This window comes from Mesorhizobium sp. ESP7-2 (genome assembly GCF_020164715.1).
In the GTDB taxonomy this organism is placed as follows: domain Bacteria; phylum Pseudomonadota; class Alphaproteobacteria; order Rhizobiales; family Rhizobiaceae; genus Mesorhizobium.
On sequence record NZ_JAIUGQ010000007.1, the window covers coordinates 55,240 to 170,582 of the forward strand.

Below are 115,343 nucleotides of genomic sequence, written 5' to 3' on the forward strand. Positions count from 1 at the left end.
CGAGCGGGTGACGGCGTGATCGACGACCATGCCGTACCAGCTTTCGCTCACCAGCGGCGACAGCGGTACGCGGCCACGCGAGGTCTTGAGGCCGACAAGTCCGCTGCAGGCCGACGGCACGCGGATCGAACCGCCGCCATCCGAGGCATGCGCCACCGGCACGACGCCGGCGGCGACCAGCGCTGCCGAACCGCCTGACGAGCCACCGGTGGTGTGGCCGGTGTTCCAGGGATTGCGGGTGATGCCGAAGGCCTTGGATTCGGTCATCAGCCGCAACCCATGCTCGGGCGACGTCGAGGTGACGATCGGGATCAGTCCGGCGGCGAGGTAGCGCTCGGTCATCACCGAATTGAAATCGGGCACCCAGGCCGGAATGCGGCTGCCGCCATGCGACGGCACGTCCTTGACGGCGATGCCGAGATCCTTGATGGCAAAGGGCACGCCGGCCAGCGGCAACGAACGGTCGATGCCCTTTGCCCGGGTCCGTGCGGCCTCATAGAGCGGCTCTGCCGTGGCGTTGATTTCGGGGCGGGTGGCCTCGGCCCTGGCGATCGCCGCCTCGGTCAGTTCGATAGCCGACAGTTCACCCCTGCGCATCAGACCGGCTAGACAGGTTGCGTCTTCTTCCCAAAGGATCCGTTCGACCGACATGCACGCTCCCCCCGTTGCCGCCAAGCTAGCCAGCGGCAATTCCCTTGGCAATCGAAGCCTGCGCCCGATGTCGAACAGTCCAGCGGCGTCATCCACGTCATCGACAAGGTTCTGCTCCCGAAGATGTGATCGGGCGAAAGATGTAACGAGGCGCTTCCCACGGACGAACCCGCTGCAAGAGCTCTCCGTCGATAGCGTCGTCTCGCTCCCGTGATCCGCAATCGACACGCGTGCTCCGCGCCGCCCACGGTCAACCGTGGAACGGCGCGGAGTGTCGTTTGGGGCAACCGTCACCGGCTTTTGACTTTCGGGCGGCGGCATAGTTTGGCAAAACAGACGACAGGAGGAACTGGTCATGAACCGTCGCGACTTTCTTTTGAGTGGTGCCGCCGCTATCGGCGTCGTCGGGGCCGCGGCAGCGATGCTGCGCATGGGCAGCCCGCAGGCCGCGCAAGCCGCCGAGAAATTCGAGATCACCAAGACCGACGACGAGTGGAAAGCCATCCTGTCGCCGGCCGCCTTCAACGTGCTGCGCAAGGAGGGCACCGAGTATCCCGGCACCAGCCCGCTGCTCAACGAACACCGCAAGGGCATTTTCGCCTGCGCCGGCTGCGACCTGCCGGTCTATCCCTCTGAGACGAAATTCGATTCCGGCACCGGCTGGCCGAGCTTCTGGCAGGAGATAGCCAACGGCATCGGCAAGACCGAGGACCGCTCGCTGGGCATGACCCGCACCGAGGTGCATTGCCGCCGCTGCGGCGGTCATCTCGGTCATGTCTTCGACGACGGTCCGGCGCCGACCGGCTTGCGCCACTGCATCAACGGCGTGGCACTGACCTTCAAGCCCGCGACCGCCTGAGGATACAAAGAGCAACAAAAACTCCGGGCTTTGCGGCCCGGAGTTTTTGCGTGGTCGGAGCTTTCGGGCATGGACTGGAGGAGCTTCCCGAAACCGCTGCCACGGTGCTCATTTTTTGCCTTCACGCAATTCCAGAACCGCTTCACACTTTTCCTGGAATTGCTTCAGTGGCCGCCGCCTCCGCCACCACCGGGCGCGGCCGGCTTCTTGATCAGCATGGTGAAGAACCCCAGCGTCCCGAACAGGACGGTCAGCAGGTAGAACACATCCATGAACGACAGCAGCGCCGCCTGCTGGTGGACCATGCCCGACAGCTTGGAGATTGCGGCACTCGTGGCGTCCAGGCCGGTGGTCTGCTCGAAATTGAGCGTCATGTTCTGCAGCTTGGTCTGCGCGGCGGCACTGCCCCACTGCACGTGCTCGGAGAGCCGGGCATAATGGAAGGCATTGCGGTCGATCAGCACGGTGTTGATGAGGGCAAGGCCGACGGCGCCGCCAAGGTTGCGGGTCAGGTTGAACAGTCCGGATGCATTCTTCAACCGGTCCGGCGGCAAGGTGCCGAGCGCGATGTTGTTGATCGGCACCATGCACAGCATCATCGAACAGCCGCGCAGGATCTGCGGGATGAGCAGCTCGTAGAAATCCCAGTCGGCGGTCAGATGCGTCATCCACCAGGTGCCGGTGGCGAAGCCGAACAGGCCGATCATCATCATCAGCCGCAAATCCATCTTGCTCGACAGGATGCCGGAGATGGGCGCGGTGACGAACATGGCCAGGCCGCTGACGAACAGCGCTTCGCCGATCATCATCGAATCGTAGCCGCGGATGCGTCCGAGGAAGACCGGATAGAGATAGGTCAGGCCATAGAGGCCGATGCCTATGACGAAGGAAAACAGCGAGCCGAAGGCGAAATTTATGTTGCTGAACGCCTTGAGGTCGACGATCGGTTCCTCGGCCGTGAAGACACGCCAGAAGAAGATCACCGCGCCGATGGTCATGATGATGGCGCAGATGAACACGGCCTGATCCTGCAGCCAGTCATTGTTCGGACCCTCCTCGAGCACATACTCCATGCAGCCGAGGAAGGCGGCCATGCCGGCGAGGCCCCACCAGTCGAACTTCGAGAACAGCTTGAGATTGGGCTTGTCGAAATCGATCAGCGACCAGGCCGCGGTCGCCACCAGAATGCCGGGCACGACATTGACCAGGAACAGCCAGTGCCATGAAAAGGCGTGGCTGATATAGCCGCCGACGGTCGGGCCGATCGTTGGCGCAAGCGTCGCCACCAGGCCGATCATCGGCGAGACGATGGCGCGGCGTGACGGCGGGAAGATGGTGAAGGCCGCCGCGAAGACGCTCGGAATCATGCCGCCGCCGATGAAGCCCTGCACGGCGCGGTAGACGATCATCTGATCGATGTTGGTGGCGGTCGCGGCCAGCGCACTGGCCGCGGTGAAGCCTGCGGCCGCGACGGTGAACAGCACGCGCGTCGACAGCATCCGGCTGAGGAAGCCTGACAGCGGGATCATGACCACCTCGGCGATCAGATAGGCCGTCTGCACCCATGGGATCTCGTCGGAGCTGGCGCTGAGGCCGGCCTGGATCTCGGACAGTGAGGCCGAGACGATCTGGATGTCCAGGATCGCCATGAACATGCCGAACACCATCGCCAGGAAAGCGATGATGCGCCGGGTCGAAATGGTGTCGGGCGCGGCCGGTATCGCCGGCGGCGCTCCTGCGGTGATGGTTGCGGTTGCCATGTCCTGAGCCTCCTTGAGGCAGGCCGGGCGGCTTGGCGCTTCAATCAGCCACCAAGCCGCCCTCCGAAAAGCGCTTAGTTACTGGTCGTGGCGGGCGCGGTGCGGCTGTCGACGGCGACGACGACGCTCAAGCCGGCGCGCAGCTTGCCGGTCTTCAGCGCATCGGCCGGCACGTCGATGCGGACCGGCACGCGCTGCACCACCTTCGTGAAGTTGCCTGTGGCGTTTTCCGGCGGCAGCAGCGAGAATACCGCGCCCGACGCCGGCGCCAGCGAGGAGACCGTCCCCTGGATGGGGTGGCCGTCGATGGCGTCGACCGAGATGTTGACCTTTTCGCCGGGCACGAGCCGCGCAAGCTGCGTCTCCTTGAAATTGGCGACGATGTAGAGCTTGTCCATCGGCACGACCACGGCGAGCTTCTGGCCGGGGCTGACCAGATCGCCCTGTTCGACGGAGCGGTTGCCGACGACGCCGTCATACGGCGCCTTGAGCACGGTGAAGGAGAGATCGCGCGCGGCCTTGTCGTGGCCGAGCTGCAGCGATGCCAGCGTGCTGGCGGATTCCGCGCGCTGCGCCTCGAGCACGCCGATATTGGCCTGCGCGGCGGCAATCTGCGCGTCGGCGCCGACGAGCGCGGCATTGGCCTGGTCGAGCGCGGTCTGGGCGTCGTCCAGCTGTGCCTGCGTGCCGACATGAGTCTTGACCAGTTGCGCGGCGCGCTGCTGGGCACGGCCGGCATTGGCGGCGGCGGCCTGGTCGGCGACCTTCTGCGCCTGTGCCTGCTGCAGCGAAGCCTGCGCGGCCTTGGTCTGCGCGTCGATGCGGTCGAGTGTCTTGGCCAGCGTGGCGATCTGCGCCTCGGCCTGGGCAACGGCGATCTTGTAGTCGCCGGCATCGATCGTCAGCAGCGGATCGCCGGCCTTGACCTGCTGGTTCTCTCCGACCAGGACCTGATCGACATAGCCGGAAATTTTTGGCGAGACGAACGCCATATCGGCCTGGACATAGGCGTCATCAGTCGAGATCATGAATCGGCCCGTGGTCCAGTAGTCATAGCCGTACCAGGCGCCGCCGCTCAAAAGGGCAAGGCCGATGATCGGCAGCAGGAAGGAGCGCGCCGAGCGCTTCTTCTTGGCCGGAGCTTCGGCCTCAGGTGGCGGCGCGACGGCCGGCTGGACATGCACATCGGGCGCTTCCGTCGCCGGGGCAACCTTGGCGTTGGGGAAAGGACGGACTTCGGCGGTGGCGGGCGTGTTCGAGGACATGACATCTCGCTAAAGTTATAATACTGAACCGTTCGGTTCGATCTGGCCGTTGACATAGCGTGTAAAGAGGACCATATCAAGGGGAAATCGAACCGGTTGGTTCGAATTATTTTCGAGGTGTGACTTTAATGGTTGAGCCTGTGAGCAACGCCGAAACCGACCCCTGCGAAGACCTGCTGGACGGTCTGCGCCGTGGCCGCCCGGCGGCCGGACAGGATCCGGTCAAGCGCAGCCAGATCATCGACGGCGCCCGTCGTGTCTTCATCGAAAAAGGCTTCGAGGCCGCCTCGATGAACGACATCACGCGCGAGGCCGGCGTGTCGAAAGGCACCATCTATGTCTACTTCGCCAACAAGGAAGAGCTGTTCGAGGCGCTGATCGAGGAAGAGCGCGGCACCATCTTCAAGAACATGTACGACATGCTCGACCGCGCCGACGACCTGCGCCAGACGCTGGTCAAGTTCGGCAAGGTGCTGTCCATGAAGATCACCTCGGCCAAGGTCATCCAGGCGCAGCGCACGGTTATCGGCGCCTCCGACAGGATACCGGACATGGGCGCGCGCTTTTACGAACGCGGTCCCAAGCGCGGCCATGACAAGGTCGCGACGTTCCTCAATGCCGCCATCGAGCGCGGCCTGCTCGAGATCGACGACGTCGACCTCGCCGCCTATCAGTTCACCGAACTATGCCTGGCCGGCCTTTTCCGGCAGTGCATCTTCGCCTACCGCACCAAGGCCCCGACACAGGACGAGATCGACCACATCGTCAGGTCGGGCGTCGACATGTTCCTGAAAGCCTATGGCACCGAAAGGATGGCCGAGGAAGAAAGGGCCTCAAAACTCACCCTGACATGACGCTCCTAAACGGCCTCCAGTGGCCGATTTTTGCGGGGACCGGCTTGACCTCTAGGCGCTGAGCGTCAAGGTCTGGATAACCGGGCCGAACGAAGCATTCCGCGGGAATGTTTCTCGTTCGCGAGCGTAAAGGCAGATCGGGATGGGCGATCCGAAGCTCCAGAGTCAGATGCGACGCATCGTGGCGGACTTCAACGCCGGTCGCCACGAGCAGGCGCGGCTGCTTTGCGAGAAGGCTCTTCGCCAGGCGGCGGACGACCCTGCCCTCAACCACCTCATGGCTGCCGTTCTTTTCGCCAAGGGAGAGATATCGCGAGCCCGCACCCATATTCAGGCAAGTCTGGCGATCCGAGCTGACAACGCATCCGCTCAATTGCTCGCCGGCCGCCTGGCGCGGGCGGCACGGGATTTTGACCAAGCGCTGTTCCATCTCTCACGAGCGGCGGAATTGGCGCCTGATGCCACTGTGCTCATCGAGCAGGCGCGAACGCTCGACGAGGCAGGCGACCGGACCCAGGCACTCGAGGCATGGCGACAGGTGACACTTGCCGATCCCCTGTCGGCGGAAGCGGCGGCGCGTCTGGGCCGCATGCTGTTCGAGGACGGAATGCCTGCCGATGCGGCACCTTTACTGGAGCGGGCCGTAAAGGGAAACGCGCCTGCATCGGCATGGTTCGATCTCGCTCTTATCAGGCAGGATCTGCATGATCATGTGGGGGCGGCGGCCGCCTATCGCAAAGCATTGGAGATACGTCCCGACGACGCCGAGGCGGCGGTCAATCTGGGGGTAACGCTTCAGGAAACGGGCGATATGGACGCCGCGATCGAGACCTATCGAACGGCCTACGAGCAGCGCGCCACGACCTTCGGCATCATCGCGATGGCCCTGACGTCAGCGCCGCACGGCAAGCTTTGGATCGATCGCGAAACGTTGAAGGGCTTGCTTGGAGGTTAGAGCAATTCCAGGAAAAGCGCGTAGCGCTTTCCCTAGGGAATTGCGTGAAAACAAAGAGTTAGAGCGGTTCAGCAATTCCAACAAACACTGAGCCGCTCTAGCGGACGCGCTTTACGCGAAACCGCTTCCGGTAGACGCCGGGTTCGGCAAGAACATCGGCGACGGTTTTTTCATAGGAGGCCTTGCGCACGGCATCGAAGCTTTCGAAGACGAGCTCGGGCGCGGCGCGCGGCACGGGAAAGCATTGCGCAACCGGTGTGCCCTTCGCCAGCACGCCGGAGAAACCCTGGTCGGTCCAAATCGCCGGGAAATTGATGCCGGCGTCCTGGAAGTGATCCGAATCGACGACACCGGTCACTAGGCGGAAGGGAAGATCATCGCGGTTGACCGGATGGGTGGCGAAGAGGGACCAGCCTTCCTCCAGCTCGATCGTCCAGAAACTGTTGAATTTTATGGCTGCCAGCCCGTTGGAGAACGGTGCGCCGGCGAGCTGTTCGGCGACATGGAAGCTGAGCGGCGAACGCGGGTGCCCCTTCGTTGACGGCTCGGCGATATCCCACCGCCATTCAAAGGCGCCGTTCTCGACGGTCACATCGCATGGCAGCAGGATCATGAAGCCATGTGTCATGGCGTCGACGAAGGGCGGACACTGTTTTGCCGTCCTGATCTCTCGCCCATGGATTTCCGAATAGGCTTTCGGAGGCATCTTGCGGAGCCAGTCGGGCAGGACACCCCGCGCCGGAACCGGCCGGGGCAGCGTTTCGGCAAGCGCGGGATCACAACGAAAAACGATACGCATCCGGTTGCCCTCGAACGGCACTGCGATGTTGACGGATTGCCAGGATGCGGTCAACGGATGCGCGTACGACGACTACGGCATGTCGCGGCGAATAGGATTCGCCCGACCTGCTGTAAGTTTCTGATTTTATGCATGTCGTTGTCACGGAACCGAGCACGCTTCCGGGCGACAAGCATTAGCCGCCATTGGCCGCAAGCACGATCGCGGCCTGCAATTCCTCGAGGCCTTCGCCCTTTTCCGATGACGTCGCCAGCACGAACGGAAACGCAGCCGGCCGCTTCTTGATCTTGGCCAGCGTCTCCTCGATCAGCCGCGGCACGCCGGCGGCCTTGATCTTGTCGGTCTTGGTCAGCACGACCTGGTAGGACACCGCCGCCTTGTCGAGCAGCGACAGCACCTCGTCGTCCTTCGCCTTGATGCCGTGGCGGGCATCGATCAGCACATAGACCCGCTTCAGCGTGACGCGGCCCTTGAGATAATCGAAGACCAGCTTGGTCCACTCGTCGACCTTCTCCTTTGGGGCGGTGGCGTAGCCGTAGCCCGGCATGTCGACCAGCGCCATCGGCGGCAGGTCGGCGCCCTCGCCCGAAAACCCGTCCGGCACGAAATAATTGAGCTCCTGCGTGCGCCCCGGCGTGTTGGAGGTGCGCGCCAGCCCCTTCTGGTTGACCAGGGCATTGATCAGCGACGACTTGCCGACATTGGAGCGGCCCGCAAAGGCGATCTCCGGCGGCCCTTCCGGCGGCAGGAATTTCATGGCCGGTACGCCGCGGATGAAGATCCACCCGCGCGTGAAAAGGTCGGTGCCGATCGCGGTGCTGTTGGGAACGTTCAAGCTGCTGCCTCCAGAAGAGAGATATCGGCGCCCCTGATGGCATCGAGATTGCGGCCGATCTTGTCCACCGGCCAGTCCCACCATGCCACCGCCAGCAGCCGCCGGATCGTCCTGTCGTCGAAACGCATCTTGACCACTTTCGCCGCGTTGCCGGCGACGATCGCATAGGGCGGCACGTCGTGCGTCACAACCGATTTGGCGGCGACGATGGCGCCATGGCCGATTTCCACGCCAGGCAGGATCACCGCCTCCATGCCGATCCAGACATCGCTGCCGACGACCGTGTCGCCGCGCACTTCCTTCGACCAGGTCGCCGGGTCAAAACCGTTTTCCCAGCCATGGCCGAAGATGTTGAACGGATAGGTCGAAAAGCCGGACATGGCGTGATTGGCGCCGTTCATGATGAAGCGCGCGCCTTCGGCGATGGCGCAGAACTTGCCGATGATGAGCTTGTCGCCGATGAAGGGATAGTGATGCAGCACGCATTTTTCGGCGAATTTGTCCGGCCCGTCAGGGTCGTCATAATAGGTGAAGTCGCCGATCTCGATGTTCGGCGCCGTGACCAAAGGCTTCAGGAAGCCGACGCGGGTGTGCATCGGGATCGGGTGCTTGATGCCGGGGTTGGGTCCGTCCATGTCGAAGTCCGTCCAGGAAGTGATAGCCACGCGGATCCGGGATCCGCGTGCCTGGTCAAAATAACGTGATCCGCCCTATAGCACCAATCGGCTGACGAGCGAGCCTTCCGTGGCGGACAAGCTCATTTGTTGCCGCGGCAGATCACGATCGGGTTGGACAGCGCGCTGTCGAAACCACTGCCTTGATAGACCTGAACGTTCGACGCTCCGGGCGGCAGCATGAAGGTGCCTTCGACGACCTTCTGATCGCCCGCCATCGTGTGGAGATCCCAGCTGAACGTACAGAATTGCGGCGGTGCCTTGGGTTCGACATGGCTGCAGTTGAGCTGCGCGCCGCCCAGCATGGCGGCGCCGCCACAGCTGACCGCATCCTTCGCAGCCGCGGCGGCGGGCCACCCAATGAGAGCCGTGACGGCCGCGATCCTGATCCAATCCATCGCCAAAATCCTTGCCGCATAATCTCGCCGCCTGGCGCGTTTTTCGCGCCGTGGCCCATGCGTTTTTTCGTCCTCGGGGCTTAATCGGTCTTGCGCGGGGCGTCCAGCAGGATTATGTGCATGATGATAATAAGCATGCTCACGAAAAGTTGTCAGTCGACCCCCGATCTCCTCCCATGCCCTCTTCGCCCAATATCAGCTTCGTGCTGCACGACGTCGCGCGCCTGCTTCGCAAGCGGTTCGAGCAGCGGTCGCGCGCATCGGGGCTGACCCGCGCCCAGTGGCAGGTGCTGGCGTACCTTTCGCTGCATGAAGGCATCCACCAGAACAAGCTCGCCGACCTCATCGAGATCGTGCCGATCACGCTCGCCCGGCTGCTCGACAAGATGGAAGCTCGCGGCTTCATCGTGCGCCGGCCCGATCCCGCCGATCGCAGGGCCTGGCTGCTTTACCTGACACCGCAGGCCCATCCGCTGCTCGGGATCATGCGCGGCAACGGTCAGAAAACACGAGACGAGGCCTTCGCCGGCCTTTCGCCTGAGACACAGCAGCATCTGCTGCAAACCCTAAGCTTGATCAAATCCAATCTGCTCGCGGCTTGCACCCAGCCAGCCGTCGACCGGGAGAAAGTACATGGCTGAATCAACATCCCCCAAGAAGCCTGCCGGAGACGAGACACCGGCAGGTCGGACCGACCAGATTATCCAGCTCGACAACGAGCGGGAGCAGAGGCGGACCAACGTCGTCATCGACAATGACGAGCTGGAAGCGCCGGTCGCCCTGGAGCCGGCGGCGCTCGAGGCTCCGGCCAAAGAGCCGCAGCCACGGCAGGCCGCTGCCGCCGTTGCTCCTCCTGTTCCGGCCAAACCGAAGCGCGGTCTGACACGGCCCGTCCTTTTTGCCCTGCTTCCCGTCGCGCTCGTCGTCGGCGGTTATTACTATGTCACGGGCGGCCAGCTGATGACGACCGACAATGCCTATATCCAGGCCCAGTCGCTTGGCGTCTCCACTGACGTCTCCGGCACGGTGCAGGAGATCGACGTGCATGAGAACCAGGCGGTGAAGAACGGCGACGTGCTGTTTCGCCTGCGGCCGGCCTCTTTCGAGACCGCTCTCGCCGCCGCCAAGGCCCAGCTCGGCACGGTACGCAACCAGGTGCTGACCCTGGAAGCGAGCTACCAGCAGTCGCTGGTGCAGATCGAGCAGGCGCAGGCCGACATCCCTTATTACGAGGCCGCCTTCCAGCGGCAGCAGGATCTGCTCAAGACCTCCACCGCCTCGAAGGCGTCTTTCGACAGCGCCCAGCACGACCTCGTCGCCGCCCGCCAGAAAGTGTCCGTCGCCAAGGCGCAGGCGCAGGCCACGCTCGCCCAGCTCGGCGGCGACGCCAACCAGCCGGTGGAGAAGAACCCCTTTTATCTGCAGGCCCAGTCGGGCGTCGACGATGCACAGCGCAACCTCGCCGATTCCGTGGTCAAGGCGCCGTTCGACGGCATCGTGACCAATGTCGACGCGCTGCAGGTCGGCAAGTACCTGCCGGCTTCGCAGCCGGCGTTCAGCCTGGTCTCGTCGACCGATCTGTGGATCGCGGCGGAACCGAAGGAAACCGAGCTGACCTATGTGCGGCCGGGACAGACGGCGACGATCAGCGTCGACACCTATCCGGGCGCCGTCTGGCACGGCACCGTCGCCTCGATCAGCCCGGCCTCGTCGTCGAGCTTCTCGCTGCTGCCGGCGCAGAACACCACCGGCAACTGGGTCAAGGTCGTGCAGCGCATCCCGATGCGCGTGACGATCGATGATATGAAGGGCAAGCCGCCGCTGCGCGGCGGCATGAGCGCGGTGGTCGACGTCGAGACGGGCCATGCACGCGGCCTGCCGGACTTCCTCACCAATCTCATCGGCCTGTTCGGACAAAAGTCATGACCGGCGCGTCCGCGACAGGTACCACGCCGGTGGTCGCCAATCGCGGCGCCATCACCGCCTGCGTGATCCTGGCCGTCATCATGCAGGCGCTGGACACGACCATCGCCAATGTCGCTCTGCCCTATATCCAGGGCAGCGTCTCGGCCAGCGCCGACCAGATCAACTGGGTCCTGACCTCCTACATCGTGGCGGCGGCCGTCATGACGCCGCCTTCGGGCTACCTTGCCAACCGCTTCGGCCGCAAGCGCATCCTCCTGACCTCGATCACCGGCTTCGTCGTCGCCTCGGTGCTGTGCGGTTTCGCGCAGTCGCTGCCTCAGATAGTCGGCTTCCGCCTGCTGCAGGGCCTGTTCGGCGCGGCGCTGGTGCCACTGTCGCAGAGCATCCTGCTCGATATCTACAGTGTGGAAGAGCGCGGCTCCGCCATGGCGCTGTTCGGCATTTCGGTGATGGTCGGGCCGGTTCTGGGACCGGTCATCGGCGGCTGGCTGACCGAAAATGTCAGCTGGCGCTGGGTGTTCTACATCAACGTGCCGATCGGCGCGCTGGCCTTCGCCGGCGTGTCGCTGTACGTCCTGGAAACCAAGCTGGACTTCAAGGCAAGGCTGGATTGGCTGGGTTTCGGCATGCTCAGCATCACGATCGCGGCCCTGCAGATGTTTCTCGATCGCGGCGAGCAGCTCAACTGGTTCTCGTCATCCGAGATCATCGTCGAGGCGGTGATCTGCGCATCGGCCTTCTACATCTTCCTTGTCCACACCTTCACCGCCCGCGACACCTTCGTCAATCCGAGGCTTTTCCTCGATCGGAATTTCGCCGTCGGCATGATCTTCATCTTCATTATCGGCATCACCTACTTGGCCTCGCTGGCGCTGATGACGCCCTATCTGCAGACGTTGATGGGCTACCCGGTGGTGACGGCCGGCATCGTCATGGGGCCGCGCGGGCTTGGCACGATGGCCTGCATGTTCCTGGTCGGCAGGCTGATCGGCAAGGTCGATACGCGCTGGCTGCTGCTCATCGGCCTGCTGATCACCGCCTGGGCGATGTACGACATGACCGGCTGGACGCCCGACGTTTCGCAATGGACCATCATCTCCACCGGCTTCATCCAGGGCGCGGGGCTCGGCTTCCTGTTCGTGCCGCTGACCACCATCACCTTCGCCACGCTGGCGCCGGAGCGGCGCGCGGAAGGCACCGGCCTCTACAATCTGTCGCGCAACATCGGCTCCAGCGTCGGCATATCGGTGGTCACCGCGCTTCTGACGCAGGATGTGCAGATCAACCACGCCAACATCGCCACCTATGTGACGCCCTTCAACCAGGCGTTCGGCGATACGGCGATCTTCCAGGCAATGAACCCCTACACCGCCGCCGGCCGCGCCGCGCTCGACGGTGTGGTGACGCTGCAGGCGACTGTTATCAGCTACATGGACGATTTCAAGCTGATGATGATCCTGTCGCTGGCCGCCATCCCGCTGGTGCTCCTGCTGCGTAAGCCGGGAACGCCGGCAAAGATCGACCACAGCGCGGTCATGGAGTGACGTCTTGGCGGCATTCAGATGCCGAAGGGAAACGTATCCGGTACCTTGCCGGTGCTGTCGGCCGACTTGCCGAGCGGCGTGACCGCTGACGTTCGATCGAACCAGACGAAGGCGTCGAACTGGCGGGAGACGGACGAGTCCATGTAATGGCTGAGCCGTTCGGTCTCCGGCCGGTAGATAACGCCGATATAGCGTTCCGGCCTCGGCGCCGCCAGATCGTCGCCGAGCTGACCATGGCGCCCAAAATCCAGCAGGAACGACGGTTTGCCGCTGTCGTGACACAGCCGCTCGAAGCTGTGCGGCAGCGAAGGATTCACGGCCTTCACCTCCATCTCACCGTCCCAATCCGAGGCACAGGCGACAGTACCGGTATCTGTTCCGAAACCGATCAGCGCCGTACGCGCACCGAAGCGTTCCCGGCAGAGCTGGCCGATGTTCAGCTCGTCGCGGACAGTACCCATGTCGGTATGCCGTGCGTCACCGATATGTGAGTTGTGCGCCCACACCACGGCCTTCGAATCCCGGCCATGCGTTTCGAGAAGCTGATCGAGCGTCTCGAACATGTGCCGATCGCGCAGGTTCCAGGTCTCGGCGCCGCCATAATACATCACGCGATAGTACCGCTCGGCCGATGCGACCAGCCGTGCACTCTGTTTTGCGTCGAGGAGATCGCCGTTGCCCTCGGCCATGGATCGCCTGAACAGATCCATGCACTGTCGCACCACCGCCTCTTCGCAGGTTCTGTAGCCCGGCCGCAGCGCCGCGCGTCCATAGGTGGTGGGCTCGTTCTGCCAGGGCATCAGACAGCCATAGCGCTCGCGCGCGACGGCGGCAGCTTCGGGGTCTACCCTGTCCAGATAGGCAAGCACCGTGGCGATCGAGCCGCTCATATTGTAGAGATCGAGTCCGTAGAAGCCTGCTTTCCGTGCATGATCGGGCACGTCCCGGTTGTACTCATGCAGCCAGCCGATGAATTCGGACACTTCGGTGTTGCGCCACATCCAGCTCGGGAAGCGCTGGAAGAGCGGCTGCGCATCCGACCGCCTTTCCTCCGCGTGAACATACCGGTTGATCTGCGCGGCGTCCGGCCAGTCCGCCTCGACGGCCACGATGGTGAACCCGTGTCGCTGGAGGAGGCGTCGCGTGACAGCCGCGCGGGCACGATAGAACTCCGAAGTGCCATGGCTGGCCTCCCCGAGCAGGACGACGCGCCGGTCGCCGAACCGGTCGAACATTGCGCCGAAGGCCGGATCGTCGATCGGCGGCAAATCTTCGGCCGCCCGCGCGATTTGCTGCGCCAATGTAGGAGGGGGTGCCTCGCGCGCCGACGGCGCGTTTTCGTCGTGCCCGCCATGCTCACCGATCAACGGCACGAACATGACGCCACCGAGATCCTCCTCCTCGAACTTGTTTGCCGCAATCCGCGTGAGGCGAACGAGCCGCTGCGAGTAAACGTCTTCACCGACCGGAATGATCAGCCTGCCGCCGATCTCCAACTGCTCCTGCAAGCCGAGGGGAATGGACGTGGCGGCGGCCGCGACGACGATAGCGTCGAAAGGTGCCTTTTCCTGCCAGCCTTTCGTGCCGTCGCCGACCCTGACCTCGATGTTTCGATAGCCGGCGGCATTGAGCCGCCGTTCCGCCTGTTGCGCGAGCGATCGATGCCGCTCGACGGTGAAGACGTGTTCGGCAAGTTCGGCCAGTACGGCTGCCGCGTAGCCCGAGCCGGTGCCGATTTCCAGCACGCGATCGGTCGCCTCGATCTCGGCCATCTCAGCCATTTTCGCCACGATGAAGGGTTGCGAGATCGTCTGTCCGCTGCCGATCGGCAGCGGACTGTCCTCATAGGCGAATTCCTCGAAACCCTCGTCGACGAATTGTTCCCGCGCGACCCGGCGCAGCGCATTCAGGACCCGCTTGTCATGCACACCGCGGCGCGCGATGTGCGCCTCCACCATCCGATGTCTGGCGTGCTCGAAATCCAGCATGACAGCCTCCAATCAGGCGTTTGATCGGGTCTACGTGACGTCGTGCCAGGCTCCTATTCGTTGGTGCGCCCGGTCTGCCGGGGATTGACGCCGCCTTGCGGCGTGGTGTCGTTATCGACATCTCCCTCAAAAGTGTTCTCGCCGTCCAGTTCCTCGTCCTCGTCGAGAAGATTGCCACCCTTGATCGTGCCCCTGGAGGCGCCAATTCCGGGATTCTGCTTCAAATCCTTGTCGGTGGGCTTGCGTGTCTTTGGATGAATGTTGCTGCTCATCGGAATGCCTCGCTGCAAGTAGCATGTGATGAGGTCGGTCTGCTGCACTGCCTTGAATTTGGATGGGCGGGTCGACCTGATCCTCCCACGCGGGAGCTTTTAGGAAGCCTCATGCGCGAACTCTTGAACGCGCAATAAGTTCCATGCGGGACAATCCGGCAGCAGCGAGGTTCGGCTGATTCGCCGGCAATAAGGGGAGGCCAGGAAAATGCCGGCGCGGTCCCTGGTCCCTATCGCGTGCCGGACCACGGCATCGCACGCTGCATCACTGAAACTAAAAGGCTGAGCCCTGTAGAACACAGGACCCAGCCGTCAAATCTGCCCTTGCCCAGACCGCCCAACTTTAGGGTTCAGTCTACCGCGGCGGGCTCTTGCCTAAGATGCGCCGGCTATTCCGCCGGCGAGGGTTTCTTGCGGAACAGCGCGACCAGATTGTCCCAGAGTTCGATCTTGGCGCCCTGGCGCTTCATAATCACGCCCTGCTGCAGGATCGACAGCGTGTTGTTCCAGGCCCAGTAGATGACGAGACCCGCCGGGAACCCGGCCATCATGAAGGTGAAGATGACAGGCATCCAGGTGAAGATCGCGGCCTGCGTCGGATCCGGCGGCGTCGGGTTCATGCGCATCTGCAGGAACATGGTGACGCCCATGATCAGAGGCCACACACCGATCATCAGCATGTGCGGCAGCGTGATCGGAACCAGCCCGAACAGATTGAAGATCGATGTCGGATCGGGCGCGGCCAGATCCTGGATCCAGCCGAAGAACGGCGCGTGGCGCATCTCGATGGTGATGTAGAGCACCTTGTAGAGCGAGAAGAAGACCGGAATCTGCAGCGCCACCGGCCAGCAGCCGGCGAGCGGATTGATCTTCTCGGTCTTATACAGCTCCATCATCGCCTGCTGCTGCTTCATCTTATCGTCCGCGTATTTCTCGCGGATCTCGAGCATCTTGGGCTGCACCTTCTTCATGTTCGCCATCGACGCGTAGGACTTGTTGGCGAGCGGGAAGAACAGCGCCTTGACGATGACGGTGGTGGCGAGGATCGCCAGGCCGAAATTGCCGAGGAATTTGTAGAGCGTGTCGATCAGCCAGAACATCGGCTTGGTGATGAAGTGGAACCAGCCCCAGTCGATCAGTAGGTCGAACCGCTTGATGTGGCGGTCTTCGGCATAGGCGTTGATCTTGGCGACTTCCTTGGCACCGGCGAAGATTTCGGTCTCGACGGTCGCCGACTGGCCGGCCGCGACATTGATCGGATCGGTCAGGAAGTCGGACTGGTACCGGTGGCGGCCGTCCTCGAAATAGGCATAGCGCGGCTGGAACGGCTGCTTCTCGGTCGGCACCAGCGTGACGGCCCAGTATTTGTCGGTGATGCCGAGCCAGCCGTCGGTCGACTTGCCGGGCTGATACTGCTTGTCCTTCTCGACCGACGCGTATTTGTGTTCCTGCAGGCCTTCCGTACCGGTGAAGCCGATCAGGCCTTCATGCAGCACATAGGTGCTGGCGACGGCCGGCTTGTCGTAGCGCGTGACGCGGCCATAGTTGAACAGCGAAACCGCGCTCGAGCCGGAATTCTGCACCGTGTCCGACACCGTGAACATGTAGTTGGTGTCGACGGAGAAGGTGCGCTTGAAGGTCAGGCCCTTGTCGTTGGTGTAGGTGAGCGTCACCGGCGTCGACGGAGTCAGCGTCGGATTGCCGTCCACGCTCCACACCGTTTCGGCACCCGGCACCGCGCCGGTCTTGTCGTTGCCGACAAAGCCGATCTCGGCGAAATAGCCCGTGGGCAGCGCTTGCGGGTTGAGCAGTTCGATCTCGGGCGAATTCTTGTCGACGGTCTCGGTGTAGTGCTTGAGCTTGAGGTCATCGAGCCGCGCGCCGGTCAAATTGATCGAGCCTTCGAGGCTCGGCGTGTCGATCTTGACGCGCTTGGATGCCGCCAGAGCCTGATCACGGCTGGCGGCGGTGACGACGTCACCGCCGGGGGCGTTGGGAATGGCGCCCGGGGCGGTTGTGCCTGGGGCCGGCGTCGATGCGCCCGGATTGGCCGCCTCGGCCGCCTTCTTCTGTTCCTCGATGCGCTGCTGCTCGACCTTGGCGGCCTCGCGCTGGGCCTCGCTGTGCGGCAGCACGTAGAAGTACTGCCATACCGCCAGGATCAGCACCGACAGCGCGATGGTGATGAAGAAGTTCCGGTTGTTTTCCATCGAGAGCCCTTGGCCTATCGTGTTCCGCGAAGTCGGCGGGAGAGTTCGGCCTTCAACTGGCCGAAAGGGGCGCGCAGCGCATCATCGCGCCCGACGATGACATAATCATTGCCGGGCACCATGTCATCTGCCGCATGGACGCGGACGGCCTCTTTCAGTCGCCGCCTGACGCGGTTGCGCACAACGGCGTTGCCGACCTTCTTGGTGACGGTGTAGCCGACGCGCGGCCCCCCGCCATCGCCGCGGTCGAGGACCTCGACGAGGAAAAACCGTCCGCGTCGCTTTTCACCACGACGGACGGCCAGGAATTCCGCGCGTTTCAGAAGCCGCTTGGGATTTTGCCCCACTGGCTTGCCGGTTGCGGGCAACGATCTCGTCTCGCTTAGGCGCTGAGCCGCTTGCGGCCGCGGTTGCGGCGAGCTGCGACGACGCCACGGCCACCCTTGGTGGCCATGCGGGCACGGAAGCCGTGCCGGCGTTTGCGGACGAGTTTGGACGGTTGGTAGGTACGCTTCATTTGTTTTAATACCGCGGGGTGCGGCCCTTCTTGATTCTGTCACTCTGTAACAGGAGCTTTGCCGGGCCGGTTTTGGCGCGATCGAAACCGCGCCGGGACGAATGGCCCGAGCGTGAGCGGGCTTATAGAAAGAAGGGTTTTGGAAGTCAATCCGGCGTCGGCGCGCCAAAGACGCACCTTTTTGGAGCATCTATTTTTCCGACCAAGGGAGAAATTGGCAAAAAAGCCGTAATCGCCTAATCTTGGCTGATCAAGTGATTGTGAAGATCGAGTCGCATGAGCGAAGCCAGCCAAGCAGGGGAAGGGACCGGAACGGCGTCAGCCGCTGTCCGCACTGTACCCCTGTCGCGCGGTTTGTCGACGAAGCTGCTGCTGCTCACCATCGTTTTCGTGCTGCTGGCCGAAGTGCTGATCTTCCTGCCCTGGATCGCCAGCTATAGGCTGAGCTGGCTCAAGGAGAGGCTGAGCACGGCAGCTGCCGTTTCGATCGTGCTGGTGCAGGGCGATTCGACCTCGCTGTCGCGAACGGCCCAGAATGATGTGCTGATGGCCATCGGCGCCAAGGCGATCGCGGTGCGCGACGGCGGCGTCTCGCGGCTTCTGGTGGTGGCCGACATGCCGCCGCAGGTCGACGAACACATCGATCTCGCCAGCGTCGGCATGGTCAAGGGCATGACCGGGGCGCTGGACACGCTGTTCTTCGGCGGCGACAGGATGCTGCGCGTTTTCGGACCGGTCGGCGACAGCGACAAGGAGTTCGAGCTGATCATGCCGGACTACTCCCTGCGCAAGGCCATGCTCATCTACTCGCGCAACGTCGCCTTCGTCTCGCTCCTGATCTCGCTGTTCACGGCCATGCTGGTCTATGCCGCCATCGATCTGATCATGATCGGCCCGATCCGTACCATGACGCGCTCGATGCTGTCCTTTTCCGAGGCTCCCGACGACCCCGGGCGGATCATTCGCCCCGCCGACCGCGCCGACGAGATCGGCGTGGCCGAGCGCGAACTGTCGCAGATGCAGGAGCGGCTGCAAAAGATGCTGGCCGAGCAGAAGCATCTTGCCGACCTCGGGCTCGCCGTGTCGAAGATCAACCACGACATGCGCAACATCCTGGCCTCGGCCCAGCTGATGTCGGACCGCCTGCGCCAGGTCAAGGATCCGACCGTGCAGGCCTTCGCGCCAAAACTGTTGCGCGCGCTCGACCGCGCCGTCTCCTATTCGGAGGGCGTGCTTCATTACGGCCGCACGCAGGAGCCACCGCCTTCGCGCCGCAGGGTGAGGCTGCGCCAACTGGTCGAGGACGTGCACGGCCTGCTCGACATCGAGCAGGACATCGAGTTCATAAACGCCGTCGATATGGCTTTCGAGGTGGACGCCGATTCCGACCAGCTCTTCCGCGTGCTCACCAATCTTTGCCGCAACTCGGTGCAGGCGATGGCGGCCGATACCGAAAGCGCCGTGGTGCGGCGGCTGGCGGTGTCGGCCGAGCGCATGGGCAGTGTCAGCCGCATCGCCGTCACCGACACCGGCCCCGGTCTGCCGCCGAAGGCGCGCGAAAACCTGTTCGCGGCCTTCCGCGGCTCGGCGCGCAGCGGCGGCACCGGCCTTGGCCTGGCCATCGCGCACGAACTGATCCGGGCGCATGGCGGCACGGTGGAATTGATCGAGTCGATTGGCGGGCGCACGACATTCGCCGTCATCATCCCCGACCAGCCGGTGCGGCTCGACCAGGCCCGTGGCAGCCTGCGCCGCCCGGCCTGACGGCTTCCGCACCCGTTTCCAGAGGTTACTTGCCTTCCAGACCCATCGCTCGTCGCTGGCCGTTCCCGATCATCCGCCGTCTGGATTTAGGCGGGCCTTACAGCGGCTCGAAGGACCGGGATCGGCGCCGGCATCGCCGCATGACAGGCTCGCGACAAAACTTTTGCCGGATCGGCTTGCTTTTCGCAAATTCAGTCGTTAGGGAACTGCACACATTCGCGGCCGGTCTTTCGGACCGGATCGCGGGGCCGTCGAAAACATGGCCTGATGCGCGCCCGTAGCTCAGCTGGATAGAGCACCAGACTACGAATCTGGGGGTCAGGAGTTCGAATCTCTTCGGGCGCGCCATTAACTTTATGAAATTCCAAGGCTTTTTAGCTGCTCGGCTTGACCTTGCTTCCGACGCGAGCATTGCTGGAAGCCATATGGAAGCGCTGAGAGCCTAAGGCTTGTCGGCAAGCGCGCTCGGATCAGGCATTTACAAAGAGCCTTTGCAGCGCCCGAGTAGGCTCGCGATCCTTAAGGCCGACGCGCTTGAAGTTTGCCGCACGAAGCGTGCTTGGGGGTACCCCCCCACCCCTATTGGACCGGGGGGGCGGGGGTAGGGCGACGGGGTTCAGGTGCCCCTTCAATATATAAGGACTAAAACTCGTCGCGCTCCAGTGCGACAAGAATGGTATCTGCGCGGCAAATAGGTAAGTTCGGACCGAGTCTAAATCATCTGCGATACGCAGGCGAATCGAGACCATTCGTCAAGTCGGGGACGAGCCTTACAGAACGAGCGGAGCCAGGGATGAATCCAGTCGAGATCGAAGAAGCTGTTTCCGAGCTGGCGGCAGCGCCATTCGACGCGGATGAATTTCCGTTCGCCTTCCTGACCGCGTTCGGTAACAAGGAAACGACGATCAAGAAGCTGCGGGCGGGCGCGTCGAACAAGTCCGACCTTGCTGGCGGCGTGCTTCAGACCAGCAATATCCATATCATCGTGGCCGCTCCTGGCGAAGTCACGGCGACGCTTGGCCTGCTGAAAAACAGCCCGGCGACTGCCAGGGCTAAGGCGAAATTCGTGCTGGCGACGGATGGCGATACTTTCGAGGCTGAGGACCTGACGAACGGCGAAACGGTCGCCTGCGCTTATGCCGACTTCCCGAACCATTTCGGCTTCTTTCTCCAGCTTGCCGGCATCACGACCGTCAAGCAGATTCGAGAAAGCTCCTTCGACATCCGGGCCACCGGCCGTCTGAACCGGCTGTATCGAACTCTGCTGGAAGAAAACGCCGATTGGGATGCTGCCGAACGCCGCCCGGAAATGAACCATTTCATGGCACGGCTGATCTTCTGCTTTTTTGCCGAGGACACCGACATTTTCAACGGCACAGGCCTGTTCACCGACACCGTCGAGCAGATGAGCGCACGCGACTCCTCAAACACCCACGAAGTCATCAGTACGCTGTTTCGGGCGATGAACACCAAGACCGCCGACCGGACGCGCGAGGCGTTGCCACGATGGGCCGACGCCTTTCCATATGTGAACGGTGAGCTGTTCTCCGGCAATGTCGACGTGCCGCGTTTTAGCAAGATCGCCCGTTCCTATCTCATTCATATCGGCAATCTCGACTGGACGAAGATCAACCCGGACATTTTCGGATCGATGATTCAGGCCGTCGCCGACGATGAGGAGCGCGGCGCGCTCGGCATGCACTACACGTCCGTGCCGAACATTCTGAAAGTCCTCAATCCCCTCTTCCTCGACGATCTGCGCGCACGACTTGAGGAAGCGGGCGACAACGCCCGCATGCTGCTCAATCTGCGCAAGCGCATAGCCAAGATCAGGGTGTTCGATCCGGCTTGCGGTTCGGGAAATTTTCTTGTCATCGCTTATAAGGAAATGCGGGCCATCGAAGCCAAGATCAATCAACGGCGTGGCGAACCAGACCGGCGAACGGAAATTCCGCTGACAAATTTTCGTGGCATTGAGTTGCGCGATTTTCCGGCCGAGGTTGCACGTCTAGCGCTGATCATCGCTGAGTATCAGTGCGACGTGCTGTATCGAGGGCAGCGGGAAGCCTTGGCCGAGTTTCTGCCGCTCGATGCACAAAACTGGATTACGTGCGGCAATGCGTTGCGGCTAGATTGGCTAAGCATCTGCCCGCCAACGGCGACGGGTGTCAAACACCATGCCGATGATCTGTTTCACACGCCGCTGGATCAGGCGCAGATCGATTTTGAGAACGAAGGCGGTGAGACATACGTCTGTGGGAATCCCCCTTACAAGGGGGCAACAGAACAGAATGCTGCCCAGAAGGATGACATGGAGGCTGTCTTTGGCTCAACTTTCCCTACGTGGAGGTCTTTCGACTACATCTTAGGCTTTTTTCAAAAAGCTCGATCGTTCTTGAACTACTGCGATGCTTCCGCTGCATTTGTCTCTACGAATTCAATTTGCCAAGGCGAACAAGTCTACCGCTTCTGGCCGCAATGTATATCCGATGGAATCCGCATTTCTTTTGCAGTCATATCTTTCCGATGGTCAAATCTAGCGAGCAAAAAAGCAGGCGTGTCTGTGTGCGTTGTTGGTTTGTCTCGAAATCCAAAGGCTATCCGGTATATCGACGGCGAAGGACTCGTCATCAGGAACGTTGATAACATAAACGCTTACCTTGTTCCGCACGAAGATATCTACGTAAAAAGTGAAACTAATCCTAAAAACGGCATGGCGCCGGTCATAAATGGCAATAAACCCGCTGATGGCGGCGGTCTAATTTTCGATAGCAGCGTCGCGGCGACTCTGAAGGCAGCAGCGCCAAATCATGCAAATGTAATTCGCCCTTTTTTCGGAGCGCATGATGCAATCCATGGGACCGGGCGGTACTGTATTTGGTCGACCAAGGATGATTATATTCTACTAAAGGGAATAAAAGCATTTCAGGATCGGTTTTCTATGGTTGTAGAAATGCGGAATAAAAGCGACAAACAACTAACCAAGGCTGGGGCGGATAGGCCGTACGAGTTCCAGCAGATTAGACAAACTGGGAATGAGATCGTATTTCAGGTTCCGATGCACTCGTCTGAGAGCAGGGAATACTATCCTGTCATACCTTTACCGAAAGGAGCTATCGTTGGAAACGGCGCGTTTTCATTTTATGATCCGCCACTCTGGAATGTGGCAGTGTTTGTTTCGCGCCTTTCGCTTGTGTGGATCAGCGCTGTTTGCGGAAAGATTAGGACGGACTTTCGGTTTTCCAATACGCTTGGTTGGAATACATTTCCCGTCCCACCCCTAACCAATAAGAACAAGGATGACCTGACCCGCTGCGCTGGAGATATCCTGCTGGCACGTGAGGCAGAGTTCCCGGAGAACACCGCTGACCTCTATGATGCTTCGAGGATGCCCTCCGATTTGCGCGCCGCGCATGAGCGCAACGACGAGGTTTTGGAGCGCATCTACATCGGCCGCCGGTTCCGCAACGACACGGAGAGGCTGGAAAAGCTGTTCGAGCTTTACACCAAAATGACCAACTCGCCGGGGGTGGCGAAGAAAAGACGGCCGGAGGCACAGGCATGAGCGCACGCTACACACCGGGGGGAGACGCCAAGATCATCGCCGAAGTCGCCAATAGGAGGTTTGGCGGATTCGTGGGTATGTTCGAGCATCATGGCTGGCCTGAGCGCGGTTCCGACATGATGCGCAAAGTGCAGACGCGGGTTGCGGAAGCTTATGGCAGCGTGAAGGCCTTCGAACAGCACTTTGCTGAGGAGTCGGATCAATGACCCCTGACAATCAAGTTCCATCCGTTTCCGTATCCTATGCCAGCAACGGCAACTCGACCAAGGCCAATGCGCTTGGCATGCGGCCAATGCAGGAGCGCGTCTATGAGCGGCGCGGCGAGCCGTATCTTCTCATCAAGTCGCCGCCCGCCTCGGGCAAGAGCCGGGCGCTCATGTTCGTCGCGCTCGACAAGCTCCACAATCAAGGAGTCAAGCAGGCCATCATCGTCGTTCCGGAAAAATCCATCGGCGCGAGCTTCAACGACGAGCCGCTGACCAAGTATGGTTTCTGGGCTGACTGGACCGTCCAGCCGAAATGGAACCTCTGCAACGCGCCCGGCGAGGACGGCGGCAAGGTCAATTCTGTCGGTGCTTTCCTCGACAGCGCCGACAAGGTGCTGGTCTGCACCCATGCGACCTTCCGCTTTGCTGTGGAGAGGTTCGGCATAGAGAGATTCGACGACCGGCTGATTGCCGTTGACGAATTCCACCACGTCTCGGCTGATCCCGACAGCAAGCTCGGCCAGCATCTCGGTCAGATCATTGCCCGCGAGAGCGCGCATATCGTAGCCATGACCGGTTCCTATTTTCGGGGCGATGCCGTGCCGGTGCTCAGCCCCCAGGATGAGGCGAAGTTCGACACCGTCACCTACACCTACTATGAGCAGCTCAACGGCTATCAATATCTGAAGCAGCTCGACATCGGATATTTCTTCTATTCCGGGCCGTATGCCGACGACATCCTGAAGGTGTTGGAGCCTGCCGAGAAAACTATCGTCCATATTCCGAGCGTCAATTCGCGCGAAAGCACAAAGGACAAGATCAGGGAAGTTGAGCACATCATCGAGGAATTAGGAGAGTGGCAGGGGATCGACCCGGCCACCGGATTCCAATTGGTTAAGGTGCCGGACGGCCGCATTCTCAGGATTGCTGATCTGGTCGATGATGACGCATCAAGACGCGACCGCGTTTCGGCTGCGCTGAAAGACCCGGCCCAGAAAAACAACCGCGACCACGTCGATATCATCATCGCGCTTGGGATGGCGAAAGAAGGGTTCGACTGGATTTGGTGCGAACACGCGCTGACGGTCGGCTATCGGTCCAGCCTCACCGAGATCGTGCAGATTATCGGTCGCGCGACTCGCGATGCCCCGGGCAAGACCCGTGCCCGTTTCACCAACCTTATCGCCGAGCCTGATGCTTCAGAAGAGTCTGTAACCGAAGCCGTGAACGACACGTTGAAAGCCATCGCCGCCAGCCTGCTAATGGAACAAGTGCTAGCTCCTCGCTTTAACTTCACCCCGAAGAATCCGAATAGCGGACCGGTCGAAGGCTTCAACTATGGCGAGGGCGGTTACGACCCCAAAAAGACCAATGTCGGTTTTAATGAGGAAACGGGCCAATTCCAGATCGAGATCAAGGGCCTTGCCGAGCCCAAGAGCAAGGAAGCCGCGCGCATCTGCACCGAGGACTTGAACGAGGTGATCGCCGCCTTCGTTCAGGACAAGACGACCATTGAGCGCGGAATCTTTGACGAGGAACTGATCCCCGAGGAACTTACACAGGTTCGTCTCGGAAAAATCATCAAGGACAAGTATCCCGAACTCGACGAGGAGGATCAGGAGGCGGTGCGTCAGCACGCCATCGCAGCCCTTACGCTGACGCAACAGGCCAAGCAGATTGCGCTTGGCGGCGGGGGAGCCGGCGACGGCGAGCAGAGCGGCAATACGGCGTTGATCGACGGCGTCCGCAAATTCGCAATGGACGTGCGTGAACTCGACATCGACCTCATCGACCGGATCAATCCGTTTGGCGAAGCCTACGCCATCCTCGCCAAGACCATGAGCGAGGATAGCCTGAAACAGGTGGCGGCGGCGATTGCCGCCAAACGCACGAGCCTGACGCCCGATGAAGCCAAGGACTTGGCCGTGCGGGCCGTCAGATTTAAGAAAGAGCGGGGTCGTCTGCCGTCGATCAGCTCGACGGACGCCTGGGAGAAGCGGATGGCCGAAGGTGCGGCCGCCTTTGTCCGCTTCAAGGACGAGGGCCGCTATGAGTGACCTTGACCTCGACGAACTGCGTTCCGAACTCGACGACTACGCGCAGCCGGAGAAGACGGGCGGGCGCTCCGCGCGCGAGGAACGCATCATCGCCGGATTCGAGGAAATCCAGCGGTTCGTCGAACAGCACGGCCGTCCACCGCTCCACGGCGAAGACCGCGACATTTTCGAGCGACTCTATGCCGTGCGCCTCGACCGGTTGCGGGCGCTTGAGGAGTGCCGCTCGCTGCTCGCACCGCTCGACCGTCAGGGGCTTCTGACAGGAGCGGAGGTTGTCTCCGCCACGTCCGTCGATGCGATGGACGTAGACGAGTTGCTTGCCGAGTTGAACGGCGCGGCAGGCGCGGCCGACATCACCGAGCTTCGGCATGTCCGCACCAGCGCCGACAAGCGCGCGGCCGAGGAAATCGCCAATCGTACGAAGTGCGAGGATTTCGACCGCTTCAAGCCGCTGCTCGCTCAAGTGAAAAACGACCTCGACTCCGGTAAACGCCAGACGCGACCGTTCCAGACCATGGCCGAGATCAAGAAGGGCGAGTTCTTCATCGTCGGTGGCCAGATCGCCTATGTCGCGGAAGTGGGCGAGGAGTTCACGACCGAATACGACCGGCGCGACAGCCGGTTGCGTGTCATCTACGATAATGGGACGGAAAGCGATGTGCTGTTGCGCTCACTCCAGCGCGCACTTCACCGGGACGATGTGGGGCGGCGGATCACCGACCCCGTTGCGGGACCGCTCTTTGCCGGCGAGGCCGCCGATGGAGATCTCGAAAGCGGGACCATCTATGTCCTGCGGAGCAAATCCGATCACCCAGGGATCGCGCCGCATAGGGAACTCATTCACAAGATCGGTGTCACCGGCGGAAAGGTCGAGACGCGGATTGCTCACGCCGCGCTGGACGCAACCTATCTGCTCGCGGACGTCGACGTCGTAGCCACTTACAAGCTTTTCAACATCAACCGGACCAGGCTGGAAAACCTGCTGCATCGGGTATTCGCGCCCGCCCGGCTCGACCTTACGATTGAAGATCGTTTCGGCAATCCGGTGAAGCCGAGGGAATGGTATCTCGTTCCGTTGGCTGCAATCGACGAGGCAGTGGAGAGGATTCGCGACCAGTCTATCACGCAGTATGAATATGATCCCCGGGCGGCCGAATTGAAAAGATCGATACAGAGCTAAGGGGTCGTACCTGATGAGCGAATTTCCTGGCATGAAACAAAGTTACCCCGCGAGGTAATGGGATGTCATGGTAAAGCGAGGCTAATAGGGAGCCTCCTCCACGGTGTCTTTTCGGGACGCGCACTCATCGCCATGGGACGGCCATTGCAACCGTGCAGTGCCGTCGCTGGTGATGGCGAATGGCGACCTCAAAGTAATTAGCAGCGCACCTGAATTCCAGGATGATCAGATGAAAACATATACGCTAGAGGTGAGAGTTGATCCTCGCAGCCCGGAACAAGAGCTAGCCCTCATTGAGGCTATGAGACACATGGCTAAGCAATTCGAAACGGTCTCGTTAGCGTTCGATCCTCAACCACGTATCGCCCTGTACATTTCGGACATGTTCGCCGGCGTTGAGGAAGTCGATCTCACTGACGAAGGGTCATCGACCAAATCGTGGCCGGATCGAAAACTGGCTCCGCCGACCGATGATCTGACTCGGCGTCTTGAGGAGATTCGTTCTAGGTATGGAAATATGATGCCTTACGAGGCATACCTGCGAGATATGGAAAGCATTCCCTTTACGTCCGATGACCGAATCCACTTCAATCGTGAGCTTGAAGAACTTTGTTGTACCATCTCTGGGTTCGCGACGCGCGCTGACGGATCGGATATCTCTGTTGCCGTTGCGCTCGCTAGTGGCTCGGAACAACCGATTGCACTGGGCAATCTTGCCGCAAAGAGCGACGTAGAAATGGTCCTAAGTGAAATATCGCCTGGATACTCCATTGAACCGAACGACCAACTGTTGCGGTATTCTACTAAAGGAGCCGATTGGCCCGGTTTTGGGATGGAGAGCGGGTATGCGGTAGTCCGGGGCGATGTAGTTGTGAAATTGATACCCAGGTGGATAACATAGTCCTATGGGCCGCAGTGTAAACGCAGGGTGGCTAGGGAGCATCACCCACGGTATCATTTCAGGGGCGCAACTCATTGCCCCGGACCGCAATTGTAACCGTGCAGGTGCCGTCGCTGGGTGCCGCTGCCCAGGTTAAGCTTACAGGAACGAACTACTAGGTTCCGAACCGCATTCACTGTATGACGAGAAAATGGTCCGCAAATTCTCAATATACCTCTCGCTGTAAAGCCGGTCTTCGAACCTCTGAATCACCAGCCCGCAGTACGGGTGCAGATTTACCACTGCGCGGATGACAGCCAAGAAAACGGGCTTTCGGTGACCCGAACAAGGAGCATGACTGGATGACTTGGATGAAGCTCGTACTAGCAAGCTCGATAATTTGTTTGCCGATTGTATCGGCACATGCCGACAGTGCTGTCATTGAAACTGTGGCGAACATGTACCTGTACAACGATATATGCAGCCTTACAGAAGCGGAAAGTGCCAATACTAAAATAATTGCCGGGGTCATGCTGAAGCAAGGGCGCGCTACTTCCGCCGACTTCAAGAGGGATATGACCATCGCAGTATCCAAAACCGAAGCACTTGAAAAATCCCTTCTTGCCGACAACACCAAACGGGCCTTGTTCTGTAAGGTCATGAGGGAGACGGCCACATCCGTCGACAAGTATATGATGGATGCAGTCCAATGAAGGAAGGCTTGGACGCCTGTTATTTCAGCCGCCCGTCCGCTCCTTGTAGACAAATGGCAAGGCATACGAGACCCACTTCAACGAATCCTGGCGTAACCACGCACGCGCCCTACCGAGCCTGTGGCTGTTACGTGGCGAGCACGGACCCAAGTCCAGCCTAAACCACACATTATCGTCTTTATCCGTTTGCCGGCCTCAGGCGTGCGTTGTACGGGCTTCAAGTTCAAATGGTCGAACACGGCTTCCGTTGAGACACGCTCGACACCGTCGCTCCCTTTTCGTCCTCGGAGAACGGCAAGCCGCTCTTGCCACGGGTCGCTATTGCGGGCTTGCAGCTCATTACGAATGATCCGCAATTGTGCAAGAAACGGGCGGTGTTCCAGTGGAGAGGTTGGAGCGGCCGTCGTCCTGGCTTGACGAATTTTCATACCTGCAAGGTCCAATGGTCAAATCATCTGATCTATAGGAATATAAACTTCTAAAGCCGTCCAGATTCGGACACTGGACGCCATGCGGTGCATCGATGGTTGAGGCCCGGCAGCGGCCTAGGTGGGTACTCGGAAACCAAGGAAGGCGCTTGTTCGAGTAAGCGCCAATGGTGGACCGCTAGGAACCCAGCTGCGTATTCAGCGAATGAAGGGTGCGACATGTCAAATTCATTGGCTTCCAGCGACGCGGAAAAGAAGGCCAACAGCATATTTCGCGGCAAACGGGAATCCATAAGGACTGCGCGCTCGATCGAATTCATTGGCAGTCGCCGGCCGGATGGACCAGTTCCGAAGTGGACAACGGCGCGCACCGCAGAGACAGACAGCGCCACTTGTTCGAAGAAGTCGTCCTCCGTGGTGAAGTGCCCACCGATGAACGGATTTGGGATCAGCCTGCCTACGGCGCTTTCAACGGCCTCTTGCAATCGACGCCAAACAAACCTGTAGCAAGCGGCATCCATAGTTTCACCTGTCCTAACCATCGGTGTTCCTTCCTTTCAGGATTGGCGTTCGCAACTCATCGCCACCACCACACCCCCCCACACCCCCCCGTAATTGGTGGTGGCGCTGGCGCGCCTCACCACCACCTCAAGCCACTTGATCGCCAATTGGCGGAAATGGCTTTTCATGGCTTTCCACTCTGCTTCCGGTTCGGCGCAATCTGGCTACTCCGATTTGCTGTTGGCGCGGCCGACGTCGGCGGAGTGGAACCTGTGACAGTTGATGCGACCGGTCCGACAACGATGTAAGCCTGTCGTGTATAACCTCCCCGCCCGGTGCGATTGACCTGGACGGGTCCGATCTGAATACGACCCACTCGGTGAAGATAATCGAGAATGGCCTTTGCCTCGATGTCGCTTGCGATGCCGTTGCGCTGTGGAGCAAGGGCTCTAGCTATCACCGGAACGGCATAGTCGCCGGACTTCGGCGATGGAGATAGTGGCGTGGGCGCTGTGCCAACCGCCACCAAGGCGGCGTCAATCATGGCCTGCGGAAACGGCGTGGCAGTCAGAGAGGGCTTAAACACCTCTACAACGCCAACCTTGTCACCGTGAGGATAGATTGGCGGTTGCGCATTCGGTACCTCGACCGAAACAAGACGGAACCACCGTTCATCGGCAGCGGCCGGAGATAGGTTCTGCTTCGTGCCCGTGACCCTGAAGATGGACGCAACATCCCACGGTGCGACACCGATTTTTGTTGCGTCGTCATTCCTCAATGGTTCAATGGCAAGGCTGATGCGCGCCAGATTCACAATGCTCGCCGCGCCCATTGCGGCGTCGGCGTTGCCCAATTCCCGATTTTTCGACGTGTGATGGGCAATGATGACGGCGAGCTTGTGACGTGAAGCGAGCGCGACCAACTCGCGCATTAGCAGGGCTGCGGCGGCGTTGTCATTCAATGTCGCACCCCCCACGACAGCTACGAGCGGATCAAGAATCAGGACGTCGGGCTTTTGAAGCGAGACCAAAGCGCGAAGCTCCTGCCAACCCGGCGGGTTCAGTGCAGGAGTTCCACGCTCCACCTTGATCAAGGTGAGAGACAGCCTGTCCGCCCCTGCGACATATAACCCGCCAACATCGGTGTCGGTCAGTTGGTGGTGCGCCATTGCTGCGCGCACGCGCAGAGCGATTTCGTCGGTCGCGTCCTCTGCATTGATGTGAAGAACACGAAGCTTCCCGCCGAACACGTGACTGTCTAGAAGGGGGCGTCCTGACGCACAAGCCAGAGCAAGCGAGGTGAGAAACGAAGACTTGCCCTTGCCGCCTGGAGCAACGATCAGGGAAACGGCCCCGCGAACCAAATCTATCCCGTGAAGCCACTGGCGTTTGGGTGGAATGGCTGGCAGCGAGGCAACGGGCAAGGCTCCGACAGGTATCTCGTCGGTGGGTTTCTGTTCAGGTGGAGACGGATCGAGCAGGCTTGAGATTTCCACGCCTGCCGAACGAGCCAAATGAAAGAGCGTGCCGACCGTTGTTCCTCCTGCCCTGTTCGCCCTGTAAGAGTCCCACGCTGAATCGAAATCCGCCTCGGAAGTCCAGCCGGCACCCCGTCTGGACCATTCCAAGGCCAAGCTGCGAACATTCGGACAGCCACGTTGGCCAGCATCCGCGACCGCAAACAGGACCGCGAGCCATTGGTTGCGCGGGTCTGATGTGCTGTTGTCTAGAGCCGTCAGGCACTCCGCCACCACACTACGCTGATGATCGGGAGCAAGATCATCGAAAGGATGGTGGATTGAAATCCCGGCAGCGAGGTCGGATTGGCCAGTTACCTCTGAGGTATTGAATGAACGCGGCGGGAACAAATCCTTCACGGACTGGCTTTCGACAGGGAGTCCGACAATTGCGCGGGAAGCACTGAGCACCTTTGCGATCTGTTCCTCAGTCATCGACGGGAGATTGGCGACGGGAACCGTTGCTGGCGACCTGCCCGCGAGCCAGAACAATTCGCCGCCGGTTTCATGAACGCCATGCGCGACCAGTTGCTGGCCTTTGCCAAGCACCTCGATTTTTCCATGCCTTCCGCCAACTACGAGCTTGCACGGCTTGCCCTCGGCAGCTCGAAACACCAACGCTAGGCGGGGTGATCCCGGACGACGACGGATGAGCCCGCCAGTGGGTAGGATGGGCGTCACAGCCTTCAGAAAGTCCTGCACCTTAGTTGGTTCGTCAACATCGACATCGATAACTCGGAGACCCGATGTACAAATGCCGGTGTTTGCAGCCGCCGCACTCACGGGTAGCAGTTGGCCAAGCAGTTCTCCTTGAAGCCAATTCTCGGCAACCGGCCTCTTACCCCTCGATTTAACTCTCAGGAGAGCGTAACCATTCGAGAAGGCTGCCCGACGAAAGTCTTCGGCACTGAGGTTTTGTCCCCTCGTCGGGCGCTCTACGGTAGGGCTATTCAGACCTGCGGCCGAGCCATGCAATCGAGAGCCCGCTTCAGCAGCAGCGCCCACTTTCCCGTTCCCCGGACACATGAAGTTCACGCTCCGCGATGGCGTTGGTCGGGGAGGGTATTGACCTGGGCAACGCCGCCGCCGATGCGGTCACATGTTCGCGCATCTAACCAATGCTCCACATCTGTTCGGCGGTAAGCAATGCGGCGCTCACTCAGTCTAACGAAACGTGGTCCGTTGCCGTTGGAGCGAAGCCGTTGAAGACTGGGAAGGGAGATGCCGAGCCATGTCGAAAGCGCCTTCTCGGTCATCAACAAGTCTGGAATTCTGAGTTCCATCGGAAGCCCTCTTAGTGTTGTTAGAAGGCTCCTCAACAATCACAAAGTTCGCCGCCTTGCACGGTGGCGTTTATTGTTCATCTTTCTCCCGGCTCAGATTGCGCATATCTTTCACCTGCTTCAATAACGCTTGCACCGCATCGGGCCCCAGCGGCCACCTGTCTGATTTTCGTTCGAACGTGCTAGACGACGCTGCTTGCGCAGCGGTCGCCACGCCCTCTGGCTCTGCTGATACTGCGTCTGGAGCCTGGACCTTCTTTAGCGACGTATCCACTTGGTCCTTGATCCAGTTCCGCACCGCTTTGTTCATTCGGCTGGAGCGAGCCGTGGCGAAGGGAACACCTGTTGATTCAAGATAATCCACGAGCACCATGATGAAGGGCAGGCGGTCCGTCCTCGGGGGACGGCCTGGTCTACCTGAAGAAGCACGATCCCACGCGTCGTACAGGCGCTCGCGTTTCTCTTCGACGCCGCGTTCTGTTACCGAGACGATGAACCTACTCATGATCGACCACGGATAAAAGCAACTCATGCCAAAGCGCTAACGCCGCCTTCTTTGCGTCTCGGAATGAGGCGCGATTGTACACGGCAGCTACCCCCTGTTGCTTGTGGGCAAGCAACGCCTCGATCACAATAGGCTCCACCCCCGCGTCATGGAGTCTCGTGGAGAAAGTCCGCCGGAGGTCGTGAATACTCCAAGGCTGCATGTTGGGATCGGTTTTCGTAAGCTTTGCGTCCAGGAACTCCTTACTCTTGCTCCATCCAGAAAAGCCATTGTCGCGCCGACCGAAAACGTTGCCCTCGGCCTGAGTTGGCCGCACCGGAAGATGAGCCGCAATGCTGGGGAGGAGCGAGATTTCGTGTATCAGGCCTCCTTTCATCCGCTCTGCCGAAATCAGTATCTTGTCGTCGCAGATTTCGGGCCAGCGCAAACCGCCGATTTCGCTACGGCGACAGCCCGTCAGCATGCAGAGCCGGACGATCCGGGCGTAATCTTCGGCGCCGCTCGTTAATTGCCAGATCACACGCAACTCATTGTCGCTGAGTATGCGTTCGCGTGCCTTCTCCGGCTGACGAGGCGTAAACGCGACCGGATTGTTGTCTGTTTCGATGGTTCCGCTGCGTAGCCCCCAAGCCCACATCGCGCTGAGGGCTGCCCTCAATCTATTGGCAGCGACCGGGCCGGATGCTTCCGCTACACCGTCCAAAAGCAGCGCTATGTCTCGCCGACGCACGGCCTCCACCCGCTCGTGATGCAGGGGGGCTGCATGCCGCATCAGATGGCGTTCGGTTTCCAAATAGGAGCGTGGCTTCTGGCGCGCTCGCGCGTGCCTCAGATAAGCCTCGACGACGGCAAAAAGGGTAGCAGCATTCCGCTTTGCCTTCCTTTGAACAGACGGGTTAGTCCCTTGCGTGACGTTGGCCGCGTAACGGCGCGCCGCCTCGCGAGCAGCATCAAGACTGACCGCCGTCAGGTCGCCCAGCGCGATGCGGCGCGTGCGCCTGTGCTCATCCCGATATTGATAAATCCATGTTCTCCGTTGCGAGCTGAGCGCGCGTATCCCCAACCCACGACAGCCAGCATCCCAAAAGAATGCTTCCGATCGGTCGTGAGGGCAACGCATCCGGGCAATGTTCGCCTTGGTGAACGTGTTTGGCGCGGGCAGACGTAGCGTCGAGCCGGGTAGACGAATGACATTATTTGGAAGCGCGGTGGAAGCAGAATCAGGCGTGGAAGCAGAATGCTTCTGAGGGCTCATGACGGATTTCTTCTCCAACTGACTGGTGCTATCAGATAATACTGCCGTATTGTAGGTAGCTTGGCAATGTTTCTGATGCTTCCAGATCGGCTGTGCTACTTAACGAAATGAAACAGCACCAGACTACGAATCTGGGGGTCAGGAGTTCGAATCTCTTCGGGCGCGCCAAATACCGCCGTTTGCCGCCGCTTCCTATTCTAACGCCGCCCCGCCTACGCCCGCGCGTAGTGGACCGGGCTGCCAGTGGCGGAACAGAAATTCCTGGAACGCCGCCCAAGACGTAGAGGTTTGGACTGAGCTGCTGCCGGTTCGGTGGACACGAGGTTAGGCTAGGTTAGCCTGCTCTTCGTATCCCACGGGGCTCAGATAGCCCAGTGTCGAGTGTCGGCGCCTCGGGTTTTAGAAGCACTCGATATAGTCGAACGCATCCTCGTCCAGGCTATCCGCCCGCGTGGTCGTTGCCACCGTGCGCGGCGATGAACATGGCGACGGCCGACCGGCAATAGGATTCGATTTCGTTGTCGTCCTCTGCTCTCGCCTCATCGAAGCGTGCGATAATTAGGAGATCGCATCCTTTGAAAAGCGCGGCAAACAAGCGGGCGGATTGGAGAGGATCGGGCACGTTCAGCATCGCCTTCGCGTGCAACTGACGCAACAGGGCCTCGATCTGGGCGATGATATGGGCGGGGCGGGCTTCGTAATGGAGCTCGCTTAACGATTTCTGATTGGTCGTGTCGGCCATGATCATGGCTTCGACATTGCGGACGTCCGGCCTCAACAGGGTGCGAAGCAGGGATGATCCCACCGCCATGAGCTGATCTTCGGCCGAACCGTCGACACCTTCAAAAAGGGCCTGTGCAAACCCATGGCAGCCGGCCGCCATGGCCGCGCTGAACAGCGCTTCCTTGTTCTCGAAGTGCCTGTAGATGCTGAGCTTGGATATCTTCGCCCGCTGGGCGACCTTGTCCAACGTCGTCGCCTGAAAACCCAATTCCACAAAGAGTTCGCTCGCGGCGTCGAGGATCGTTTGGCCAAGCGCCTCGTTGGCGGGCCGGCCGCGCCGGCGGTGGCTATTTTCGGTCACGACAATTCAAGTCCTTGACAGTATCCTAATTCTTGAATTACGATACCATGCAGTGTCCGAAATATGCAAGCCATCGGATGGGTTCAACCTGTCCTGCAACGGAGCCCATCACCATGGATGACGTCATCATCATCGGCGGCAGCTTTGCCGGTCTCGCCGGCGCCCTGCAGCTCGGCCGTGCCCGCCGCAAGGTCACCGTTCTCGATACCGGCCTGCCGCGCAATCGCTTCGCCGGCCACTCGCATGGCATGCTCGGCCACGATCACAAGCCACCGCTGGACATCCTGGCCGAGGCGCGGCAGCAACTGGCGCGTTATCCCACGGTCAGGCTGGTCAATGCCCGGGCCGTCAGCATCTCCGGCGCCATCGACGATTTCTCCGTCCTCACGGGTGATGACGAAAGCCTTGCGGCGCGTCGCCTGATCCTGAGCTATGGCGTCACCGACCAGATGCCTGATGTTCCGGGCTTTGCCGAAGGCTGGGGCAAGTCCATCGTGCCCTGCCCCTATTGCGACGGCTTTGAAGTCGCCGGCCAGCATTGGGGCCTCGTCTGGTCCGGCCGGCAGTCGCACAATCAGGTCAGGCTGTTCCACGATTGGACCGACAGGTTGACGGTCTTCGCCGATGGTCATGACATTCCGCCCGATATCCGGGCCGATCTGGCGCGCCGCAACACACCTGTCGTCAATGGCCGGATCATCGAGATCGCGCATCACGGGGGCCATAACGCCACCGTCAAGCTCGATACCGGCCCAAATGTCGCGGTCGACATCCTGTTCGCGCATCCGCGCAACAAGCCGGCGGCAAGCCTGCATGAATCACTGGACCTCGCCACGGTCGATACGCCCCTCGGCATCATCCTCAAGGTCGACGAGCGCCGCGAAACCAGCATGCCCGGCATCTACGCCGCCGGCGACCTCGCCAACCCCCTTACGCCGCCATCGGTCACCCTGGCATCATCGCACGGCGCGATGGCAGGTATCTTCGCCCAGCAGTCGATGCTGGTTTGAGAGCAGAATTTGCGTTCTCCGGTCCCAATTAGCCAACCCGAGCGGCGGCGCTCCAATCTAAAGCAAGAAGGGAAGTGACCCTCATGAATACGACCAGTCCTGGGATGAGCGTCAAACTTTATGGCACGGCAGGTAGTCCCAACGTGCGGGGGGCGATGCTTGGCCTCGCCGAGAAAGGTGTGGAATACGAGTTCGTCAGCTTGATGCCGCCGGCATGGAAAACGCCGGAGCATCTTGCGCGGAATCCGTTCGGCAAGGTTCCGGTGCTTGAGCATGATGGCTTCGAAGTCTTCGAAACCCAGGCCATCTTGCGCTATCTGGACCAGACGTTTCCTGGTCCGGCGCTCCAGCCGACGAACGCGCGCGAAGGGGCGCGTATGAATCAGATCATCGGCATTATCGACTGCTACCTGGGCTCATCCTGGGGCGGCATTGGGTTCGAGCGAGTGGTCGCGCCAACCTTCCTCGGCCAGCCCACCAACATGGAACGGGTCAACGCGGCCGTGCCCATGGCACGTAGCTGCGCTGAGGCGCTTGAGCCTCTGATTGCGGCACCCTACCTCACCGGCGAAACCTTTAGTCTGGCCGACATCCGCCTCATGCCGCATTTCGACCGGCTGCGTATAACGCCAGAGGGCGAAGCGATCCTCGATGGCAAGAACAAGCTCGTCCAGTGGTTCGCCCATGTGAGCGGACGCCCGAGCGCCAAACAAGTCCTGCAGTAGTAATTCGAGGCGTTGATTCTGGGGCCGCCGTTTTGAAAGCACAGATTGGAGATGAGCATGGCCGTCGAACCGGACAGCGCGGGTGTGCGCTTCCCTCCGCCCTTCATCTATCTGGGAGCGCTGCTGTTGGGGTTGGCGGCGGAGCGGTTCGTCGCCCTGCGCTCTTTCGGCATCGACTGGCGGTTGCTGGTCGCGACGGGCGCACTGCTGTTCGTTGCCGGCGCGACGATGATGCTTGCGGCGGCGAGGCTGTTCCGGCGGCTGGGCACCAACATTCCGCCGTCGCAGCCAACGACCCTCATCGCGACGACCGGTCCCTTTCGGTGGACCCGAAATCCCATGTATCTCGGCATGGCGCTTGTCTATGCCGGCCTTGCGATCGGCTTCGACGGGCCGATCGCCTTCGCCTTGCTCCCGTTGGTTCTGATCGCGATCCAGACGCAGGTGATCGCCCGCGAGGAGCGCTATCTCGAAGCGAAGTTCGGCGACGACTACCGCCGCTACAAGGCCGAGGTTCGCCGCTGGCTCTGACTATTCCGCCGCTGCCGCCTGCGGGCCTTCTGATAAACCAGCACCGGCTTCCTTGCCACGAGCTATCATATTCTGAAGGTTGCGGGCCGGTGTGACGGAAAACCGACTGGCCGGCTGACCCCGCAGTACACCCAGCGCCTGGGGAGAAGCACATGTCCAAAACCAGGGACACCGAAGCCAGCATCAACATCTCTCGTCCGACCGCTCTTGGAGAAGCCTGACACACATGGAGTTCGAACACGTCGACCTGCCACACGGCACCTTTCACGCGCTGCAGGGGTGGTGATCCCGGTGGTCAACCAAACTTCGCCTTCATACTATCAGCGGCACCGCGGTGCGGCGAAGCTCGGTAGCTGGCACCCAGTGGCGGTTCTATAGTAGCACGAACGGCAAAATATATTCGTTATGTTTGTCCGGCGCGGTGCGCCAAATCCTTGAACTGTAGTTCGTCGGTTGCGCCGTCGATAGCACCGGCTTTGCCATGCTCGGCCGGCCGTCGACGCACGCCGCTGCCGTCTCACCCCACCGACCGCGCAGTCGCCCGGCCGGCGCTGCGGCCCGAGAAAATGCAACCACCCAGGAACGTGCCTTCGAGCGCCGCGTAGCCATGCACGCCGCCGCCGCCGAAACCGGCGGCTTCGCCGACGGCATAGAGGCCCGGCACCGGCTGGCCGTCGGTATCAAGCACGCGGCCGTCGAGATCGGTCTGCAGGCCGCCCAGCGTCTTGCGGGTCAGGATGTTGAGGCGCACCGCGATCAGCGGTCCGTTCGCCGGGTCGAGCATCTTGTGCGGCTTTGCCGTGCGGATCAGCCGGTCGCCGAGATAGGCCCGCGCCCCGCGCAGCGCGGTGATCTGCATGTCCTTGGAGAACGGGTTGTCGAGTTGCATGTCACGGGCGCGGATCTCGCGCTCGACCCCTGCAACATCGAGCAGCGGTTCGCCGCCGGCCAGCGCGTTCATGCGGGCGACCAGCTTCGGCAATTCGGTCTCGACGATGAAATCCTCGCCCTTTTCCATGAACGCCTTGACCGGGCCGGGGATGCCCGACGTGGCGCGGCCGAGCACCTGGCGCCAGCTCTTTCCCGTCAGATCGGGGTTCTGCTCCGAGCCCGACAGCGCGAACTCCTTCTCGATGATCTTCTTCGTCAGGATGAACCAGGAATAGTCGAAGCCGGTGCTCATGATGTGGCTGAGTGTGCCCAGCGTGTCGAAGCCGGGATAGAGCGGCACCGGCAGGCGTTTTCCCCGGGCATCGAGCCACAGCGAGGACGGGCCGGGCAGGATGCGGATCGCGTGATCGGTCCAGATCGGCGCCCAGTTCTTGATGCCTTCGACATAGTGCCACATCCGGTCGCGGTTGATGATCGAGCCGCCGGCCTGTTCCGTGATCGCCAGCATGCGGCCGTCGACATGGTCCGGCACGCCGGTGATCATGCGCTTGGGTGCCGAGCCCAGCCGCCTGGGCCAGTTTTCCCGCACCAGCTGATGGTTGCCGCCAATGCCGCCGGAGGCGACGATCACCGCCTGCGCTTGCAATGCGAAATCGCCCGATATTTCGCGCGAGCTCTTGTGGCCACGCTCGACAGTGCTCGGCTGCAGGATATCGCCCTGTACGCCGGTCACGGCTGCACCCGTCCGCGTCAGCGCATTGACCCGGTGACGGAACCTGAAGTCGATCAATCCACGCTTTTGCGCCTCCCGCACGCGCAGAACAAAAGGTTCGAGGACGCCCGGGCCAGTACCCCAGGTGATGTGGAAGCGCGGCACCGAATTGCCGTGGCCGATGGCATTGCCGCCGCCGCGTTCGGCCCAGCCGACGACAGGAAAGAATTTCAGGCCGCGCTCGATCAGCCAGGAGCGCTTCTCGCCGGCGGCGAAGCCGACATATGCCTCCGCCCATTTGCGTGGCCAGTGGTCTTCCGGCCGGTCGAAAGCGGCGGTGCCCATCCAATCCTCGAGCGCCAGATCATAGCAGTCGCGGATGCGCATGCGCCGCTGCTCCGGTGAATCGACGAGGAAAAGCCCGCCGAACGACCAGAACGCCTGGCCGCCCAGCGATTGCTCCGGCTCCTGGTCGACGATGATGATTTTCTTGCCGGCTTCGGCAAGCTCGGCGGCGGCAACCAGCCCGGCAAGGCCGGCGCCGACAATGATCACATCCGCGTCGTCAGCCAATTTTTCCTCCCAGAATTAGCCGGCTATTTAATGCGGGGATCAGACGGTCTCCCAGCCGCCTGTGTCGCCGGCGCGGAAGATAGCGTCGATGACTTTCTGGTTGAGCACGGATTCTTCGAGCGTGAAGACCCGCTCCTTGCCGCCAAGTGCCGCCCGCGCGAAGGTTTCGACCTCGAGCCTGTATTGCTGCGTGCCGGGAAAGCGGAACACCTGCGCCTCGGTGTGGTTCTGGTTGTGCAGTTCGACGCGGTGATGGTCGTAGAGCCCGGCATTGAAGGGCGAGAACACTTCGATGAAACCCTTCTCGCCGTGGAACACCATCACCTGGCGTGCCGCCATCTGCGTCGACAGATAGAAGGACAGTTCGAAATCGCCGAAATCGGCGCGAATCGAGGAATAGATGTCGGTGCCGAACGTCTTGTCGCGCTCGATCGTCGCCTGGACGCGCAGCGGCTCCTTGCCGGTCGAAAAGCGCGTCGACACGGTCGGGTAGACCCCGATATCGGGCAGCGCGCCGCCACCGAGATCGAGCTTGTTGCGCATGTTGTTGGGGTCGACATTGTAGTAGGAGAAAGCGCCCTGCACATGGCGCAGCCGGCCGATGGCGCCGCTGGCGATGAGATCACGCACCTTGATCCATTGCGGATGGTAGATGACCATGAAAGCTTCGCAGACCAGCACCTTCTTCTGGTCGCGCAGCTTTATCAGCGGCGCGATGTCCCTGGCGTCGAGCGCCAGCGGCTTTTCGACCAGCACATGCTTGCCGGCTTCGATGGCCTTGGCCGTCCATTCGACATGCTGCGAGGTCGGCAGCGGAATGTAGACGCCGTCGACCTCGTCGGAAGCGAGCAGGTCCTCATAGGAGCCGAAGGCATGGCGCGCGCCGAAGCGGTCTCCCAATGCCTTGGCCTTCGACAGGTCGCGGCTGGCGATCGCCGACAGCACGCCGTTCTCCGCCTCGACGATCGCCGGCAACAACTGCTCGCGGCCGATCTTGGCCGTCGACAACACACCCCATCGGAACATCACGCTTCTCCATGTCGATTACAGGCAAGGAGGTTTGCCCGAAATCGATGGAAAAGCCAATTGGCTACCGGTCTGCGGACATCACCTTCGCCCCGTCAGCGTCATGTCGAAATCGACGACGTTGGAATAGAGCGGGGTGCCGACGTCCATGCCGTAGCGCGAGCGCAGCACCTTGCCGGTGACGTGGAATTTGATCATGCCACTCTTCAACCCGTCGAGCTCGGCGGTGAATTTTTCCGGAAACGTCTTGCCGCGCGCCGTCAGCCGGCCGGCGACGAGCGCCGTCGTGTCGCCGGTGCGGGTCACGCTGGTCGAACGGAACTGGATTTCGGGACTGTTGGCCGCGTCGAACACTGCGTCGGAACGCAGGAAGGCATCGATGCGGCCCTGGCCGGTGCCGACGCTCTCGGGATAGATGGTGAGGTCGACCTTGGAGCGACCGACATCCTTGTTGTCGATACGGATCGTGCCCTTGAAGCGGGCGAAAGCGCCGTCGAAGCCGCCGCCGCCGGCCTTGCCGATGGTGAAGCGGATCGCCGAGCCGGCCTGGCTGATCGTGTAGCTGCCGGCAGCATCGCCGAGCACGACTGCCGCATGGGCAGGCATGGCAAGGCAGGCGGCGGCAGCCGCCAATCCGAGGATTCGCGCATGCATTGGGTTGTTCCTTGTTCGGAGGCAACGCTCTCTCACGTCCTCACCTCACAAACGAGACCAATGCCCGTTCTATTCCCCGGCTGACGAAGGCGTGATCATGCGCGTGAGCACGCTGTCGCGCAGCAGGAAATGGTGGCGCAGGGCCGCACAGACATGCAGCGCAATCAGCCCGATGCCGGCATAGGCGAGATACCAGTGCGCCGACGCCCAAAAGCTTTCGGCGGCGTCGGATTCGGCCAGCGGCAGGTTGGGCATGACGAACAGGTCGAATGGCATGCTGGGAATCTCCAGCGTCGAAACCGACACCAGCGCCCAGCCGGACAGGGGCAGGGCGAGCTGGAATAGATAGAGCGCCAGATGTGCCAGTGGCGCCGTACGCCGTTCCAGGATGCCGACTGAAGGCGGCAAGGGCGGTGTCGTATTGCCGAGCCGCCAGGCGACACGCAAGATGATGAGGCCAAGCAGCAGAAAGCCCAGGGATTTGTGCAACTGGATCAGCTCGAAGGCCGTGCGCTGGCTCTGGGTCCTGACCATGACGAAGCCGAGCATGAACTGGCCGATGAAGATAAGCCCGACCAGCCAGTGGAGAACGATGGTTGCCCAGCCATAGCGGGTCGCAGTGTTGGTGATGGTCTGCATGCGAGGCGAACGACTGCCGGGCTGGGTTTCTTCCGCCTTTGGGGAGGGTGGCCTACCCGCTCACCTTGAAGAAATCGACGAAAGCCCTCAGCGCCGGCCGCATTTGCCTGCGGCTCGGATAGTAGACGAAGAAACCGTCGAACGATGGGCACCAGTCCTTCAGAACGCGGATCAGCCGGCCGTCGGCAAGCGGCGTGCGGACATAATCCTCGAAGACGAAGGCAAGTCCCGCGCCGTCGATCGCGGCCTGCGCTATCAGATGGTCCTCGTCGAGGATCAGCGGTCCCTGCACTGCCAGCTCGATCGCCTCGCCGTCCTTCTCGAACTCCCAGCGGTAGAGGATTCCGCTGGAGAAGCGGAAGCGGATGCAGCGATGATCGGCAAGTTCGCGCGGGTGGCGCGGCCGGGGCATGGTCTCGAAATAGGATGGCGCGCCGACCACGGCGCCACGAATGTCCGGCCCGATGCGCACCGCGATCATGTCGCGCTGCAGGCTTTCGCCGAGCCGCACACCCGCATCGAAACCGCCTTCCACCACGTCGGTGAAGCGATCCTCGATGACGATCTCCAGCACGATGTCGGGATAGGCCGACGCAAAGGCGCTGAGCCGTGGCGTCAGCACCAGATGCGCTGAGGTGCGTGGCACGCTGAGCCGCAAGTTCCCGGCGGGCCGGTCGCGCGCCTCGACGGCCGTCTCCAGCGCCAGGTCGATCTCGGAAAGTGCCGGGCGCAACCGCTCCAGCAGCTGCGCGCCTTCCTCGGTCGGGGCGACACTGCGCGTGCTGCGCGCCAAAAGGCGCACGCCAAGCCGTGCTTCCAGGCTGGAGACCGCGTGGCTGACCGCCGAGGGCGCGATCGCCAGTTCCCTGGCCGCACCACGAAAGCTGCCGCATTGGGCAACGGTTGCCAGCACAGCAAGCTGTGAGAGATGTGCTCGGTTCATTGATCTATTTCTTGGAACGACCCGTACTAAGAAGAGCCGATTATCGAACGGACGGCAAGGCATTACTTCTGCCGCATCACAACAAGGAGACGCGTGATGAAAACCCGCAAGCTAGGAACTGAACTCGAAGTCTTCCCGGTCGGCCTTGGTTGCATGGGCATGAGCTTTGCCTATGGCGGCCAGCCGGAGGCGGAGGCCATTGCGACGCTGCACCGCGCCGTCGAGATCGGCGTCAACTTCTTCGACACGGCGGAGGTCTACGGGCCCTATGAGAACGAGATCCTGCTGGGCAAGGCGCTGAAATCCGTCCGCGACAAGGTGACCATCGCCACCAAGTTCGGCTTCAAGATCCTGGAAGAAGGCACCGGCACCGATCGCATGGCCGGTGTCGACAGCCGCCCCGAGCATGTCAAGGCTGTCGCCGAAGCCTCGCTGAAGCGGCTCGGCACCGATGTCATCGACCTCTACTACCAGCACCGGGTCGACCCGAACGTGCCGATCGAGGATACGGTCGGCGCCATGGCCGAACTGGTGCGCGAGGGCAAGGTGCGGGCGCTTGGCCTGTCGGAGGCAAGTGCGGCCACCATCCGACGTGCACACGCCGTGCACCCGATCGCGGCGGTGCAGAGCGAGTATTCGCTGTGGAGCCGCGATCCGGAAGACGATGTCTTCGCCGTCTGCCGCGAACTCGGCATCGGCTTCGTGCCCTACAGCCCGCTAGGCCGCGGCCTGCTCACCGGCACGATCGCCAAGCCGGAGACCCTGAGCGGCGACGACTGGCGCCGCGGCCTGCCGCGCTTCCAGGCCGACGCCATGGCCGCCAATGCCAAGGTGATCGCCACACTGGAAAAGATGGCGGCCGAGAAGGGCGTGACCTCGGCGCAGCTGGCGCTGGCCTGGGTGCTGCACCAGGGCGACTTCATCGTGCCGATCCCGGGTGCCCGAAAAATCCGCCATTTGGAGCAGAACACGGCGGCGGCCGGGATTGAGCTGAGCGCGGCCGAGGTGGCATCGATCGGCGATGCGCTGTCGCCCGACAAGGTGATGGGCAAGCGCTACACCGAGGAGCTGCTGGCGCTGGTGAATGGGTAGATAGATGGGCGCGAGGCGCCCCCTTTGCTGACGTAGGCGCGAGGCGCCCCCCTCTGTCCTGCCGGACATCTCCCCCTCAAGGGGGGAGATTGGACGCCATTTCGGCTTTCGCCAATCTTCATCGTTGAAAGGATAGGCGGAACGATGAAATCGCTGATCTCCCCCCTTGAGGGGGAGATGGCCGGCAGGCCAGAGGGGGGCGCCTCGCGTCAACATCTCCTATTTCGGTCGGCTCACCACGGCACAACCGTAATCTCCGGCCAACACTCCTGCGCCCGCTTGCCCTTCGCCTCATGCGTTCGCCGATTGTCCATCACCCGGCTGGGCGTGATGCGAAACGAAAAAAGATCATCCAGCCCGAACGGCGCCACCAGGTCCAATTGCCCATCGGCGTCGAACCGCACTCCGACCGCATGCGTCTTCGATGCGAAATAGCCGACGGACTCGCTCGCACTCGCATAGCGCGGGCAGGGCTGGCCGAACTTCTGCGGATACCACAGATGCACGCGCGCCTGGTTGCGCACCTCGACGGGCAGCGGCAGTCCCTCGAAATGCCGCGCCGCATGGCGGATCACGGCGTCCTCCGCCTCATAGGACAGGTCGGAGTCATCGAAATAGAAAAGGTCGACATCCCTGATGCCGTAACCAGACGGCTTGCCGGTCAGATGGTTCCAGACGCTGTTGTAGAGCGCGCCGGAAACCACCAGCCAGTCTGGCAGCACAAGCATGCGCACCCGCGCCAGCGTTTCGGCCAGCAGCGGATCGGCCGCGACGATGTCTAGAAACGCCTGGCGTTGTTTCTCGAAGGGGAGTCCGGAATAGCGCAGATGGTCCATCGCCCTTTGGACGGCGATTCGCCATTGCTGCGCAATCCACCAAAGCAATTCCAGGAAAAGTGTCGAGCGGTTTTCCGTCCGGAATTGCGTAAGAACAAATGCTTGGAGCGGCGTTGAGCCGCTCTAAGCGCGCAGCACGCCGCCCGTCTGCTTGCCGACATTGTCGACGATGCGCTTGGCCAGCGCCTCGAAATCCTCGTCGGTCAGCGTCTTCTCGATCGGCTGGATCGACACTTCGACGGCGATCGACTTCTTGCCTTCGCCCAGCGACACGCCTTCGAACACGTCGAAGACCGAGACCGCCGTGATCAGCTTCTTGTCGGCGGCAAGTGCGGCGCGAACCAGCGTGCCGGCCTCCACCGTTTTGTCGACGACGAAGGCGAAGTCGCGCTTCACCGCCTGGAAGGCGGAGAGCTCCAGCCTGGGCTTGGTTTTCGTCGGCTTGGCCTTCGGCTCGGGCACGGCGTCGACGAACACCTCGAAACCGCACAGCGGGCCGGAGACATCGAGCCCTTCCATCGTCTTCGGATGGAACTCGCCGAACGTGCCGAGCACGGTCTTCGGACCGAGCTTGATCGTGCCGGAACGGCCGGGGTGATACCAGGCCGGTCCGCCGGCCTCGATCTGCAACCGGTCGACCGGCGCGCCGCAGGCTTCGAGGGCGGCGATCGCGTCCGCCTTGGCGTCGAACACGCCGACCGGACCCGAATTGCCGGCCCAGTTGCGGCCGGAGCCGTCGAGCTTGGCGGTGCCGCGGCGCACGCCGGCGGCGACGCGTCGCTGCTGGCCGGCGCCATCGCCCTCATAGGTGCCCGAGACCTCGAACAAGGCAACGTCGCCAATGCCTTTGTCGGCATTGCGCTGCGCGGCCGAAATCAGCCCCGGCAGCAGCGAGGGCCGCATGTCGGACATGTCGGCGGCGATCGGGTTGGCAAGCTTCAGCGCCGTCTGGCCGCCGCCGAACAGTTCGGCGTGCCTGGCTGGAATGAACGACCAGGTGACAGCCTCCATCATGCCGCGCACGGCAAGCGAACGCTTGGCGGCACGGGTGCGGATCTGCAGCGTCGTCAGGATCTTGCCGTTGACCACGTCATGCGCGCCGAGCGGCTGCGGGGCGATGTTGTCGACGCCATGGATGCGCATGACCTCCTCGACAAGATCGGCCTTGCCGTCGACGTCGGGGCGCCAGGAGGGCACGGTCACGGCGACGACGTGGCCCGATCCCTGCGCGTGGAAGCCGAGACGCGACAGGATGTCGAGGCTCTCCGCCTTTGGCACCTCGATGCCGGTCAGCCGCTTCACTTCCGACAAGGGAAGCGAAACGATCTTCGGCTGATGTCCGGCATAGCCGGCCACCTCGGTCTCGGTCGGGGTGCCGCCGCAGAAGTCGATCACCAGCTTGGTTGCCAGCTCGATACCCGGCACCATGAATTCGGGGTCGACACCACGCTCGAAGCGGTAGCGCGCATCGGTGATGATACCGAGCGCGCGGCCGGTGCGGGCCGTGGTGATCGGATCCCAAAGAGCGGATTCGATCAGCACGTCCGTCGTGTTCTCGTCGCAGCCGGAATGCTCGCCGCCCATGATGCCGGCAATGGATTCGACGCCATTGTCGTCGGCGATCACGCACATCTCCGGCGTCAGCGTGTATTCGCGCCCGTCGAGCGCCTGCACCTTTTCGCCGTCCTTGGCGCGGCGCACCACGAGGTTGCCTGCGACCTTGGCGGCATCGAAGACATGCAGCGGCCGGCCGCGGTCAAAGGTGACGTAATTGGTGATGTCGACCAGCGCGCTGATCGGCCTCAGCCCAATGGCGATCAGCCGCTGCTGCAGCCATTTTGGCGACGGCCCGTTCTTAACGCCCTTGACCAGCCTGAGTGCGAAGCCGGGGCAAAGCTCCGGCGCTTCGATCGTCACCTTGACCGGGCACATGCCGCTGCCGACATGCGGCATGATCGCGCCGCCGACGAGACGACCGAGCCCGCTCGCCGCCAAATCCCTGGCGATGCCGTAGATGCTGGTGGCGTCGGGCCGGTTCGGCGTCAAATTGATCTCGATGACCGGATCGTCGAGATGCGCATAGGCGGCAAAGCTGGTGCCGACCGGCGCATCCTCGGGCAGGTCGATGATGCCGTTGTGCTCATCGGACAGTTCCAGCTCGCGCTCGGAACACATCATGCCATGGCTTTCGACGCCACGGATCTTGCCGACCGTCAGCGTCACGTCGATGCCGGGCACATAGGTGCCGGGCGCGGCGAAGGCGCCGATCAGGCCCTCGCGGGCGTTGGGCGCGCCACAGACGACCTGCACCGGCGGCTTGCCGTCACCGGTATCGACGGTCAGCACCCGCAGCCGGTCGGCATCGGGATGCTGCACCGCCGTCAGCACCTTGGCGATGACGAAGGGTTTCAGGCCCGCCTTGTCATCGACATGCTCGACTTCGAGGCCGATCGACGTCAGCCGCTCGACGATCTCGGCCAGCGTGGCGTCGGTCTCGAGGTGGTCCTTGAGCCAGGAGAGGGTGAATTTCATTGGACGATTCCGTAATAGCGGGCAGCAGGAGTTATCAGGACCATCACGCGCTCAGGCCTCCGAACAGCGTCGGCATGTCGAGCGGCCTGAAGCCGTAATGCGACAGCCAGCGCACATCCGCGTCGAAGAAGGCGCGCAGGTCTGGCATGCCGTATTTCAGCATGGCGATGCGGTCGATGCCCATGCCCCAGGCAAAGCCCTGATATTCGTCGGGGTCGAGCCCGCCAGCGCGCAGCACATTGGGGTGCACCATGCCGCAGCCGAGGATCTCCATCCAGTCGGCGCCTTCGCCGAAGCGCACTTCGCCCGGCCGCGAGCGGTCGCACTGGATGTCGACCTCGAGGCTCGGCTCGGTGAACGGGAAGAAGGACGGCCGGAAGCGCATCTTGACCTGCGGGACCTCGAAGAAGGCCTTGCAGAATTCTTCCAGCACCCATTTCATGTTGGCGACGTTGGCCGACTTGTCGATCACCAGACCCTCGACCTGATGGAACATGGGCGAGTGGGTGGCGTCGGAATCCTGGCGGTAGGTCTTGCCCGGGATGACGATGCGGATCGGCGGCTTCTGCTTCTCCATGGTGCGGATCTGCACCGGCGAAGTGTGCGTGCGCAACAGCTTGCGCTCACCCTTCTCATCCGGCTGGAAGAAGAAGGTGTCGTGCATCTCGCGCGCCGGGTGGCCGTCGGGAAAATTCAGCGCCGTGAAATTGTAATAGTCGGTCTCGATGTCAGGACCTTCGGCAATGGCGAAACCGAGATCGCCGAAGATCGCGGCGATCTCGTCGATGACCTGGCTGATCGGATGGATGCGGCCGCGCTCGGCCGGCGACTGTCGCACCGGCAGCGTCACGTCGACCTTCTCGGCGGCAAGCCGTGCGGCGATCGCCACGTCCTTCAGTTCCACCTTGCGCGCGGTCAGCGCATCGGTGACGCGGTTCTTGAGGCCGTTGATGACAGGACCCTTCACCTGCCGTTCCTCGGCGCTCATCGCGCCAAGCGTCTTCAGCATTTCGGAGACCGAGCCCTTCTTGCCGAGCGCCGAGACGCGCACCGCCTCGATCGACGCCTCGTCGGCGGCCGAGGCGATGTCGGCAAGCAGAGAGGCTTCCAGGGCTTCAAGATTTCCAGCAGTGGCGTTCACGGGGAAGCTTTCTTGATCGGGCGACCGACACCATTTCGGTTCGTTCGTCACCATTTTGGTTACATCAGGGTCAAAAAAAGAACCCGCGCCAGCCGTGCCAGCGCGGGTTCCCCAAATCAAGTGTCGAAAGTGCTTGGGAAGCGCTGGGCTCGGAGCCCGATCCCGAAAAGTTGCAGACTTTTCGGAAAAGAACGCGCTCCTCGCTAATTTCCCTGGAGCATGATGTTGTCCAAAAAGTCAGAAACTTTTTGGCATCATGCTCTAGGCGACAGCGCTCTCAAAAGCATTCGGCGTGGTGTTCTTCAGATATTCGAGCGCGACCTTGGCCTTGGCGACCAGGGCGGCGAAAGCCTGCGGCTCGTGGATGGCCATGTCGGACAGGATCTTGCGATCGATCTCGATGCCGGCCTTGTTCAAACCGTCGATGAAGCGGCCATAGGTCAGGCCGTGCTCGTGGGTCGCGGCGTTGATGCGCTGGATCCAAAGCGCGCGGAACGAGCGCTTGCGGTTCTTGCGGTCGCGGTAAGCGTACTGCAGCGACTTTTCCACCGCCTGCTTGGCGATGCGGATGGTGTTCTTGCGGCGGCCGTAGAAGCCTTTCGCGGCTTTCAGGACCTTCTTGTGCTTGGCGTGCGAGGTGACGCCTCTTTTTACGCGTGCCATGTCATGATCTCCTTAAAACTTAAAGGCCGTTCGGAAGAAAATTCTTGATGACCTTCTTGCCATCCGGTTCAGCCAGAACCATCGTGCCGCGGGCATTTCGAATGAACTTGTTGGAACGCTTGATCATGCCGTGACGCTTGCCGGCCGCAGCCGACAGGACTTTACCCGTACCTGTGATCTTGAACCGCTTCTTGGCGGCCGATTTGGTCTTCATCTTGGGCATTTTGCTACTCCGTATTGTTGGCGCACGATCGCGCTTCTTGTTCGCTTCGGGCCGACCAAAGCCCGAAAAGCAAATGAAACCGCCACGGCATGCCCTGCCGGGCGGTTTTCTTGGAACGGCGGTGCTATAGATCAAAGAGGGCGCGGGCGCAACACCCGAAGCCGTGCGACGCACCGTCCCCGGTCAGGGCAGCCTGAACCACACCGGCAGTATACCCGATAGCTGAGCGCCGTCGATCAGCTCGAAAGCCGGCAGAGCGATCAGGAATACCAGCCCGTCGAGCAGCGTGGTCAAAAGCAGGCGCGGCTTGAAGCTGCCGGTGTCGCCTTCCTGGTAGAGCGAAAGCTTGGGGAAGAAGCGCGGCACGCGCGCCAGATAGTCGGCATACGGCGCGCCGAGCGCTTCCTTGAGGAATTTCTCCTCGCGCAGGATGACGATGTGGAAGGCGCCCGCGCACAGGACCGCGAAAAGGACGATGCCCGAGAACGAGCCGATCTGCGCGCCGACACCGGCGGCGGCCACGGTCGAGAACACATAGAGCGGGTTGCGGGTGATGGAATAGGGCCCGCCGGTCACCACCTCGGATGATTTGCGCCCGCCTATGTAGAGCGTCGCCCAGAGGCGCCCGACGATGCCGAGGAAAATCAACAGCACGCCGAACATCTCGATCGATTCGTGCACCGGCGTGTCCGGCGGGAAGGTCGACTGGCCGAACAGCAGCGCCAGAAACAGCACCACCACGAGCACGGCAAGCACCAGCCGGCGCATCTGCTGGTAGTTGCCCAGCCCGTGTTTGTATTCTGTGTCCAAGTTGGGATCCGATCGTCGAGGAGCTTAGCCGGCAATCGCAGCTTTAGCCAGGAATAGGCGTCCCGCCGGTCGTCGGGACGCCCTGTATCACAATTCAGGCGGATTTAGAGTGCGGCTGCCCGCCTAACCTTTTCGTGACCGTGCCGTGATCTCAGGCACTTCACGCCAACGCAGGCTTAGCGCGGCGCCAGCACCATCATCATCTGGCGGCCTTCGAGCTTCGGCTCGGCTTCCACCTTGGCGATGGTCGCCACCTCCTCGCGCACCTTGTTCAGAAGCTGCATGCCGAGTTCCATATGCGCCATCTCGCGGCCGCGGAAGCGCAGCGTCAGCTTGACCTTGTCGCCTTCCTCGAAGAAGCGGCGGACCGCCTTCATCTTGGTCTCGTAGTCGTGGCTGTCGATGTTCGGGCGCATCTTGATCTCCTTGATCTCGATGACCTTCTGGTTCTTGCGCGCCTCGGCCGCCTTCTTCTGGTTGGCGTATTTCAATTTGCCGAGATCGAGGATTTTTACGACGGGCGGCACCGCGTTGGGCGATATTTCGACCAGATCGAGCCCGGCCTCTTCGGCGAGCAGCAATGCGTCGTTGATGGAAACATCGCCACGGTTCTGGCCTTCGGCGTCGATAAGCTGGACCCGGGGAACCCGGATATCACGGTTGGAGCGCGGCCCATCCTTGGTCGGCGCCGCTGCTTTGAAAGGTCTGCGAATGGTCGTGGTCTCCTTGGCCGTTTCGTTCGGGGTTCGTACAAATCTGTGTGTGGACGCGCCAATGTGGGAAGCGCGCGGCGCAAGTCAATAGCACAGCGTTCTCAAGAAATCACCTGATCAGGAGCCTGTGCCAAGCAAAGAAACATCGCGAGCACTTTCCGCCTTGCCTTTGGCCGTGCCAAAAGCGAGGCGTGAAAAAAATCAGGACCGCCCCAAAGCCATGACCGCCGCTCCGACCTTTCTCGATGTTGATGGATCCGATATCGCCGTGCGCCACGCGGGCGGCTCGACGCCCGGCATCGTCTGGCTCGGCGGCTACAAGTCGGACATGCTGGGCACGAAGGCCGAGACGCTGTCGGACTGGGCGGCACGGGAAGGCCGTGCCTTCCTGCGGCACGACTACTCTGGCCATGGCGAATCCGGCGGCGCCTTCGCCGAAGGTACGATTTCGACCTGGCTCGCGCAAAGCCTTGCGGTTTTCCAGCGATTCGCCAAGGGCGATCAGGTTCTGGTCGGCTCGTCCATGGGTGCCTGGATCGCGCTGCGCATGGTGCAGGAATTGCGCAAGGCGGGCGACGCAAGCGTCGTCGGCATGGTGCTGTTGGCGCCGGCGCCGGATTTCACCTGTGAATTGGTCGAGCCGGCGCTGACCAAGGCGCAGAAGCGCGACCTCGCCAAAAAGGGCTTCTTCGCCGAGCCGTCGGACTATTCCGCGGAGCCTTACATTTATACCCGTGCCCTGATCGAGGATGGGCGCGAAAATCGGGTGATGACCGGGCCGATCGACACGCATTGCCCGGTTCACATCTTGCAGGGGCTTGCCGATGCGGACGTGCCGTCGAGCCACGCCTTGAGGCTGGTCAGCCTGCTGCCGGCCGACGATGTCACGCTGTCGCTGATTCCTGACGGCGACCATCGCCTGTCGCGGCCGCAAGACCTCGACATGCTGGTGCGGGCCGTCGGCGACATGGCCGGACGGGGCAAATGACGGTGCGTCTTTCCATCCCGGTCTCCGCCTTCGTCGCGGCCATCGTCGGCTTTGGCGGCACGCTGGCCATCGTCATCGCCGCCGCCAAGGCGGTCGGCGCGACGCAGGTCGAGACGGCGAGCGGTGTGACGGCGATCTGTCTGGCCATGACGGCCGAGTGCCTGTGGCTGTCATGGCGCACGAAAATGCCTGTCATCACCGCTTGGTCGACGCCCGGCCTGGCGCTGGTCGCCGCCTCGAGCGGCTTTTCGATGGGCGAGGCCGTCGGCGCCTATATCGTCACTGGTATCCTGCTGGTCGCGACCGGCCTGTTCGGGCCGCTGACCCGGCTGATATCGAGAATACCGGCTTCGGTCGCTTCCGGCATGCTGGCCGGCATCGTCGTCACCTTCGCCATCAACGCCATGAAGGCCATCCCGGCGGACCCTTGGCTCATCCTGCCGCTGATCGCGGCATTCTTTGTCATCCGGCTGTTCAATCCGGCGCTGTCGGTACTGGCGGTGCTGGTCGGCGGCGGCCTTGCCGCCTTCCTGACAGGCCGCGTCGGCGGCTTGCCCGCGCCCGAACTGTCGACACTGACGTTCATTGCTCCGCATTTCACAGCCAAGGCGATCATCGGTCTCGCACTGCCGCTCTATCTCGTCACCATGGCCTCGCAGAACCTTTCCGGCCTCGCCGTGCTGCGCGCCGCGGGGTACCATCCCGAGCCCGGCCCGCTGATCGGCATCACCGGCCTGTTTTCGCTCCTGTCGGCGCCGTTTGGGGCCGGAACCACCAATCTGGCGGCGATCTCGGCGGCCATCTGCACCGGGCCTGACGTCCATCCCGATCCGGCTGAACGCTGGAAGACCGGCCCGTTCTATGCGCTTGCCTATCTCGTCTTCGCGATTTTCGGCGCTTCGCTGGTGGCGATCTTCGCGGTCCTGCCGCAGAGCCTGATCGTGCTGGTGGCGGGTCTTGCGCTGATGGCCTCGCTCGCCAACGCGCTGGCGATCGCGCTCAAGGATGAGGGCGACCGCATGGCAGCCACCGTCACCTTCGTCGTCACCGCCTCCGGGCTGACGCTGTTCGGCGTCGGTGCGGCATTTTGGGGCCTGATTGCCGGCTTGGCCGTGCTTTCCCTCGATATGCTCAAAAAGCGACAATCATTTCAGAAGCTTGTCCGGTTTTGGCCGACATTGTCTTGAATCGCCGTTTTCGCCTTCCCATTTCGATTCCACGCAGCCGGTTGTGGCTGTCTCCAACCGAAGGAATGGGAGAAAATGAACACATCTGCATTGATCCGCCCGGCTTGGACGCCGGCGACCATCGCGTTGATGGTGATCGGCTTCATGGTGTTCTGGCCGCTCGGCTTCGCCATGCTCGCCTACATCATATGGGGCGACCGGCTCGAGGGCTTCAAGCGTGACGTCAACCGCGCGACCGACGGCATCTTCGCCGGCTGCCGCCGTGGTTCCGACAAGGCCGCGCGCTGGGGCCACGGCTCGGCCCGCACCGGCAACGTCGCTTTCGACGACTGGCGCGAAAAGGAGCTTGAACGCCTGAACGAAGAGCGCCGCAAGCTCGACGAGATGCTGACCCAGTTCGACGAGTATGCCCGCGAATTGCGCCGCGCCAAGGACCAGGACGAATTCGACCGGTTCATGGCCAACCGCAACAAGTCGACCGCTCCGACCAAGACCGATCCGAGCACCGGAACGACCCCCACCAAGCGTGGCAAAGGCTCGAATCTGCTCGACGACTGAGGCCTAGCGACAAGCCAAGGTAGGATGACGGCGTCGCGTGAGCGGCGCCGTTTCTTTTTTGTTCTATTCGTTTTCCTCGAATCGCGTATCGTCCTGCCATGACCATCGGGTTCTTCCGCAATCTGACGAAGCCCAAACCCACGCCTGCCGTGGAGCGGGAATACTGTGTCGCCGGCCGCACCCTGCCGCTCAAGATCGTCGAGAGCGCCAGGGCAAAGCGCCTGACGCTGCGCATCGATTCCGGCGGTCAAGGCCTGCGCATCACCGTGCCGCCGGGCCTGCGCCGCGGCGAGGTGGACAGGTTCCTCGACCGCCACCAAGACTGGCTGGAGCAGCGGCTGGCCAAGGTGCCGACACGGCCGCAGGTCCGACCCGGCATCAAGATTCCGGTACGCGGCGTGGCCCACCGCATCGTGCACGAACCGTCAAAGCGCGGCACCGTCACCATATCGCGCGACGAGCGCGGCCCGCTGCTGATCGTGCATGGCGAGCGCATCCATCTGCCGCGCCGCATCGCCGATTTCTTGAAGCGCGAGGCCAAGAAGGAGATCGAGAAGCTGGTCGTCAGACACACCGAGGCGCTCGGCAAGCGCGCCAAGGCGATCCGCTACAAGGACACCTCCAGCCGCTGGGGCTCCTGCACCTCCGAAGGCAATCTCTCCTTTTCCTGGCGCATCATGATGGCGCCGCAGCCGGTCATCAACTACCTCGTCGCGCATGAGGTGGCGCATCTCAAGGAGATGAACCACGGTCCGAAATTCTGGAAATTGTGCGAAAAACTCTGCCCCGACACCGACCGCTGCAAGGACTGGCTGAAGCGCAACGGCGGCGCGCTGCAGGCTATCGTGTTCGAGTAGGCCGCTAGTCGTCATTCGCCGCGTTGAGCTCCTCTGGCCGCAATCCCTCTTCGCCATGATGAGGCCAGGGCAGAAAGTTCCGGTCGAAGGCGTCGCCGCCGAAATAATCCAGCGCCCGATGCGCTTCGGCGCCGTTGAAGGCGGCCTTGTCCATGAGATGCGCGATGACCTCGCGCGCTTGAGCGATCTTCTGCTTCAGTTCGGCAACGGTCTGGTCGGCCATGATCTTTCTCCCGCCTGGCATGCTATCCCTCAATAGGTAGCGTCTTTCGCCTTGCCGGCAAACAGCATGCTTTTTCTCGACTCTTGGCGCTTTTCGTGCCAATTCCCGCGCCATGGCGCTCGACATCAAGATCTGCGGCTTGAAGACCGACCAGGCAATGGCGGCGGCCCTTGCCGGCGGCGCCAGCCATGTCGGTTTCATTTTCTTTCCGAAAAGCCCCCGTTACGTCGAGCCAGCCGAAGCCGGCCGTCTGCGCGAAGCGGCGCGTGGCAGGGCCTTGGCGGTTGCCGTCACCGTGGATGCGAAGGACGCCTTCCTCGATGAAATCGTGGAAAAGATGCAGCCCGACATGCTGCAGCTGCATGGCTCCGAAACCCCCGAGCGGGTGACCGAACTGAAAGCCCGCCATGGGCTGCCGGTAATGAAGGCGTTGCCGCTCAGCGAGGCCGCCGATCTCGACCGGATCAGGCCGTTCATCGGCGTTGCCGATCGCTTCCTGTTCGACGCCAAGCCGCCGAAGGGCTCCGAGCTGCCGGGCGGCAATGGCGTCACCTTCGACTGGCGCATTCTCGCCGGCCTTGACGCCGGGATCGATTACATGCTTTCCGGTGGGCTCAACGCCGCCAACATCGGCGATGCCCTTCGGCTTGCCAATCCGCCCGCAATAGACATTTCGTCGGGCGTGGAAAGCGCGCCGGGCATCAAGGATCCGGCGCTGATCGAACAGTTTTTCCGGGCCGTCAGGGCCGCGCGGGATGACCGCGCCGCCTGAACAGTATTTTCGAACCCTGAGCATGTCCTGGAAAAGTGGGAACCGGTTTTCCGACAGGGACATGCTCAAAGTACAGATCTAGGAGATCGGCGATGAACAAGCCGGCGACACCCAATTCCTTCCGCACCGGGCCTGACGAACAGGGCATGTTCGGCATTTTCGGTGGTCGTTTCGTTGCCGAAACGTTGATGCCGCTGATCCTCGACCTGGAGAAAAACTGGAACGAGGTCAAGAACGATCCGGATTTCAGGGCTGAGCTGACCGGTCTGTCGACCCACTATGCCGGCCGGCCCTCGAAGCTCTATTTCGCCGAAGGTCTGACCAGACATCTTCGTGACGTTTCCTCGGCGAAAGGCCTCGGGGGCGGCGCGAAAGTCTATTTCAAGCGCGAGGATTTGAACCACACCGGCTCGCACAAGATCAACAATTGCCTCGGCCAGATACTGCTGGCCAAGCGCATGGGCAAGAAGCGCATCATCGCCGAGACCGGCGCCGGCCAGCATGGCGTGGCCTCCGCGACCGTCGCCGCCCGCTTCGGCTTTCCCTGCGTCGTCTATATGGGCGCGACCGACGTTGCCCGGCAGAGCCCCAACGTCTTCCGCATGAAGCTGCTGGGCGCTGAAGTGCGGCCCGTCACCGCTGGCCACGGCACGCTGAAGGACGCCATGAACGAAGCCCTTCGTGACTGGGTGACGAATGTCGAGGACACCTATTATCTGATCGGCACCGCCGCCGGTCCGCACCCCTATCCGGAACTGGTGCGCGACTTCCAGTCGGTCATCGGTACCGAGGCCCGCGCGCAGATCCTCGAACAGGAGGGACGGCTGCCCGACACCATTATCGCCGCCGTCGGCGGCGGTTCCAATGCCATCGGCATGTTCCATCCCTTCCTCGATGACAAAGAGGTTCGCATCATCGGCATCGAAGCGGGCGGACGCGGCCTCGACGGCATCGAGCATTGCGCCTCGATGAATGCCGGTTCCCCCGGCGTGCTGCACGGCAACCGCACCTATCTCCTGCAGAACGCCGACGGCCAGATCATGGACGGCCATTCGATCTCGGCCGGCCTCGATTATCCCGGCGTCGGCCCGGAGCATTCCTGGCTGCGCGACTCGGGCCGTGTCGAATATGTGCCTATCCTCGATGACGAGGCGCTCGAGGCCTTCAAACTGACGACGCGCGTCGAAGGCATCATCCCGGCGCTGGAATCGGCGCACGCCATCGCTCATGCGGTCAAGATCGTACCCGCCATGGACAAGGACCAGATCGTCATCGTCAACCTGTCCGGCCGTGGCGACAAGGACGTGCACACGGTGGCCTCGATGCTGGGCATGGAGATCTGATCATGGTGACCCGCATCGACCGCCGCATGGCGAAGCTCAGGAACGAAGGCCGCCCGGCGCTCGTCACCTATTTCATGGGTGGCGACCCCGACTATGCAACCTCGCTGTCGATCATGAAGGCGCTGCCCGGTGCAGGCTCCGACGTTATCGAGCTCGGCATGCCGTTTTCCGACCCGATGGCCGACGGCCCGGCGATTCAGGCCGCCGGCCTCAGGGCGCTCAAAGGCGGCCAGACGCTGGTCAAGACGCTGAAGATGGCCTCGGACTTCCGCGCCGGCGACGATGAAACGCCGATCGTGCTGATGGGCTACTACAATCCGATCTACATCTACGGCGTCGACCGTTTCCTGAAGGACGCGATCGCCAGCGGCATTGATGGGCTGATCGTCGTCGACCTGCCGCCGGAGATGGACGAGGAACTCTGCATCCCGGCGCTCAAGGCCGGCATCAACTTTATCCGCCTGGCGACGCCGACCACCGACGACAAGCGCCTGCCCAAGGTGCTGCAGAACACGTCCGGCTTCGTCTACTACGTGTCGATGACCGGTATCACCGGTTCGGCGCTTGCCGACACCGGCAAGGTCGCCACGGCGGTCCAGCGCATCAAGGGTCACACCAATCTGCCGGTCTGCGTCGGCTTCGGTGTCAAGACCGCCGAACAGGCGCGCGTCATCGGCGCCAACGCCGACGGCGTGGTCGTCGGCACGGCGATCGTCAATGCGGTCGCCAATGTGCTGGGGCCGAAGGGCGAAAAGACCGCTGATCCGGCCGAGGCGGTCGCCACGCTGGTCAGCGGCCTTGCGCAAGGCGTGCGCTCGGCCCGCCTTGCTGCTGCCGAATAGTCTTCCTACGTCTTCACCCAACTCTTCGTCAGGACAGGAGCCGAAGCGATGAACTGGATCACCAATTACGTTCGCCCGAAGATCAATTCGATGCTCGGCCGGCGGACCGACATGCCCGAAAATCTCTGGATCAAGGATCCCGAGACCGGCGAGATGGTGTTCCACAAGGACCTGGAATCCAACCAGTTCGTCATCCCGTCTTCGGGCCATCACATGAAGATCTCGGCCAAGGAGCGGCTGAAATTCTTCTTCGACGACGGCAAGTACGAGAGCCTCGACAATCCCAAGGTCGTGCAGGATCCGCTGAAGTTCCGCGACGAGAAACGCTATGTCGACCGGCTGAAGGACGCCAAGGCCAAGACCGGCCTGGAAGACGCCATCATCAATGCGCTGGGCACTGTCGAGGGTCTGCCGGTGGTGGCGACGGTGCAGGATTTCGCCTTCATGGGCGGCTCGCTCGGCATGGCGGCGGGTGATGCGATCGTGCATGGCTTCGAGGTCGCCTTGCAGCGCAAGCGGCCGCTGATCCTGTTCGCCGCTTCCGGCGGCGCCCGCATGCAGGAAGGTATTTTGTCGCTCATGCAATTGCCGCGCACCACGGTCGGTGTCGACCGGCTGAAGGAAGCCGGCCTCCCCTACATTGTCGTTCTGACCAACCCGACCACCGGCGGCGTCACCGCCTCCTACGCCATGCTGGGCGACGTGCACATCGCCGAGCCCGGCGCGCTGATCGGTTTTGCCGGACCGCGCGTCATCGAGCAGACCATCCGCGAGAAACTGCCCGACGGCTTCCAGCGCTCCGAATATCTGATGGAGCACGGCATGGTCGATATGGTGGTGTCCAGGCTGGAAATGCGCCAGACGATCGCGCGGCTCCTGAAAATGCTGCTCAAGATGCCGGAGGAGCAAAAGCCGCTGGAACCGGAAATCCTGCCGCCGGCCGTGGTTGCCGCCGAAGCCCGGCCCCAGGCTTGACGCTGCAACGGCCCGACGCGAGACTGGCCTGACGCGACATTGGCCGCCGCGAACAGCGATTGCACAGCATCCGTGGCGCGCTGTAGCCTTTTGATAGCCGTGGTCATTGCGGGAGCGATTCTGGCTCTCGGGCCATGCGCCGGGATTGTGCCATGACGACGCTTGCCGCCGACCGCGAAATCGAAGCCCTGATGGCGCTTCATCCGAAAGGCTTCGACCTTTCGCTCGACCGCATCACGCGGCTGTTGGAGCGGCTCGGCAATCCGCAGGACCTGCTGCCGCCGGTCATCCACATCGCCGGCACCAACGGCAAGGGTTCCTGCGCCGCCTTCTCGCGGGCGCTGCTGGAAGCTTCCGGCCGGCTCGTCCATGTCCACACCTCGCCGCATCTGGTCAACTGGCACGAGCGCTACAGGCTGGCCGCCGAGGGCGGCGGCAGGCTGGTCGAAGATGACATCTTCGCCGAGGCCATTGCACGCGTCGCCAAGGCCAATGCAGGCCAGAAGATCACAGTCTTCGAGATACTCACCGCCGTCACCTTCATCCTGTTTTCGGAACATCCGGCCGATGCCGCCATCATCGAGGTCGGTCTTGGCGGCCGCTTCGATGCCACCAACGTCATCGCGCGGCCGGCGGTGTCGGTGATCATGCCGGTGTCGATGGACCACGAGGCCTATCTCGGCGACCGTGTCGAGCTGATCGCCGCCGAAAAGGCCGGCATCATGAAACGCGGCTGCCCAGTGGTCATCGGCGCGCAGGAAAGCGAGACGGCGCTGCAGGCGCTGATCGACACCGCCGAGCGGCTGGAGTGCCCGACCCTCGTCTATGGCCAGGATTTTCTCGCTTTCGAGGAAAACGGCCGCATGGTCTACCAGGACGATGATGGTCTGATGGACCTGCCGTCGCCGCGCCTGCCCGGTCGCCACCAGTTCGCCAATGCGGCCGCCGCGATCGCCGCGGTCAAGGCCGCCGGCTTCGAGATCAGCCACCGCGCCGCCGAGAAGGCGATGACCAACGTCGCCTGGCCCGGCCGCATGCAGAAGCTGGCGCAGGGCCGGCTGGCGGAACTGGGGCCGAAAGGCGCCGACATCTGGCTCGACGGCGGCCACAATCCGGGTGCCGGCGTGGTCGTCGCCGAAGCGCTGGCCGAGCAGGAAGAAAAGAACCCGCGCCCGCTCTTCCTCATCTCGGGCATGATCAACACCAAGGACCAGAGTGGCTATTTCCGCGCCTTCAAGGGCTTGGTCAAGCATGTCTACACAGTGCCAGTGAGCCAGAGCGACGCCGGCGTGCCGAGCGACGAACTGGCCATCCGCGCCACGGAAGCCGGGCTGACGGCCGAGCCGGTAAGCTCCGTCGCCAGCGCCCTGATGCTGCTGCGCGACACCTGGGACGGCCCGACGCCGCGCATTCTGATCGGGGGCTCGCTCTACCTGGCCGGCGCGGTGCTGGCGGAAAACGGCACGCCGCCGACATGAGGTGCCTCAGCGCTGCTACTTCAGCTCGATCTCGATAAAAGCGTACTCACCCTCATTGGCGCTGATGACGTCGTGTTCGACACCCTCCTTGCGGAAATAAGGGGAACCTTTCTTCATCTCGGCGAAGGTTTCGCCGTCCTTGGTCACCAGCTTCAGCTTGCCGTCCATCAGCGGCACGACGACATAGTCGTGGCCGTGGCGATGCCAGCCGGTATTGTCGCCCGGCTGGAAGCGGTATTCGGTGACGATGACGCGCTCATTGTCGATGAAGACTGTGGCCTTGGCGGATCCGGTCATTTCTCTCTCCTGCTTCTGCTGCCAACAGAGGACATGGAGTGCCCCGATGTGAGGGCCAGAGCGGCGCACCGATGACGCCAACAAAAAGCCCGGCGCGATTGGCCGGGCTCAAAGGCTTCGAATTCAGATGGGATCAGGCGAGATTGCCATTGACCCAGTGCGACAGCGCGGTCTTGGGCGCGGCGCCAACCTTGATGTCGGCCACTTCGCCGCCCTTGAAGATCATCAGCGTCGGGATCGAGCGCACGCCAAACTGGGCGGCAAGCTCCGGATTCTCGTCGATGTTCAGCTTGGCGATCTTGACCTTGGCGCCGAGTTCGGTGGCGATATCCTCAAGCGCCGGTGCGATCATCTTGCAGGGGCCGCACCACTCCGCCCAGAAATCAACCACGACCGGTACCTGGGCATTGAGCACATCGGCCTGGAAATTGTTCTTGTCGACCTTGACGGTGGTCATGCGGAAATCCTTTCGAAATTTTTCGTCGCACCAAATGTGGTGGTTGTCGCGCCCTTCTTCAAGCAGTTCTTGTGTCACGCTCCCGTGAGTCGGGCAAGGGCGTCGTCCATGGCCCGGGCCGGCAGTTCGATCAGCCTTGGCGCTTCGGTGAACAGCAGGGCCGCCTTGACCTCCCGCCCGGGATAGAGCGGCTGCAGCAGGGCGCGATAGAGCGCGAGTTGGAGCAGGTAGGCCGGTGGGACTTCGGCCAGGGAAGCAGGTGCGGGCCTGTTGGTCTTGTAGTCGACGATCGAAACCCTATCCGCTGTCACCGCCAGGCGGTCGATCTTGCCGGAGATGGAGCGGATTTTGCCCTTGACCTCGAGGCTGCCCATGATCGCGACCTCGGCACGTGACGATGGCGCGAACAGTTGACCGAGGCCGGGCTCGGCAAGGACGGCCATCACCGATGCCAGAGCCTTTTCACGCTCGGCTGGCGGCCACGCCGCACCCGTTCGCGAGAGGTAACGCCCTGCAGCACTTTGGCGGTCGCTCTCGGCAATGCCGGGCAACATCTGCAGCAGTTTGTGCAAGGCGAGCCCGCGCAGGACGGCAAAACCCGGCTCGGCATCGGCGTCCAGCACCGGCGACGCCTTGTCGACAACCGCTTCCTTGCCTTCCTCGATCAGCGCCGAAGCGCCCGACGGCGACAACGGACGCGGCAAGTCCTCGAAAGGCGGCAAGGGCCGGAGCAGGGTCGCCGGCAACGGCCCGAAAGCATCGGCCTGCCGCGCCTGCTCGCCCGGGCTTGGCATAACAGGCGGCAGTTTGGTGACGTGAAAACGGTAGACAGGCTCGCCGCCGGCTGGATGCGGACGCTGTTCGCTTTCGGGCGCGCCGCTCAGCGCTCGGCTGACGATCGAATGCCAGGTGCCGGTGTTCGGCGTTCGCTTGCCGTGATAGCCGCAGACGATAAGCCGGTCCTCGGCACGCGTCATGCCGACATAGAGAAGCCGGCGGTACTCGTCGTCGGCGAGTTCACGTGCCCTCGCGGCTGCCGTTTTCGAGAAGCCATTGGCGACGTCGCTGGCCGAACGCCAGAGATAGCCCTTGCCGTCCCAATGTCGGCCAGAGCCGTCGAAGGGCATCAGGCGCGGCAAATGCTGGTCGCTGAACGGAGCGGAACCGCCGTCGACCAGAAAGACCACCGGCGCCTCCAGGCCCTTGGCGGCGTGCACGGTCATGACCCGGACCTCGTCGCGGGTCTGGTCCATCTCGCGCTTGATCTCGGGGCCGGCGTTTTCCAGCGTCGACAGGAAGGCTTCCAGCCCGGGCAGGCCGGTCCGCTCCTCGGCAAGGCAGAAGCTCAGGAACTCGTCGAGAATATCGCCGGCTTCCGGCCCGAGCCGCGCGATCATCTTACGGCGCACGCCATCGCGCGCCAGCAGGGCGGCATAGAATTCGAACACCGGCTTGAAGGCGGCCTCGTCAGCCCAGGCGTCGAGTTGCGCGACGATCGCCGCTAGCGCTTCGCTTTCGCCGGCATGCTGGCGCAGCGACGCCGCCAGCGACAGGCCTGGCGGCCTTTGCGCGGCAAGCGTGAACAGCCTCTCCTCCGGCAGGTCGAAGATCGGGCTGCGCAGCAGGGCGGCGAGCGACAAGTCGTCCTGCGGCTGGATCAGAAGATGGCCAAGCGCGATCAGGTCCTTGACCGCGATGTGTCCCGGCAGGCTCAGCCGGTCGGCGCCGGCAACCGGAATGTCGCGGCGCTTGAGCGCGCGGGTCAACGCGTGGACGAAGCTGTCGCGCTTGCGCACCAGCACCAGCACGTCTCCCGGCCGCAGCCGCTTGCCACGGCCCTCGATGATTTCGCCCTTGCCGATCCAGCCGGCAATGGTGGCCGCGACATTCTCGGCGACACGCACCGCCGGTGCATGGGCATGGTCGATGGCTTGCGCCCAGTCGTCGGGCTCGTCGACGGCGTCGGCGCCGACCGATGGCCAGACCTCGACATAGCCCGGAGCATCGCTGCGGATCGCCTTGTGGTTCAGCGGATCGGGGTCGTGGCTGATGCCGCGCCGCACGATGGGATCGGCAAAGACAAGGTCGACCGCGGCCAGCACATCGTCCGTGGAGCGGAACGACCAGGTCAGCTTGAGGTCGGCGAAGGACGCCTCGGCGTCGCGCACCCGCCCGGCGAACAACAACCGGCTGTCGGCGAAGGAGTCGGGTGCCGCGCCCTGGAAGGAATAGATCGACTGCTTCTCGTCACCGACGGCAAAGACCGTTCGGTGGACCCGGTCGCGAGCGCCAAAGCCGGCAAAGAATTCTTCCGCTAGCCGCTTCACCACCTCCCATTGATCCGGGCTGGTGTCCTGCGCCTCGTCGAGCAGGATGTGGTCGATGCCCTGGTCGAGCTTGTACTGTACCCAAGGGCCGGCATCGGGCCGCGCCAAAAGGTTCACGGTGCGGGTGATCAGGTCGTTGAAGTCGAGAAAGCCGCGGCTGCGCTTCAGCACCTCGTAGCGGGCGATCAGCCAGTCGGCGATGGTGAGCGCCGCGCGTGTGCCCTCCAGCATCCGGAACAGCGCCACCCGGTCGACGGTTTCCATGATGGCGCTGGCCGCCGACAGATAGCGCTCGGCCAAGTCCGGCAGCCGGTCGATCAGCGCCTTCTTGAAGGCCTTTGCCGGATCGTAGGGATCGCCGTTGGTCTTGAGGAAGGCTCTTGCCAGCAATTGAAGTCGTCGAACGGGATCGCTCTCGGCGAAAGCCTGACGGGCATAGGGCAGGATGTTGTTCAACACCGATCTGGCGTCGGTGGCTTCGGCTGCCTGGGCAAAGCCGGCAAAATAGTCCGGCAGGAAGCCGGGCAGCGGCCATGCAGATGCCGCTATGTCTTCGGCGGTCTGGCCGGGGCGGAAATGGAATTCATCGAACAGGGGCTGGAAGCCGTCACGCCCGACGGCATCAAGGAAGTGGCGCAACCCGTCGCGCTTGCGTACGATCTCGCCAAGCAAGGCGTCGAGCCCGGCCTCGCCGCCGCGTTCCAGCACAGTGGCGAAGGCCTCGGCCAAATTCCTGTCGCCGGCGGCAGAAATCATCTCGCGGCGCGCGGCGGCAAAAAGCGAGGCTTCCATCTGGCTGTCGAGCATTTCGAAATGGGCGGGGATGTTGGCTTCCAGCGGGAACTGATGCAGCACGGATTCGCAGAAGGCGTGGATGGTCTGGATCTTCAGCCCGCCAGGCGTCTCCAGTGCCTCGGCGAAAAGGCGGCGGGCTCTGCGCATGGTCTCGCGATCGGGCCGGCCGCCCTCCAACGCCTCGACTTTGGACGCCAGGTCGGCGTCGCTGAGCGTCGTCCATTCCGACAGCGTCGAAAAAACCCGGTTCGACATGTTGGCGGCCGCGGCGCGCGTATAGGTCAGGCACAATATCTTTGATGGATCGGTGCCATTGAGCAGCAGCCGGATGACACGCTGGGCAAGAACATGGGTCTTGCCCGATCCCGCATTGGCCGACACCCAGGCGGAATTGCCGGGATCGGCGGCGCGGGCCTGGCTCGAAGCCGTATCGGTCGGGATCGAATAGGCTTTCTTCATGCCTCTCCTCCCTCATCCCCGGCGTCTCCGCCGGCGGACCATTCGAGCACGCGGGCGAGATGGTCGTAGTCGCCATCGGTTTCGCCTTCGCGAAACGGCAGCGCGCGCGACAGATAGCCGGTCGCCGGATCGGTATAATGGATCAGCAGTTTTTCCAGCCGCGCCCAGGCCTCTTCGGCGAGATCGGCCGCGGTGCGTGGCTGGCGATTGTGTTCGAGTATGGACTCCTCGAACACCTCGCCATTCGGCTTCAGCCGCACGAACGCCAGTTGCGACGGCTCGCGCGCACCCAGATCCTTGAACGCGCCGCGCCTCAGCAGCGCGCCTTCCAGCGCCAGCTGCGGCGCCAGCAGCGTATGCGCCTGCGCCTTGGAAGGCGAGGAACCGGTCTTGTAGTCCAGAATGTCGGCCATGCCGCCGGCCAGCAGATCGACACGGTCGGCATAGCCGGACAGCGTCACGCCGGACTGGCCGACGACGGTCTTGCCCGCCCGTTCCTCGGCGTGGCGCCGCATCACCGCGTCGGCGCGCGTGCGCTCCCATTCGATGATGTTGGCGGCGAGCTTTTCGAAACGCGGCCACCACACCGCCTCGACATCGGCCGGAAGCGCCGCCTCGGCAAAACAGGCGCGGCCGGCGGCGATGAGCCCGGCCAGCGCATCCGGCGCGCGCGGGTCGGCCACCTCGGACGAGAAGAGATGCAGGATGGCATGAAACAGCGTGCCGCGCTGGGCGGCACCGGGATCGCGGATGAGCGGATCGAGCGGCATCAGCCCGAGGACCCTTCGGGCATAGATGGCGTAGGGATCGCGGCGCAGCGTCTCGATCTCGGTGACCGAGAAATGGCCCGGCCGCATCGGCAATGGCGGCTTCGGCTGCGGCCGTGCCGCGAAATCCCGCTTCGGCCCGGTATCGAGCGCGCGCGCCCAGGCAAGCAATTCATCGCCGCGCCGGCGGAGCACCGCCGCATGGTCGTTGCCGATGAAGGTGAGCAGCCGCTGCAACCATCTCGACGGCACGGCGGGTGCGTCGCCGGCACGTGCCGAGCGCGCCAGCACCACGTGTCTCGCGCCCATGGCCATCTGGAAATCATGCGCTGCTAGACCGATGCGCCGCTCCGGCGGTTCGAGATCGATACCGGTCTTCATCAGCCGCGACATGAAGCGGTCGCTCTCCGGCTTGCGTGGCCAGACCCCTTCGTTGAGCCCGCCGATGACCAGCGTATCGACGTCCTGTAGCCGCGCTTCCAGCGCGCCCCAGATGGCGATGTTCCTGTCGGTGCCTTGCGCCGGCTTGACGGTCTCGGGCGCGATCAGCGCCTCCATCACATCGGGCCATTCGATTGCCGCGAACGACAGCGGCGCCGAAGCCGCGACCAGCCCGCGCAGCAGTCCGGCGAGCTTTTCGCCGGCATCGCCGGCGTAGAGTTCGCCAAGACCGCCATCGACGGACCGGCCGAGATTCTCAAGGGCGACGACACTGGCTTCGACCAGAGCGGCAAGGCCGGCTTCCGGCTGGCCGCGAAAGGCCGAAAGCGGCGCCAGCGCTTGCTTGAGACGTTCAAGCAAATTCCGCGCGCTTTCGATGGAGCGCACGGTCAGCCGGGCAAGCCAGAAGGGCGGCCGGCTGTCATTGCCGAAGCCGGTGAGGCGAGCCTCGAAAAGATCCGGCAGCGAAGTGATGTCGGGGCGGCCGGTGCCGCCGCGCAGCGCCACCAGTTCGACCAGTTCCGCCGCGTGGCGCACATCGGCGCGTTCCAGGCCAAGGCCAAGCAGGGGATGCTTGAGCAGCGACAACAGGCCGACCGGATCGCCCGGCCGGAACACCGCTTCAAGCGCCAGCCTGAGCAGGCTGGCGGCCGGGGTGTTGGAAAGCGGCGTGCCGCCGGAATCGTCTGCAACGACGCCGAAGCGCTTGAGTTCGACGCTGACGCGGCGTGCCAGCGCGCGGTCGCCGGTGACGAGAGCCGCTCTCTGGCCTGGTTCTTCCACTGCCTGCTTGAGCGCGACGGCGATCGCGACGGCCTCGTCGCGCTCGCTTGCCGCTTCGAGCAGCGTCACGTCGGCGAAGGCGCCGGCAATATCGGACGCCGAAAACCCGTTTCGCGTCTCGGCCCACAATTCGGTGGTCTCGGCCGGCCGCAGCGCCTCGCCGACAAGGGCGGCGCGGAGCGCAAGCTTCGGCTCGGCCGCGCCGATCTCCTCGACATCGCCGCGCAGCACGCCGATCTTGCCGATCAGCTTCGCCAGGCCGTATTGCGGATGGCCAAGCACGGCTGGACGCGCGCCGGGTGCGACGAGCGCCTGGAAGGAGGCTTCGTCCAGCATCTGGTCCAGCCCGGGCAGCACGATGGCGCCGCCGGAGAGGCCGGCGATGGTCGCAAGCAGTTCCGCCGTGGCGGGGATGGAGCCGGTGGACCCCGCGGCTATGACCGGCCCTGCAGGCGGATTGCGCCGCAGCCGCGCCGCTTCGGCACGGATCAGGGCGCTGCGATGCGCGGCCGGGTTGGAGCGGTCGCTCTCTTCTAGGAATTTCGGCCAGGCATCGGTGACGATGCCGAGGAATTCGAGCGTCACTTGCCACCATCCGGCAAGGTTGCCGCTCACCAGGCCGGCGAGTTTGGCCCAATCGGTGCCTTCCGTCTCGATCTCGTCCATCAGCCCGGCCAGATCGCGCGCCAGCCAGATCGCGTCGGCCGTGGAGGCCGGGACGACGATCTCCTCGGCGAAGAGGGCCGCGACATGGGCGGGCAACCGGCGTTTCCACGCTCGCACCAGCGGCGTCAGCAGCAACAGCCGTTCGGTGGCGGCGATCGGTGGCGCCAGATCGATTGCCGCGGTTGGCTCGGCATCGAATGCGGCCTCGTCCTCGTCGAATTCGCCGAGCGGGCGGATCACCGGCAGGATCGCCGAACCGCCGCCGCCACGCGCCTTCAGGCTGTCGACGAAGACGCCGCGCAAGGCCCGTGCTGCGCGGCGCGTCGGCACATAGATGGTGACATCGGCCAGCGCGAGCGGGTCGCCATCGAAACGAAACCCGGGGACAAGGCGGCCGTCAAGCAGCGCCTCGGCCAGCGTCGGCAGAAACGGCGCTCCGGAGGGGATGGAGAAAACGCGGCTCGAGCCGCTCATTGCAATCCGATGAGTGCGCCGGCCACCGCGTCTTCGGCGAGCGGAATGGCCTCGGGCGTGCCGACGGTGATCCAGTGGCCATGCATCTGCATGCCGAACAGGCGGCCGGCGGCAATCGCCTTGTCGAAATAGGCGTTGAGCGAATGCGGTTCGGCGGATGCGTCCTTGAACAGGCGCGGATGGATGATCGCGGCGCCGGCATAGATCAGGCCCGCGGGATCACCCTTCGAACGCCGCAGGGCACCATCCGGCGCCACCAGGAAATCGGTGCTGCCATAGTGTCCTGTCGCCTGATGGAGGTCCGCCAGCATCAGCAGAATATCCATTTTCGCGGCGTCCCATGCAAGGGCGAGCCGCCCGAGATTGAGCGGGCCGCGGTCGATCCAGAATGTATCGGCGTTGAGGATGTAGAACGGCTCCTGGCCGAGCTCCGGCAGCGCCTTGACGATGCCGCCGGCCGAATCGAGCAGCCGTTCGCTCTCATCGGAAATGACGATGCGCGGCGCGCGGCGCGCGGCGACATGGGCGACGATCTGTTCGGGAAGGTAATGGACATTGACCACCGCCTTGGCGACGCCGGCCGCGGCCAGGCTGTCGAGGCCCCAGTCGAGCAGCGTCTTGCCGGCGACGCGGACCAGCGGCTTGGGGATGGTGTCGGTGATCGGCCGCATGCGCTTGCCGAGGCCGGCGGCAAGAACGATGGCGGTGTCCGGTCTCGTCGTCACAGCGCTCGTTCCTCCAGCAGCCCGTGCGCGCTGTAGAAGTCCCGCAGGTCGGCGAGGGCGGGGTGCGACAGCGCCCGCCTGAGATAGTCGCGGATGCGCGGCAGGTGCCTGAGATAATAGGGCTTGCCGTCACGTTTTTCGAGGCGCACGAAAATGCCCAGAATCTTGGAATTGCGTTGTGCGGCCATGATTGCATAGGCTTCGAGGAAGCCTGCTTCATCGAAGTCGCCCGCTGCATGACGCGCGGCGACATAGGCATCGAGCGCCCGCTTCTCGATCTCGGGTGCCATGGTGACGCGCGCGTCCATGGCAAGCGAGGCGACGTCATAGGCGGCGGGCCCGATCAGCGCGTCCTGGACGTCGACGATGCCGAGCCGGTCGAGGCCGGACCGCTCGCCGCGCCAGATGATGTTGGGCGAGTGGAAGTCGCGCAGCATCAGCGTGTATTCGCTGCCCTTGAGCCGGTCGAGAAGCGCGTTCCATGTCCTGTGGTAGCCGGAACGCAGCGCGTCGCTCGCCGGGCCGCCCGATATCGCCGGAACGTACCAGTCGATCAGCAGGTCCGCCTCGATCAGCATGGCGTCACGGTCGAAGGGCGGCACCTCATGGACGACGCCTGGAGCCGCTTCCATCCGGTGCGGCCAGGCCTTGCCGTGCATCATGGCAAGCAGTTCGGCTGCCGCCTCGTAACGTTCGGCAACCGACTCACCATTGCCGTCGAGGAAGCTTTCCGAGCCCAGGTGCTCGAGCAGCAGGAAACCCTGGTCGAGATCCTGTGCGTCGATCCTGGGCACCGCGACCCCGGCGGCCAGCAGCGCACGGTCGATGGCGACGAAGGCGGACACCGACTGCGCGGTGTGGGCGATCACGGCATAGGGTTTGCCGTTGCGCACGGGAGGGCCGAGCACGAGCCGCGGCGAGTTCATCAGCACGCGGGGCGCCTCGCCGGCAAGCGAGACGATCTCGTACGAACGGGCCGAGGCGTCACCGATGAAATGCCGGCGCTGCGCTTGCTCCCATCCGGCGCTCTCGAGGAAGTCGCGCATGGCCAGCGAGCGCGCGACACGGTCGAAGGTCGCGCCATGCCCCGACAGTCGGGCCAGCCGGCCCTCGCCATGCTGGACGAGTTCGATCAGCACCGTCGTTTTGGGCAGATAGCCGTCAGCCCGTTCCGGCCATTCGACCAGGGCGGCACCTTGTGCCAGCGCCTCCTCGACGCCGAGTTCGTCCAGTTCGGACGCCGAGGACAGGCGGTAGAGATCGAAATGATGGACCGGCATGCGTGTGTCGTAGCTCTGCACCAGCGTGAAGGTCGGGCTCGGCACTTCGAGACCGGCATCGTCGGCCAGCGTCCGGATGATTGCTCTTGCCAGCGTCGACTTGCCTGCGCCGAGATCGCCCTCGAGCGCCAGCACGTCGCCCACGCGCAGCGCCAGCGCCAGATCCTCGCCCAGCCGCGCTGTCAGGGTCTCGTCGGCGAGCAAACGCTCCAGCACCGGTTCCGTCATCGAACGCGCTACTCGGCCGCTGCGCGGATACCCGGCATGTCGGGAAAGGTGCAGATGACGGTCGTGCCCTTGTCCCTGCCGGTTTCGATGCGAACGGCGCCGCCATGCAGTTCGACAAAGCTCTTGACGATCGACAGGCCGAGGCCAGCGCCGCGCCGGCGGCCGCCATTGGCGCGCGGCTCGAAGCGGCGGAACACCGAATCGAGCACGTCGGGCGGCATGCCGGGGCCATCGTCATGAACCGAGAACTCGACGCCGTCCGCCAGCTGGCGGCAGGCCAGCCGGATGGTGCTGGCCTCCGGCGCGTAATTGGCGGCGTTGCTCAGCAGATTGTAGAGGATCTGGCGGATGCGGGTTTCATCGCCATGGAACGTCTTCGGCGCTGCGGCGGCGTCGACCGCAAGCCGGATCGAATGCTCCTCCAGCCGGTCGGCGACAAGCTCGGCGGCGGCCGCGATGGTGCGATCGACATGCACTTCGGAAATGTCGAGCTGCATGATGCCGGCATCGACCGTCGCCAGGTCGAGTATGTCGTTGACGATGGTCAGCAGCACCGATGAGGACGAGCCGACATGCTCGACATATTCGCGCTGCTTCTGCGTCAACGGTCCGGTCGCCGGCAGCGACAGCAGCTCTGTGAAGCCGATGATGTTGGTCAGCGGCGAACGCAGTTCGTAGGACACATGCTGGACGAATTCGTTCTTGAGCTGATCTGATTTTTCGAGCGCCTCGTTCCTGTCCTTGAGCGCGCGTTCGACGTGGACGCTGTCGGTGACATCGACGAAGGTCATCATCACTTGGCCGTTGGGCAGCGGGATCACGGCGTATCGTAGTACGGTGCCGTTGTTGAGCTCGGTCTGGCCGTGGCGGTCGCGGCGCTCGTCGTCGAAGCCGGTGATGGCGGCGACGAAGCCGGGCCAGGGGCTCTCGACCGCTTGCCGTTCGGAGAGCTCGCGTATGGCCGATACGTGCACGTTGGGCTTGGCGGCTTCCGTGTCCAGTCCCCACAGCGTGGCAAAGGCCGGGTTCGACAGCCGCAGCCGGCCGTCGGGGCCGAACACCGCGACGCCTTCGGCGAGATTGTCGAGCGTTTCGCCCTGGACCCGGACCGCGGTGCGGTAGCGGCTTTCGAGATCCATCTTCTCGGTCAGGTTCTCGAACACCCAGGTGACGCCGCCCTTGGGTTGCGGATTGGCGACGACACGGATCGTCTTGCCGTCGGGCAGGTGCCACCAGTGTTCCTGAGATTCGACCGCACGGTAGGCGCCGAGCAGGCCTTCTTTCCAGCGGCGCCATTCCGGCTGTTCGGCGATCTTGCCCTCGCTGCGCAGCCGGTCGAGCAAAAGGGCATTGTCGGGCGCGCTGTGCAGGAAGCCCGGGTCGAGCCCCCAGAGTTTCTGGAAGGCCTGGTTGAAGAAGCGCAGTTTCTCGTCGGTGTCGAAGATGGCGACCGCGGTGTTGAGCTGGTCGAGCGTATCGGCGTGGCTGCGCACGGTCCGCTCATATTCGCCACGGATGGCCTCGATGGCACTGGTGTCGCAGGCAAGGCCGGCCGAACCGTCGGCGCCGGCAAAGTCGGTCACCGCGAACACGCGGCGGTCGCCTTCGATCACCGTCGAAAGCGATTGCTCGAACACCGGATGCGTTTTGTGTTGGGTGGCGATGGCGTCGCGCGCCTGGCCGCCGAGGAACTCCTTGGTGTCCCGCACGGCAGCTTCAGCGCTCTCGGCTTCGACCGCATCGGCATAGGCCCGGTTAACCCATTTCAGGCGGCCATGCTCGTCACGCAACCACGCCGGCATCTTCAGCGCCCCGATCAGGCCGATCATCGTCTCATGGTCGGCGGCAAGCCGCTGGTTGTCGATTTTCAGTCGCGCCTGGCTGCGCTGCATTTCGGAAAGCGAAACAAACCGCACCAGGATATGCGCGGCACTCTTGCGGCCATGCACTTCGAGCGGGGCACCAGTCTGGGATTCGATGACGAGGTCGAAGGGCTTGCCCTTTTCGCGCAACCCGGCGACGGCATGTTCGAGTGCTGCCGCCGAACGCGGCATCAGCCAGCGGCCGAAGGCCAGGAATGCCGCCCGCTCCTCGGGTGCGCCGCTTTCGACCGGCAATGTGCCGATCAGTTCGGGCTTCTTGTTTTCCGAGGCCCAGATGACCACACGCTGGTCGCGCAGATTGAGCAGCGCCTCCGAGCGGCGCAGCGCCGCGTTGACGTCGGCAATACGGCTTCTCAGGTCGACATTCTCCGCCGACGTGCGTGCCCGTTCGCGAATGAGAAAGATGGCCGACAGGAATGCCGCTCCCATCACCCCGGCAAAGACGGCGAGCTGCATGACCTCGATCGTGCTGACCGAAAGGCTGGCTGCGGCCGCATCGGCGCCTTGGGCGCGTGCGGCGCCGCCAAGCAACGGACTGGCAAGCGTGGAGCCGGCAAGCAGCAGTCCCGCGCGGCCACGCCACGAACGGCGCCCGCGCCATGCCGCGGAGCCTCTGGTCACCGAATCGTCGTGGCCGCCGGAAACGGCCTGTCCCGCGTGAAGCGGGTTTTCCCCCGGCATGTCTTGGTCCTCTTCGCCGCCTGAATGCAAGACCGCCCTGACGCGTGCGCCGGTCCTCGCCCCTGGACCCGCGAATCACAACAATAGCGCCTGCTGGAATCGGCGTGAAGAATCATTCGACGCAAAAATAATGCCGGGCGAAAAGTCAATCGCCCGGCATCAATATCTTGTAGTAAATTCGGCTTTGGTTAATAGCGGTAGTGTTCCGGCTTGAACGGGCCCTGCGGCGTGACGCCGATATAGGCGGCCTGCTCGCCCGATAGCTCGGTCAGGCGGGCGCCGAGCTTGTCGAGATGCAGGCGCGCCACCTTCTCGTCGAGATGCTTGGGCAGCACATAGACCTGGTTCTGGTACTGCTCACCCTTGGTGAACAGCTCGATCTGCGCCAGCACCTGGTTAGTGAAGGACGCCGACATGACGAAGCTCGGATGGCCGGTGGCGTTGCCGAGATTGAGCAGGCGGCCCTCCGACAGGAGGATCATCCGCTTGCCGTCGGGGAAGGTGATCATGTCAACCTGCGGCTTGACATTGGTCCACTTCAGATTGCGCAGCGATGCGACCTGGATCTCGTTGTCGAAATGGCCGATGTTGCCGACGATCACCATGTCCTTCATCGAGCGCATATGGTCGAGGGTGACGACATCTTTGTTGCCGGTGGTGGTGATGACGATGTCGGCGGTCGGTGCCGCATCTTCCAGCGTGACCACTTCAAAGCCGTCCATCGCCGCCTGCAGCGCGCAGATCGGATCGACCTCGGTGACCTTGACGCGGGCGCCCGCGCCCTTGAGCGAGGCCGACGAGCCCTTGCCGACGTCGCCATAGCCGCAGACGACCGCGACCTTGCCGGCCATCATCGTATCGGTGCCGCGGCGGATGCCGTCGACCAGCGATTCCTTGCAGCCATATTTGTTGTCGAACTTCGACTTGGTGACCGAATCGTTGACGTTGATGGCCGGGAAGGGCAGCAGGCCCTTCTTCTGCAACTGGTACAGCCGGTTGACGCCGGTCGTCGTCTCTTCGGTGACGCCGCGGATCGCCGCCTTCTGCTTGGTGAAGAAGCCCGGCGAAGCCTTCAGGCGCTTTTTCACCTGGGCGTAGAAGTATTCCTCTTCCTCGCTCTGCGGATTGGACAGCACGTCCTCGCCGGCCTCGGCGCGGGCGCCGATCAGGATGTACATGGTGGCGTCGCCGCCATCATCGAGGATCATGTTGGAGAGGCCGCCATCGGCCCACTGGAAGATCCTGTCGGTGTAGTCCCAGTACTGCTCGAGGCTCTCGCCCTTGACGGCGAAGACCGGAATGCCGGCCTCGGCGATGGCCGCGGCGGCGTGGTCCTGGGTCGAGAAGATGTTGCAGGATGCCCAGCGTATGTCGGCGCCGAGCACCTTCAGCGTCTCGATCAGCACCGCTGTCTGGATGGTCATGTGCAGTGAACCGGTGATGCGCGCGCCCTTGAGCGGCTGCTTGGCGCCGAATTCCTCGCGGCAGGCCATCAGGCCCGGCATTTCGGTTTCGGCGATATCGAGTTCCTTGCGGCCCCAGCCGGCAAGCGAGATGTCGGCGACCACATAGTCTTTGCTACCCGTCATGGCAGTGCTCCGATACGAATTGTTATGCGAATTTTTAGCGGATGCGCCCGTGCCGGAAGACATTTCCAAGGCGCGAATTGCCGGCCTGCCTAGCAGATCAGGCTTCACACGACAATGGGATATAAAGAAATCTTTATTCGTGCATGTCTCGGAGGACTGACTCGGGGTCAGCACTCTTCGCCGAAACGGGAGGCGACAAGCTGCTCCAGCGCATCCATGACCTCGAGCGCCTCCGGGCCGCTGGCAGTGACGCGGATCGAGTATCCCGGGCTGGCGGCCAGCATCATCAGGCCCATGATCGAGGTGCCGCCGACCCTGACGCCGTCCTTCTCGACATGGACCGAAGCGTTGAAGCCGCTGGCAAGCTGGACGAACTTCGCCGAAGCGCGCGCATGCAACCCGCGCTGGTTGACGATCGGAAACTCCCGGACGATCTGGTCTTTTTCCGGGGATATCGCGTTCATTTACTGCTCAGAAGCTGGCTGGCGACGTTGATGTATTTGCGGCCCGCGGCCTGCGCTTCATCGAGCGCCGCCGCCATGTTGTCGCCCTTGCGGATCGACGACAGCTTGATCAGCATCGGCAGGTTCATGCCGGCGATCACTTCGGTTCGGCCGGACTCCATCACCGAGATTGCAAGGTTGGATGGCGTGCCGCCGAACATGTCGGTCAACACGATCACACCTGCTCCCGTATCGACACGGGCGACCGCGTCGACGATGTCGCGGCGACGCTGCTCCATATCGTCGTCGGCACCGATCGCCACGGTTTCGAAATTGTCTTGTGGCCCGACGACATGTTCGACGGCATGTCTGAACTCGGTGGCCAGTTGACCGTGCGTTACAAGCACGAGTCCGATCATTCTTTGGTGGCTCCCGTCATCGCCGCTTCACAGGCGCATTTTATGTTCGCCAGCCATTCCAGGCGGCGGGAGCGCTATCTTGTCGACGCGCGGCCCGTTGACAAGCCCAAAATTGCGCCGGCCCATGCCATTTTGACGCATTGCAGCAAAAAACCCAGGGCGGATCATAGAAAAGGCGCGATCGATAGCCGTGCCATCACGGCGGGCAAGGCAACCGCGACATTGCGCTCGCCCAGATCGATGCACGCCACCGTGCAGCCGGCGAGGTCGTCGCGGACGTCCTCCTGGAAGCGTGCGATTTCGGCGGCCGGCAACAGCCGCACATGCAGGTCGACGACGCAGGCCGGCTCGAACGGCAGAGGCCGTGGCCCAAGTCCCGGTACTTCGGCCAGGCCCTCGATGGTGGCGGGCGCACGGCACACCAGCCGCCCCGCATGGGCTTCGACGAAGAGCTGATCGTCGCCGACGAGCCGCGAGAACAATCCGCGCCGCATGCAATGGCCGATCAGCGTCAGCGCCAGCGTCGTCTTGCCCGACCCGGACGACCCGGTGATGAAGATGCCGCGCTCGCCGATCAGCAGTGCCGTGGCGTGAACGTTCTCAGGCCGCACGTCGCAATCCATAACGATCGGCGATCATCCCTCGGCCGGCAGCGTCACGACGAAGCGCGCACCCTTGATCTCGCCGGGCTTGGTGCCGGGGATGTTTTCGGCGGTCAGCGTGCCGCCATGGGCCTCGACGATCTGCCTGGAGATCGACAGGCCAAGCCCCGAATTCTGGCCGAACGCCTCGCCGGCGGGCCGATCGGTATAGAAGCGTTCGAAGATGCGGTCGATGTTGTCGGCGCGGATGCCGGGGCCATTGTCGTCGATGGTCAGGATGTTGAACTTGCCGGCGCGCCCCAGCGACAGGCTGATGTGGCCATGGTCCTCGGGCACGAACGAGCGGGCGTTCTCGATCAGGTTGGTGATGACCTGGCCGATGCGCAGATCATGGCCGACGACGACATAGCCCTTGGCGCCCTGCGGCAGCTTGGCAATCTTGAGCTCGATCTCGACCGCCTTCTTGTTGCGCGTCGTTTCACGCGAAACAGCGACGAGGTCGGTGACGAATTTCTTCAGGTCGACGGTGCCGGCATCTTCGCGCGCCAGTTCCGCGTCGAGGCGGGAGGCGTCGGAAATGTCGGTGATGAGACGGTCCAGCCGTTTGACGTCATGCTGGATGATCTCCATCAGACGTGCGCGTGAGGTGTCGTTCTTCGCGAGCGGCAATGTTTCGACGGCACTGCGCAGCGACGTCAGCGGGTTCTTCAGCTCATGCGACACATCGGCGGCGAAACTCTCGATCGCCTCGATGCGCGCATAGAGCGCGTTGGTCATGTCGCGCACGGCGACCGACAGATTGCCGATCTCGTCCTGGCGGTCGGAAAAGTCGGGGATTTCCTCGCGGCTCTTGACGCCGCGCCTGACCCGTACGGCAGCGGCCGACAATCGGCGCAGCGGGTTGGCGATGGTGGAGGCCAGGAGCATGGACAGGATGGCGGTGACGAGCGCCGCGATGCCGAAGACGCGCAGGATCGCCTTGCGTTCGGCGGCGACGATCTTGTCGATGTCGCCGCCTTCGGTCGACAGCATCAGCACACCGAGAACGGCGCGAAAACGCTGGATCGGCACCGCCACTGAGACGATCTGCTCGCCCTGCTCGGAGACGCGCACGATGGTCGACGGGCTGCCGGTAAGCGCCTTGACCACTTCGGGGAAGGCGGCGCCGTTGCCGCCAGGCTGCTCATGATAGACCGGCAGGTCAGTGTTGCGGAAGAAGTCGAAGATGAACTTCTGGATGCGCTCGACGAGGTCGGGCTCTTCCTCTTCGACCGGCGGCAGGTCGTAGCGCAGGATCTGACCGCGCGAATAGAGATGGCGCGAATCCAATAGCAGGTTGGCATCGCGGTCGTAGATGCGGGCACGGGTGCGGGTCGGTGAGATCAGCCGCCGCAACACCGGCGCCACGCGCTCTGGGTTGATCGGAAAATCCAGATTGTCGAGTTGGTCCGAGCCAGGTCCCAGGCTTTCGCCGGCCTGCAGCTCGAGCAGCTTTTCCGGGTCGATGCTGATCGAATCCGTCTCGACCGTCGCCGACGCCGCGATGGCGCCGGCGATGATCTCGCCTTGCGTCATCAGGCTTTCCACGCGCGCGTCGATCAGCCCGTCGCGGAAGGTGTTGAGGTAGAGGATGCCGGTGACCAGGACAGCCAGGCCGGCAAGGTTGAGGAAGAGGATACGCCGCGTCAGGCTGGAAAAGATGTGGTGGCCGAGGAACCGGCGCATCGGCACCGTGATTTTCGACACGAAGGAAGGCATGATGCGCGACGGCCGCCTGGCGGCGCCCGTCGACCTGCCTCGCTGTGCTTCCACTGCCATCGAATAGCAGCTCCCGCTAGTCCTTGGTTTGATGCATGTCGCAGTCCCGAGCCCGGGACCGCTTTTGGTCGACATACATCAAATTATGCTTCGCGGAACCGGTATCCGACTCCGTAAAGGGTTTCGATCATCTCGAAGTCGTCGTCGACGGCCTTGAACTTCTTGCGCAGCCGCTTGATGTGGCTGTCGATCGTGCGGTCATCGACATAGACCTGCTCATCATAAGCCGAATCCATCAGCGCATCACGGCTTTTTACCACACCGGGGCGTTGCGCCAGCGAATGCAGGATCAGGAACTCGGTGACGGTGAGCGTCACCGGCTCGCCTTTCCAAGTGCAGGTATGGCGTTCCTGGTCCATCACGAGCTGGCCGCGCTCGAGCGAGCGGGCCTGCTGGCTGGGCGCTTTTGCCGCGGCCTCGCGGGCGCTGGCCCGGCGCAATACCGCGCGCACCCGCTCGACCAGCAGGCGCTGCGAGAACGGCTTGCGGATGAAGTCGTCGGCGCCCATCTTGAGGCCGAACAATTCATCGATCTCGTCGTCCTTGGAGGTGAGGAAGATCACCGGCAGGTCGGATTTCTGGCGCATCCGGCGCAGAAGTTCCATGCCGTCCATGCGCGGCATCTTGATGTCGAGGATGGCGAGGTTCGGCGGCCGGGCCGCCAGGCCTTCCAGCGCGGACGCACCATCCGTATAGGTCTCGACACGATACCCCTCGGATTCGAGGGCGATCGACACCGATGTCAGAATGTTGCGGTCGTCATCGACAAGCGCGATTGTTGCCATTTCAAGCGGCTCCCTCATGAGCTGTCCCTTCTGTCGTAAGAGAAGGGGCTTTTGCAGGACAAATTAGGTACAAAATGTGGCATAGGCCTTGTCCGCTGTCACGAGCGGCGTGCCGGCGGCCACAATCCTACCTCGACACGGATTGGACGAACGATAACCGCCAATCCTTTGGGCAACCACGAAACTTTTTGCATATATAAACGATTTAAACAACTTTCAAAATTTTTAAATCGATTAATGATTTGATATCATTTGGCTTTTCTGGTTCTGACCATCTTGGCCTGCTTAGCAGGTGTGCCGGAAATATGCCGGTAAAGATGCGGCAAATCTTGAGAAGGGTCACCAATGTCGGAAGTCGGCAAACGCAATCCTGCCTGCGCGATCGATCGTATCGGTCTGAAAACCTCCGGCGTGGTGCGCTATAACTTCGGTGCGGCTGCCCTTTACGAGGAAGCGATCCGGCGCGGTGAAGCCCGCCTGACCGCGCATGGCGCGCTTGTCGCCGAGACCGGACAGCACACCGGTCGCTCGCCCAAGGACAAGTTCGTCGTTCGCGACGGTGCCACCGAACCGCAAGTCTGGTGGGACAACAACAAGGCGATCTCGCCGACCCAATTCGACGTTCTGCTCGCCGATTTCCAGGCCCACGCCGCGGACAAGGATCTTTACGTGCAGGATCTGGTCGGCGGCGCCGACGCGGAGCTCAAGCTGCCCACCAGGGTGATCACCGAATTTGCCTGGCACTCGCTGTTCATCCGCAACCTGCTCATCCGTCCCGACGCGGCCGAACTCGAACGGTTCGTGCCCGGGATGACCATCATCGACCTGCCGTCCTTCCGTGCCGATCCCGCCCGCCACGGCAGCCGCACCGAGACGGTGATCGCCGTCGACCTGACACGCAAGATCGTGCTGATCGGCGGCACCTCCTATGCCGGCGAGATGAAGAAGTCGGTGTTCACCATGCTCAACTACCTCCTGCCGGAGAAGGGCGTGATGCCGATGCACTGCTCGGCCAATGAGGGACCGGCCGGCGATGCCGCCATCTTCTTCGGCCTCTCGGGCACCGGCAAGACCACGCTGTCGGCCGATCCGTCGCGCACATTGATCGGCGACGATGAGCACGGCTGGGGTCCGCACGGCATCTTCAATTTCGAAGGCGGCTGCTACGCCAAGACCATCAAGCTGTCGGCGGAAGCCGAGCCGGAGATCTTCGCCACCACGCAGCGCTTCGGCACCGTGTTGGAAAACGTCGTGCTCGACGCCGATGCCGTGCCGGATTTCAATGACGGCCGGCTCACCGAAAACACACGCTGCGCCTATCCGCTCGACTTCATCCCCAATGCCTCGAAGACCGGGCGCGCCAATCACCCGAAAAACATCATCATGCTGACCGCCGACGCTTTCGGCGTGATGCCACCGATCGCCAGGCTGACGCCGGCGCAGGCGATGTATCATTTCCTCTCCGGCTATACGGCCAAGGTGGCCGGAACGGAAAAGGGCGTGACCGAGCCCGAGGCGACCTTCTCGACCTGCTTCGGCGCGCCGTTCATGCCGCGCCATCCCTCGGAATACGGCAATCTTCTGCGCGAGCTGATCGCCCGCCACGGCGCCGATTGCTGGCTGGTCAACACCGGCTGGACCGGCGGCGCCCATGGCACCGGCAGGCGCATGCCGATCAAGGCGACGCGCGCCTTGCTCGCCGCCGCCCTCGACGGTTCGCTGAAGACGGCCAGGTTCCGCACCGACGCCAATTTCGGCTTCGAGGTGCCGGAGGCCGTGCCTGGCGTCGACAGCGCCATTCTCGACCCGCGCTCGACCTGGACCGACAAGGCTGCCTACGACCTGCAGGCGGCAAGGCTGGTCGGCATGTTCGCCGTCAATTTCGAGAAATTCGAACCGCATGTCGATGCAACCGTCATGGGCGCGGCGCCCCACATGCAGGTAGCGGCGGAGTAATCGCCAGGGCATCGTTGTCACTCAGCACCATTGAAGGCCCGGTTTCGATCGGGCCTTTTCTTTTTCGGTCCGCCGCGCCATGACTGCGGCATGCCGATCGACGACGACATCATCATATCGGGCGAAGCCGTGATCCGCCCGGGCGACCTGCACGAGGATTTCATCCGCTCGTCCGGTCCCGGCGGCCAGAATGTCAACAAGGTGGCGACGGCGGTGCAGCTTCGCTTCGACGCGCAGAACGCGGAGGGCCTGTCGGAGCGCGTGCGCGAGCGGACCATAAAACTTGCCGGCCAGCGCGCCACCAAGGACGGTGTCATCGTCATCGAGGCCGGGCGCTTCCGAACCCAGGAACAGAACCGCGCCGATGCGCGGGCGAGGCTCGCGGCACTGGTGGCCAAGGCCGCCGAACCACCGCCGCCGCCGCGCAAGAAGACACGGCCGTCGAAAGGCGCGGTCGAGCGACGGCTGAAGAGCAAGGCGGGACGCGGCACGATCAAGAAGCTGCGCGGCCGGGTGGAAAACGATTAAGCACCACTATCATGTGTACAATCGGTCTCCCATTCTTTGTCCGTCAACCGCCTTTGGCCAATTGGGAAACGCGAATTCACCGCCCATTCCCGCTTCCGTAATTTTCAGGGAGATCGACGACGGTTTTCGGATCGCCCCATGCCTGTGATGATGGCATCTTGCGGCTCCGAACATCCGCGAGGTGAGCCAAATCCATGCTCGTTCTGCCCAAGGGCGTCCGCCACATGCCGGCCCATCTGTCCCGCGCCGTCCAGGAGACACTGGTCGAGGAGGTGAGGAGCATCGTCCAGCAAGCGCCGCTGTTCGTGCCGGCCATGCCGCGGACCGGCAAGGAGATGAGCGTGCGCATGACCAATTGCGGTCCGCTCGGCTGGGTCACCGACAAGGAACGCGGCTATCGCTACCAGCCGATGCATCCGCTGACCGGAGAGCCTTGGCCGCCTATCCCCGACAGCCTGCTCGACCTGTGGCGGCAGGTGTCGGGCTATCCGAATCCACCGCAGGCCTGCCTGATCAATTTCTACACGGCCGACGCGAAGATGGGCCTGCATCAGGATCGCGACGAGGCCGATTTCTCGGCACCGGTCGTCTCGGTCTCGCTGGGCGACGACTGCCTGTTCAGGGTTGGCCAGACAACGCGCGATGGCGCCACCAAATCGTTCAGGCTGAAGAGCGGCGATGTCGTCGTGCTTGGCGGCGAGGGCCGTCTTGCCTTCCATGGCGTCGACCGCATCTATCCTTCGACCTCGGCGCTGCTCAAGAACGGCGGCAGGATCAATCTGACGCTGCGGCGGGTGACGAAGCCTGAGTGAGCGAGCTATGGGCATCCGAGCGCCGCGCATAGACTTCAATATAGTCCCCACTCGCGATTTCCTCATAATCCTCCATCAAGATTTGGAAATCCGCATTCTGGCGCATCCACACGATCCAAATTGGCGGAAAGTTCGCCGTCAGCGGCCACGCTGATTTTTTCTTGTTTAGCCGATCCATCAGGATGATATCGGGCCTGTTGTCCCGGATCAGGGAATTGACGTAGCGAGTATAACTATCAAGGTCCTGCCGCGCGATGCGCTCGTCCTCGCCTTGGTACTCACCCCGCATCAGTCCCCAAAGCGCATAGGTGCCAACCCAATCATGAGCATAGGCCGACAGCCAGCGACCGTTGGTCATCCTTGTCAGCGGATTGCCGACTGACAGGTCGGAACTGACCTGGACGACCGAAGGCGAGGCATAACGGCTCTTGATGGCATCGACCAGGCTTTTCTCAGGCAACTGGTAAGACTGGTGGTGCATCACCGAAAGTGCAACGATCACAGCCAGCGCGGCTGCGGCGTGGAGCCTGACGCTGGCTACCTCGGAAGCAGCCTCTGTATTTGTAAGACCAAGCGCCATTCTCCATCGCGATGCCACTGCCAGCAGCATCGCGACCAGCAACGTAGCCTGATAAGGATACTGGTGATTGGGCCAGTATTTTCCCAGGTAAAGCATGGAGACGAAGAAGCCAGCGGCACTCGCCACCGCCAGCGCAACGTCGTCTCGCCAGACTGATCTACGCATCTGGAAGACCGCGAAAACGACAAAGACCGTAAAACTCGGCAATGCGGCGAAAATGTTTACGTTGGCTCGCAGGCTGACATAGTAGCGTAGCAGCAATTGTAGGAAGGCGCCAAGAAATTCGGGAAACCATATATACACGCTGACGAGATAGGCAGCGCAAACTGTGAAGATGACGACGTTTTCGGCAGTCAAGCACGCCATTGCCGAGCGTTTGCGCCAAGCGATAAAGAGATAGGGCAGTACGATGCCAGCTGCCCAATGTGGTTTGACCAGAACCAGCACACTTCCCGCTAGGCCGACCGCCACGGCAAGGCTAAGAGGAACCGATGCAGCCGCACGGGGTTCAATCCGCCACATCATCAGGAACAGCATCGGCATGAACAACATCGTGCCAATGTGCTCGCGCTGGCCGAAAACATTACCAGGCATGATGAGAAGCAAAACCGCTAGCGCGGGATATATCCATTGCGTCTTCACATCGACGAAAATTCGGCTTCGCTCGATGACGACCGCCGACAGCGCAATTGAAACGAAAAAAACCATATAAATAAAGAATTCAATCGCCGATTCCGGCGAAATGCCGAGCCTTTGAGACAGCCATACCGGCCCAATATAGAGGGCGACGGAAAAAGGTGGATTGGTTTCTAGAATATCGACATAGAGCTTCTGGCCATCAAGAACCTTTTCGCAGATAAGAATGAGCCAGCTAACATCGGTATTGTCGCCGGCTGCCCATGGCATAAAAAGCGAGAACACCACCACGGTCGCAACAAGCCAGACCGCTGACAAGCTTCCGATCGAAGACGCAAAGCCAGTCGCGGTATTGATGTTTCTTACATTTGCCACGCTCGGGACCGCTCCAACAAACATCACTTTTACGCAGAACGACGAAATCCTGGGAGCACAGCTACGCCTGCCTCTGTAATTGAGGAACCCGAGCCGATGTGGTCGAAAGCAGAAGCCGATCGTGCGGTCGCGCCCAGCGTATCAAGCAGCATCGAGATAGGTGCCACCGGTGCCGCCCCACGGCAGTGCTCACATCGATCACCCGCTGCCCCCGAAATCGCTGGAACTGACCCTGAAAGCTAGCGGGGATTACCTAAAGGGCTGTTAATCGCGCATCGTGGCGCCTTCCCGTTATCAGCCAATGAGCAAGAATTCCGCCGAGACAAGCTGGAAAGGCAATGCGCCATAGGCGGCGACCGTCGCCTGATCGTCCCATTGGCGGAACTGCCGCGACGGCCGAAATATTTGCCATTGGCAAGGTTGAGCACCACGGCCTCGCCATCGAGGGATTCGAAAACGATATCCCGGCAAGGCAAGCTGTGCCGGCAAGGTGCCGACCATTTCTGCGATCAGTTCGGTATCAAGCCTCGATTTCCAGCGACGACAATGGCTTGGAACAACAGGCCAGGATGAAGCCATCGTCGACCTCATGATCGAGGATGCCGCCATTGTGGCTCATCTCGACGCTGCCGGAGACTTTCTTCACCTTGCAGGTTCCGCACAGGCCGAATTCGCAGGCCGCCGGTATCCGCACGCCCGAGGCACGCGCCGTCTGCAGCACGGTCTGGCCGGCGACGCATTCGGCGTCGACATCCGAAAGCGCGAATCGGATCGGCGTCGCGGCTTCGACGGGGATAGCCACACCGTCCTGCGCCGGCGCCGCGAACGGCGCCGGGATTTCCTCCACGGTCGGTGCGGCAAAGCTCTCCTGATGGTACTTTGTCATGTCGAAGCCGGCGGCTTCCAGCATGCCGCGCACGGCGCGCATGAAGGGATCTGGGCCGCAGCAGAAGATTTCGCGTTCGCGGAAATCGGGTGCCAGGAGCGGCAGCCGGATGGCGTCGATGCGGCCCATATGGCCGTACCAGCCCTCGCGGCTCGACCGCTCCTCGATCATGAAGCCGAGCGACAGGCCCGGCATATGGCCACCGAGCAGCTCGAGCTCCTTGCGAAAGATGATCTCTTCCGGGCGCCGCGCGCAGTTGACGAAGCCGACATCGGTCCATGGCGCGCAGTCGTTCAGCCAGCGCAGCATCGACATCATCGGCGTCACGCCGGAACCGGCCGAGACGAACAGATACTTCGCCGCCGGATGGCTGTGCAGTGAAAAGTCGCCGCCTGGTCCATAGGCCTTGACGTGCGAGCCCGGCGCCAGGTGACCGAACATCCAGCGTGTGCCGACGCTGCCCGCCTGCGCCTTCACCGTCACCGCGATCGAGAACGGCCGCGACGGCGAGGACGACAGCGTATAGGTACGCATCAGCGGTCCGTCCGGCGTCGGCAGTTCCAGCGTCACGAACTGGCCTGGCTTGTAGCGGAACCAGGTCTGGTTGTCGGACCGGAAGGTGAAGGTCTTCACGTCCGGCGCCTCGTCGCTGACGCCGGTCACTTCCAGCACCTGCAGCCTGTCGTTCCAGGGCGCCATCTGGTCGAGATGACGATAAAGGCCAAGGTCGGTCATCGCATTCATCCCTCAGCCTCTCATGCGACGCTGCGCAGCGCAGGCCGGCCACCTTCGGCAAGGCGCGGTCCGATGAAGCGGGCATACCAGTCGACGAACTGGATCACACCGCCCTCATGCAGCTCGGAATAGGGGCCGGGCTCGTAAGCGGGCGATAGGATACCGAAGGCGTTCTCTTCGACGATGCGGCGATCCTGGTCGTTGGTTTCGGTCCAGACATGGGTGAGTTCGGCGAGATCGTAGTCGACGCCCTCGACCGCATCCTTGTGTACCAGCCATTTGGTCGTCACCGCCGTCTCCGTGGCGCTGACCGGCAGCACGCGGAAGGTGACGGCATGGTCGATGAGGATATGATTCCAGGTTGTCGGGTAGTGATAGTGCATCAGCGTGCCGATCCGGTCGCCCGAGACGCTGTCGGACAGGTTCTTCTTCACCGCCCGCTTGCCGGTCATCGTGTAGCTCTGGGCATCGCGCAGCAGCGGCGCGCGGGTGGCGCGGTATTGCCCGGCCGGGTCGATGCGGAATTTGCTGGGTAGGCCAGCAGCCTCGCATTTCGCCCAGTGCGCCAGCATCTCCGGATCGCTGTCGGCCCCTTGCACGCCGGTCACGGTCGGTGCTTCCGGGAAGGTCTTGCACAGCTCCGGATGATTGCCCGCACAATGATAGCATTCGCGGTTGTTTTCCCAGACCAGCTTCCAGTTGCCCTTCTCGATGATCGTGCTCTCGAAGGCGATCTTGGCCTCGCTGAGCCGGTGCGGCTTCAGATAGGGCTCGATCATCGCCCGCATCGGCGCGAAGTCGGCGGGCTCCTTGGCCAGGCAGATGAAGACATAGCCGGCGACGCTTTCGCAGGCGACCGGCTTCAGCCCGAACTGGCTCTTGTCGAACCCATCGGCCATCTGGCGGGCGAACAGCAGCCGGCCGTCGAGCTCGTAGGTCCACTGGTGATAGGGACAGACCAGTTTGGCGGCCATGCCCTTGTCGGTGTTGCAGACGCGGCTGCCGCGATGGCGGCAGGAATTATGGAAGGCGTTGATCTTGCCCTGCTGATCGCGCACCAGCACGACCGGATAATCGCCGATCTGCACGGTGATGAAGCTGCCCGGCTTGGGCAATTCGCAATCATGGCCGATGAACAGCCAGTCGCGATACCAGATCAGCTCCATGTCCAGCTTGAAGTAGTCCGGGTCGGTGTAAAAGGGCTGTTCCAGCGAAAAGCCTTGTTTGCGGCTGTTCAAGAGCCTCAGCATGTCGTTGCGCGCGTCCATGTCCTGTCCTCAGTTTCAAGGACTGAACTGGTGGTGATTGAGGAAGGACTGGACGCAGATCGGCAAAAAGCCGGACAAACACCATCCGCCTCTTGACCGCCCACCGCGATCAGTCGAGTTCTAGCCATCTCGGGCTGGTTTCCGGGCTCTGGAGTTGTCCTTGCGGACCATCGCGACACCTTCCCAGGCCTTCGCCCAGTGGTCTCCCGTTGCGACTTGAACTCCACCACCGTTGCGGGGGCAGCGCCGGAATCTGACCGGCTTCCCAATTCTCCGCTCCGTCGTCACGCAGCGGCACCTGAGATGCCTGATCTAATCACGACAGGCTTTGCGACATCGGCACGAAAGCGACATCGCATCCATGCGGCGCGACACGCACGCTGGATCGTCGTGACAGGGTCGTAGCCGTTGGAATCGACCTCCGTCGGCAGACGCGCCGGCACCGTTTTCGACCCCTTTGCCGCGGACGAGAAGGTTAACGGTTTCAAAAAGTGACTATTAGCAGAGTCTAAAATCGAACCGAACGGTTCGTTTCTGTTGACGGTGCGTGCAAGACGGTGTGAACGCCGAGCCTCCGACACAGTTGATGATCGAGGCGTTGGCTTTAGATAACCAATTGATATCACGAAGAAAAAGAGCGGATGTGGAAAGCCCTGGTACAATTTCAAGTAGTGGAGTCATGGTCCACGCTGAACAACTTCGTGATTGGAAACGGCCGTGGGGCTCTCCCACATCGGGGCTGTCCGAACGACGCGATTTTAATCCCAAGACACGCCGCTAGACGGACGGAAAAATACTGGAGTACCCAAAATGAAAAAGATTGTTCTCACTGCCGCCGCCCTTCTGGCGATTTCCGGCAGCGCCTTCGCTGGTAGCGACAATTACGGTTCGAACGGCGCCAATCAGCCCGCAGCAGCCGTGGACAGCTCGTACACCGCTTCGACCGGCAAGTCGGAGCCGGCTGCTCATGCGCCTGTGACGGGCGCCGACCACAACCTCTTCGGCAACAACTAACAGCCGATCCCGGGCACGCGGCGGGGCGACCCTGCCGCGCCGGTGGATGCCACAAATTCAGGAGTACTTAAAATGAACAAGATCCTCATTGCTGCCGCCGCCGTCCTGGCCCTCTCCGGCAGCGCCTTCGCCGGCAGTGACAATTACGGTTCGAGCGGCGCCGACCAGGCCGCTGTCACTTCGACCGACAACTCGAACACAGCGTCGATCGGCAAGTCGGCTTCGGCCACGCAGGCGCCTGCCCAGCAGGGCAGCGATCGCAACCTCTTCGGCCGTTAACGGCCCGTCCACGAGCGGCGGGCTAGCCCGCCGCTCGTGGAATTCAAGAAATCAGGAGTACTTAAAATGAACAAGATCCTCATTGCTGCCGCCGCCGTTCTGGCCCTCTCCGGCAACGCCTTCGCCGGCAGCGACAACTATGGCTCCAATGGCGCCAATCAGCCCACTGCGTCGTCGACCGTCAATGTCGACACGTCGCATACGGGTTCGATCCGCAACAGCGACTCGCCCGTCTACAAGCTGCTCAATTCGTCCGGCGACGTGCAGAAGCCGGCCCATCAGGGTGCCGATCGCAATCTGTTCGGCAACAACTAACAGATCCGGACCATAGACATAGACAAAGAAGAGCGGCGGGCCATGCCCGCCGCTCTTTTTGCGTTGTCGAGAACAGTTGGTCTCAGGCCGCCTTTGCTTCGACTTCGTGCAAGGCAAAGGAGCGACCGTCGGCATCGAAGATATGAAGGTCGCCGGCATTGGCGGTCAGCCGCAACGTCGAGCCGCGCTTGACCTCGACATTGCCCGGCAACTTGGTCACCAGCGGCAGGTCGGCCCGGCCGATGTCGATATAGACCAGCTGGACCTCGCCGAGCTGCTCGAGATAATCGACCGTCCCCTCGAACAGATAGTCGCTACCACTGGCGATCGCGAGATCTTCCGGCCGCACGCCGAAGCTGACCGCCGCTCCCTTTGCCGAGGCAGGCGTCGCGATCGGTACCGTCGCCTTGCGTCCGCCGACATGGCTGATGATGGTTGGGTTGCCCGTCTTGTCGACCGTCGCCGGCAGGATGTTCATGGCCGGCGAGCCGATGAACTGGGCGACGAAGAGGTTGCCGGGGTTCTTGTAGAGCTCCATCGGCGTGCCGACCTGCTCGATGTGGCCGTCCTTGAGCACGACGATGCGGTCGGCCAGCGTCATCGCCTCGACCTGGTCGTGCGTGACGTAGATCATGGTCGTGTTGGGCATGGATTCCTTGAGCTTGGCGATCTCGATGCGCGTGGCGACGCGCAGTGCCGCGTCAAGGTTCGACAGCGGCTCGTCGAACAGGAACACTTTCGGATTGCGCACGATGGCGCGGCCGATGGCGACACGCTGGCGCTGGCCGCCCGACATCGCCTTGGGCAGGCGGTCGAGATATTTGGTCAGCTGCAGGATTTCGGCGGCCTGCCGCACCCGCTTGTCGATCTCGGCCTTGCTTTCCTTGCCGATCTTCATCGAGAAGGCCATGTTGTCGTAGACGGTCATGTGCGGATAGAGCGCGTAGGACTGGAACACCATGGCGATGCCGCGCTTCGACGGCGGCACGTCGTTGACCACCTGGCCGTCGATCCTGAGTTCACCCGAGGTGATTTCCTCGAGCCCAGCGATAGAGCGCAGCAAGGTCGACTTGCCGCAGCCCGACGGACCGACGAAGACGATGAACTCGCCCGATTTGATGTCGAGGTCGATGCCGTGGAGAATGTTGAGATTCCCGTAGGACTTCTTCACTTGCCTCAAATTGACATCGGCCATTGATTTCCTCCAGTGATTCTTCGGATGTTTCAGCCTATGCGCCCGAACCAGGCGCCGTAACCGCCGAGTTCGATCGAGCCGGTGCCCGCCTGCACGGAAAACCCGTGTCCCGCCAAAGGTTGCAGGGTTCGGTTGCCGAGGTCAACCTTCGCCGGCGCGGCAGCCAGATTGAAGACGCAGACGACCTCCTCATTGCCCGCCCGGCGCGTGAAGGCGACGGTGTCGCCCTGGCTTTCGATGAAGGTGATGTCGCCCTTGGCCAGCGCCGGATGGGCGCGGCGGAAGGCAAGAAAGCGCCGGTAATGCTCGAGCAGGGAGGTTTGGTCACCTTGCTGCACGTTGACCGCCTTTGACAGATGCTTGGCTGGCACCGGCAGCCAGGGCTTTGCCTGGGAGAAGCCGCCATTCCTGGCGCTGCCATCCCATACCATGGGCGTGCGGCAGCCGTCACGGCCCTTGAATTCGGGCCAGAAGCGAATGCCATAGGGGTCCTGCAGGTCCTCGAAGCGCAGATCGGCCTCGCCGAGCCCGAGTTCTTCGCCCTGGTAGATGCAGACCGAGCCGCGCAACGACATCAGCAATGCCGAGATGACCTTGAGATAAGCGGTCGGGTCGGCTTCGTCGGCGGCCCAGCGCGAAGCCGGGCGCATCACGTCATGGTTGGAAAACGCCCAGCACGACCAGCCGTCGCTGGCCACCCTGCCAAAAGCTTCCAGCACCGAGCGGACCTTGGCGGCGCTGATCTTTTCCGGCGCCAGGAAGTCGAAGGAATAGCACATATGCACGCGCTTGCCGCCGGCGGTATAGGCGGCGACCACGTCCAGCCCGCGCTGCGAATCGCCGACTTCGCCGACCGCGGCGGTGGCCGGATACTCGTCGAGCAGCGCCCGGAAGCGCTCGAGGAAGGCGAGGTTCTCCGGCCGGCTCTTGTCGTAGATATGATCCTGGTAGTTGTAGGGGTTGACCGCTGGCGCCGTCTGGTCATTGCGCTGTTCCGGCGGCAGCGGCGGGTTGTTTTCCAGCCCCTGGCTGTGGAAGTAGAAATTGATGGTGTCGAGGCGGAAGCCGTCGACGCCGCGCTCCAGCCAGAAGCGGGTGACGTCGAGCAGCGCATCCTGGACCTCGCGGCTGTGGAAGTTGAGGTCCGGCTGCTCGGCCAGGAAATTGTGCAGGTAGTATTGCTGGCGGCTGGTGTCCCATTGCCAGGCCGAGCCGCCGAAGATCGACAGCCAGTTGTTGGGCGGCGTGCCGTCGGGCCTTGCGTCCGCCCAGACATACCAGTCGGCCTTCGGATTGGTGCGGCTCGAGCGGCTTTCCCCAAACCAGGGATGGATGTCGGCGGTGTGCGACAGCACCTCGTCGATCATCACCTTGAGACCCAGCCGGTGTGCCTCCGCCGTCAGGGCGTCGAAATCCGCCAGCGTGCCGAACATCGGGTCGACGTCGCAATAATCCGAGACGTCGTAGCCGAAATCCTTCATTGGCGATTTGAAGAACGGCGAGATCCAGATGGCATCCGCGCCAAGAGCGGCAATGTAGGGCAGCCTGCCGATGATGCCCTTGAGGTCGCCGATGCCGTCGCCATTGGAGTCCTGATAGCTGCGCGGATAGATCTGGTAGATCACCGCGCCCCGCCACCAGTCGCGGTCGACGGCGGGGTCTGGTTTCGAAGTCGCCTTCAAAGCCGATTGCATGGTCTCAACCTCCTTTCACCGAGCCGGCCAGCAGCCCGCGGACGAAATAGCGCTGCAGCGAGAAGAAGACGATCAGCGGCACGATGATGGTGATGAAGGCCGATGTCGTCAGGATCTCCCAGTTGCCGCCACGCGAGCCGAGCAGCGCATTGAGCTTGGCCGTCAGCACGATCTGGTCGGGCGCGGTTCCGAGGAAAACCATTGCCACCAGGAGATCGTTCCATACCCACAGGAATTGGAAGATGGCGAAGGAGGCGAGTACCGGGAAGGACAGCGGCAGCACGATCTTGACGAAGATCTCGAAATCGCTGGCGCCGTCGATGCGCGCCGATTCCATGATCTCGCGCGGCAGGCCGGCAATGTAGCTTCGAAGCAGATAGATGGCGAAGGGCAGGCCGAAGCCGGTATGCGCCAGCCAGATGCCGAGATAGGTCTTGGACGGCACGCCGAAGAAAGTGCCGACGCCGTTGTAGAGCCTGAGCAGCGGGATCAGCGACATCTGCAGCGGCACCACCAGGAGGCCGATGATGACCGCTATCAGCAAGGCGCGTCCGGGAAACCGCATCCAGGCCAGCGCGTAGGCGGCAAAGGCCGCGATCAGGATCGGGATCACGGTCGCCGGGATGGTGACCGTCAGCGAATTCATGAAGGAGCGGCCGATGCCTTCGGAGAACAGCACGGTCTGGTAGTTGTCGGGGGTGAATTTCGGCGGCGCCGACGAGGCATAGTAGACGCGCTGGCCGCGATCGCCTTCGAAGGCCTTGGGCGATGCCATGACGAAGCTGCCGTCGGCACTGACCTGCAGGGTCACCCCGTCACCGAGGTCGGCCGATGTGCCGGCCGGATATTGTGTAGGTGCTGCCGCCTTGACGCCGAAGGCGCTGATGTTGCGCTTGGCGCCGTCGCCGAAGATGTTGCCCTCGAGGACGAACTTGCCGTCCTTCTGTGTCTGCGCGGAGGCGGGCGGCAGGCGCCCAGCCTCGGTCTGGCTGGAGCTGGCGAAGGAATTCCACCAGCCCGAGGCGATGATCTGGTCCTTGTCGCGCAGCGACGAGACGAGGATGCCGAGCGTGGGGATGGTCCAGATCACCACGAAGACGAGCACCGCGATATGGACGCCGAAACGGCTGGCGAAGGAATTTCCGGTCGCGACGGCCATATCAGTGCCCTCCCGTCTCTTTGTTGGCCTGGCGGATGTTCCAGATCATGATCGGAATGACCGCGATCATGATGATGATGGCAATGGTCGCGCCGCGGCCGAAGTCGCCGCCGCCGCGGAACATCCAGTCGAACATCAGATTGGCCAGCACCTGGCTGTTCCATTGACCGTTGGTCATGGTCAAGACGATGTCGAACACTTTCAGCACCAGGATGGTGATGGTGGTCCACACCACCGCGATGGTGCCCCAGATCTGCGGCACCATGATCTTCCAGAAGATCTGGAACGGGTTGGCGCCGTCTATGACCGCGGCTTCCAGCGTTTCTTCGGGGATGCCGCGCAGCGCCGAGGAAAGGATGACCATGGCGAAACCGGTCTGGATCCAGATCAGGATGATCATCAGGAAGAAGTTGTTCCAGAACGGCAGTGATATCCAGACCTGCGGCTGGCCGCCGAAATGCTGGATGATGGCGTTGAGCAGGCCGATCTGGATCTGGCCGTCGCCACGATATTCGTAGATGAATTTCCAGATCACGCTGGCGCCGACGAAGGAGATGGCCAGTGGCAGGAAGATCAGGCTCTTGGCGATCGTGCCCCACCATATCTTGTCGGTGAGCACGGCGATGATCAGGCCGAGGAAGGTGCAGGCCGCCGGCACCACCGCCAGCCAAAGGATGTTGTTCAGGATCGCGTTTCGCAGATCCGGATCGCGCAGCGCCCATTCGTAGTTGGCGAACCCCGCGAAACTCGTGCCGCCGCGGTCGAAGAAAGACAGCCACAGCGTCGCGATCACCGGATAGATCAGGTAGATGGTCAGGATGATCAGCGCCGGACCCACGAACAGCCAGGGCCGCACCAGTCCCTGCCGGCGCAGATTTTTGACGGCGGCCGTCCCGGACACCCCACGCGCTGGGAAGATCAGGTCGAGCAGTTTGTTGGCGCCCCAGAAATAGGCGACACAGCCACCGACGCCGATGATGATGACGAATATTGCCGAGAAAATCTGAGCCGCCATGGGTCCCTCTCCCTGCGCATGATCGGCCAGGCGATGCTGGCGACCGGATGCGCCGACTTTCAGTCATTCGGAACAATCGAAACGCGAAGGCTACGGCGGGCATCGCCGGTCTGGATCCGGGCGTAGCCCGGATCCAGTAGCAAGATCAGGAATGATCAGGTCGCGCCGCGGCCGCCTACTTGATGGCGTCCCAGCTCTTCTGGATGTCGGTGGCGACGTCCTGGGCGGACTTGCCGCCGACCAGGTCGATCATGCCGGTCCAGAAGGACCCGGCGCCGACCTTGCCGGGCATCAGGTCGGAGCCGTCGAAGCGGACCGTCGTGGCGCCGACCAGGATCTCGCCCTGCTTCTTCAGCGCATCGCTGCCATAGGCGTCCTTGTTGGCCCCCTTGAAGGGGGTGACGAAGCTCTTCTGCGCCATCCACAATTCATGCGCGAGCGGCATCTGCAGGAACTTGATGAATTCGCGCGACGCCTTGGAATCCTTGGTGATCATCACCAGCGTTCCGGCCACTTCCAGCGGCGTTCCCAGTTCCGGCTTGGAGGCGTAGGGCGGGTAGGGGAAGAAGTCCGCATCCTGGCCGAGCTTTGTGCCCTCGGGGAAGAAGGAGGGGATGAACGATGCCTGGTGGTGCATGTAGCATTTCGGCGGCACGGTGAAGAGGCCCTTCGGGCTGTCGCGGAAGTCGGTCGCCGCCACCGCCTTGGCGCCGCCGTCGACCATCTTGTCGTCGGTGGCGATCTTGCCGAAGATGTCGATGGCGTTGACCACTGCCGGATCGGTGAACGGGATCTCGTTCTTCACCCACTTGTCGTAGACTTCGGGCGGCTGCGTGCGCAGCATGATGTCCTCGACCCAGTCGGTCGCCGGCCAGCCGGTCGCGCCGCCCGAACCTAGCCCGATGCACCACGGCTTGCCGCCATCGGCGATGATCTTCTTCTCGAGTTCGGCGAGCTCTTCCTGCGTCTTCGGAACCTTGTAGCCGGCTTCCTGGAAATTGTCGGGCGAGTACCAGACCAGCCCCTTCACGTCGATCTTGTAGGGAAAGGCATAGAAGCCCGGCTTGCCGTCCTTGCCCGTATAGGTGCCGAGCTTGGCCCAGGAGTCACCGGCGGCGTAATTCTCCTTGACCCAGGCCGCGACGTCGTCGCCAAGCGGGGTCAGCACGCCCTTGGAAGCAAGGTCCTGGATGAGGCCCGGCTGCGGCAGGACGGCGATGTTGGGCGGGCTGCCGGCCTGGGTGTCGATGACGATCTGCTGCTCGTAATTCTCGGAGGAGGAATATTTGACCTCTGCGCCGGTGGCTTCGGAGAAATAATCGAGTACCGACCGGACGAGCGTCTCGTCCTCGCCGCGCCACGGTCCGAAGATCGACAGGGTCTCGCCCTTGAGGTCGATTTTCTTGAGGTCTTCATAATTCGCCCAGTGAAAGCGCTGGTCCTCGCCGGGCTTGAACTTCAAGTCGGCGTGCGCGGGCGCGCTCAGGGCGAATGCGGCAGACGCAACGCCCAGCAAAAGCATTTTCTTCATCGGTATTCCTCCCAGTGGGTCACACACACCGGACGGAACCTCCATTCCGCCCGCCGACGCCGCAGGACTGTGACTCAGTCGCAAGGGAACCGCAACCTTTCGAAGAGTCTTCCAAAGCGCTTTGGCTTTGTCGATCTCGCCATTGAATCGATCAGGAGTCAATAGGGTTCGCAAGTTAATCGATTTAATTGCTAGCAGCCACGGCTCGAAAGGTGCGCCGCAACATGCTTTTTTGGCGGTGCAACAGCAATTTCTGTTTCAAACCCGGGTCCGGCACGCTTATGGTCTCTGCGATATGGCCGCATCCCGGATCATGTTTGGGTCGATTCAATTTAAAAGCGCTTTGAGGCAGGGAGGCCTCTCGTGAACCTCAAGCAACTCGCGCATATGCTGGCGCTTTCGCAGACCACGGTAAGCCGGGCGCTGAACGGCTATCCCGAAGTCAACGAGGAAACCCGCAGGCGCGTGATGGACGCCGCCAAGCGCCACGGCTATCGTCCCAATCCGAGCGCGCGCCGGCTGGCCACAGGCAAGTCCGGAATGATCGGCTACGTCCTGCCGACGGGTGCCGCCGTCGACATCGACCCGCACTTCGTCGAATTCCTGTCCGGCCTTGGCGACTATGCCCGCTCGCACGAGCTCGACCTTGTCCTGTCCCCGACCGATGCCGACGACCAGGAAACGACCTACCGGCGCATCGTCGCCAACCGGCAGGTTGACGCCGTCTACATCTCTTCGCCGAGGCCGCAGGATCGGCGCGTGGCGCTGGTCGACACGCTCGGCATTCCCTTCATCGTCCATGGCCGCAGCGAGGGCCTGGACTTCGACTATCCCTTTCTCGACATCGACAATGAAGGCGCTTTCCACGAGGCGGCGCGGCTGCTCGTGCAGCTCGGCCACCGGCGGCTGGCGCTGATCAACGGCGATGACAGGGAAACCTTCGCCATTCATCGCGAGCGCGGCATGCGCCGGGCGCTGGCCGCAAGCGGCCTGCCATTGGGCGAGCGACACGTCTGCTCCGTCGTCATGACCGAGGAGAACGGCTATCGCGCCGCCCGGCGCCTGCTCGAGCAGGACGGGGCGCCGACGGCAATCGCCTGCTCCAGCCTGATCATGGCGCTCGGCGTCGTGCGCGCGGTGCGTGATCTTGGCCTCGGCATTCCCGGCGATGTCTCGCTGATCGCCCATGACGACGTCTTTCCCTGGCTGAAGCCGGAGAATTTTTCCGTGCCGCTGTCCACGACGCGCTCCTCGATCCGGCTGGCCGGCGCACGCATCGCCGAGCGGCTGGCGGCACGGATATCGGGGCTCGAGGAGGGCGCCCGCGGCGAGATCTGGCCGGTCGACCTGGTGGTCAGGGGATCGGTGGCGGGAGCGCCGGCCTAGCGATCAAGTTTCAATCACTCTGCGTTCGATACTCAAATGCTAACCTTGTCGGCCAAAACCGAGGCTCTCATTAACGTCGCCTTAGTCAGCCTACTCCAACATGGGCAGATGAATACCGATCAGCCCGGCGCGGTTTTCGGCCGACGCGGACGCGAGAGTCGCGCCCGGGCTGTACTGACGTACCGCACCACGAGACCGACGCGCATCGTCGGTCACGTCGTATGTCTGTTTGGTTTGGCGTGCCTTTTGCCGGCCGTCATAGGCACTATCTTCTGGACGCTGCCAGGCATCGAGAAGCTGAACGCCGAAGCCACACGGGCGGAACAGAAGGTGGTCGAAATTGTCAACCAGCCGATTACCCATCTGCCCCGCTCCGGGCCGGTGTCGGAGTTTTCACCAGGTTGGTTTCATCCGGGAGCCACGAAGCCGGACTTCAACAACGTCGATATCCGCGCCACACAGGAACTCACCTATGAAGGCCACGTCACGTCCGATCTGAACCCCTCCGAAATGTTCAACGGACGTGAACTCGAATTCAACACGATGACCAAGTACTTCTATACTGACCGAACACTGCCGAAAAAGCGGCTGTCTGAAGCCGAAATGGTCGAGATCAACGGTCTCTATCGCGTCATCGGCGGCGATGAGTATGGCGTGTTGACGCGATGGGCGGCAGTGATCGGGTTTGCTGCCGTCGGGCTTTGTCTTGGAGTCGCGTTGCTTCTGCTATTACTTCGGAGCCGGCGACCGGTCACAGGTTGATCGATACGGTTCGCTCACCGCAGATCGACGAAATCGACGCCTGGAGCGAAAAACCTACTCCCTCGCGGCCCCGGCCGCCTTGATATCGAGCAACCCATAGCCGAAGTCATTATCCCGTCCCTTCGGGCCGAGATCCTTGGCTGTCGCCGCCAGCGCCTTCTCGATGTCGTCGGCCGAGCGCTCGGGCACGGCATGGATGAGGTTGGCGATGGCGCCGCTGACAACAGCCGCGGCAAACGAGGTGCCCGTAACGACGTCCGAGCCGGCGCCGCTCGGCGCCACCATCTCGACGCCCGGCGCCGAGATGAAGACATAAGCGCCGCGATTGGCCTGCGGCATCAGCCCGTCCTTGGCGTCGGTGGCTGTCACCGCGATGACGCCGTCAAAGGCGGCTGGGTAGCCATAGGGCGCCTTCGGCCCGTTGTTGCCGGCCGCCGCGACCAGAACCATGCCGAGCGCCCGTGCATTGCGGCAGGCGGCGCCGAGCAGGTCGTTTTTCGGGCCGACGAAGCTCATGTTGACGATGCTGACATTCTGGTCGGCCGCCCAGTCGAGCGCCGTCAGGATGACGTCCATGGTCGACTTGCCGCCCTCGAAGGCGCGCGCATGGTAGATTTTCGCGCCCGGCGCCATGCCTTCCAGGGGGCCGACGCCGGCGATCAGACCGTCGACGGAGGTGCCGTGATCGCGCTTTTCGATAGGCACGTCGGGCATGGCGTCGAACTGTCCGGCAATGACGCCGGCAAGTGCGGGATTGGTGTCGTCGATGCCGGTATCGATGACGGCGACGCGCACGTTTTCGCCGCTGGCTTGTTTGGCGTCGAGCGCGATGTGGTCGAAGGCATAGTTGACGATGCCGGCCGCCTGCTGCAGCGAATAGATGTGGTTGGGCTCGCGGCGCTCGGTGCGGCCGTCGGCGGCGAGCTGTGCCAGCACGACGCCGACCGGGCGGCCATCGGGAATGCCGAAGCGCACCAAGGTGGTGCCGAGCAGCCGGGACTGGCGCTGCGAGCGCACTTCAAGGCCGAAGGAGGCGGCGATCTGCTGCACGGCGCCGGCATCGCCATCGACGGTCACCAGCACCTCGTCGGGCACGAAGTCGCCGGTTACGGCGCGCCGCGGCTGAACGGCGATGAGGTCGGTCGGCGAGACGATCGGGCCACTTGCTGGCAGGCCGGCCTGGTTGCCTCCAGCTGGTGTCGCGGGTTCCGGCCGTGGCGTCGGCACCGGTGCGGGAGCGGCGGCCGGGTTGGGGAAGAGGTCGACGATCAAGGCGGGCAGAAAAACGGCGCCGGCCTGGGCCGCACCCGACCCGCCCTTGGTGTCGGCGCCGTCCTTGACGCAATCGGCTGCCGTCGCATTGGCCCTGTCGTTGCAATCGATTTTCGTCCGCTCGGGAGTGGCATCGTTGCTCTGCGCCGACGCAGGCACGGCGGCGATTGTCATCGCCGCCGCAAAGATAGCCGCAAATCGAATGACCGCCTCAGCCGCCATCAACAGGTTTCCTTCCCTCGATCACAGTCTCCGCGAAAGGCTGGGCGGCAATAAGGCCGCGCGCCTTCTCATAGTCGGCGGCTGTCGTCGCCGGAATGGCGAGCCTGAAGACGCCGTCGACGGTCGGTCCGCCGATGATCTTGAGCTTGTTGGCACCGAGGAAGGCGGCAATATCGGCCATCCTGGCATCCGGCTTGAATTTGACCAGAGCGAACGGCAATTTGGCCAGATCGTCTTGTGCGCCGGCGATCTCGAAATTGCCGCCCTTGCCGCCAGGCTGCACCAGCGACTGCACCGCGATCAAGGCGAGCAGCACCGCGGCCGCCGCCCAGGCGACGCCGACCGGCACCGCCATGAAGCGGCCCCAGGCCTGCGCCAACCAGGATGCGCTAGCAGGCGCTCGTGCTGGACCAGCCTCGGCGTCGAGCGCCTTGGCAAAGCGGCTGAGCGCATCGGCCGGCGGACGGATCGCCTCATTGGCTGCCGCCGTGCCGGAGAACTCGGCTTCCGCCTCGCCGAGCGCGGCAAGTGCCGCGGGATCGTTGGCCAGCCATTCTTCGATGGCTTCCAGATCCGAACCTTCGAGCGAACCGTTCAGGTAGAACGGCAGCAGCGTTTCCATTTCGTCGCGGCGCGACATCTTTTCAGCGGCGCTCATGGCCAACCCCTGTCGTAACCGGCGGCCTTCAGGGCTTCGCCGAGTTTCTTGCGGGCGTAGAACATACGGGTCTTGACGGTCGCGACCGGGATGTCGAGCACCTGTGCGATCTCGGTCACCGATTGCCCCTGATAATAGGCGAGGTCGATCACCGTGCGGTGCTCCTCGGGCAAGGCGTCGATGAGGCGGCGCAAGGCAGCGGCCTTGTCCTCCTTCATGGTGACGACTTCGGGCGTGTCGGCGCTGTCGGGCACCGCGGCGGCGGCCTCGTCGTCGATCCAGTCTTCCTTCTTCTTGCGCAGCAGCGAGAGCGCCTTGAAGCGGGCGATGCCGAGCAGCCATGTCGAGACTTCGGAGCGCCCTTCGAAGCCCGGCGCCTGGCGCCACAGTTCGAGGAACACCTCGTTCGCGATATCGTCAGCCATCATTTCCGATCCCGTCTGGCGCGCCACGAAGCGGTAGATCCGCGCGTGGTGACGCATGAACAGGAGCCGCACGGCGGCCCGGTCGCCCTTCGCGACCCGGTCGACAAGCGCGCGATCGGTCTCCGTCGCCGCCGTCATGGCCGGTCGAGCCGCCTGGCTCCTGTCTGCTCTGTCGCCGATCGGTCCAAAAAGGTTCATCCTCCGCCAAGGAATTCTGGGAGGCTAACCGAAGAGCGGGGCGGTTGCCAGAGCATCCCTTCTCCCCGTTTGCGGGGAGAAGGTGCCGGCAGGCGGATGAGGGGCGGCACCAGCCACTTGATCAGGTGAGAAAAGCCTTCGCCTTCATCGTCGCCGGAACCGGCACGCCCAGCCGGCTCAACACCGTTGGCGCCAGTTGCAACTGGTCGAGCAGCGTATCGGCTTCCGGCCCTTCGCCCTGTCCGAAATAGTAGAGCGCGAAATCCTGCATCTCGTCGTCATGGCCGCCATGATGGCCGCGGTCGGTCTGGCCGTGGTCGGCAGTGACCATGACCTCGTAGCCGGCCTCGATCCAGCCGGGCAGGAAGGCCGCCAGCATGCCGTCCATGGCGTAGCAGGCATGGTCCATCTCGTGGCAGTCATGGCCGAAACGATGGCCCATCGAGTCCAGCGTGCAGGTGTGCAGGATGCCGTAGTCGATACCATGGCGCCGGGTGAGCATGGTCAGTGTCGCGAACAGGTCGACATCGCTCGGCGTCATCTGGTTCTTGAGATTGTAGCCGGTCATGGAGTGGAAGCGGCCGTGCGTGATCGGCCCGCCGGGCTCGTCATACTCCATGTCCTCGATCAGGTCGAACGGGTAGGAGCGGAAGAATTCGGACCAGTAGGTATGGGTGACCGCGCCGGTCTTGCCGCCGGCCTTGCTGACTTCCGAGAAGATGTCGGGCTGCCCGACGCGAAAGCGGTTCTCGTTGGACAGGATCCCATGCACCTGCGGCGACACGCCCGTGTGGATCGAGGCATAGCAGCAGGCCGAGGTCGACGGCAGCACGGAGCGCATCTTCCACACCCGTGCCTCGCCCGACTGCACCCAGCCTTCGAGATTGCCCATCAGCCGGCGCCAGTTGCGGTAGGGAACGCCGTCGAGGATGATCAGCAGAAGCTTGGTCTTGAGCGCCACGGGCTGCTCCATGCGATTGTCTGTCGGTGGCGGCGGCGTCGATGAACTGGCTGAAGAAGCGCACGATCAACCCGCCTTCGCGCGCATCGGCATGGCCATGTTGCGCTTGGCTAGTTCCCCGCGCTGGCCATGCGCCGCCCCTTGATCGCCTTTTCCAGCCAGCCGATCTCCATTTCCGGAACGGACGACAACAACAGGTCGGTATAGGCATCGAAGGGAGGTGTGAGCACCTTGCTCTTGGAGCCGTAGCGCACCACTTCGCCGCGATACATCACCGCGATCGAATCGGCGATCGACTTCACCGTCGCCAGGTCGTGGGTGATGAAGAGGTAGGCGACCTTCTCATGCTGCTGCAGGTTGAGCAGCAGCTTGAGGATGCCGTTGGCCACCAACGGGTCGAGAGCCGATGTCACTTCGTCGCAGATGATCAGCTTCGGCTTGGCCGCGAGCGAACGGGCGATGCAGACGCGCTGCTTCTGGCCGCCCGAAAGCTCGGCCGGATAGCGGTCGACGAAGCCCTTGCCCATCTCGATCTCGTCGAGCAGCTCGGCGACACGGCGGTCGCGTTCCCTGCCGCGGATACCGAAATAGAATTCGAGCGGCCGGCCGATGATGGTGCCGACGGTCTGGCGCGGATTCATCGCCACGTCGGCCATCTGGTAGATCATCTGCAACTGGCGCAGATCCTCCTTCGGCCGGTCGGCGAGCCGGTTGGCCAGCGGGCGCCCGTCGAAGGTCACCGTGCCCTGTTCGGGCGGCAACAGGCCCGTGATGGCGCGCGCCAGCGTCGACTTGCCGGAACCGGACTCGCCAACCACGGCCAGCGTCTGGCCCGGATAAATGTCGACCGAAACGTTCTTGAGCACCTTGACGTGGCCGCCGCCATAGGCGGCGGTGACGTTCTTGACCGACAGGAACGGCGTCGCGCTCGGGTTCTGTTCGGCATGCTCGATCTCGTGCACCGAGACCAGCGCATTGGTGTATTCCTGGCGCGGCTCCTTGATGATCTGGCGGGTGCCCCCCCATTCGACCAGCCGGCCGTGGCGCAGCACCATGATCTCGTCCGAGACCTGGGCAACGACGGCAAGGTCGTGGGTGATGTAGAGCGCCGCCACATGGGTGTCGCGGATGGCGTCCTTGATCGCCGACAGCACGTCGATCTGCGTCGTCACGTCGAGCGCCGTGGTCGGTTCGTCGAAGACGATCAGGTCAGGCTCCGAGCAAAGCGCCATCGCCGTCATCACACGCTGCAACTGGCCGCCCGACACCTGATGCGGAAAGCGTTCGCCGATGGTTTCCGGGTTCGGCAGGCTGAGCTTCTTGAACAGCGCGATCGCGCGTTTCTCTGCCTCGGCCCGTGTCGCCGTTCCGTGCAGAAGCGTGGCTTCCACCACCTGGTCCATCAGCCTGTGCGCCGGATTGAAGGCGGCCGCCGCCGACTGCGCGACATAGCAGACCTCGCGGCCGCGCAGCTTGCGGAATCCGTCCTTGCCGCCCTTCAGGATATCGCGGCCGTTGAGGATGACTTCGCCGCCGGTGATGCGCACGCCGCCGCGGCCATAGCCCATGGACGACAGGCCGATGGTCGACTTGCCGGCGCCGGATTCGCCGATCAGGCCGAGCACCTTGCCCTTCTCCAGTGTCAGCGACACGTCGTGGACCAGCGTGATGGTCTTTGGTGTCTCGCCAGGGGGATAGACCGTCGCCTCGATGCGCAAATTGCGGATGTCGAGCAGAGGGGTGGACTTTGCCTTGCCGTCAGCCATCAGCCGCGTCCTCCCTTCAGGCTTGTCGTGCGGTTCAGCACCCAGTCGGCAACAAGATTGACCGAGATCGCCAGCGCTGCAATCGCGGCCGCCGGAATGAGCGCGGCGCCTATACCGAACACGATGCCGTCCTTGTTCTCCTTCACCATGCCGCCCCAGTCGGCATCCGGCGGCTGCACGCCAAGGCCGAGGAAGGACAGCGTCGACAGGAACAGCACTGCGTAGATGAAGCGCAGGCCGAGTTCAGAAACCAGTGGCGACAGCGCGTTGGGCAGGATCTCACGGAAGATGATCCAGACGCTGCCTTCGCCGCGCAGCTTCGCTGCCTCGACATAGTCCATGACGTTGATGTCGACAGCGACCGCGCGCGACAGACGATAGACGCGGGTTGAATCGAGGACGCCCATCACCAGTATCAACGTCACCAAGTTGGATGGCAGCACCGAAAGCACGACGAGAGCCATGATCAGCGTCGGGATCGACATCAGCAGATCGACGAGGCGCGACAGTCCCGTGTCGAACCAGCCGCCGAAAACCGCCGCCGAAAAGCCGAGAATGGCGCCGAGCGAAAAGGAGAGCGCGGTGGCGAGCACGGCGATGAACAAGGTGATGCGGGCACCGTAGATCATGCGCGACAACAAATCGCGCCCAAGATTGTCGGTGCCCAGCCAATGCAGCGCCGACATGGGTTCCCAGGGAGTGTCGCTGACGATCTCGGCATTGCCGTGCGGCGCGATCCATGGCGCGAAGACTGCCGCCAGCACGAACAGAGCGGTGAGCACCAGGCCAATTAGCGCCGGAATGGGAATGCGTCTGACATCGAGCATATCGGTCGCTCCCTACTTCGGATGTCTGAGACGCGGATTGGCGACGATCGCCGCTATGTCCGCGATGATGTTCAAGCTGATGTAGACGGCGGCGAAAATCAGGCCGACCGCTTGCACCACCGGCACGTCGCGCTTGGTGACGTGGTCGACGAGATATTGGCCCATGCCGGGATAGACGAAGATCACTTCGACGACGACGACACCCACGATCAGGTAGGCCAGATTGAGCATCACGACGTTGATGATTGGCGCAATGGCATTCGGAAATGCATGCTTCCGGATCACGCTGAAGGCCGACAGGCCCTTCAGTTCCGCTGTCTCGACATAGGCCGACTGCATGACGTTTAGGATGGCCGCCCGCGTCATGCGCATCATGTGGGCGAGCACCACCAGCGTCAGCGCGGCCGCCGGCAGCGCGATCGCCTGCATGCGCTCGCCGAACGGCATGCCGTCATAGACCGTCGAGATGGCAGGGAACCATTGATACTGCACGGCAAAGAAATAGACGAGCACATAGCCGATAAAGAATTCCGGGAACGACGTCGAGGCGAGCGCCAAGCCGGAAATCAGCTTGTCGACCCAGCCATTGCGGTAGCGCACCGCGATCAGGCCGAGCGTGATCGCCAGTGGAATGGCCACGATTGCCGCCCAAAAAGCCAGGAACAGCGTGTTCCACAGCCGTTCCTTGATCGATGTCGCGATGTCCTGCCCGCTCGACATGGCGGTGCCGAGATCGCCGGTCAGCACGCCGCCCAGCCAGTGGAAATAGCGGATATAGGCGGGCTGGTTGAGCCCGAGCTGCTCGCGCAGGTTGGCCAGCGACTCCGGCGTCGCCGACTGTCCGAGGATGGCTTGCGCGACGTCGCCGGGCAGGATCTGGGTGCCGGCGAAGATCAGGACCGAAACGGCCAGCAGAAGGAGGATGCCCAGCGCGATGCGCTGGGCCACCAGTTTCACGAGGGGCGAGGACATCTCCGCAGGGCCGTGCTCAGGCTTCGAGCCAGCACTTCGCCAAAGCGTAGCCGTTGCACAGCTCCTGGTGCGGATCCTCCACCCAACCGGCGACTTTCGGTCCCGTTGCGTCGATGAACTGGTTGAACATCGGCAGGATCAGGCCGCCTTCGTCGCGCACCATGACAGCCATGTCGTGGTACATCTGCTTGCGCTTGGCCTCGTCGAGTTCGGCGCGCGCCGCCAGCACCATCTTGTCGAAGTCCGGGCGCTTGAAGCGCGTGTCGTTCCAGTCGGCCGTCGACAGATAGGCGGTCGAGTACATCTGGTCCTGGGTCGAGCGGCCGCCCCAGTAGGAAGCGCAGAAGGGCTGCTTGTTCCACACCTCGTTCCAGTAGCCGTCGCCGGGCTCGCGCTTGAGCTCGATCTTGATGCCGGCCTTGGCCGCGCTCTGCTGGAACAGCTGGGACGCATCGACAGCGCCCGGGAAGGCGACGTCCGAGGTCCTCAGCAGCACTGTGCCGTCATGGCCCGACTTCTTGTAGTGGAACTTGGCCTTGTCGGGATCGTATTTGCGCTGCTCGATTTCGGTGAACAGCGGATAGGACGCGTTGATCGGGAAATCGTTGCCGAGCGAGCCGTAGCCGCGCAGCACCTTGTTCAGCATTTCCTCGCGGTCGATCGCCAGCTTCAGCGCCATCCTGAGGTCGTTGTTGTCGAACGGCGCCGTGTCGCAATGCATGATGAACACGTAATGGCCGGGGCCGGAATGGTTGCGGATGGTGACGCCCGGTACGCGCTTGATCAGGTCGACGATCTTCGGCTCGACGCGGTTGATCATGTTGACTTGGCCGCCCTGCAGGGCCGCCGTGCGCGCCGTCGCGTCGTTGATGACGACGACTTCGACCTGGTCGGCATGGCCCATCTTGTCGCCCTGCCAGTAATTGGCGAAGCGCTCGCCGACATGGCGCACGCCAGGTTCGTTGGTCTTGACCTTGTAGGGGCCGGCCGAGATGCCGGCGTCGGGCTTGTCCTTGCCGCCGTTCGGCTGGACGATCAGGTGATAATCACTGAGCAGGTACGGAAGGTCGGCGTTGGCCTCCTTCAGGGTCAGCACCACTTCCTTGCCGTTGACCTTGATGGTGTCGATCCCCTTCATGTAGCCAAGCGCGCCGGATTTCGACTTCTCGTCCGAATGGCGTTCGAGCGTGGCGGCGACGTCCTCGGCAGTCACGGTCTTGCCGTTGTGGAATTCGATGCCGTCGCGGATCTTCAGCGTCCAGACCTTGGCGTCCTTGGATGAGCCGATGTCTTCGGCGATGCGGTTCTCGAGCTTGCCCTCGGGCGACAGCTCGACGATCATTTCGCCCCAGCATTTGCCGAAGGCGAACGGCACCTGCGTCATCATCAGCGCCGGGTCCAGGCTGTTGGTGGATTCGCCGCCGACCAGGCCGGCCTTTAGCGTGCCGCCCTTGACCGGCCCCGCCGCCCGCGCCGCGCTCGAAAGCAATGCGTTGGCGAAGGGTGCGGCGATGCCGAGCGCTGCGGCCCGGCCGAGAAAATCACGACGGCTCAGTTTGCCCAACGCGACGCGCCGGCTAAGGAATTCCAGTTCGTTTGACATTTGAGTTCCTCACTCTGTTGGTTCGACTCTGTGGTCGATTTTCTTGCTTGTTGTTAAAGGGAATAATGACCGCAAGGGAAAGCGGTAAGCAAGACCGAATGCGACATGCCGTGGCGTAAATCGTACGTCGCATTTGGACCAACGGTTTCAGCACTCAAACCAGCGCGCGCGGGACCTTTTCGTCGAAATCTCGCTCGAAGACGAGGTTTTCGCCCTCGTAAGCCTCGATTCTGGCGCTGACGATGAAGTTTTGCGCATCCGACCGCATTTGCGCCCGTGTCTCGGTGCGGACCGACCATCCGTTTCGCGACAGGGTCTGCGTCCAATGTGTTTTTCCCGAGGCTGACAGAGGATCGTCAGGATGGATGGTCCAGGTTTCGCGGGCGATGCTGCCGTTGACAAGGCCATGGTCGAGATCGCGCACCTCGCCGAAGTCGTCCGTTATGGAAAGCGTGACGATTCCCGTCTTTTCGTCGCGGTCGACATGGCGTTCTGAATTGGCGGCACGGATCGTCTCGGTTGCCCAGGGCGCAGCACCTTCCGGCTCGCCGAAAACAGCTTCGTCGCCTGTTGCCAGCAGGCGCAACGGCACCGATAGCGTGGCGTCCGACAGGGTCAGTCGTGCCGGTTCCGGCGAAGGCCAGATCATTGGCCAGTAGGCGGTCGAAATGGCAACGCGCAGACGGTGGCCGGCCGGCACGCGGTAGGCGCATTGATCGAGCACGACACGCACCGAAACTGTCTCCCCGGGGACCAGCGCTTCGGGGAATTCATGCGAGTTGCGGTGCGTCAGATTGAGCACGCCATAGGATATAAGTTCCGAGGCACCGTCGGGATGCACGTCGCAAAGCCGGACCGCGATGTTGGCCTGGGGCCGATCGGAGGCAAGCTGGATCTTAAGCTCCGGCGCCCCGACAATCTCGATCGGCTTGGTGAGCTCAGGCTGGTCGAAACACGCCGACAGCGCATCGTCAGGGCGCTGATCACCCGGCAATTCCGGCCCGAAGGTGAACGGAAAATATTCGCCGCCGGCGAGCCCGCAGGTCTGCGGTGAAGCGACCGTGGAAGGCCCTGCATCAGGGGGAATTAGTTCGATCGCTTCGACCGCTATGTTGGACGACGGCCACTCCTGCTCGGCTATCCAGCGGCCGGGCCGCTCGGGATGCCAGCGGGCGGGACGCACGCTGTCCATCACATAGGCGCGGTAGTCGGGATCGGCCTCGACGCCGGTCTCGACTCCCTTCAGCCAGTGGTCCCACCAGCGCAGCGCTTCCTGCAGGAAGCCGATGGCGGGCTTGGGTCCGGCATAGTGCGGGTATTTGTGGATCCACGGCCCGACGATGCCCTTGACCGGTGCCTCGATATTGGTGACGAGGTGCGAGATCGTGTTGCGGTAGCCGTCATGCCAGCCGCCGATCGACAGCACCGCGGCATGAACAGCGGAAAAATCCTCGCAGATCGAGCCGCGCTTCCAATAGGCGTCGCGATGCTGGTGGCTCAGCCACAGCGGCAAAAGGAACGATTGGTTCTCCAGCCGTCTCAGCCACAGGTCGCGCCATCTGTTGTCGCCGGCAAGCAGCGGATCCGGTGGCCGCGACGAGTAGGACAGCATGGTCGAGGCCCAGCCGAAATTCTCGTTCAAAAGGCAGCCGCCCTTGTAGTGGATGTCGTCGGCATAGCGGTCGACGGTGGAGCACAGGCTGATCACCGCCTTGAGCGCCGGCGGCTGTTTGGCCGCCACCTGCAGGCAATTGAAGCCGCCCCAGGAAATACCCATCATGCCGACATTGCCGTTGCACCAGGGCTGCGCCGCCGCCCAGGCGATGACATCGCAGGCGTCCTGCAGTTCCTGCTCGGAATATTCGTCGTCCATCAGCCCTTCGGAATCGCCGTTGCCGCGCATGTCGACGCGGATCGAGGCGTAGCCGTGGCCGGCGAAATAGGGATGGGTAAGCTGATCGCGAAAGATCGTGCCGTCGCGCTTGCGGTAGGGCAGGTGCTCGAGGATGACAGGTACCGGGTCATCGCCCGCATCCTCCGGCATCCACACCCGCGCCGACAGCCGGCAGCCATCGGGCATGACGATGCCCATGTCGGGAAATTCGACGACCTTGCGGGGAAATTCGGTGATGGTTTTCATGGCAGGCATAACGCCCCGCGGCACGAGAACTTTCAATCGTCATTCGCGACTGGAGCAGCGAAATATGCGACCTATGCCGCTACCGCAATTCGTCGAGCAGTTCGGGATGTTTCTCCAGCAGTGTCATCAACTGAATTGTCGGGCCACTCGGTTCGATCAAGCCTCTTTCGTACTTGTCGAAGGCATTTTCTCCGACCTTGAACAGGGATCCCGCCTCGCGCTGCGAAAGCTTGAGCTTCGCGCGCATGCGGCGGATGGTTGACGGGGCCGGCACGCCGTCGATCTTCTCCTTGAGGGCGCGCAAGGCGGCATCGACAGCGGCCATGTCGTCGCCGACATGTACACCCTCGCCATCCGATGGCGGATAGTAGCCGGGCAGGTCGACGATCATGCTCTCGCCCTTATAGGTTACGGTGAATGGACGGACCCCGCGCGCCAACGTTTCTCCGGTTTCGGGAGAAATCATGGTTCTATTTCCCATGTCTCAATTTGCCACCATAAAGGTGGCAGTTCAAGCTTCCTATCATAGGACGTCCGCATCAATTTAGCGGAATGTCGTTTTCGGCCTTGTTGGCCTGGTAGGCGCCGGACAGCTCGTCATAGCGTGCGGAAATCCTGGCGATGCGCGCCTCCAGCCGCTGGCGTTCGACCTCGGGCAGTGCGCGCACCAGCCGACGGATGGAAAAGCTTTTCCAATAGGCATTCTCGGCATTGTAGCCGCCGGGGTCGAGGGTGAAGACCTCTTTCAGGATTTTGAGATCATGCGGAATGGCGAAACTGTCGCGCGAATCCTCGTGGCTGAAGAGGTAGTAAAAATTGTCGAAGCCGGTCCAGGTGATCGCCGACAGGCAAAGCGAGCAGGGCTCATGCGTGGCGATGAAGATGGCGTCTTTCGTGTCGACACGTTCGGCCTTGGGCATTTCGTAAAAGCGCTTCAGGCAATGCACCTCGCCATGCCAGAGCGGGTTTTCCATCTCGTTGTTGGTCTCGGCTAGTACCAGCGACCGGTCGTCCTTGCGTAGGATCGCCGCGCCGAACAGCTTGTTGCCGAGCGCGACGCCTTCTGCCGTCTTCGGCACGATATCTTGCTCGATGACGTCGAGCAGGCGGTCGATCAGCGAAATGTCGGTCATCACAAGCTCTCGTCGGGAAGATGGATCTCGTAGGCGTGCGAGAAATGGAATTCTTCGAGGTTGGACCCGTCGCCGCCGCGGTCGACGATCAAAAAATCCTGCGCCTCGCCGAGCGGCGTCAGCACGCCGTGCCACAGATTGCGGGAATAGTTGATGCCTTGCCCCGGCGCGGTGATGAAGGCATGCGGCTCGTCCGGCCCCTCCTTGCCGTCATGGCAGACGACGACCAGGAACCGACGCGGCGACAGCGGGATGAAGGCCTGGCTGCCCAAGGGGTGGCGCTCGACCATGGTCAGCTTCAGCGGCATCTCATAAGGCGTGCCGCGCACCATCGAGATCAGCACGCGCGCATTTGGTCCTGTCGCCTGCGCGGTAGCGAGGTCGTGGTAGCGCTCGGCCTTGCCGCCATTGATCGGGTAGTGGTTGTCGCCGCCCATGTCGATGACGTCGCCGAATTCGGCAAAGGCCTCGCGGGTCAGCGGCCGCGCGACGATGCGGGTCATGACGTGCGCTTCGCGATATCTGCCCCGCCGAGTTTGGCGTGCCGGTTGACGTCCTTGTAAAGCAGATAGCGGAATTTGCCGGGGCCGCCGGCATAGCAGGCCTGCGGGCAGAAGGCGCGCAGCCACATATAGTCGCCGGCCTCGACTTCGACCCAGTCCTGATTGAGCCGGTAGACAGCCTTGCCCTCGAGCACATAGAGCCCGTGTTCCATGACATGCGTCTCGGCGAAGGGAATGACCGCGCCCGGCTCGAGCGTGACGATGGTCATATGCATGTCGTGGCGCAGATCGGCGGGATCAACGAACCGCGTCGTTGCCCAGCGGCCCTCGGTGCCCGGCATCGGGGTCGGCGCGATCTCCTGTTCGTTGGTGAAGAAAGCCTCGGGAATCTCGAGGCCGTCGACTGCCTCATAAGCCTTGCGTATCCAGTGGAAGCGGACAGCCGCCTTGCTTTCGTTGCGGACTGTCCAGCCGCTGGCCGGCGGCAGGAAGGCAAAGCCGCCGGGCCTCAAGCTATGCTTCTTGCCGTCGAGCAGAACCGTCAGTTCGCCCTCGACCACGAACAGGGCGCCTTCGGCACCGGCATCGGGCTCCGGCCGGTCGCTGCCGCCGCCGGGCGCGACCTCGACGATGTATTGCGAAAACGTCTCGGCGAAGCCGGACAGCGGCCGCGACAGGATCCAGACGCGGGTCTTGTCCCAGAACGGAAGGGCGCTGGTGACGATGTCCTGCATCACGCCCTTGGGAATGACCGCATAGGCCTCGGTGAAGACGGCGCGGCCGGTCAGAAGCTCGGTCTGGCCGGAATGGCCGCCCTGCGGGGCATAATAGGTGCGCTCGGGCATCCTGATCGTATCCATGGTTCAAACCTATTGTGGAAGCATGTCCTTGAGGCGGAGCAGCGCGATGCGCTCGACCTGTTTACAGGCGGTCTCGAACTCGACGCCGCGGCTGTTGCCTATACGGGCTTCGAATTCGGCGAGGATTTCCTCCTTTGTCTTGCCCTTCACCGCGATGATGAAGGGGAAGCCGAAGGTGGTGACGTAGGCGGCGTTGAGCTTGGAGAACAGTTCGCGTTCCTTGTCGGTCAGCGCGTCGAGGCCGGCGGAAGCCTGTTCCCTGGTCGATTCCGCCGTCAGCCGCCTGGCCTTGGCGAGCTTGCCGGCGAGGTCGGGATGGGCGTTGAGCACGCCGAGCCGCTCGGTCTCGCTGGCGGAACGGAAGATGCGGCAGAGCGCATTGTGCAGGCCGCCCGCCGTGTCGTGCGCCGGGCCAAGCTCCAGCTCGTAGGCCCGTTCCGCGATCCACGGCGAATGCTCGAACACGCCGCCGAAGGTGTGAACGAACGTCTCGAATTCCATCTTCGACGGGCGCAAAGCGGCCGGCTTGTAGGGATGGTTCTCCTGCCAGTGCTTGGCGATGTCGATGCGCCGTGCCAGCCAGACCTTGTCGTGCGACTTGACGTAATCGACGAAGCGCTTCAGCGCCGCTACCCGGCCCGGCCGTCCGACGAGACGGCAATGCAGGCCGATATTCATCATGCGCGGCCTGCCTGCCTTGCCCTCGGCATAGAGCGTGTCGAAACTGTCCCTGAGATAGGCGAAGAACTGGTCGCCCGAGTTGAAACCCTGCGGCGTGGCAAAGCGCATGTCGTTGGCGTCGAGCGTGTAGGGGATGATGAGTTGCGTGCTGCCGCTATGCTCGAACCAGTAAGGCAGTTCGTCGTCATAGGCGTCCGAGACGTAGTCGAAGCCGCCTTCTTCGGCCACCAGCCGCACCGTGTTGACCGATGTGCGGCCCGTATACCAGCCGGTCGGGCGCTGGCCGGTCACCTCATAGTGCAGCTTGATCGCCGCTTCGAGATCGCGGCGCTCGTCCTCGGCGTCGTGGTCGCGGTAGTCGATCCATCTCAGTCCGTGCGAGGCGATTTCCCAGCCGGCTTCCTGCATGGCCGTGACCTGGTCGGGTGAGCGCGCGAGCGCCGTGGCGACGCCGTAGCAGGTCACAGGCACCTGCTCTTCGCTGAACAGGCGCAGCAGCCGCCAGAAGCCGGCCCGCGCCCCATATTCGTAGATCGATTCCATGTTCCAGTGGCGCTGGCCCACCCAGGGCGCCGCGCCGACGATTTCCGACAGGAAAGCTTCCGAAGCCTTGTCGCCGTGGAGCACGCAGTTCTCGCCGCCCTCTTCGTAGTTGACGACGAACTGCACGGCGACATGCGCGCCGCCAGGCCATTTCGGATCCGGCGGATTAGCTCCGTAGCCACGCATGTCCCTGGTGTAACGCATCGTCCCTCCGCACCCGGCATCACCGGAAGTATGATCAGAATATCGAAAGGGTGCTTCTCGCATTCCCCTCAAAATTTTTGAAAGTGTTTTTGTCGCACTCCGCTCGACCGGGACTTATGCATCGCCTTTAATTGGCGCACAATTCATCGTTAGTGCTCGATTGTACCGGCCAATTTGTTCGTATTGGAAAATGGGAGGCGGCCAATGGCAGAAACGTCGAAAGCCGATGGCGGGCGTCTGACGACCCATGTCCTGGATACCGCGACCGGCAGGCCGGCGGCTGGATTGTCGATCGCGCTCTACCATTTGGAGGCTTCCGCCCGGACGCTTCTGAAGACGGTCGTCACCAATGCAGACGGCCGCTGCGACGCGCCGCTGCTGGCAGGCGCCGACTTCCGCACTGGCGAATACGAACTGGTGTTCGCGGCCGGCGACTATCTGCGTGGCCAGGGCACGAAGCTGCCGGAGCCTGCCTTCCTCGACAGCGTGCCGATCCGCTTCGGCATGGCGGAGGCGGTGCACTATCATGTACCATTGCTGATCTCGCCATACGGCTATTCCACTTACAGGGGGAGCTGAGGCATGGCCAAGGTCAACATTCGCGACGAAATCCGCTTCATTCTGAATGGCAGGGATGTCGCGCTGTCATCCGTGGCGCCAGACGCGACCTTGCTCGACTGGCTGCGGCTCGACCGTTCGCTGCGCGGCACCAAGGAAGGCTGCGCCGAGGGCGATTGCGGCGCCTGCACCTTGCTCGTCGGTAAGCTATCGGCCGCCGGACTGGTCTATGAAAGCGTCAATGCCTGCATTCGCTTCCTCGGCTCGCTCGACGGCACCCATGTCGTGACGGTCGAGCATCTGCGCGGCGAAGCTGGTCAGTTGCATCCTGTGCAGCAGGCGATGGTCGATTTCCATGGCTCGCAATGCGGATTCTGCACGCCGGGTTTCGTCATGTCGCTCTATGGCTTGTGGATGAAGTCGCCGGACCCGTCGGATGCGGCGATAGAAAAGGCCTTGCAAGGCAATCTCTGCCGCTGCACCGGCTATGAGGCGATCATGCGCGCCGCGCATGCCATCTCGAGCTATGGCAAGGCGGCGAAGGATCCGCTGGCGGCGGAGCGCCGGGACATCACGACACGGCTGCGGGCGTTGCGCGATGGCGCCAGGATCGAGATTGGCTCCGGCAAGACTCGGCTGGTCGTGCCGGCCGATGCCGACGATTTCGCTTCTGTCTTCGAAAAAGAACCCACCGCCACCGTCGTCGCCGGTTCGACCGACGTTGGCCTGTGGGTGACCAAGCATATGCGCGACATCTCGCCGGCGATCTTCATCGGCGATCTGCCGGGGCTTTGCACCATCACGGAAGAAGATGGCGTCATATCGATTGGCGCCGGCGTCACCTACACCGAAGCCTTTTCGACACTGTCGAAACGCATCCCGGCGCTGGGGCCGTTGTTCGACCGCATCGGCGGCGAACAGGTTCGCAACATGGGCACGATCGGCGGCAACGTCGCCAACGGCTCGCCGATCGGCGACACGCCGCCACCGTTGATCGCGCTCGGCGCACGGATGACATTGCGCAAGGGCAAGAAGCGGCGCACGATCCCGTTGCAGGATTTCTTCATCGCCTATGGCAAGCAGGACCGCCAGCCAGGCGAGTTTGTCGAGGCTGTGCATGTGCCCGTGCCGGCAAAGGATGTGAAATTCGCCGTCTACAAGGTCACCAAGCGCCGTGACGAGGACATCACCGCGACCTTGGGCGCCTTTTGTCTGGCTCTGGCCAAGGACGGCACGGTAGCCGATATCCGCATCGCCTATGGCGGCATGGCGGCAACGCCGAAGCGGGCGTCGGCGGTTGAACAGGCTTTGATCGGCAAGATTTGGAGCGAAGCGACGGTGGAGGCAGCGATGGCCGAATACGCCAAGGACTTCACGCCGCTCACCGACATGCGCGCGAGCGCCGAATATCGAGCGCTGGCGGCAAAGAACCTCTTGCTGCGCTTTTACGTCGAGACGACAGGAACGAAAGCGCCGTTCCAGGTGTCGCGCGACGAGGCGGCCTGATGCGAATCAAGGCGAGTGAGCAGACAGGCAAACGGTCGCGGGTAGCGTCCTTCTCCCCGTTCACGGGGAGAAGATGCCGGCAGGCAGATGAGGGGCGGCGCCAGCGTCGATCGCTTCTGGTAAACTCGTCAATGTCGGCGCTGCCCCTCATCCGGCCCTTCGGGCCACCTTCTCCCCGTGAACGGGGTGAAGGGAAGGAGGCTGAATGAACGACCACGCTACATCAAAGCTCAAGGCGGAAAAGATCGTCGGCGGCGTCGCTACCGACCGGCAGCATGATTCCGCCCACAAGCACGTCAGCGGCGGCGCCGTCTATATCGACGACATGCCGGAACCGGCAGGCACGCTGCATGCCGGCCTTGGCCTGTCCAAGGTGGCGCATGGCGTTCTGAAAAGCGTCGATCTCTCGGCGGTGCGCGCGGCCCCTGGTGTCGTCGACGTGCTGACTTATGCCGACGTGCCGGGCGAAAACGATGTCTCGCCCAGCAACATGCATGACGATCCGGTGCTCGCGGAAGGCAAGGTGCAGTTCTTCGGCCAGCCGATCTTCGCGGTGATTGCCGAGACGCGCGAGGCAGCCCGGCGCGCCGCGCGCCTGGCCAGGATCGAGTATGATGAGCTTCCCGCCGTGATCGACATCTGGGACCTTGATCCGACGAAGGACAAGCAGGTGACTACGCCGCTGATCCTGAAGCGCGGCGATGCGGCCGCGGCAATCCAGGCAGCGCCCCGCCGCATCAAGAACCGCATGTGGCTTGGCGGCCAGGACCATTTCTACCTCGAAGGCCAGGTGTCGCTCGCGATTCCCGGCGAGGACGACGAGGTGACTGTCTACTGTTCGACTCAGGGTCCGAGCGAGACGCAGCATCTGGTCGCCCACACGCTCGGCGTGCCGAGCAACGCGGTGACGGTGGAGGTGCGCCGCATGGGCGGTGGCTTCGGCGGCAAGGAAACACAGGCCAACCAGTGCGCCGCGATCGCCGCCATCGCGGCCAAGAAGCTGAAGCGCGCGGTCAAGATCCGGCTCGACCGCGACGAGGACATGACCGCAACCGGCAAGCGGCACGATTTCGCCATCGACTACGAGGTCGGCTTCGACGACGAGGGCAACATCCTCGGCGTCGATTTCACCTACGCCTTGCGCTGCGGCTTTTCCGCAGACCTGTCCGGACCGGTCGGCGATCGTGCGCTGTTTCACTGCGACAACGCCTATTTCTATCCTGCGGTGCACGCCAAGTCGGCGCCGCTCTTTACCAACACCGTGTCCAACACCGCCTTTCGCGGCTTCGGCGGCCCGCAAGGCATGGTCGGCGCCGAGCGCGTCATCGACGAGGTCGCCTTCGCGGTCGGCAAGGATTCGCTCGAAATCCGCAAGCTGAATTTCTACGATCCGATGGAAGCGATCGGCGGCCGCAACGTCACGCCCTATCACCAGAAGGTCGAGGACTGCATCATCCAGCGCATCGTGGCGGAACTGGAGGAGAGCGCCAGCTATGCGCGCCGCCGCCGCGAGATTTCCGCGTTCAACGCCAACAGCCGCTTCGTCAAGCGCGGCCTGGCGCTGACGCCGGTCAAGTTCGGCATCTCCTTCACCAAGACCGAGGCCAACCAGGCCGGCGCGCTGGTGCATGTCTATGCCGACGGTTCGGTGCACATGAACCATGGCGGTACCGAAATGGGGCAGGGCCTGCACCTCAAGGTAGCCCAGGTCGTGGCCGAGGAGTTCCAGATCGACCTCGACCGCGTGAAGATCACCGCCACCACCACCGCCAAGGTGCCTAACACCGCGCCGACGGCGGCATCCTCTGGCGCCGACCTCAACGGCATGGCGGCGCAGAATGCGGCGCGCCAGATCCGCCAGCGGCTGACCGACTTCGCCGCCGAGAAATACCAGATCCCCGTCGACCAGGTGGTGTTCCTGCCCAACCGGGTGCGCGTCGGCAACCAGGAGGTCAGCTTCAACGATCTGGTCAAGCAGGCCTATGTCGCGCGTGTGCAGCTCTCGGCCGCCGGCTTCTACAAGACGCCGAAGATCCATTGGGACCGCAGCAAGGGCCGGGGCCACGCCTTCTACTACTACGCCTATGGCGCGGCCTGCGCCGAAGTGTCGGTCGACACGCTGACCGGCGAATATGTCGTCGAGCGCGCCGATATCCTGCACGATTGCGGCCGTTCGCTGAACCGGGCCATCGACCTCGGCCAGGTCGAGGGCGGCTTCATCCAGGGCATGGGCTGGCTGACCAGCGAGGAACTGTGGTGGGACGACAAGGGCCGGCTGCGCACGCATGCGCCGTCGACCTACAAGATTCCGCTGGCGTCGGACCGCCCAAAAATCTTCAACGTGGCGCTGACCGACTGGTCGCAGGCCTATGAGCCGACCATCCATCGCTCCAAGGCGGTCGGCGAACCGCCGCTGCCGCACGGCATGGCGGTGCTGCACGCCCTGTCGGATGCCGTGGCCAGCGTCGCCGACCACAAGATCTGCCCGCGCCTCGACGCGCCAGCGACGCCCGAACGCGTTCTGATGGCGATCGAGCGGCTGAAGCGGGAGGCTTCAGAGCCTTCCTGAGGCGCCAGAACGTGCAAATCGCGCCGAAAACACTATATTTCCTGGATGGAAGTGCAGACGATGAACTCGAAGGTTCAAGAGCTGAAGGTGTTTCTCGACCATGCCGGTCGGGTCGCGCTTGTCGAAGTCGCGGCGACAAAGGGTTCGACGCCGCGCGAGGCCGGTGCCTTCATGCTTGTCTCGGCATCGGCGATTTTCGGCACCATTGGCGGCGGCCAGCTCGAATATATGGCGATCGACAAGGCGCGGCAGATACTGGGCTCGTTGCGCTCCGCACCTTCCAGCGAATTTGCCGATGTCGGCGCCGCCCCTCATC

Annotated in this window: 103 protein-coding genes, 1 tRNA gene, 1 pseudogene and 1 riboswitch (2 of these 106 only partly in view); of the genes and pseudogenes, 39 read left to right on the top strand and 66 right to left on the bottom strand. The window is 62.8% G+C overall.

The genetic code is table 11. The features are described from left to right. Nucleotides 1-651: the 5' portion of an amidase gene (locus LB543_RS09415; protein ID WP_224613825.1), read on the bottom strand. It extends 849 nt beyond the left edge of the window; 651 of the gene's 1,500 nt are visible here — the first part of the coding sequence; its start codon is at nt 649-651; the stop codon falls past the left edge of the window. Between the two features lie 355 nt (nt 652-1,006). On the opposite strand from LB543_RS09415, the gene msrB reads away from it, so the two are divergent. After that, a complete protein-coding gene (gene msrB / locus LB543_RS09420; RefSeq protein WP_224613826.1) occupies nt 1,007-1,510 on the top strand; it encodes a peptide-methionine (R)-S-oxide reductase MsrB in 504 nt (167 codons plus the stop codon). A 164-nt stretch (nt 1,511-1,674) separates the two neighbouring features. Here the strand turns inward: msrB and LB543_RS09425 are convergent, their stop codons facing one another. Then, complete coding sequence (locus LB543_RS09425) at nt 1,675-3,270, bottom strand: DHA2 family efflux MFS transporter permease subunit (protein WP_224613827.1); 1,596 nt, start codon at nt 3,268-3,270, stop codon at nt 1,675-1,677. A 74-nt stretch (nt 3,271-3,344) separates the two neighbouring features. Next, nucleotides 3,345-4,535, bottom strand: a complete 1,191-nt coding sequence (locus LB543_RS09430; protein WP_224590961.1) for an HlyD family secretion protein — start codon at nt 4,533-4,535, stop codon at nt 3,345-3,347. 128 nt (nt 4,536-4,663) lie between these two features. Here LB543_RS09430 and LB543_RS09435 point away from each other — a divergent pair, with 128 nt between their 5' ends. Together LB543_RS09435 and LB543_RS09440 are read left to right on the top strand one after the other, a co-directional pair. Further along, nucleotides 4,664-5,389, top strand: coding sequence for a TetR/AcrR family transcriptional regulator (locus tag LB543_RS09435; protein ID WP_140811048.1), 726 nt, complete (start codon nt 4,664-4,666; stop codon nt 5,387-5,389). Between the two features lie 142 nt (nt 5,390-5,531). Further along, nucleotides 5,532-6,344, top strand: coding sequence for a tetratricopeptide repeat protein (locus LB543_RS09440; RefSeq protein WP_224613828.1), 813 nt, complete (start codon nt 5,532-5,534; stop codon nt 6,342-6,344). 97 nt (nt 6,345-6,441) lie between these two features. Here LB543_RS09440 and LB543_RS09445 read toward each other — a convergent pair whose 3' ends face one another. From LB543_RS09445 to LB543_RS09460, 4 genes are all read right to left on the bottom strand, one after another. Then, a complete protein-coding gene (locus tag LB543_RS09445) occupies nt 6,442-7,143 on the bottom strand; it encodes a hypothetical protein (protein ID WP_224613965.1) in 702 nt (233 codons plus the stop codon). Nucleotides 7,144-7,318: 175 nt separating this feature from the next. After that, nucleotides 7,319-7,978, bottom strand: coding sequence for a ribosome biogenesis GTP-binding protein YihA/YsxC (yihA, locus tag LB543_RS09450; RefSeq protein WP_224613829.1), 660 nt, complete (start codon nt 7,976-7,978; stop codon nt 7,319-7,321). Continuing rightward, nucleotides 7,975-8,613 carry a CatB-related O-acetyltransferase gene (locus LB543_RS09455; RefSeq protein WP_224613966.1) on the bottom strand — a complete coding sequence of 213 codons (639 nt, stop codon included), beginning with the start codon at nt 8,611-8,613 and terminating at the stop codon, nt 7,975-7,977. Before LB543_RS09455 ends, yihA begins: the two co-directional genes overlap by 4 nt. 122 nt (nt 8,614-8,735) lie before the next feature. After that, nucleotides 8,736-9,050 (bottom strand): hypothetical protein, encoded by a 315-nt coding sequence (locus LB543_RS09460; RefSeq protein WP_140757426.1) that lies wholly within the window; start codon nt 9,048-9,050, stop codon nt 8,736-8,738. A gap of 176 nt (nt 9,051-9,226) precedes the next feature. Between LB543_RS09460 and LB543_RS09465 the strand changes: the two genes are divergently transcribed. From LB543_RS09465 to LB543_RS09475, 3 genes are read left to right on the top strand one after another with little or no spacing between them, the layout of a single operon-like run. After that, nucleotides 9,227-9,691 (top strand): MarR family winged helix-turn-helix transcriptional regulator, encoded by a 465-nt coding sequence (locus tag LB543_RS09465; protein ID WP_140757411.1) that lies wholly within the window; start codon nt 9,227-9,229, stop codon nt 9,689-9,691. Continuing rightward, entirely contained in the window at nt 9,684-10,976 is a 1,293-nt protein-coding gene (locus LB543_RS09470) for an HlyD family secretion protein (RefSeq protein ID WP_224613830.1), read from the top strand. Before LB543_RS09465 ends, LB543_RS09470 begins: the two co-directional genes overlap by 8 nt. Continuing rightward, complete coding sequence (locus tag LB543_RS09475) at nt 10,973-12,520, top strand: DHA2 family efflux MFS transporter permease subunit (protein WP_224613831.1); 1,548 nt, start codon at nt 10,973-10,975, stop codon at nt 12,518-12,520. Before LB543_RS09470 ends, LB543_RS09475 begins: the two co-directional genes overlap by 4 nt. Before the next feature lie 14 nt (nt 12,521-12,534). Here LB543_RS09475 and LB543_RS09480 read toward each other — a convergent pair whose 3' ends face one another. From LB543_RS09480 to rpmH, 5 genes are all read right to left on the bottom strand, one after another. Then, nucleotides 12,535-14,508, bottom strand: a complete 1,974-nt coding sequence (locus LB543_RS09480; RefSeq protein ID WP_224613832.1) for a protein-L-isoaspartate(D-aspartate) O-methyltransferase — start codon at nt 14,506-14,508, stop codon at nt 12,535-12,537. 53 nt (nt 14,509-14,561) lie between these two features. After that, entirely contained in the window at nt 14,562-14,780 is a 219-nt protein-coding gene (locus LB543_RS09485; RefSeq protein ID WP_140811039.1) for a hypothetical protein, read from the bottom strand. 389 nt (nt 14,781-15,169) lie between these two features. Next, nucleotides 15,170-16,990 carry a membrane protein insertase YidC gene (gene yidC / locus LB543_RS09490; protein ID WP_224613833.1) on the bottom strand — a complete coding sequence of 607 codons (1,821 nt, stop codon included), beginning with the start codon at nt 16,988-16,990 and terminating at the stop codon, nt 15,170-15,172. A 14-nt stretch (nt 16,991-17,004) separates the two neighbouring features. After that, on the bottom strand, nt 17,005-17,358 hold the full coding sequence (rnpA, locus tag LB543_RS09495) for a ribonuclease P protein component (RefSeq protein ID WP_224613834.1): 354 nt from the start codon (nt 17,356-17,358) through the stop codon (nt 17,005-17,007). A 14-nt stretch (nt 17,359-17,372) separates the two neighbouring features. Next, on the bottom strand, nt 17,373-17,507 hold the full coding sequence (gene rpmH, locus LB543_RS09500; protein WP_008833937.1) for a 50S ribosomal protein L34: 135 nt from the start codon (nt 17,505-17,507) through the stop codon (nt 17,373-17,375). A gap of 276 nt (nt 17,508-17,783) precedes the next feature. Here rpmH and LB543_RS09505 point away from each other — a divergent pair, with 276 nt between their 5' ends. The 8 genes from LB543_RS09505 to LB543_RS09540 all read left to right on the top strand — a co-directional run bounded on the left by LB543_RS09505 (nt 17,784) and on the right by LB543_RS09540 (nt 27,872). After that, the gene (locus LB543_RS09505) at nt 17,784-19,271 is read left to right on the top strand and encodes an ATP-binding protein (protein WP_224613835.1); all 1,488 of its coding nucleotides are present in this window, start codon (nt 17,784-17,786) and stop codon (nt 19,269-19,271) included. A gap of 271 nt (nt 19,272-19,542) precedes the next feature. Next, nucleotides 19,543-19,619, top strand: a tRNA-Arg gene (locus tag LB543_RS09510). A 445-nt stretch (nt 19,620-20,064) separates the two neighbouring features. After that, nucleotides 20,065-22,836, top strand: coding sequence for a class I SAM-dependent DNA methyltransferase (locus LB543_RS09515; RefSeq protein ID WP_224613836.1), 2,772 nt, complete (start codon nt 20,065-20,067; stop codon nt 22,834-22,836). Next, nucleotides 22,833-23,042, top strand: a complete 210-nt coding sequence (locus LB543_RS09520; RefSeq protein WP_224613837.1) for a hypothetical protein — start codon at nt 22,833-22,835, stop codon at nt 23,040-23,042. The genes LB543_RS09515 and LB543_RS09520 overlap by 4 nt, the downstream gene beginning before the upstream one ends. After that, nucleotides 23,039-25,099: a pseudomurein-binding repeat-containing protein gene (locus tag LB543_RS09525; protein ID WP_224613838.1), complete on the top strand. Its 2,061-nt coding sequence runs from the start codon at nt 23,039-23,041 to the stop codon at nt 25,097-25,099. The genes LB543_RS09520 and LB543_RS09525 overlap by 4 nt, the downstream gene beginning before the upstream one ends. Then, on the top strand, nt 25,092-26,279 hold the full coding sequence (locus LB543_RS09530) for a GIY-YIG nuclease family protein (RefSeq protein ID WP_224613839.1): 1,188 nt from the start codon (nt 25,092-25,094) through the stop codon (nt 26,277-26,279). Before LB543_RS09525 ends, LB543_RS09530 begins: the two co-directional genes overlap by 8 nt. 229 nt (nt 26,280-26,508) lie before the next feature. Then, the gene (locus LB543_RS09535; protein WP_224613840.1) at nt 26,509-27,180 is read left to right on the top strand and encodes a hypothetical protein; all 672 of its coding nucleotides are present in this window, start codon (nt 26,509-26,511) and stop codon (nt 27,178-27,180) included. Between the two features lie 350 nt (nt 27,181-27,530). Beyond that, nucleotides 27,531-27,872 (top strand): hypothetical protein, encoded by a 342-nt coding sequence (locus LB543_RS09540; RefSeq protein ID WP_224613841.1) that lies wholly within the window; start codon nt 27,531-27,533, stop codon nt 27,870-27,872. A gap of 1,113 nt (nt 27,873-28,985) precedes the next feature. Here LB543_RS09540 and LB543_RS09545 read toward each other — a convergent pair. The 6 genes and pseudogenes from LB543_RS09545 to LB543_RS09570 all read right to left on the bottom strand — a co-directional run bounded on the left by LB543_RS09545 (nt 28,986) and on the right by LB543_RS09570 (nt 34,444). Further along, complete coding sequence (locus LB543_RS09545) at nt 28,986-31,343, bottom strand: AAA family ATPase (protein ID WP_224613842.1); 2,358 nt, start codon at nt 31,341-31,343, stop codon at nt 28,986-28,988. A 5-nt stretch (nt 31,344-31,348) separates the two neighbouring features. Next, nucleotides 31,349-31,600, bottom strand: coding sequence for a helix-turn-helix transcriptional regulator (locus LB543_RS09550; protein WP_224613843.1), 252 nt, complete (start codon nt 31,598-31,600; stop codon nt 31,349-31,351). Between the two features lie 70 nt (nt 31,601-31,670). Further along, nucleotides 31,671-32,105, bottom strand: coding sequence for a hypothetical protein (locus tag LB543_RS09555; protein WP_224613844.1), 435 nt, complete (start codon nt 32,103-32,105; stop codon nt 31,671-31,673). Further along, entirely contained in the window at nt 32,098-33,360 is a 1,263-nt protein-coding gene (locus tag LB543_RS09560) for a tyrosine-type recombinase/integrase (protein WP_224613845.1), read from the bottom strand. Before LB543_RS09560 ends, LB543_RS09555 begins: the two co-directional genes overlap by 8 nt. A 324-nt stretch (nt 33,361-33,684) precedes the next feature. Beyond that, a pseudogene (locus tag LB543_RS09565) lies at nt 33,685-33,789 on the bottom strand (IS3 family transposase); the annotation flags it as partial. A gap of 10 nt (nt 33,790-33,799) precedes the next feature. Beyond that, nucleotides 33,800-34,444, bottom strand: coding sequence for a TetR/AcrR family transcriptional regulator (locus LB543_RS09570; RefSeq protein ID WP_224613846.1), 645 nt, complete (start codon nt 34,442-34,444; stop codon nt 33,800-33,802). 113 nt (nt 34,445-34,557) lie between these two features. Here LB543_RS09570 and LB543_RS09575 point away from each other — a divergent pair, with 113 nt between their 5' ends. From LB543_RS09575 to LB543_RS09585, 3 genes are all read left to right on the top strand, one after another. Further along, nucleotides 34,558-35,454, top strand: a complete 897-nt coding sequence (locus LB543_RS09575; RefSeq protein ID WP_224613847.1) for an NAD(P)/FAD-dependent oxidoreductase — start codon at nt 34,558-34,560, stop codon at nt 35,452-35,454. Nucleotides 35,455-35,537: 83 nt separating this feature from the next. Then, nucleotides 35,538-36,179, top strand: a complete 642-nt coding sequence (locus LB543_RS09580) for a glutathione S-transferase family protein (protein WP_224613848.1) — start codon at nt 35,538-35,540, stop codon at nt 36,177-36,179. Nucleotides 36,180-36,236: 57 nt separating this feature from the next. Next, nucleotides 36,237-36,710 carry a methyltransferase family protein gene (locus LB543_RS09585; protein ID WP_224613849.1) on the top strand — a complete coding sequence of 158 codons (474 nt, stop codon included), beginning with the start codon at nt 36,237-36,239 and terminating at the stop codon, nt 36,708-36,710. 517 nt (nt 36,711-37,227) lie between these two features. Here LB543_RS09585 and LB543_RS09590 read toward each other — a convergent pair. The 5 genes from LB543_RS09590 to LB543_RS09610 form a co-directional block, all read right to left on the bottom strand. Next, nucleotides 37,228-38,886, bottom strand: a complete 1,659-nt coding sequence (locus tag LB543_RS09590; protein WP_224613850.1) for an FAD-binding dehydrogenase — start codon at nt 38,884-38,886, stop codon at nt 37,228-37,230. Between the two features lie 39 nt (nt 38,887-38,925). Next, complete coding sequence (locus tag LB543_RS09595) at nt 38,926-39,912, bottom strand: Gfo/Idh/MocA family protein (protein WP_224613851.1); 987 nt, start codon at nt 39,910-39,912, stop codon at nt 38,926-38,928. An 81-nt stretch (nt 39,913-39,993) separates the two neighbouring features. After that, nucleotides 39,994-40,566 carry a YceI family protein gene (locus LB543_RS09600; RefSeq protein WP_224613852.1) on the bottom strand — a complete coding sequence of 191 codons (573 nt, stop codon included), beginning with the start codon at nt 40,564-40,566 and terminating at the stop codon, nt 39,994-39,996. A gap of 69 nt (nt 40,567-40,635) precedes the next feature. Continuing rightward, complete coding sequence (locus tag LB543_RS09605) at nt 40,636-41,205, bottom strand: cytochrome b (protein ID WP_224613853.1); 570 nt, start codon at nt 41,203-41,205, stop codon at nt 40,636-40,638. A gap of 52 nt (nt 41,206-41,257) precedes the next feature. Further along, nucleotides 41,258-42,148: a LysR family transcriptional regulator gene (locus LB543_RS09610; RefSeq protein WP_224613854.1), complete on the bottom strand. Its 891-nt coding sequence runs from the start codon at nt 42,146-42,148 to the stop codon at nt 41,258-41,260. 96 nt (nt 42,149-42,244) lie between these two features. Between LB543_RS09610 and LB543_RS09615 the strand changes: the two genes are divergently transcribed. Further along, on the top strand, nt 42,245-43,240 hold the full coding sequence (locus LB543_RS09615) for an aldo/keto reductase (RefSeq protein ID WP_224613855.1): 996 nt from the start codon (nt 42,245-42,247) through the stop codon (nt 43,238-43,240). Nucleotides 43,241-43,473: 233 nt separating this feature from the next. Here LB543_RS09615 and LB543_RS09620 read toward each other — a convergent pair whose 3' ends face one another. From LB543_RS09620 to infC, 7 genes are all read right to left on the bottom strand, one after another. Next, a complete protein-coding gene (locus LB543_RS09620) occupies nt 43,474-44,076 on the bottom strand; it encodes a nucleotidyltransferase family protein (RefSeq protein WP_224613856.1) in 603 nt (200 codons plus the stop codon). A 123-nt stretch (nt 44,077-44,199) separates the two neighbouring features. Next, the gene (pheT, locus tag LB543_RS09625; protein WP_224613857.1) at nt 44,200-46,608 is read right to left on the bottom strand and encodes a phenylalanine--tRNA ligase subunit beta; all 2,409 of its coding nucleotides are present in this window, start codon (nt 46,606-46,608) and stop codon (nt 44,200-44,202) included. A gap of 43 nt (nt 46,609-46,651) precedes the next feature. Beyond that, complete coding sequence (pheS, locus tag LB543_RS09630; protein ID WP_224613858.1) at nt 46,652-47,749, bottom strand: phenylalanine--tRNA ligase subunit alpha; 1,098 nt, start codon at nt 47,747-47,749, stop codon at nt 46,652-46,654. Nucleotides 47,750-48,010: 261 nt separating this feature from the next. Then, a complete protein-coding gene (rplT, locus tag LB543_RS09635; protein WP_006201247.1) occupies nt 48,011-48,412 on the bottom strand; it encodes a 50S ribosomal protein L20 in 402 nt (133 codons plus the stop codon). Nucleotides 48,413-48,431: 19 nt separating this feature from the next. Next, the gene (gene rpmI, locus LB543_RS09640; RefSeq protein ID WP_006201248.1) at nt 48,432-48,635 is read right to left on the bottom strand and encodes a 50S ribosomal protein L35; all 204 of its coding nucleotides are present in this window, start codon (nt 48,633-48,635) and stop codon (nt 48,432-48,434) included. A gap of 183 nt (nt 48,636-48,818) precedes the next feature. Further along, the gene (locus LB543_RS09645; protein ID WP_224590921.1) at nt 48,819-49,445 is read right to left on the bottom strand and encodes a methyltransferase family protein; all 627 of its coding nucleotides are present in this window, start codon (nt 49,443-49,445) and stop codon (nt 48,819-48,821) included. Nucleotides 49,446-49,621: 176 nt separating this feature from the next. Further along, on the bottom strand, nt 49,622-50,158 hold the full coding sequence (gene infC / locus LB543_RS09650; protein WP_010912915.1) for a translation initiation factor IF-3: 537 nt from the start codon (nt 50,156-50,158) through the stop codon (nt 49,622-49,624). Between the two features lie 220 nt (nt 50,159-50,378). On the opposite strand from infC, the gene LB543_RS09655 reads away from it, so the two are divergent. The 4 genes from LB543_RS09655 to LB543_RS09670 all read left to right on the top strand — a co-directional run bounded on the left by LB543_RS09655 (nt 50,379) and on the right by LB543_RS09670 (nt 53,748). Continuing rightward, nucleotides 50,379-51,146 (top strand): alpha/beta hydrolase, encoded by a 768-nt coding sequence (locus tag LB543_RS09655; protein ID WP_224613859.1) that lies wholly within the window; start codon nt 50,379-50,381, stop codon nt 51,144-51,146. Next, nucleotides 51,143-52,333, top strand: coding sequence for a benzoate/H(+) symporter BenE family transporter (locus LB543_RS09660; RefSeq protein WP_224613860.1), 1,191 nt, complete (start codon nt 51,143-51,145; stop codon nt 52,331-52,333). The genes LB543_RS09655 and LB543_RS09660 overlap by 4 nt, the downstream gene beginning before the upstream one ends. A gap of 75 nt (nt 52,334-52,408) precedes the next feature. Then, complete coding sequence (locus LB543_RS09665) at nt 52,409-52,891, top strand: DUF2852 domain-containing protein (RefSeq protein ID WP_140757254.1); 483 nt, start codon at nt 52,409-52,411, stop codon at nt 52,889-52,891. A gap of 98 nt (nt 52,892-52,989) precedes the next feature. Then, a complete protein-coding gene (locus LB543_RS09670; RefSeq protein ID WP_140811019.1) occupies nt 52,990-53,748 on the top strand; it encodes a M48 family metallopeptidase in 759 nt (252 codons plus the stop codon). 4 nt (nt 53,749-53,752) lie between these two features. On the opposite strand, the gene LB543_RS09675 is transcribed toward LB543_RS09670, so the two are convergent. Then, entirely contained in the window at nt 53,753-53,971 is a 219-nt protein-coding gene (locus tag LB543_RS09675) for a hypothetical protein (protein WP_140506871.1), read from the bottom strand. A 112-nt stretch (nt 53,972-54,083) separates the two neighbouring features. Between LB543_RS09675 and LB543_RS09680 the strand changes: the two genes are divergently transcribed. The 5 genes from LB543_RS09680 to LB543_RS09700 all read left to right on the top strand — a co-directional run bounded on the left by LB543_RS09680 (nt 54,084) and on the right by LB543_RS09700 (nt 59,381). Next, the gene (locus LB543_RS09680; protein ID WP_224613861.1) at nt 54,084-54,743 is read left to right on the top strand and encodes a phosphoribosylanthranilate isomerase; all 660 of its coding nucleotides are present in this window, start codon (nt 54,084-54,086) and stop codon (nt 54,741-54,743) included. Between the two features lie 92 nt (nt 54,744-54,835). Continuing rightward, the gene (trpB, locus tag LB543_RS09685) at nt 54,836-56,086 is read left to right on the top strand and encodes a tryptophan synthase subunit beta (protein WP_224613862.1); all 1,251 of its coding nucleotides are present in this window, start codon (nt 54,836-54,838) and stop codon (nt 56,084-56,086) included. A 2-nt stretch (nt 56,087-56,088) separates the two neighbouring features. Further along, the gene (gene trpA / locus LB543_RS09690; RefSeq protein ID WP_224613863.1) at nt 56,089-56,928 is read left to right on the top strand and encodes a tryptophan synthase subunit alpha; all 840 of its coding nucleotides are present in this window, start codon (nt 56,089-56,091) and stop codon (nt 56,926-56,928) included. 48 nt (nt 56,929-56,976) lie between these two features. After that, complete coding sequence (gene accD, locus LB543_RS09695; protein WP_224613865.1) at nt 56,977-57,903, top strand: acetyl-CoA carboxylase, carboxyltransferase subunit beta; 927 nt, start codon at nt 56,977-56,979, stop codon at nt 57,901-57,903. A gap of 152 nt (nt 57,904-58,055) precedes the next feature. After that, nucleotides 58,056-59,381: a bifunctional folylpolyglutamate synthase/dihydrofolate synthase gene (locus tag LB543_RS09700; RefSeq protein WP_224613866.1), complete on the top strand. Its 1,326-nt coding sequence runs from the start codon at nt 58,056-58,058 to the stop codon at nt 59,379-59,381. A gap of 15 nt (nt 59,382-59,396) precedes the next feature. Here the strand turns inward: LB543_RS09700 and LB543_RS09705 are convergent, their stop codons facing one another. The 13 genes from LB543_RS09705 to LB543_RS09765 all read right to left on the bottom strand — a co-directional run bounded on the left by LB543_RS09705 (nt 59,397) and on the right by LB543_RS09765 (nt 77,300). Further along, nucleotides 59,397-59,678: a cupin domain-containing protein gene (locus LB543_RS09705; RefSeq protein ID WP_140506860.1), complete on the bottom strand. Its 282-nt coding sequence runs from the start codon at nt 59,676-59,678 to the stop codon at nt 59,397-59,399. Between the two features lie 133 nt (nt 59,679-59,811). Continuing rightward, a complete protein-coding gene (gene trxA, locus LB543_RS09710) occupies nt 59,812-60,135 on the bottom strand; it encodes a thioredoxin (RefSeq protein ID WP_015314366.1) in 324 nt (107 codons plus the stop codon). Between the two features lie 74 nt (nt 60,136-60,209). After that, nucleotides 60,210-63,716: a double-strand break repair helicase AddA gene (gene addA, locus LB543_RS09715; protein ID WP_224613868.1), complete on the bottom strand. Its 3,507-nt coding sequence runs from the start codon at nt 63,714-63,716 to the stop codon at nt 60,210-60,212. Continuing rightward, complete coding sequence (gene addB, locus LB543_RS09720; protein ID WP_224613869.1) at nt 63,713-66,847, bottom strand: double-strand break repair protein AddB; 3,135 nt, start codon at nt 66,845-66,847, stop codon at nt 63,713-63,715. The genes addA and addB overlap by 4 nt, the downstream gene beginning before the upstream one ends. Beyond that, nucleotides 66,844-67,572 (bottom strand): nucleotidyltransferase family protein, encoded by a 729-nt coding sequence (locus LB543_RS09725; RefSeq protein ID WP_224613870.1) that lies wholly within the window; start codon nt 67,570-67,572, stop codon nt 66,844-66,846. The genes addB and LB543_RS09725 overlap by 4 nt, the downstream gene beginning before the upstream one ends. Beyond that, nucleotides 67,569-69,080: a tRNA (adenosine(37)-N6)-threonylcarbamoyltransferase complex ATPase subunit type 1 TsaE gene (gene tsaE, locus LB543_RS09730; RefSeq protein WP_224613872.1), complete on the bottom strand. Its 1,512-nt coding sequence runs from the start codon at nt 69,078-69,080 to the stop codon at nt 67,569-67,571. Before tsaE ends, LB543_RS09725 begins: the two co-directional genes overlap by 4 nt. Nucleotides 69,081-69,088: 8 nt before the next feature. Beyond that, nucleotides 69,089-71,644: a sensor histidine kinase gene (locus LB543_RS09735; RefSeq protein ID WP_224613873.1), complete on the bottom strand. Its 2,556-nt coding sequence runs from the start codon at nt 71,642-71,644 to the stop codon at nt 69,089-69,091. A gap of 188 nt (nt 71,645-71,832) precedes the next feature. Beyond that, nucleotides 71,833-73,233 (bottom strand): adenosylhomocysteinase, encoded by a 1,401-nt coding sequence (ahcY, locus tag LB543_RS09740; protein ID WP_140757227.1) that lies wholly within the window; start codon nt 73,231-73,233, stop codon nt 71,833-71,835. 167 nt (nt 73,234-73,400) lie between these two features. Continuing rightward, nucleotides 73,401-73,697 (bottom strand): HPr family phosphocarrier protein, encoded by a 297-nt coding sequence (locus tag LB543_RS09745; protein WP_140757225.1) that lies wholly within the window; start codon nt 73,695-73,697, stop codon nt 73,401-73,403. Next, a complete protein-coding gene (locus LB543_RS09750; protein WP_010912939.1) occupies nt 73,694-74,095 on the bottom strand; it encodes a PTS sugar transporter subunit IIA in 402 nt (133 codons plus the stop codon). Before LB543_RS09750 ends, LB543_RS09745 begins: the two co-directional genes overlap by 4 nt. A gap of 164 nt (nt 74,096-74,259) precedes the next feature. Then, the gene (locus LB543_RS09755) at nt 74,260-74,718 is read right to left on the bottom strand and encodes an HPr kinase/phosphorylase (protein ID WP_140757221.1); all 459 of its coding nucleotides are present in this window, start codon (nt 74,716-74,718) and stop codon (nt 74,260-74,262) included. A gap of 12 nt (nt 74,719-74,730) precedes the next feature. Then, nucleotides 74,731-76,515, bottom strand: a complete 1,785-nt coding sequence (locus LB543_RS09760) for a sensor histidine kinase (RefSeq protein WP_318012960.1) — start codon at nt 76,513-76,515, stop codon at nt 74,731-74,733. 83 nt (nt 76,516-76,598) lie between these two features. Continuing rightward, nucleotides 76,599-77,300: a response regulator transcription factor gene (locus LB543_RS09765; protein WP_010912942.1), complete on the bottom strand. Its 702-nt coding sequence runs from the start codon at nt 77,298-77,300 to the stop codon at nt 76,599-76,601. A 345-nt stretch (nt 77,301-77,645) separates the two neighbouring features. Between LB543_RS09765 and LB543_RS09770 the strand changes: the two genes are divergently transcribed. The 3 genes from LB543_RS09770 to LB543_RS09780 all read left to right on the top strand — a co-directional run bounded on the left by LB543_RS09770 (nt 77,646) and on the right by LB543_RS09780 (nt 80,596). Continuing rightward, on the top strand, nt 77,646-79,256 hold the full coding sequence (locus LB543_RS09770; protein ID WP_224613874.1) for a phosphoenolpyruvate carboxykinase: 1,611 nt from the start codon (nt 77,646-77,648) through the stop codon (nt 79,254-79,256). Nucleotides 79,257-79,346: 90 nt separating this feature from the next. Next, nucleotides 79,347-79,784, top strand: coding sequence for an alternative ribosome rescue aminoacyl-tRNA hydrolase ArfB (arfB, locus tag LB543_RS09775; protein ID WP_140757215.1), 438 nt, complete (start codon nt 79,347-79,349; stop codon nt 79,782-79,784). 194 nt (nt 79,785-79,978) lie between these two features. Beyond that, nucleotides 79,979-80,596, top strand: a complete 618-nt coding sequence (locus tag LB543_RS09780; RefSeq protein ID WP_224613876.1) for an alpha-ketoglutarate-dependent dioxygenase AlkB family protein — start codon at nt 79,979-79,981, stop codon at nt 80,594-80,596. On the opposite strand, the gene LB543_RS09785 is transcribed toward LB543_RS09780, so the two are convergent. The 3 genes from LB543_RS09785 to LB543_RS09795 all read right to left on the bottom strand — a co-directional run bounded on the left by LB543_RS09785 (nt 80,559) and on the right by LB543_RS09795 (nt 85,076). Continuing rightward, entirely contained in the window at nt 80,559-82,187 is a 1,629-nt protein-coding gene (locus LB543_RS09785) for a hypothetical protein (protein WP_224613877.1), read from the bottom strand. The genes LB543_RS09780 and LB543_RS09785 overlap by 38 nt on opposite strands. A gap of 520 nt (nt 82,188-82,707) precedes the next feature. Then, nucleotides 82,708-83,808, bottom strand: a complete 1,101-nt coding sequence (locus LB543_RS09790; RefSeq protein ID WP_224613879.1) for a hybrid-cluster NAD(P)-dependent oxidoreductase — start codon at nt 83,806-83,808, stop codon at nt 82,708-82,710. A 20-nt stretch (nt 83,809-83,828) separates the two neighbouring features. After that, the gene (locus LB543_RS09795; RefSeq protein ID WP_224613881.1) at nt 83,829-85,076 is read right to left on the bottom strand and encodes an aromatic ring-hydroxylating oxygenase subunit alpha; all 1,248 of its coding nucleotides are present in this window, start codon (nt 85,074-85,076) and stop codon (nt 83,829-83,831) included. 114 nt (nt 85,077-85,190) lie between these two features. Further along, nucleotides 85,191-85,393: riboswitch (cobalamin riboswitch) on the bottom strand. Between the two features lie 493 nt (nt 85,394-85,886). Between LB543_RS09795 and LB543_RS09800 the strand changes: the two genes are divergently transcribed. From LB543_RS09800 to LB543_RS09810, 3 genes are all read left to right on the top strand, one after another. Then, a complete protein-coding gene (locus LB543_RS09800) occupies nt 85,887-86,090 on the top strand; it encodes a DUF680 domain-containing protein (RefSeq protein ID WP_149905565.1) in 204 nt (67 codons plus the stop codon). A gap of 72 nt (nt 86,091-86,162) precedes the next feature. After that, the gene (locus LB543_RS09805; RefSeq protein ID WP_224590857.1) at nt 86,163-86,369 is read left to right on the top strand and encodes a DUF680 domain-containing protein; all 207 of its coding nucleotides are present in this window, start codon (nt 86,163-86,165) and stop codon (nt 86,367-86,369) included. 66 nt (nt 86,370-86,435) lie between these two features. Continuing rightward, on the top strand, nt 86,436-86,684 hold the full coding sequence (locus LB543_RS09810; protein WP_224590855.1) for a DUF680 domain-containing protein: 249 nt from the start codon (nt 86,436-86,438) through the stop codon (nt 86,682-86,684). A gap of 82 nt (nt 86,685-86,766) precedes the next feature. Here the strand turns inward: LB543_RS09810 and LB543_RS09815 are convergent, their stop codons facing one another. The 5 genes from LB543_RS09815 to LB543_RS09835 form a co-directional block, all read right to left on the bottom strand. Then, nucleotides 86,767-87,879, bottom strand: coding sequence for an ABC transporter ATP-binding protein (locus LB543_RS09815; protein ID WP_224613882.1), 1,113 nt, complete (start codon nt 87,877-87,879; stop codon nt 86,767-86,769). A gap of 29 nt (nt 87,880-87,908) precedes the next feature. Then, complete coding sequence (locus LB543_RS09820; protein WP_224613883.1) at nt 87,909-89,573, bottom strand: alpha-glucosidase family protein; 1,665 nt, start codon at nt 89,571-89,573, stop codon at nt 87,909-87,911. 4 nt (nt 89,574-89,577) lie between these two features. Further along, a complete protein-coding gene (locus LB543_RS09825; RefSeq protein ID WP_140810989.1) occupies nt 89,578-90,732 on the bottom strand; it encodes a carbohydrate ABC transporter permease in 1,155 nt (384 codons plus the stop codon). 1 nt (nt 90,733) lies between these two features. Beyond that, on the bottom strand, nt 90,734-91,747 hold the full coding sequence (locus LB543_RS09830) for a carbohydrate ABC transporter permease (protein ID WP_224613885.1): 1,014 nt from the start codon (nt 91,745-91,747) through the stop codon (nt 90,734-90,736). Nucleotides 91,748-91,922: 175 nt separating this feature from the next. Continuing rightward, the gene (locus tag LB543_RS09835) at nt 91,923-93,278 is read right to left on the bottom strand and encodes an ABC transporter substrate-binding protein (protein WP_224613886.1); all 1,356 of its coding nucleotides are present in this window, start codon (nt 93,276-93,278) and stop codon (nt 91,923-91,925) included. Nucleotides 93,279-93,641: 363 nt separating this feature from the next. Between LB543_RS09835 and LB543_RS09840 the strand changes: the two genes are divergently transcribed. Both LB543_RS09840 and LB543_RS09845 read left to right on the top strand, forming a co-directional pair. Beyond that, on the top strand, nt 93,642-94,664 hold the full coding sequence (locus LB543_RS09840; protein WP_224613888.1) for a LacI family DNA-binding transcriptional regulator: 1,023 nt from the start codon (nt 93,642-93,644) through the stop codon (nt 94,662-94,664). Between the two features lie 108 nt (nt 94,665-94,772). After that, the gene (locus tag LB543_RS09845) at nt 94,773-95,426 is read left to right on the top strand and encodes a hypothetical protein (RefSeq protein WP_224613890.1); all 654 of its coding nucleotides are present in this window, start codon (nt 94,773-94,775) and stop codon (nt 95,424-95,426) included. 54 nt (nt 95,427-95,480) lie between these two features. Here LB543_RS09845 and LB543_RS09850 read toward each other — a convergent pair whose 3' ends face one another. The 14 genes from LB543_RS09850 to puuE form a co-directional block, all read right to left on the bottom strand. Then, on the bottom strand, nt 95,481-96,920 hold the full coding sequence (locus LB543_RS09850) for a S8 family serine peptidase (protein WP_224613892.1): 1,440 nt from the start codon (nt 96,918-96,920) through the stop codon (nt 95,481-95,483). Next, nucleotides 96,910-97,578, bottom strand: coding sequence for an anti-sigma factor (locus LB543_RS09855; RefSeq protein ID WP_224613893.1), 669 nt, complete (start codon nt 97,576-97,578; stop codon nt 96,910-96,912). The genes LB543_RS09850 and LB543_RS09855 overlap by 11 nt, the downstream gene beginning before the upstream one ends. After that, a complete protein-coding gene (locus LB543_RS09860; protein WP_140810981.1) occupies nt 97,575-98,141 on the bottom strand; it encodes a sigma-70 family RNA polymerase sigma factor in 567 nt (188 codons plus the stop codon). The genes LB543_RS09855 and LB543_RS09860 overlap by 4 nt, the downstream gene beginning before the upstream one ends. Nucleotides 98,142-98,322: 181 nt before the next feature. Further along, entirely contained in the window at nt 98,323-99,162 is an 840-nt protein-coding gene (locus LB543_RS09865; protein WP_224613894.1) for an alkaline phosphatase family protein, read from the bottom strand. 110 nt (nt 99,163-99,272) lie between these two features. Beyond that, entirely contained in the window at nt 99,273-100,928 is a 1,656-nt protein-coding gene (locus LB543_RS09870) for an ABC transporter ATP-binding protein (RefSeq protein ID WP_224613895.1), read from the bottom strand. Then, entirely contained in the window at nt 100,928-101,755 is an 828-nt protein-coding gene (locus tag LB543_RS09875) for an ABC transporter permease (RefSeq protein WP_224613896.1), read from the bottom strand. The genes LB543_RS09870 and LB543_RS09875 overlap by 1 nt, the downstream gene beginning before the upstream one ends. A 12-nt stretch (nt 101,756-101,767) precedes the next feature. Further along, the gene (locus LB543_RS09880; protein WP_140757169.1) at nt 101,768-102,727 is read right to left on the bottom strand and encodes an ABC transporter permease; all 960 of its coding nucleotides are present in this window, start codon (nt 102,725-102,727) and stop codon (nt 101,768-101,770) included. A 16-nt stretch (nt 102,728-102,743) separates the two neighbouring features. Continuing rightward, complete coding sequence (locus LB543_RS09885; protein WP_224613897.1) at nt 102,744-104,330, bottom strand: ABC transporter substrate-binding protein; 1,587 nt, start codon at nt 104,328-104,330, stop codon at nt 102,744-102,746. Between the two features lie 154 nt (nt 104,331-104,484). Beyond that, nucleotides 104,485-106,470 carry a CocE/NonD family hydrolase gene (locus tag LB543_RS09890; RefSeq protein WP_140757165.1) on the bottom strand — a complete coding sequence of 662 codons (1,986 nt, stop codon included), beginning with the start codon at nt 106,468-106,470 and terminating at the stop codon, nt 104,485-104,487. A gap of 79 nt (nt 106,471-106,549) precedes the next feature. Then, nucleotides 106,550-106,936 (bottom strand): type II toxin-antitoxin system MqsA family antitoxin, encoded by a 387-nt coding sequence (locus LB543_RS09895; protein WP_224613899.1) that lies wholly within the window; start codon nt 106,934-106,936, stop codon nt 106,550-106,552. A 73-nt stretch (nt 106,937-107,009) separates the two neighbouring features. After that, a complete protein-coding gene (locus LB543_RS09900; RefSeq protein WP_224613901.1) occupies nt 107,010-107,603 on the bottom strand; it encodes a nucleoside deaminase in 594 nt (197 codons plus the stop codon). Beyond that, complete coding sequence (locus LB543_RS09905) at nt 107,603-108,106, bottom strand: ureidoglycolate lyase (RefSeq protein ID WP_224613902.1); 504 nt, start codon at nt 108,104-108,106, stop codon at nt 107,603-107,605. The genes LB543_RS09900 and LB543_RS09905 overlap by 1 nt, the downstream gene beginning before the upstream one ends. Continuing rightward, nucleotides 108,103-108,966: a bifunctional allantoicase/(S)-ureidoglycine aminohydrolase gene (locus LB543_RS09910; RefSeq protein WP_140810971.1), complete on the bottom strand. Its 864-nt coding sequence runs from the start codon at nt 108,964-108,966 to the stop codon at nt 108,103-108,105. The genes LB543_RS09905 and LB543_RS09910 overlap by 4 nt, the downstream gene beginning before the upstream one ends. A gap of 9 nt (nt 108,967-108,975) precedes the next feature. Further along, a complete protein-coding gene (gene puuE / locus LB543_RS09915; RefSeq protein WP_224613904.1) occupies nt 108,976-110,394 on the bottom strand; it encodes an allantoinase PuuE in 1,419 nt (472 codons plus the stop codon). A 204-nt stretch (nt 110,395-110,598) separates the two neighbouring features. On the opposite strand from puuE, the gene uraH reads away from it, so the two are divergent. The 4 genes from uraH to xdhC form a co-directional block, all read left to right on the top strand. Further along, the gene (uraH, locus tag LB543_RS09920; protein WP_224613906.1) at nt 110,599-110,973 is read left to right on the top strand and encodes a hydroxyisourate hydrolase; all 375 of its coding nucleotides are present in this window, start codon (nt 110,599-110,601) and stop codon (nt 110,971-110,973) included. Between the two features lie 3 nt (nt 110,974-110,976). Further along, nucleotides 110,977-112,458 carry a xanthine dehydrogenase small subunit gene (gene xdhA, locus LB543_RS09925; RefSeq protein WP_224613908.1) on the top strand — a complete coding sequence of 494 codons (1,482 nt, stop codon included), beginning with the start codon at nt 110,977-110,979 and terminating at the stop codon, nt 112,456-112,458. A gap of 205 nt (nt 112,459-112,663) precedes the next feature. Beyond that, complete coding sequence (gene xdhB, locus LB543_RS09930) at nt 112,664-115,027, top strand: xanthine dehydrogenase molybdopterin binding subunit (protein WP_224613910.1); 2,364 nt, start codon at nt 112,664-112,666, stop codon at nt 115,025-115,027. Nucleotides 115,028-115,087: 60 nt separating this feature from the next. Further along, nucleotides 115,088-115,343: the start of a xanthine dehydrogenase accessory protein XdhC gene (gene xdhC / locus LB543_RS09935; protein ID WP_224613911.1), read on the top strand. The gene runs 824 nt beyond the window's last position; the window shows 256 of its 1,080 coding nt (coding positions 1-256); the start codon lies at nt 115,088-115,090; its stop codon lies off the right edge, out of view.

Coding starts and splice junctions, on each gene's coding strand:
- msrB (WP_224613826.1), top strand. CDS start 1,007: ATGAACCGTCGCGACTTTCTTTTGAGTGGTGCCGCCGCTATCGGCGTC.
- LB543_RS09425 (WP_224613827.1), bottom strand. CDS start 3,270: ATGGCAACCGCAACCATCACCGCAGGAGCGCCGCCGGCGATACCGGCC.
- LB543_RS09430 (WP_224590961.1), bottom strand. CDS start 4,535: ATGTCCTCGAACACGCCCGCCACCGCCGAAGTCCGTCCTTTCCCCAAC.
- LB543_RS09435 (WP_140811048.1), top strand. CDS start 4,664: ATGGTTGAGCCTGTGAGCAACGCCGAAACCGACCCCTGCGAAGACCTG.
- LB543_RS09440 (WP_224613828.1), top strand. CDS start 5,532: ATGGGCGATCCGAAGCTCCAGAGTCAGATGCGACGCATCGTGGCGGAC.
- LB543_RS09445 (WP_224613965.1), bottom strand. CDS start 7,143: ATGCGTATCGTTTTTCGTTGTGATCCCGCGCTTGCCGAAACGCTGCCC.
- LB543_RS09455 (WP_224613966.1), bottom strand. CDS start 8,613: ATGGACGGACCCAACCCCGGCATCAAGCACCCGATCCCGATGCACACC.
- LB543_RS09460 (WP_140757426.1), bottom strand. CDS start 9,050: ATGGATTGGATCAGGATCGCGGCCGTCACGGCTCTCATTGGGTGGCCC.
- LB543_RS09465 (WP_140757411.1), top strand. CDS start 9,227: ATGCCCTCTTCGCCCAATATCAGCTTCGTGCTGCACGACGTCGCGCGC.
- LB543_RS09470 (WP_224613830.1), top strand. CDS start 9,684: ATGGCTGAATCAACATCCCCCAAGAAGCCTGCCGGAGACGAGACACCG.
- LB543_RS09475 (WP_224613831.1), top strand. CDS start 10,973: ATGACCGGCGCGTCCGCGACAGGTACCACGCCGGTGGTCGCCAATCGC.
- LB543_RS09480 (WP_224613832.1), bottom strand. CDS start 14,508: ATGCTGGATTTCGAGCACGCCAGACATCGGATGGTGGAGGCGCACATC.
- LB543_RS09485 (WP_140811039.1), bottom strand. CDS start 14,780: ATGAGCAGCAACATTCATCCAAAGACACGCAAGCCCACCGACAAGGAT.
- yidC (WP_224613833.1), bottom strand. CDS start 16,990: ATGGAAAACAACCGGAACTTCTTCATCACCATCGCGCTGTCGGTGCTG.
- rpmH (WP_008833937.1), bottom strand. CDS start 17,507: ATGAAGCGTACCTACCAACCGTCCAAACTCGTCCGCAAACGCCGGCAC.
- LB543_RS09505 (WP_224613835.1), top strand. CDS start 17,784: ATGAGCGAAGCCAGCCAAGCAGGGGAAGGGACCGGAACGGCGTCAGCC.
- LB543_RS09515 (WP_224613836.1), top strand. CDS start 20,065: ATGAATCCAGTCGAGATCGAAGAAGCTGTTTCCGAGCTGGCGGCAGCG.
- LB543_RS09520 (WP_224613837.1), top strand. CDS start 22,833: ATGAGCGCACGCTACACACCGGGGGGAGACGCCAAGATCATCGCCGAA.
- LB543_RS09525 (WP_224613838.1), top strand. CDS start 23,039: ATGACCCCTGACAATCAAGTTCCATCCGTTTCCGTATCCTATGCCAGC.
- LB543_RS09530 (WP_224613839.1), top strand. CDS start 25,092: ATGAGTGACCTTGACCTCGACGAACTGCGTTCCGAACTCGACGACTAC.
- LB543_RS09535 (WP_224613840.1), top strand. CDS start 26,509: ATGAAAACATATACGCTAGAGGTGAGAGTTGATCCTCGCAGCCCGGAA.
- LB543_RS09540 (WP_224613841.1), top strand. CDS start 27,531: ATGAAGCTCGTACTAGCAAGCTCGATAATTTGTTTGCCGATTGTATCG.
- LB543_RS09545 (WP_224613842.1), bottom strand. CDS start 31,343: ATGTGTCCGGGGAACGGGAAAGTGGGCGCTGCTGCTGAAGCGGGCTCT.
- LB543_RS09550 (WP_224613843.1), bottom strand. CDS start 31,600: ATGGAACTCAGAATTCCAGACTTGTTGATGACCGAGAAGGCGCTTTCG.
- LB543_RS09555 (WP_224613844.1), bottom strand. CDS start 32,105: ATGAGTAGGTTCATCGTCTCGGTAACAGAACGCGGCGTCGAAGAGAAA.
- LB543_RS09560 (WP_224613845.1), bottom strand. CDS start 33,360: ATGAGCCCTCAGAAGCATTCTGCTTCCACGCCTGATTCTGCTTCCACC.
- LB543_RS09575 (WP_224613847.1), top strand. CDS start 34,558: ATGGATGACGTCATCATCATCGGCGGCAGCTTTGCCGGTCTCGCCGGC.
- LB543_RS09580 (WP_224613848.1), top strand. CDS start 35,538: ATGAATACGACCAGTCCTGGGATGAGCGTCAAACTTTATGGCACGGCA.
- LB543_RS09585 (WP_224613849.1), top strand. CDS start 36,237: ATGGCCGTCGAACCGGACAGCGCGGGTGTGCGCTTCCCTCCGCCCTTC.
- LB543_RS09595 (WP_224613851.1), bottom strand. CDS start 39,912: ATGTTCCGATGGGGTGTGTTGTCGACGGCCAAGATCGGCCGCGAGCAG.
- LB543_RS09600 (WP_224613852.1), bottom strand. CDS start 40,566: ATGCATGCGCGAATCCTCGGATTGGCGGCTGCCGCCGCCTGCCTTGCC.
- LB543_RS09605 (WP_224613853.1), bottom strand. CDS start 41,205: ATGCAGACCATCACCAACACTGCGACCCGCTATGGCTGGGCAACCATC.
- LB543_RS09610 (WP_224613854.1), bottom strand. CDS start 42,148: ATGAACCGAGCACATCTCTCACAGCTTGCTGTGCTGGCAACCGTTGCC.
- LB543_RS09615 (WP_224613855.1), top strand. CDS start 42,245: ATGAAAACCCGCAAGCTAGGAACTGAACTCGAAGTCTTCCCGGTCGGC.
- LB543_RS09620 (WP_224613856.1), bottom strand. CDS start 44,076: ATGGACCATCTGCGCTATTCCGGACTCCCCTTCGAGAAACAACGCCAG.
- pheT (WP_224613857.1), bottom strand. CDS start 46,608: ATGAAATTCACCCTCTCCTGGCTCAAGGACCACCTCGAGACCGACGCC.
- rplT (WP_006201247.1), bottom strand. CDS start 48,412: ATGGCACGCGTAAAAAGAGGCGTCACCTCGCACGCCAAGCACAAGAAG.
- rpmI (WP_006201248.1), bottom strand. CDS start 48,635: ATGCCCAAGATGAAGACCAAATCGGCCGCCAAGAAGCGGTTCAAGATC.
- LB543_RS09655 (WP_224613859.1), top strand. CDS start 50,379: ATGACCGCCGCTCCGACCTTTCTCGATGTTGATGGATCCGATATCGCC.
- LB543_RS09660 (WP_224613860.1), top strand. CDS start 51,143: ATGACGGTGCGTCTTTCCATCCCGGTCTCCGCCTTCGTCGCGGCCATC.
- LB543_RS09665 (WP_140757254.1), top strand. CDS start 52,409: ATGAACACATCTGCATTGATCCGCCCGGCTTGGACGCCGGCGACCATC.
- LB543_RS09670 (WP_140811019.1), top strand. CDS start 52,990: ATGACCATCGGGTTCTTCCGCAATCTGACGAAGCCCAAACCCACGCCT.
- LB543_RS09675 (WP_140506871.1), bottom strand. CDS start 53,971: ATGGCCGACCAGACCGTTGCCGAACTGAAGCAGAAGATCGCTCAAGCG.
- LB543_RS09680 (WP_224613861.1), top strand. CDS start 54,084: ATGGCGCTCGACATCAAGATCTGCGGCTTGAAGACCGACCAGGCAATG.
- trpB (WP_224613862.1), top strand. CDS start 54,836: ATGAACAAGCCGGCGACACCCAATTCCTTCCGCACCGGGCCTGACGAA.
- trpA (WP_224613863.1), top strand. CDS start 56,089: ATGGTGACCCGCATCGACCGCCGCATGGCGAAGCTCAGGAACGAAGGC.
- accD (WP_224613865.1), top strand. CDS start 56,977: ATGAACTGGATCACCAATTACGTTCGCCCGAAGATCAATTCGATGCTC.
- LB543_RS09700 (WP_224613866.1), top strand. CDS start 58,056: ATGACGACGCTTGCCGCCGACCGCGAAATCGAAGCCCTGATGGCGCTT.
- LB543_RS09705 (WP_140506860.1), bottom strand. CDS start 59,678: ATGACCGGATCCGCCAAGGCCACAGTCTTCATCGACAATGAGCGCGTC.
- trxA (WP_015314366.1), bottom strand. CDS start 60,135: ATGACCACCGTCAAGGTCGACAAGAACAATTTCCAGGCCGATGTGCTC.
- addA (WP_224613868.1), bottom strand. CDS start 63,716: ATGAAGAAAGCCTATTCGATCCCGACCGATACGGCTTCGAGCCAGGCC.
- addB (WP_224613869.1), bottom strand. CDS start 66,847: ATGAGCGGCTCGAGCCGCGTTTTCTCCATCCCCTCCGGAGCGCCGTTT.
- tsaE (WP_224613872.1), bottom strand. CDS start 69,080: ATGACGGAACCGGTGCTGGAGCGTTTGCTCGCCGACGAGACCCTGACA.
- LB543_RS09735 (WP_224613873.1), bottom strand. CDS start 71,644: ATGCCGGGGGAAAACCCGCTTCACGCGGGACAGGCCGTTTCCGGCGGC.
- ahcY (WP_140757227.1), bottom strand. CDS start 73,233: ATGACGGGTAGCAAAGACTATGTGGTCGCCGACATCTCGCTTGCCGGC.
- LB543_RS09745 (WP_140757225.1), bottom strand. CDS start 73,697: ATGAACGCGATATCCCCGGAAAAAGACCAGATCGTCCGGGAGTTTCCG.
- LB543_RS09750 (WP_010912939.1), bottom strand. CDS start 74,095: ATGATCGGACTCGTGCTTGTAACGCACGGTCAACTGGCCACCGAGTTC.
- LB543_RS09755 (WP_140757221.1), bottom strand. CDS start 74,718: ATGGATTGCGACGTGCGGCCTGAGAACGTTCACGCCACGGCACTGCTG.
- LB543_RS09760 (WP_318012960.1), bottom strand. CDS start 76,515: ATGGCAGTGGAAGCACAGCGAGGCAGGTCGACGGGCGCCGCCAGGCGG.
- LB543_RS09765 (WP_010912942.1), bottom strand. CDS start 77,300: ATGGCAACAATCGCGCTTGTCGATGACGACCGCAACATTCTGACATCG.
- LB543_RS09770 (WP_224613874.1), top strand. CDS start 77,646: ATGTCGGAAGTCGGCAAACGCAATCCTGCCTGCGCGATCGATCGTATC.
- arfB (WP_140757215.1), top strand. CDS start 79,347: ATGCCGATCGACGACGACATCATCATATCGGGCGAAGCCGTGATCCGC.
- LB543_RS09780 (WP_224613876.1), top strand. CDS start 79,979: ATGCTCGTTCTGCCCAAGGGCGTCCGCCACATGCCGGCCCATCTGTCC.
- LB543_RS09790 (WP_224613879.1), bottom strand. CDS start 83,808: ATGACCGACCTTGGCCTTTATCGTCATCTCGACCAGATGGCGCCCTGG.
- LB543_RS09795 (WP_224613881.1), bottom strand. CDS start 85,076: ATGGACGCGCGCAACGACATGCTGAGGCTCTTGAACAGCCGCAAACAA.
- LB543_RS09800 (WP_149905565.1), top strand. CDS start 85,887: ATGAAAAAGATTGTTCTCACTGCCGCCGCCCTTCTGGCGATTTCCGGC.
- LB543_RS09805 (WP_224590857.1), top strand. CDS start 86,163: ATGAACAAGATCCTCATTGCTGCCGCCGCCGTCCTGGCCCTCTCCGGC.
- LB543_RS09810 (WP_224590855.1), top strand. CDS start 86,436: ATGAACAAGATCCTCATTGCTGCCGCCGCCGTTCTGGCCCTCTCCGGC.
- LB543_RS09815 (WP_224613882.1), bottom strand. CDS start 87,879: ATGGCCGATGTCAATTTGAGGCAAGTGAAGAAGTCCTACGGGAATCTC.
- LB543_RS09820 (WP_224613883.1), bottom strand. CDS start 89,573: ATGCAATCGGCTTTGAAGGCGACTTCGAAACCAGACCCCGCCGTCGAC.
- LB543_RS09825 (WP_140810989.1), bottom strand. CDS start 90,732: ATGGCCGTCGCGACCGGAAATTCCTTCGCCAGCCGTTTCGGCGTCCAT.
- LB543_RS09830 (WP_224613885.1), bottom strand. CDS start 91,747: ATGGCGGCTCAGATTTTCTCGGCAATATTCGTCATCATCATCGGCGTC.
- LB543_RS09835 (WP_224613886.1), bottom strand. CDS start 93,278: ATGAAGAAAATGCTTTTGCTGGGCGTTGCGTCTGCCGCATTCGCCCTG.
- LB543_RS09845 (WP_224613890.1), top strand. CDS start 94,773: ATGAATACCGATCAGCCCGGCGCGGTTTTCGGCCGACGCGGACGCGAG.
- LB543_RS09850 (WP_224613892.1), bottom strand. CDS start 96,920: ATGGCGGCTGAGGCGGTCATTCGATTTGCGGCTATCTTTGCGGCGGCG.
- LB543_RS09855 (WP_224613893.1), bottom strand. CDS start 97,578: ATGAGCGCCGCTGAAAAGATGTCGCGCCGCGACGAAATGGAAACGCTG.
- LB543_RS09860 (WP_140810981.1), bottom strand. CDS start 98,141: ATGACGGCGGCGACGGAGACCGATCGCGCGCTTGTCGACCGGGTCGCG.
- LB543_RS09870 (WP_224613895.1), bottom strand. CDS start 100,928: ATGGCTGACGGCAAGGCAAAGTCCACCCCTCTGCTCGACATCCGCAAT.
- LB543_RS09875 (WP_224613896.1), bottom strand. CDS start 101,755: ATGCTCGATGTCAGACGCATTCCCATTCCGGCGCTAATTGGCCTGGTG.
- LB543_RS09880 (WP_140757169.1), bottom strand. CDS start 102,727: ATGTCCTCGCCCCTCGTGAAACTGGTGGCCCAGCGCATCGCGCTGGGC.
- LB543_RS09885 (WP_224613897.1), bottom strand. CDS start 104,330: ATGTCAAACGAACTGGAATTCCTTAGCCGGCGCGTCGCGTTGGGCAAA.
- LB543_RS09890 (WP_140757165.1), bottom strand. CDS start 106,470: ATGAAAACCATCACCGAATTTCCCCGCAAGGTCGTCGAATTTCCCGAC.
- LB543_RS09895 (WP_224613899.1), bottom strand. CDS start 106,936: ATGATTTCTCCCGAAACCGGAGAAACGTTGGCGCGCGGGGTCCGTCCA.
- LB543_RS09900 (WP_224613901.1), bottom strand. CDS start 107,603: ATGACCGACATTTCGCTGATCGACCGCCTGCTCGACGTCATCGAGCAA.
- LB543_RS09905 (WP_224613902.1), bottom strand. CDS start 108,106: ATGACCCGCATCGTCGCGCGGCCGCTGACCCGCGAGGCCTTTGCCGAA.
- LB543_RS09910 (WP_140810971.1), bottom strand. CDS start 108,966: ATGGATACGATCAGGATGCCCGAGCGCACCTATTATGCCCCGCAGGGC.
- puuE (WP_224613904.1), bottom strand. CDS start 110,394: ATGCGTTACACCAGGGACATGCGTGGCTACGGAGCTAATCCGCCGGAT.
- uraH (WP_224613906.1), top strand. CDS start 110,599: ATGGCAGAAACGTCGAAAGCCGATGGCGGGCGTCTGACGACCCATGTC.
- xdhA (WP_224613908.1), top strand. CDS start 110,977: ATGGCCAAGGTCAACATTCGCGACGAAATCCGCTTCATTCTGAATGGC.
- xdhB (WP_224613910.1), top strand. CDS start 112,664: ATGAACGACCACGCTACATCAAAGCTCAAGGCGGAAAAGATCGTCGGC.